Annotated in this window: 106 protein-coding genes and 2 tRNA genes (2 of these 108 running past the window's edge); 68 read left to right on the top strand and 40 right to left on the bottom strand. The window is 60.0% G+C overall.

Features of this window, described 5'->3' with window-relative positions; genetic code table 11:
* On the bottom strand, positions 1–1282 hold the 5' portion of the coding sequence (locus ACNA0I_RS10805) for a YihY family inner membrane protein (RefSeq protein WP_415805999.1). The gene continues 80 nt to the left of window position 1, outside the view; only the first 1282 of its 1362 coding nucleotides appear in the window; it begins with the start codon at positions 1280–1282; its stop codon lies off the left edge, out of view.
* Positions 1283–1409: 127 nt separating this feature from the next.
* On the opposite strand from ACNA0I_RS10805, the gene ACNA0I_RS10800 reads away from it, so the two are divergent.
* From ACNA0I_RS10800 to ACNA0I_RS10725, 16 genes are all read left to right on the top strand, one after another.
* On the top strand, positions 1410–1796 hold the full coding sequence (locus tag ACNA0I_RS10800; protein WP_415805998.1) for a DUF2069 domain-containing protein: 387 nt from the start codon (positions 1410–1412) through the stop codon (positions 1794–1796).
* Positions 1797–1921: 125 nt separating this feature from the next.
* Positions 1922–3520 (top strand): protein adenylyltransferase SelO, encoded by a 1599-nt coding sequence (locus ACNA0I_RS10795; protein WP_415805997.1) that lies wholly within the window; start codon positions 1922–1924, stop codon positions 3518–3520.
* 91 nt (positions 3521–3611) lie between these two features.
* Positions 3612–4670, top strand: coding sequence for a chorismate synthase (gene aroC, locus ACNA0I_RS10790; RefSeq protein ID WP_415805996.1), 1059 nt, complete (start codon positions 3612–3614; stop codon positions 4668–4670).
* A gap of 125 nt (positions 4671–4795) precedes the next feature.
* Positions 4796–5632: a M48 family metallopeptidase gene (locus ACNA0I_RS10785; protein ID WP_415805995.1), complete on the top strand. Its 837-nt coding sequence runs from the start codon at positions 4796–4798 to the stop codon at positions 5630–5632.
* Positions 5633–5889: 257 nt separating this feature from the next.
* Positions 5890–7293, top strand: coding sequence for a 3-isopropylmalate dehydratase large subunit (gene leuC, locus ACNA0I_RS10780; protein ID WP_415805994.1), 1404 nt, complete (start codon positions 5890–5892; stop codon positions 7291–7293).
* A gap of 13 nt (positions 7294–7306) precedes the next feature.
* Complete coding sequence (gene leuD / locus ACNA0I_RS10775; RefSeq protein WP_415805993.1) at positions 7307–7957, top strand: 3-isopropylmalate dehydratase small subunit; 651 nt, start codon at positions 7307–7309, stop codon at positions 7955–7957.
* Positions 7958–7995: 38 nt separating this feature from the next.
* Positions 7996–9072: a 3-isopropylmalate dehydrogenase gene (gene leuB / locus ACNA0I_RS10770; RefSeq protein WP_415805992.1), complete on the top strand. Its 1077-nt coding sequence runs from the start codon at positions 7996–7998 to the stop codon at positions 9070–9072.
* 256 nt (positions 9073–9328) lie between these two features.
* Positions 9329–10459 (top strand): aspartate-semialdehyde dehydrogenase, encoded by a 1131-nt coding sequence (gene asd / locus ACNA0I_RS10765; protein WP_415805991.1) that lies wholly within the window; start codon positions 9329–9331, stop codon positions 10457–10459.
* A gap of 218 nt (positions 10460–10677) precedes the next feature.
* Complete coding sequence (locus ACNA0I_RS10760) at positions 10678–12375, top strand: type IV pilus assembly protein FimV (RefSeq protein ID WP_415805990.1); 1698 nt, start codon at positions 10678–10680, stop codon at positions 12373–12375.
* A gap of 5 nt (positions 12376–12380) precedes the next feature.
* Entirely contained in the window at positions 12381–13187 is an 807-nt protein-coding gene (truA, locus tag ACNA0I_RS10755; RefSeq protein WP_415805989.1) for a tRNA pseudouridine(38-40) synthase TruA, read from the top strand.
* A 206-nt stretch (positions 13188–13393) separates the two neighbouring features.
* Complete coding sequence (locus ACNA0I_RS10750; protein ID WP_415805988.1) at positions 13394–14488, top strand: TRAP transporter substrate-binding protein; 1095 nt, start codon at positions 13394–13396, stop codon at positions 14486–14488.
* Between the two features lie 213 nt (positions 14489–14701).
* Positions 14702–15325 carry a TRAP transporter small permease subunit gene (locus tag ACNA0I_RS10745; protein WP_415805987.1) on the top strand — a complete coding sequence of 208 codons (624 nt, stop codon included), beginning with the start codon at positions 14702–14704 and terminating at the stop codon, positions 15323–15325.
* Between the two features lie 2 nt (positions 15326–15327).
* The gene (locus ACNA0I_RS10740; protein ID WP_415805986.1) at positions 15328–16995 is read left to right on the top strand and encodes a TRAP transporter large permease; all 1668 of its coding nucleotides are present in this window, start codon (positions 15328–15330) and stop codon (positions 16993–16995) included.
* A gap of 29 nt (positions 16996–17024) precedes the next feature.
* Positions 17025–17675: a phosphoribosylanthranilate isomerase gene (locus tag ACNA0I_RS10735; protein ID WP_415805985.1), complete on the top strand. Its 651-nt coding sequence runs from the start codon at positions 17025–17027 to the stop codon at positions 17673–17675.
* Between the two features lie 359 nt (positions 17676–18034).
* Positions 18035–19000: a glycosyltransferase family 9 protein gene (locus ACNA0I_RS10730; RefSeq protein ID WP_415805984.1), complete on the top strand. Its 966-nt coding sequence runs from the start codon at positions 18035–18037 to the stop codon at positions 18998–19000.
* A gap of 37 nt (positions 19001–19037) precedes the next feature.
* Positions 19038–19114 (top strand) — tRNA-Val (locus ACNA0I_RS10725).
* Positions 19115–19157: 43 nt separating this feature from the next.
* On the opposite strand, the gene ACNA0I_RS10720 is transcribed toward ACNA0I_RS10725, so the two are convergent.
* From ACNA0I_RS10720 to ACNA0I_RS10700, 5 genes are all read right to left on the bottom strand, one after another.
* Positions 19158–19553: a pyrimidine dimer DNA glycosylase/endonuclease V gene (locus tag ACNA0I_RS10720; protein WP_415805983.1), complete on the bottom strand. Its 396-nt coding sequence runs from the start codon at positions 19551–19553 to the stop codon at positions 19158–19160.
* 161 nt (positions 19554–19714) lie between these two features.
* Positions 19715–19954 carry a hypothetical protein gene (locus tag ACNA0I_RS10715; RefSeq protein WP_415805982.1) on the bottom strand — a complete coding sequence of 80 codons (240 nt, stop codon included), beginning with the start codon at positions 19952–19954 and terminating at the stop codon, positions 19715–19717.
* A gap of 116 nt (positions 19955–20070) precedes the next feature.
* Complete coding sequence (locus ACNA0I_RS10710) at positions 20071–20436, bottom strand: hypothetical protein (RefSeq protein WP_415805981.1); 366 nt, start codon at positions 20434–20436, stop codon at positions 20071–20073.
* Positions 20437–20604: 168 nt separating this feature from the next.
* The gene (locus ACNA0I_RS10705; protein ID WP_415805980.1) at positions 20605–21036 is read right to left on the bottom strand and encodes a hypothetical protein; all 432 of its coding nucleotides are present in this window, start codon (positions 21034–21036) and stop codon (positions 20605–20607) included.
* A 20-nt stretch (positions 21037–21056) separates the two neighbouring features.
* Positions 21057–21788: a response regulator transcription factor gene (locus ACNA0I_RS10700; RefSeq protein ID WP_415805979.1), complete on the bottom strand. Its 732-nt coding sequence runs from the start codon at positions 21786–21788 to the stop codon at positions 21057–21059.
* 381 nt (positions 21789–22169) lie between these two features.
* Between ACNA0I_RS10700 and thrS the strand changes: the two genes are divergently transcribed.
* The 12 genes from thrS (at position 22170) to ehuA (ending at position 33242) form a co-directional block, all read left to right on the top strand.
* Entirely contained in the window at positions 22170–24122 is a 1953-nt protein-coding gene (gene thrS / locus ACNA0I_RS10695) for a threonine--tRNA ligase (protein ID WP_415805978.1), read from the top strand.
* Positions 24123–24142: 20 nt separating this feature from the next.
* Positions 24143–24688 (top strand): translation initiation factor IF-3, encoded by a 546-nt coding sequence (gene infC, locus ACNA0I_RS10690; protein WP_415806036.1) that lies wholly within the window; start codon positions 24143–24145, stop codon positions 24686–24688.
* Positions 24689–24837: 149 nt separating this feature from the next.
* Positions 24838–25794, top strand: coding sequence for a glutathione synthase (gshB, locus tag ACNA0I_RS10685; RefSeq protein WP_415805977.1), 957 nt, complete (start codon positions 24838–24840; stop codon positions 25792–25794).
* A 10-nt stretch (positions 25795–25804) separates the two neighbouring features.
* A complete protein-coding gene (locus ACNA0I_RS10680) occupies positions 25805–26203 on the top strand; it encodes a PTS sugar transporter subunit IIA (RefSeq protein ID WP_415805976.1) in 399 nt (132 codons plus the stop codon).
* A 4-nt stretch (positions 26204–26207) separates the two neighbouring features.
* The gene (locus tag ACNA0I_RS10675) at positions 26208–26477 is read left to right on the top strand and encodes an HPr family phosphocarrier protein (protein ID WP_094821983.1); all 270 of its coding nucleotides are present in this window, start codon (positions 26208–26210) and stop codon (positions 26475–26477) included.
* A 19-nt stretch (positions 26478–26496) separates the two neighbouring features.
* The gene (gene ptsP, locus ACNA0I_RS10670; RefSeq protein ID WP_415805975.1) at positions 26497–28242 is read left to right on the top strand and encodes a phosphoenolpyruvate--protein phosphotransferase; all 1746 of its coding nucleotides are present in this window, start codon (positions 26497–26499) and stop codon (positions 28240–28242) included.
* A 153-nt stretch (positions 28243–28395) separates the two neighbouring features.
* Positions 28396–28581: a hypothetical protein gene (locus tag ACNA0I_RS10665; RefSeq protein ID WP_141217691.1), complete on the top strand. Its 186-nt coding sequence runs from the start codon at positions 28396–28398 to the stop codon at positions 28579–28581.
* 252 nt (positions 28582–28833) lie between these two features.
* The gene (locus tag ACNA0I_RS10660; protein WP_415805974.1) at positions 28834–29994 is read left to right on the top strand and encodes an ABC transporter substrate-binding protein; all 1161 of its coding nucleotides are present in this window, start codon (positions 28834–28836) and stop codon (positions 29992–29994) included.
* A gap of 217 nt (positions 29995–30211) precedes the next feature.
* Entirely contained in the window at positions 30212–31150 is a 939-nt protein-coding gene (gene ehuB, locus ACNA0I_RS10655) for an ectoine/hydroxyectoine ABC transporter substrate-binding protein EhuB (protein ID WP_415805973.1), read from the top strand.
* 15 nt (positions 31151–31165) lie between these two features.
* Positions 31166–31807, top strand: coding sequence for an ectoine/hydroxyectoine ABC transporter permease subunit EhuC (gene ehuC / locus ACNA0I_RS10650; protein ID WP_415805972.1), 642 nt, complete (start codon positions 31166–31168; stop codon positions 31805–31807).
* Positions 31804–32475: an ectoine/hydroxyectoine ABC transporter permease subunit EhuD gene (gene ehuD / locus ACNA0I_RS10645; protein WP_415805971.1), complete on the top strand. Its 672-nt coding sequence runs from the start codon at positions 31804–31806 to the stop codon at positions 32473–32475. Before ehuC ends, ehuD begins: the two co-directional genes overlap by 4 nt.
* Positions 32472–33242: an ectoine/hydroxyectoine ABC transporter ATP-binding protein EhuA gene (ehuA, locus tag ACNA0I_RS10640; RefSeq protein ID WP_415805970.1), complete on the top strand. Its 771-nt coding sequence runs from the start codon at positions 32472–32474 to the stop codon at positions 33240–33242. Before ehuD ends, ehuA begins: the two co-directional genes overlap by 4 nt.
* Before the next feature lie 159 nt (positions 33243–33401).
* Here the strand turns inward: ehuA and ACNA0I_RS10635 are convergent, their stop codons facing one another.
* On the bottom strand, positions 33402–34034 hold the full coding sequence (locus ACNA0I_RS10635) for a dUTP diphosphatase (RefSeq protein ID WP_415806035.1): 633 nt from the start codon (positions 34032–34034) through the stop codon (positions 33402–33404).
* Positions 34035–34170: 136 nt separating this feature from the next.
* The gene (locus ACNA0I_RS10630; RefSeq protein ID WP_415805969.1) at positions 34171–34731 is read right to left on the bottom strand and encodes a hypothetical protein; all 561 of its coding nucleotides are present in this window, start codon (positions 34729–34731) and stop codon (positions 34171–34173) included.
* Positions 34732–34853: 122 nt separating this feature from the next.
* Between ACNA0I_RS10630 and ACNA0I_RS10625 the strand changes: the two genes are divergently transcribed.
* Entirely contained in the window at positions 34854–35909 is a 1056-nt protein-coding gene (locus ACNA0I_RS10625) for a metal-dependent hydrolase (protein ID WP_415805968.1), read from the top strand.
* A 98-nt stretch (positions 35910–36007) separates the two neighbouring features.
* Here ACNA0I_RS10625 and coaBC read toward each other — a convergent pair whose 3' ends face one another.
* From coaBC to ACNA0I_RS10595, 6 genes are all read right to left on the bottom strand, one after another.
* Positions 36008–37213, bottom strand: coding sequence for a bifunctional phosphopantothenoylcysteine decarboxylase/phosphopantothenate--cysteine ligase CoaBC (gene coaBC, locus ACNA0I_RS10620; protein ID WP_415805967.1), 1206 nt, complete (start codon positions 37211–37213; stop codon positions 36008–36010).
* Between the two features lie 83 nt (positions 37214–37296).
* On the bottom strand, positions 37297–38439 hold the full coding sequence (locus ACNA0I_RS10615; RefSeq protein ID WP_415805966.1) for a mandelate racemase/muconate lactonizing enzyme family protein: 1143 nt from the start codon (positions 38437–38439) through the stop codon (positions 37297–37299).
* Between the two features lie 8 nt (positions 38440–38447).
* Entirely contained in the window at positions 38448–39422 is a 975-nt protein-coding gene (locus tag ACNA0I_RS10610; RefSeq protein WP_415805965.1) for an NAD(P)-dependent oxidoreductase, read from the bottom strand.
* A complete protein-coding gene (locus ACNA0I_RS10605) occupies positions 39412–40323 on the bottom strand; it encodes a fumarylacetoacetate hydrolase family protein (protein WP_415805964.1) in 912 nt (303 codons plus the stop codon). Before ACNA0I_RS10605 ends, ACNA0I_RS10610 begins: the two co-directional genes overlap by 11 nt.
* A 5-nt stretch (positions 40324–40328) precedes the next feature.
* The gene (locus ACNA0I_RS10600; protein WP_415805963.1) at positions 40329–41471 is read right to left on the bottom strand and encodes a mandelate racemase/muconate lactonizing enzyme family protein; all 1143 of its coding nucleotides are present in this window, start codon (positions 41469–41471) and stop codon (positions 40329–40331) included.
* Between the two features lie 8 nt (positions 41472–41479).
* Positions 41480–42445, bottom strand: a complete 966-nt coding sequence (locus ACNA0I_RS10595) for a Bug family tripartite tricarboxylate transporter substrate binding protein (protein ID WP_415805962.1) — start codon at positions 42443–42445, stop codon at positions 41480–41482.
* Positions 42446–42607: 162 nt separating this feature from the next.
* On the opposite strand from ACNA0I_RS10595, the gene ACNA0I_RS10590 reads away from it, so the two are divergent.
* The gene (locus tag ACNA0I_RS10590; protein ID WP_415805961.1) at positions 42608–43312 is read left to right on the top strand and encodes a GntR family transcriptional regulator; all 705 of its coding nucleotides are present in this window, start codon (positions 42608–42610) and stop codon (positions 43310–43312) included.
* A gap of 21 nt (positions 43313–43333) precedes the next feature.
* On the opposite strand, the gene lspA is transcribed toward ACNA0I_RS10590, so the two are convergent.
* The 3 genes from lspA to ACNA0I_RS10575 are packed head-to-tail and all read right to left on the bottom strand — an operon-like array spanning position 43334 to position 47721.
* Positions 43334–43867, bottom strand: a complete 534-nt coding sequence (gene lspA, locus ACNA0I_RS10585; protein WP_415805960.1) for a signal peptidase II — start codon at positions 43865–43867, stop codon at positions 43334–43336.
* 43 nt (positions 43868–43910) lie between these two features.
* Complete coding sequence (ileS, locus tag ACNA0I_RS10580; RefSeq protein WP_415806034.1) at positions 43911–46766, bottom strand: isoleucine--tRNA ligase; 2856 nt, start codon at positions 46764–46766, stop codon at positions 43911–43913.
* Complete coding sequence (locus ACNA0I_RS10575; protein ID WP_415805959.1) at positions 46756–47721, bottom strand: bifunctional riboflavin kinase/FAD synthetase; 966 nt, start codon at positions 47719–47721, stop codon at positions 46756–46758. Before ACNA0I_RS10575 ends, ileS begins: the two co-directional genes overlap by 11 nt.
* Positions 47722–47769: 48 nt before the next feature.
* Here ACNA0I_RS10575 and purN point away from each other — a divergent pair, with 48 nt between their 5' ends.
* The 4 genes from purN (at position 47770) to ACNA0I_RS10555 (ending at position 54089) form a co-directional block, all read left to right on the top strand.
* Positions 47770–48432, top strand: coding sequence for a phosphoribosylglycinamide formyltransferase (purN, locus tag ACNA0I_RS10570; RefSeq protein WP_415805958.1), 663 nt, complete (start codon positions 47770–47772; stop codon positions 48430–48432).
* Between the two features lie 446 nt (positions 48433–48878).
* Entirely contained in the window at positions 48879–50342 is a 1464-nt protein-coding gene (locus ACNA0I_RS10565; RefSeq protein ID WP_415805957.1) for an RsmB/NOP family class I SAM-dependent RNA methyltransferase, read from the top strand.
* Between the two features lie 256 nt (positions 50343–50598).
* Entirely contained in the window at positions 50599–51795 is a 1197-nt protein-coding gene (locus ACNA0I_RS10560; RefSeq protein ID WP_415805956.1) for a DesA family fatty acid desaturase, read from the top strand.
* A complete protein-coding gene (locus tag ACNA0I_RS10555; RefSeq protein WP_415805955.1) occupies positions 51792–54089 on the top strand; it encodes a UvrD-helicase domain-containing protein in 2298 nt (765 codons plus the stop codon). Before ACNA0I_RS10560 ends, ACNA0I_RS10555 begins: the two co-directional genes overlap by 4 nt.
* Positions 54090–54121: 32 nt before the next feature.
* Here the strand turns inward: ACNA0I_RS10555 and ACNA0I_RS10550 are convergent, their stop codons facing one another.
* Positions 54122–54820 carry a GntR family transcriptional regulator gene (locus ACNA0I_RS10550; RefSeq protein WP_415805954.1) on the bottom strand — a complete coding sequence of 233 codons (699 nt, stop codon included), beginning with the start codon at positions 54818–54820 and terminating at the stop codon, positions 54122–54124.
* 295 nt (positions 54821–55115) lie between these two features.
* Between ACNA0I_RS10550 and ACNA0I_RS10545 the strand changes: the two genes are divergently transcribed.
* Genes ACNA0I_RS10545 through ACNA0I_RS10535 form a run of 3 tightly spaced genes read left to right on the top strand, consistent with a single transcriptional unit; the run spans position 55116 to position 57922 of the window.
* Positions 55116–55604, top strand: a complete 489-nt coding sequence (locus tag ACNA0I_RS10545; protein WP_415805953.1) for a TRAP transporter small permease — start codon at positions 55116–55118, stop codon at positions 55602–55604.
* A gap of 16 nt (positions 55605–55620) precedes the next feature.
* A complete protein-coding gene (locus tag ACNA0I_RS10540) occupies positions 55621–56898 on the top strand; it encodes a TRAP transporter large permease subunit (RefSeq protein WP_415805952.1) in 1278 nt (425 codons plus the stop codon).
* A gap of 43 nt (positions 56899–56941) precedes the next feature.
* On the top strand, positions 56942–57922 hold the full coding sequence (locus ACNA0I_RS10535; protein ID WP_415805951.1) for a TRAP transporter substrate-binding protein: 981 nt from the start codon (positions 56942–56944) through the stop codon (positions 57920–57922).
* 9 nt (positions 57923–57931) lie between these two features.
* Here ACNA0I_RS10535 and ACNA0I_RS10530 read toward each other — a convergent pair whose 3' ends face one another.
* Both ACNA0I_RS10530 and ACNA0I_RS10525 read right to left on the bottom strand, forming a co-directional pair.
* Entirely contained in the window at positions 57932–59959 is a 2028-nt protein-coding gene (locus ACNA0I_RS10530) for a TRAP transporter permease (RefSeq protein ID WP_415805950.1), read from the bottom strand.
* Between the two features lie 89 nt (positions 59960–60048).
* Positions 60049–61011, bottom strand: a complete 963-nt coding sequence (locus tag ACNA0I_RS10525) for a TAXI family TRAP transporter solute-binding subunit (RefSeq protein WP_415805948.1) — start codon at positions 61009–61011, stop codon at positions 60049–60051.
* A 291-nt stretch (positions 61012–61302) separates the two neighbouring features.
* Between ACNA0I_RS10525 and ACNA0I_RS10520 the strand changes: the two genes are divergently transcribed.
* Together ACNA0I_RS10520 and ACNA0I_RS10515 are read left to right on the top strand one after the other, a co-directional pair.
* Positions 61303–62049 (top strand): SDR family oxidoreductase, encoded by a 747-nt coding sequence (locus ACNA0I_RS10520; protein ID WP_415805947.1) that lies wholly within the window; start codon positions 61303–61305, stop codon positions 62047–62049.
* Between the two features lie 39 nt (positions 62050–62088).
* Positions 62089–62946: a fumarylacetoacetate hydrolase family protein gene (locus ACNA0I_RS10515; RefSeq protein WP_415805946.1), complete on the top strand. Its 858-nt coding sequence runs from the start codon at positions 62089–62091 to the stop codon at positions 62944–62946.
* 129 nt (positions 62947–63075) lie between these two features.
* Here the strand turns inward: ACNA0I_RS10515 and ACNA0I_RS10510 are convergent, their stop codons facing one another.
* Positions 63076–63981 carry a LysR substrate-binding domain-containing protein gene (locus ACNA0I_RS10510; protein WP_415805945.1) on the bottom strand — a complete coding sequence of 302 codons (906 nt, stop codon included), beginning with the start codon at positions 63979–63981 and terminating at the stop codon, positions 63076–63078.
* Between the two features lie 114 nt (positions 63982–64095).
* On the opposite strand from ACNA0I_RS10510, the gene ACNA0I_RS10505 reads away from it, so the two are divergent.
* From ACNA0I_RS10505 to ACNA0I_RS10490, 4 genes are all read left to right on the top strand, one after another.
* Positions 64096–67590 carry an indolepyruvate ferredoxin oxidoreductase family protein gene (locus ACNA0I_RS10505; protein ID WP_415805944.1) on the top strand — a complete coding sequence of 1165 codons (3495 nt, stop codon included), beginning with the start codon at positions 64096–64098 and terminating at the stop codon, positions 67588–67590.
* 170 nt (positions 67591–67760) lie between these two features.
* Entirely contained in the window at positions 67761–68663 is a 903-nt protein-coding gene (locus ACNA0I_RS10500; protein ID WP_415805943.1) for a LysR family transcriptional regulator, read from the top strand.
* Between the two features lie 117 nt (positions 68664–68780).
* Positions 68781–69755, top strand: coding sequence for a Bug family tripartite tricarboxylate transporter substrate binding protein (locus ACNA0I_RS10495; protein ID WP_415805942.1), 975 nt, complete (start codon positions 68781–68783; stop codon positions 69753–69755).
* A gap of 8 nt (positions 69756–69763) precedes the next feature.
* Entirely contained in the window at positions 69764–71740 is a 1977-nt protein-coding gene (locus ACNA0I_RS10490) for an aconitase family protein (RefSeq protein ID WP_415805941.1), read from the top strand.
* A 134-nt stretch (positions 71741–71874) separates the two neighbouring features.
* On the opposite strand, the gene ACNA0I_RS10485 is transcribed toward ACNA0I_RS10490, so the two are convergent.
* From ACNA0I_RS10485 to dapC, 5 genes are read right to left on the bottom strand one after another with little or no spacing between them, the layout of a single operon-like run.
* Positions 71875–73830: an ABC-F family ATP-binding cassette domain-containing protein gene (locus tag ACNA0I_RS10485; protein ID WP_415805940.1), complete on the bottom strand. Its 1956-nt coding sequence runs from the start codon at positions 73828–73830 to the stop codon at positions 71875–71877.
* Positions 73827–74717, bottom strand: a complete 891-nt coding sequence (prmB, locus tag ACNA0I_RS10480; protein WP_415805939.1) for a 50S ribosomal protein L3 N(5)-glutamine methyltransferase — start codon at positions 74715–74717, stop codon at positions 73827–73829. The genes ACNA0I_RS10485 and prmB overlap by 4 nt, the downstream gene beginning before the upstream one ends.
* A gap of 6 nt (positions 74718–74723) precedes the next feature.
* Positions 74724–75863: a succinyl-diaminopimelate desuccinylase gene (gene dapE / locus ACNA0I_RS10475; RefSeq protein WP_415805938.1), complete on the bottom strand. Its 1140-nt coding sequence runs from the start codon at positions 75861–75863 to the stop codon at positions 74724–74726.
* Complete coding sequence (dapD, locus tag ACNA0I_RS10470; RefSeq protein ID WP_415805937.1) at positions 75863–76684, bottom strand: 2,3,4,5-tetrahydropyridine-2,6-dicarboxylate N-succinyltransferase; 822 nt, start codon at positions 76682–76684, stop codon at positions 75863–75865. Before dapD ends, dapE begins: the two co-directional genes overlap by 1 nt.
* A gap of 28 nt (positions 76685–76712) precedes the next feature.
* Positions 76713–77909, bottom strand: coding sequence for a succinyldiaminopimelate transaminase (gene dapC, locus ACNA0I_RS10465; RefSeq protein WP_415805936.1), 1197 nt, complete (start codon positions 77907–77909; stop codon positions 76713–76715).
* A 44-nt stretch (positions 77910–77953) separates the two neighbouring features.
* On the opposite strand from dapC, the gene ACNA0I_RS10460 reads away from it, so the two are divergent.
* Positions 77954–78040: transfer RNA gene (locus ACNA0I_RS10460), tRNA-Leu, on the top strand.
* 231 nt (positions 78041–78271) lie between these two features.
* On the opposite strand, the gene ACNA0I_RS10455 is transcribed toward ACNA0I_RS10460, so the two are convergent.
* Positions 78272–78823, bottom strand: a complete 552-nt coding sequence (locus ACNA0I_RS10455) for a TIGR00645 family protein (protein ID WP_415805935.1) — start codon at positions 78821–78823, stop codon at positions 78272–78274.
* A 172-nt stretch (positions 78824–78995) separates the two neighbouring features.
* Here ACNA0I_RS10455 and ACNA0I_RS10450 point away from each other — a divergent pair, with 172 nt between their 5' ends.
* The gene (locus tag ACNA0I_RS10450) at positions 78996–79532 is read left to right on the top strand and encodes a PaaI family thioesterase (protein WP_415805934.1); all 537 of its coding nucleotides are present in this window, start codon (positions 78996–78998) and stop codon (positions 79530–79532) included.
* A gap of 32 nt (positions 79533–79564) precedes the next feature.
* Here ACNA0I_RS10450 and ACNA0I_RS10445 read toward each other — a convergent pair whose 3' ends face one another.
* Positions 79565–80443, bottom strand: coding sequence for an NAD(P)-dependent oxidoreductase (locus tag ACNA0I_RS10445; RefSeq protein ID WP_415805933.1), 879 nt, complete (start codon positions 80441–80443; stop codon positions 79565–79567).
* Between the two features lie 28 nt (positions 80444–80471).
* Positions 80472–81053 carry a TetR/AcrR family transcriptional regulator gene (locus ACNA0I_RS10440; protein ID WP_415805932.1) on the bottom strand — a complete coding sequence of 194 codons (582 nt, stop codon included), beginning with the start codon at positions 81051–81053 and terminating at the stop codon, positions 80472–80474.
* Between the two features lie 175 nt (positions 81054–81228).
* Between ACNA0I_RS10440 and ACNA0I_RS10435 the strand changes: the two genes are divergently transcribed.
* Positions 81229–81537, top strand: coding sequence for a hypothetical protein (locus ACNA0I_RS10435; RefSeq protein WP_415805931.1), 309 nt, complete (start codon positions 81229–81231; stop codon positions 81535–81537).
* A gap of 64 nt (positions 81538–81601) precedes the next feature.
* Here ACNA0I_RS10435 and ACNA0I_RS10430 read toward each other — a convergent pair whose 3' ends face one another.
* Positions 81602–81919 (bottom strand): DUF2513 domain-containing protein, encoded by a 318-nt coding sequence (locus ACNA0I_RS10430; protein WP_415805930.1) that lies wholly within the window; start codon positions 81917–81919, stop codon positions 81602–81604.
* A gap of 215 nt (positions 81920–82134) precedes the next feature.
* On the opposite strand from ACNA0I_RS10430, the gene ACNA0I_RS10425 reads away from it, so the two are divergent.
* The 7 genes from ACNA0I_RS10425 to lon all read left to right on the top strand — a co-directional run bounded on the left by ACNA0I_RS10425 (position 82135) and on the right by lon (position 89677).
* A complete protein-coding gene (locus ACNA0I_RS10425) occupies positions 82135–82452 on the top strand; it encodes a hypothetical protein (RefSeq protein ID WP_415805929.1) in 318 nt (105 codons plus the stop codon).
* 268 nt (positions 82453–82720) lie between these two features.
* The gene (locus ACNA0I_RS10420) at positions 82721–82924 is read left to right on the top strand and encodes a cold-shock protein (RefSeq protein ID WP_012249703.1); all 204 of its coding nucleotides are present in this window, start codon (positions 82721–82723) and stop codon (positions 82922–82924) included.
* A 291-nt stretch (positions 82925–83215) separates the two neighbouring features.
* Entirely contained in the window at positions 83216–83422 is a 207-nt protein-coding gene (locus ACNA0I_RS10415; RefSeq protein ID WP_094821944.1) for a cold-shock protein, read from the top strand.
* Positions 83423–83649: 227 nt separating this feature from the next.
* Positions 83650–84960: a trigger factor gene (tig, locus tag ACNA0I_RS10410; RefSeq protein WP_415805928.1), complete on the top strand. Its 1311-nt coding sequence runs from the start codon at positions 83650–83652 to the stop codon at positions 84958–84960.
* Between the two features lie 2 nt (positions 84961–84962).
* The gene (clpP, locus tag ACNA0I_RS10405) at positions 84963–85616 is read left to right on the top strand and encodes an ATP-dependent Clp endopeptidase proteolytic subunit ClpP (protein ID WP_415805927.1); all 654 of its coding nucleotides are present in this window, start codon (positions 84963–84965) and stop codon (positions 85614–85616) included.
* Positions 85617–85719: 103 nt separating this feature from the next.
* Positions 85720–87018, top strand: a complete 1299-nt coding sequence (clpX, locus tag ACNA0I_RS10400; protein ID WP_415805926.1) for an ATP-dependent Clp protease ATP-binding subunit ClpX — start codon at positions 85720–85722, stop codon at positions 87016–87018.
* Between the two features lie 199 nt (positions 87019–87217).
* The gene (gene lon / locus ACNA0I_RS10395; RefSeq protein WP_415805925.1) at positions 87218–89677 is read left to right on the top strand and encodes an endopeptidase La; all 2460 of its coding nucleotides are present in this window, start codon (positions 87218–87220) and stop codon (positions 89675–89677) included.
* Between the two features lie 114 nt (positions 89678–89791).
* Here the strand turns inward: lon and lexA are convergent, their stop codons facing one another.
* Both lexA and ACNA0I_RS10385 read right to left on the bottom strand, forming a co-directional pair.
* Positions 89792–90493 carry a transcriptional repressor LexA gene (gene lexA / locus ACNA0I_RS10390; RefSeq protein ID WP_415805924.1) on the bottom strand — a complete coding sequence of 234 codons (702 nt, stop codon included), beginning with the start codon at positions 90491–90493 and terminating at the stop codon, positions 89792–89794.
* A 299-nt stretch (positions 90494–90792) separates the two neighbouring features.
* Positions 90793–91995: an amino acid aminotransferase gene (locus ACNA0I_RS10385; protein WP_415805923.1), complete on the bottom strand. Its 1203-nt coding sequence runs from the start codon at positions 91993–91995 to the stop codon at positions 90793–90795.
* A gap of 76 nt (positions 91996–92071) precedes the next feature.
* On the opposite strand from ACNA0I_RS10385, the gene uvrB reads away from it, so the two are divergent.
* The 10 genes from uvrB to iscX all read left to right on the top strand — a co-directional run bounded on the left by uvrB (position 92072) and on the right by iscX (position 100789).
* Positions 92072–94099 carry an excinuclease ABC subunit UvrB gene (uvrB, locus tag ACNA0I_RS10380; RefSeq protein ID WP_415805922.1) on the top strand — a complete coding sequence of 676 codons (2028 nt, stop codon included), beginning with the start codon at positions 92072–92074 and terminating at the stop codon, positions 94097–94099.
* A gap of 326 nt (positions 94100–94425) precedes the next feature.
* Positions 94426–94917 carry a low molecular weight protein-tyrosine-phosphatase gene (locus ACNA0I_RS10375; protein ID WP_094821936.1) on the top strand — a complete coding sequence of 164 codons (492 nt, stop codon included), beginning with the start codon at positions 94426–94428 and terminating at the stop codon, positions 94915–94917.
* A gap of 294 nt (positions 94918–95211) precedes the next feature.
* On the top strand, positions 95212–95745 hold the full coding sequence (gene iscR, locus ACNA0I_RS10370) for a Fe-S cluster assembly transcriptional regulator IscR (RefSeq protein ID WP_415805921.1): 534 nt from the start codon (positions 95212–95214) through the stop codon (positions 95743–95745).
* Positions 95746–95761: 16 nt separating this feature from the next.
* Complete coding sequence (locus tag ACNA0I_RS10365) at positions 95762–96973, top strand: IscS subfamily cysteine desulfurase (RefSeq protein ID WP_415805920.1); 1212 nt, start codon at positions 95762–95764, stop codon at positions 96971–96973.
* Positions 96974–97004: 31 nt separating this feature from the next.
* Positions 97005–97427 carry a Fe-S cluster assembly scaffold IscU gene (gene iscU, locus ACNA0I_RS10360; RefSeq protein WP_415805919.1) on the top strand — a complete coding sequence of 141 codons (423 nt, stop codon included), beginning with the start codon at positions 97005–97007 and terminating at the stop codon, positions 97425–97427.
* Between the two features lie 3 nt (positions 97428–97430).
* Positions 97431–97754 (top strand): iron-sulfur cluster assembly protein IscA, encoded by a 324-nt coding sequence (gene iscA / locus ACNA0I_RS10355; RefSeq protein ID WP_415805918.1) that lies wholly within the window; start codon positions 97431–97433, stop codon positions 97752–97754.
* Between the two features lie 2 nt (positions 97755–97756).
* Positions 97757–98269 (top strand): Fe-S protein assembly co-chaperone HscB, encoded by a 513-nt coding sequence (gene hscB, locus ACNA0I_RS10350; protein WP_415805917.1) that lies wholly within the window; start codon positions 97757–97759, stop codon positions 98267–98269.
* 64 nt (positions 98270–98333) lie between these two features.
* On the top strand, positions 98334–100250 hold the full coding sequence (gene hscA / locus ACNA0I_RS10345; RefSeq protein WP_415805916.1) for a Fe-S protein assembly chaperone HscA: 1917 nt from the start codon (positions 98334–98336) through the stop codon (positions 100248–100250).
* Positions 100251–100253: 3 nt separating this feature from the next.
* A complete protein-coding gene (gene fdx, locus ACNA0I_RS10340; RefSeq protein ID WP_415805915.1) occupies positions 100254–100595 on the top strand; it encodes an ISC system 2Fe-2S type ferredoxin in 342 nt (113 codons plus the stop codon).
* Positions 100595–100789 (top strand): Fe-S cluster assembly protein IscX, encoded by a 195-nt coding sequence (gene iscX, locus ACNA0I_RS10335; protein ID WP_415805914.1) that lies wholly within the window; start codon positions 100595–100597, stop codon positions 100787–100789. The genes fdx and iscX overlap by 1 nt, the downstream gene beginning before the upstream one ends.
* Positions 100790–100956: 167 nt before the next feature.
* Here the strand turns inward: iscX and ACNA0I_RS10330 are convergent, their stop codons facing one another.
* Positions 100957–101886 carry a LysR family transcriptional regulator gene (locus ACNA0I_RS10330; RefSeq protein WP_415805913.1) on the bottom strand — a complete coding sequence of 310 codons (930 nt, stop codon included), beginning with the start codon at positions 101884–101886 and terminating at the stop codon, positions 100957–100959.
* A gap of 116 nt (positions 101887–102002) precedes the next feature.
* On the opposite strand from ACNA0I_RS10330, the gene ACNA0I_RS10325 reads away from it, so the two are divergent.
* The 3 genes from ACNA0I_RS10325 (at position 102003) to ACNA0I_RS10315 (ending at position 104725) form a co-directional block, all read left to right on the top strand.
* Positions 102003–102767, top strand: coding sequence for a 3-oxoacyl-ACP reductase family protein (locus ACNA0I_RS10325; RefSeq protein ID WP_415805912.1), 765 nt, complete (start codon positions 102003–102005; stop codon positions 102765–102767).
* 96 nt (positions 102768–102863) lie between these two features.
* Positions 102864–103478, top strand: coding sequence for an NADPH-dependent F420 reductase (locus ACNA0I_RS10320; protein ID WP_415805911.1), 615 nt, complete (start codon positions 102864–102866; stop codon positions 103476–103478).
* 35 nt (positions 103479–103513) lie between these two features.
* A complete protein-coding gene (locus tag ACNA0I_RS10315) occupies positions 103514–104725 on the top strand; it encodes an MFS transporter (protein WP_415805910.1) in 1212 nt (403 codons plus the stop codon).
* Positions 104726–104965: 240 nt separating this feature from the next.
* On the opposite strand, the gene gudD is transcribed toward ACNA0I_RS10315, so the two are convergent.
* Together gudD and ACNA0I_RS10305 are read right to left on the bottom strand one after the other, a co-directional pair.
* The gene (gene gudD / locus ACNA0I_RS10310; protein WP_415805909.1) at positions 104966–106315 is read right to left on the bottom strand and encodes a glucarate dehydratase; all 1350 of its coding nucleotides are present in this window, start codon (positions 106313–106315) and stop codon (positions 104966–104968) included.
* 229 nt (positions 106316–106544) lie between these two features.
* Complete coding sequence (locus tag ACNA0I_RS10305) at positions 106545–107516, bottom strand: Bug family tripartite tricarboxylate transporter substrate binding protein (RefSeq protein ID WP_415805908.1); 972 nt, start codon at positions 107514–107516, stop codon at positions 106545–106547.
* Positions 107517–107724: 208 nt separating this feature from the next.
* Between ACNA0I_RS10305 and ACNA0I_RS10300 the strand changes: the two genes are divergently transcribed.
* On the top strand, positions 107725–108753 hold the full coding sequence (locus ACNA0I_RS10300) for a LacI family DNA-binding transcriptional regulator (protein ID WP_415805907.1): 1029 nt from the start codon (positions 107725–107727) through the stop codon (positions 108751–108753).
* A gap of 128 nt (positions 108754–108881) precedes the next feature.
* Entirely contained in the window at positions 108882–109769 is an 888-nt protein-coding gene (locus ACNA0I_RS10295) for a methylglyoxal synthase (protein ID WP_415805906.1), read from the top strand.
* A gap of 724 nt (positions 109770–110493) precedes the next feature.
* Here ACNA0I_RS10295 and ACNA0I_RS10290 read toward each other — a convergent pair.
* From ACNA0I_RS10290 to recJ, 5 genes are all read right to left on the bottom strand, one after another.
* Positions 110494–110811, bottom strand: coding sequence for a hypothetical protein (locus tag ACNA0I_RS10290; protein ID WP_415805905.1), 318 nt, complete (start codon positions 110809–110811; stop codon positions 110494–110496).
* A gap of 15 nt (positions 110812–110826) precedes the next feature.
* Positions 110827–112350 carry a lysine--tRNA ligase gene (lysS, locus tag ACNA0I_RS10285; protein WP_415805904.1) on the bottom strand — a complete coding sequence of 508 codons (1524 nt, stop codon included), beginning with the start codon at positions 112348–112350 and terminating at the stop codon, positions 110827–110829.
* A 5-nt stretch (positions 112351–112355) separates the two neighbouring features.
* Positions 112356–113111, bottom strand: coding sequence for an SDR family oxidoreductase (locus ACNA0I_RS10280; protein ID WP_415805903.1), 756 nt, complete (start codon positions 113109–113111; stop codon positions 112356–112358).
* 57 nt (positions 113112–113168) lie between these two features.
* A protein-coding gene (prfB, locus tag ACNA0I_RS10275; protein WP_141217689.1) for a peptide chain release factor 2 occupies positions 113169–114273 on the bottom strand; the annotation gives its coding sequence in 2 pieces (ribosomal slippage) (positions 113169–114191 and positions 114193–114273; 1104 coding nt in all).
* A gap of 46 nt (positions 114274–114319) precedes the next feature.
* Positions 114320–115343 carry the 3' portion of a single-stranded-DNA-specific exonuclease RecJ gene (recJ, locus tag ACNA0I_RS10270; protein WP_415805902.1) on the bottom strand. 677 nt of this gene lie beyond the right edge of the window, so the window shows 1024 of its 1701 coding nt (coding positions 678–1701); the start codon falls outside the window, past its right edge — the gene reads right to left on this strand; the stop codon is at positions 114320–114322.

Raw genomic sequence — 115343 nt, 5'->3', positions numbered from 1 at the left:
CAGCCGCGTCCATAGGCGTATTGTGCGCCAGCTGAGAGAGTTCTTCCAGTGTGGGGGTGTCACGTCTGGCCAGGGCGGCCGCTGCGACGTCCAAAATGTGCGGATCGTCCTGCAGCCTGGGCTGTTGCCGATCGAGCAGAAAATGGTCAACCACGGGCGATAGCGGGATCTTGCGCGGATCGCAGGCCAGTATCCAGCGTTGTTCGGACGTGCGGGCGATGATGTCCAGCTGTTCGAGTTTTTCCAGGACGGCATTCAACTCGTCGTGGTGCAGATGCAGGCGCTTGGCCAAGGAGCTGGTGCTGCGGCCGGCGGGCCTGCGTCCCTGGGCAGCATGCAGTGAGCGCAGGACGGCCATGGCGTCGATGTACGGCGCACCGGGACTGCGGTTGATTTCCCAGCGGCCCAGACGGATCAACGGCACGCTGGCCGCCACGGTGGCGCCAAACAGCACCGCCAGCCACGACAGATAAATCCACAGCAGAAAAATCGGCAGTGTGGCAAACGCACCGTAAATCACCGTGTATGTTGGAAAACGTGTCAGATAGTACGCAAACGCGGCTTTCATGAGCTCGAGCACAATTGCCGTCCCGAAACCCCCTGCCATGGCGTCGCGCCAAAACACCTGGCGATTGGGTACCACCACAAACAAGGCCGCAAAGCCCAGCCCCGTCAGGATGACGGGGACAAACGAAATGATCAGGCTCAGGATTTCCGGCACATCGCGCACCAGGCCCATGGATTCGCGAGTCACGAAAGAGGTCGCCCACAGGCTGGCACCTGCCACTACCGGCCCCAGTGTCACGACGGCCCAGTACACCAGGGCGCGCTGCGGAATCGGGCGTTGACGCGTCACATGCCAGATATCGTTAAAAGTCTTGTCGATCGTCATGATGAGCAGGATCGACGTGACCACCAGAAAAGCCCCGCCAATCGCGGTGAGGCGCGTGGCCTGGAGGGCGAACTGATTCAGGTAGTTCATGATGTTGTCGGACACGGCCGGCGGCATCAAGCTGTGCGTGAGAAAATCCTCGAGCGCCAGCCGAAAATCCTGGAACACCGGAAAGGCCGTGAACAGCGACAGCACCACTGCCAACATGGGGACCAGCCCTAACACGGTGGTGAAAGTCAGACTGGACGCCACCTGCAGCAGCCGTTCCTCGTCAGCCCGTTGAGCGGCGAAACGGAACACTCGGCCGACACGCGTGATCCAGGGGGTACGCGTGCGCGTGACTGGGGGCGGCTCCGGCGCAGCGGTAGCGGGCTCGGCAGAGGGGCTCATCGGGCGATAATAGCAGTTTGGGCGTTTCTTTCCCGGCATCTTCCTGGCCTGCGTGCCGGGATGCTTGGGGCAGGTGTAGACGGCTTCGCACAGGATTGAGCCGGGACCTTACTTCTCGAGACCACTGATGAACGTTGAGTTGAATCCCAATCTGCGGCGTCTGGCGTCGGCAGCCTTGCTGGCCCTGATTGTCTTGTGCGTGGCATGGGAAACGGTGCTGGCGCCGATCCGGCCGGGCGGTTCGTGGCTGTTTCTCAAGGCGCTGCCATTGGCCTTTCCGTTGCGCGGCGTATTGCGGGGCAATCTCTATACCTATCAATGGGCGTCAATGCTGGTATTGCTGTATTTGATGGAGGGCGTCGTGCGGGCCATGTCCGACCCCGCGCCGATGTCGGCTGCCCTGGCAGGCCTGGAAATTGCGCTGTCGCTGGTGTTTTTCATCGCTGCTATCCTGTATGTACGGCCTGCCAAGCGCGCGGCACGTGCCCGGGCGCGTGCCGGTGTGCCGCGATGACGTACCTGCTCGGACCCGCGTGTCGCATCGCGGGCCACCCTTGATCCCGCTTCGCGCGTGGATCTCCGTCCACGGGCCGAGATACCACGGCAGCCTCTGCGATTCCTGACGATTCATTTTTCACTATGACCGATTCACCGACCTTGCTGCATCAACTGGACGACTTACGGCTGGACAATTCCTTTGCCGCGCTGCCGCCTGCGTTTTACACACGGCTGGCGGCGCAGCCGTTGACTGCGCCCAGGCTGTTGCATGCTAACGAGCAGGCCGCTGAGTTGATCGGCCTGGCACCCGAGGCCCTGCAATCCGAGACGTTTCTGCGTGTCTGTTCAGGCCAGCAGCCTCTGCCGGGCGGCGACACGCTGGCTGCCGTATATAGCGGTCATCAATTCGGCGTATGGGCCGGGCAATTGGGCGATGGCCGTGCGCATCTGCTGGGCGAAGTGGCAGGACCCCACGGCAATTGGGAATTACAGCTGAAAGGCGCCGGGATGACGCCATATTCCCGCATGGGCGACGGACGGGCCGTGCTGCGTTCGTCCGTGCGCGAATATCTGGCCAGCGAGGCCATGCACGGCCTGGGAATCCCTACCACGCGCGCCTTGGCGCTGGTCGTCTCTGATGATCCCGTCAGACGCGAAACGATGGAAACGGCGGCGATCGTCACCCGCATGTCTCCCAGTTTTGTTCGATTCGGGTCGTTTGAGCACTGGTCCTCGCGTCGCCAGCCGGATGAGTTGCGGGTGTTGACCGACTATGTCATTGACAAGTTTTATCCCCCTTGCCGTGACGCCGAAACGGGCGGCGCATCGGGGGCTGACGGTGCGATATTGCGTCTGCTGGCCGAAGTGACCCGCCGCACGGCATTGCTCATGGCGGACTGGCAGGCCGTAGGCTTTTGCCATGGGGTGATGAACACCGACAACATGTCCATTCTGGGTCTGACGCTGGATTATGGCCCGTATGGATTCATGGACACTTTCAGACTGGATCACGTCTGCAACCATTCAGACACCGAAGGCCGCTATTCCTGGAACCGGCAACCCTCGGTGGCGCTGTGGAATCTCTATCGTCTGGCGGGCAGCTTGCATACCCTGGTGGCCGACGTCGAGGCATTGCGTGGGGTGTTGGATGGCTACGAGGCGATTTTTATCCAGGCCTTTCATCAACGCATGGCCGCGAAACTCGGGCTCTATCGCTGGCAGGCAGACGACGAGGCGCTCCTGGATGCGCTGCTCAAGCTCATGCACGATCAACGAGCCGATTTCACCCTGACATTCCGTCGCTTGGCCGACGCCGTTCGGGGCCGCCCGCAGGGTTTTCAGGATCTCTTCATTGACCGTGAGGCGGCCCGCGCGTGGTACGAGCGCTTGGCGGCACGCCATGTGCAGGATCCCATTGACCGAGATAACGCATCTGGCGGCTCAACGGGCCAGACAACTCGCGAGTCAACCCCTGAGGCCGCTCCCTCGATCGGGGCGAGCCAGCCGGATGCTGCGGCCCAGGCACGGGCCCAGGCGATGGACGCCGTCAACCCGCTCTATGTGCTGCGCAATCACTTGGCCGAGCAGGCGATCCGTGCGGCGAAAACCGGCGACGCCGGCGAAATTGATACCTTGCTGCACTTGCTGCGCGACCCCTATACCGAGAAAGCCGGCTACGAAGCCTACGCGGGACTGCCACCGGATTGGGCGGGGGGAATCGAAGTCAGTTGCTCGTCATAAACGCGTCTTTTGCATCGTCCCGCGCAGGCAGCCGCCCGTCAATGTCATAATCAGGCCTGCCTTCTAATGCTTTTCTGATTCCTTAACGTCCATGTCCGGCAATACTCTCGGTACTCTTTTCTGCGTCACAAATTTTGGCGAATCCCATGGCCCCGCCATCGGCTGTGTGGTGGATGGTTGCCCGCCGGGCCTGGCGCTGGAGGCTGCCGATATCCAGGCCGAACTGGATCGCCGCCGTCCGGGCACCTCGCGCCACGTGACACAGCGCCAGGAGGCCGACCAGGTCGAGATTCTGTCCGGGGTGTACCAGGGCGTGACGACCGGCACGCCCATCGCGCTGCTGATTCGCAATACCGATGCGCGCAGCAAGGACTATTCCAATATTGCCGATACCTTTCGCCCCGGGCATGCCGATTTCACCTATACCCACAAATACGGCCTGCGCGATCCGCGTGGCGGTGGGCGTTCCTCCGCGCGTCTGACGGCGCCTACCGTCGCCGCCGGAGCGATTGCCAAAAAATGGCTGGCCGAGCAGTACGGTATTCGTGTGCGCGGTTACATGAGCCAGTTGGGGCCCATTCCGATTCCATTCGTGTCCTGGGACGAGGTGCCCAACAATGCCTTTTACGCGCCGAATGCCGGCATTGTGCCCGAGCTCGAAGCCTATATGGATCAGCTGCGCCGCGATGGGGATTCGATCGGCGCACGTGTCGAGGTCGTCGCGGAAAACGTACCGGTCGGCTGGGGAGAACCCATTTACGACCGTCTGGACGCCGATATCGCGCACGTCATGATGGGCCTGAATGCCGTCAAAGGCGTGTCGATCGGGGCGGGTTTTGGTTCTATTACGCAGCGTGGTTCCGAACATGGCGACGAGATAACGCCCGAGGGTTTTATCGGCAACAACGCGGGCGGTGTGCTGGGGGGGATTTCCACCGGGCAGCCGGTGACGGTATCTCTGGCGATCAAGCCGACCTCGAGCATTCGCGTCGAGCGCCACTCGATCAATAGCGAGGGCGAACCCATCATGGTGCAAACGCTGGGCCGCCACGATCCTTGCGTCGGCATCCGTGCCACGCCTATTGTCGAGGCGATGTTGGCGCTGGTGCTGATGGACCATGCTTTGCGCCATCGGGCGCAATGCGGCTGATGGCACAAAGGCCATGCAGCGGTGATGCTGATACGTCTGTCCTGCACCTCTGGTCCGGGACGATAGATCGGTCGCCTTCGCGGCGCGTTGCGTTGGTCCGACAACATTGATGAGGAGGAGCACACATGAACACAGGATTTCGAACGGTGTGGCGCAAGCTGCTCGGAGCCATCGCCGTGGCGGGCACCATGGCCGTGACCGGTTGCGCCAGCGTGCAGACCACACAATCCGGCACAGTGGGCGTTGAACGCACACAGTACATGTCCAGCATGGTGCCGGAAAAAGAGCTCGAGCAAGAAGCCAACCAGCAGTATTCCGACCTCATCCAGCAGGCCAAGGCTCAGGGCGCGTTGGATCGCAATGCCGACCAGGTATCGCGAGTGCGTGCAATTTCCAAACGGTTGATTGCACAGGTAGGGGCGTTCCGACCCGATGCGGCCAATTGGGCTTGGGAAGTGCACGTCTTGTCTTCTGACGAGGTCAACGCATGGTGCATGCCGGGTGGAAAAATAGCCGTCTATACCGGACTGTTGACGCAAATCAAGCCCACTGATGCTGAGCTGGCAGCCGTCATGGGGCATGAAATTGCGCACGCTTTGCGAGAACACGCACGCGAGCGTATGTCGCAGCAGATGGTCACCAACGTTGGCCTGTCTGTGCTGTCGATTGCCACCGGCGTATCGACGGATCTGGGCAGCAAGCTTACCGACGTCATGTTTACCCTGCCCAACAGCCGGACTCACGAGAGCGAGGCCGACATGATGGGTGTAGAGCTCGCTGCGCGGGCCGGATATGATCCCCGTGCCGCGGTGACGCTATGGCAAAAAATGGGGGCCGCCAGCAATGGCGCACCGCCAGAATTCCTGTCCACGCACCCCTCTGCGGCGACGCGCATCAGCGAATTGCAGGCTGCGTCGGAACGGGTGATGCCGCTATACGAGCAGGCCAAGGGCAAAAAGTAGCGGTGCGATGACGAGTGCGTCACGCAGGTACCCCCGACTTACGGCCTCGGATCCTTGGCTATTGATAAAAAACCGCCCCTTTTGATGGGGCGGTTTTGTCTGGGACGGCAGCTTTTCCTCTATCGTCGCGTGGGAAAGGGTGGTGCTTCCAATACTAGGATAAATGCTGCCGTTGTACTAGGTTGAGAGCATGGGCATAATGAGACATCGATTCTGATGTCCCTACCGGCCCAGCCGGATATTCCGCGAGTCTATTCATGGCCCAAACCCTCTACGACAAACTCTGGAACGCGCACGTCGTGAACCAGGAATCCGACGGCACCTGTTTGCTCTACATTGACCGGCACCTGTTGCATGAGGTGACCAGTCCGCAGGCCTTCGAAGGCCTGACCATCGCTGGCCGCAAGCCCTGGCGCATCAGTGCCAACCTGGCAGTGGCCGATCACAACGTGCCCACGATCAACCGCAATCGCGGCATCGACGATCCGATTTCGAAACTGCAGGTCGACACGCTGGATGCCAACTGCGACAAATACGGGATCACCGAATTCCGCATGGCCGATCTGCGCCAAGGCATCGTGCACGTCATCGGGCCGGAGCAGGGCGCGACGCTGCCGGGCATGACAGTGGTGTGCGGCGACTCGCACACCAGCACGCACGGCGCCATGGGGGCATTGGCCTTCGGTATCGGCACCTCCGAGGTCGAGCACGTGCTCGCCACGCAGACGCTGCTGATGAAAAAGAACAAGAGCATGCTGATCAAGGTCGAGGGCGAGTTGCCCTTCGGCTGTACGGCCAAGGATGTCGTGCTGCATATCATCGGCATCATCGGCACGGCAGGCGGCACCGGCCACGCGATCGAATTCGCCGGCAGCACCATTCGTGGCTTGTCCATGGAAGGCCGCATGACGGTCTGCAACATGGCCATCGAGGCCGGTGCACGTTCCGGCATGGTCGCCGTTGATGACAAGACCATCGAGTATTTCCGTGGCCGTCCGTTCTCGCCCACGGGCGTGTTGTGGGATCAGGCGGTTGCCTACTGGCGCACCTTGCATAGCGACGCGGGCGCCAAGTTCGACCGCGTCGTCGAGGTCAATGCGAAAGACATCAAGCCGCAAGTCACCTGGGGCACCTCGCCCGAGATGGTCTTGTCGGTGGATTCCCGTGTACCCGATCCCGATCGCGAAAAAGACGATGTACGCCGCAGCGGCATGGAGCGTGCCTTGCAATACATGGGCCTCAAGCCCAACACTCCGTTGACCGACATCCGCGTGGATCGCGTGTTCATCGGATCGTGCACGAACTCTCGCATCGAAGACCTGCGCGAGGCCGCCGCCGTCGCCCGTGGCAAACACGTGGCCTCCAATGTCAAGCAAGCCATGGTGGTGCCGGGCTCGGGCCTGGTCAAACAGCAAGCCGAACGCGAAGGCCTGGACAAGATCTTTATCGAGGCCGGTTTCGAATGGCGTGAACCGGGCTGCTCGATGTGCCTGGCGATGAACGCCGACCGCCTCGAGCCCGAAGAGCGCTGCGCATCGACCTCGAACCGCAACTTCGAGGGCCGCCAAGGGCAGGGTGGCCGCACCCATCTGGTCAGCCCTGCGATGGCAGCAGCTGCTGCTGTAGCCGGCCATTTCGTCGACGTCCGCAACTTCCGCTAAGAGCTCAGACATCATGCAAGCATTTACCACTCACGAAGGCCTGGTGGCCCCGCTCGATCGCGAGAACGTCGACACCGACCTCATCATCCCGAAGCAATTCCTGAAGTCCATCAAGCGCACCGGCTTTGGTCCGAACCTGTTCGACGAACTGCGTTACCTGGATCACGGCGAGCCCGGCATGGACAACAGCAAGCGTCCGTTGAATCCGGATTTCGTGCTGAACCAGCCGCGCTACCGGGGCGCTTCGGTATTGTTGGCGCGCAAAAATTTCGGCTGCGGCTCCAGCCGTGAGCACGCACCGTGGGCGCTGACGCAGTTCGGTTTTCGCGCCATCATCGCGCCGTCCTACGCCGATATCTTCTTTAACAACAGCTTCAAGAATGGCCTCTTGCCTATCGTGCTGTCCGAACTGGAAGTTGCGCGTTTGTTCGATGAGGTCAAGGCATTCCCCGGCTACAAGCTGCGCATCGATCTCGAACGCCAGGTCGTGATCGCGGCGGACAACCGCGAAATGTCGTTCGATATCGAGCCGTTCCGCAAATACTGTTTGATCAATGGTTTCGATGACATCGGCCTGACCTTGCGTCAGTCCGACAAGATCCGTGCGTTCGAGGCAGAACGCCTGGCCCGTTATCCCTGGCTGGAAAGCCGCCCCATTGCTTAAGCCTTGAGGCTCAGTTTCACCACATATAGGTTTTTTTCATGACACATAACATTGCAGTGCTGCCGGGTGATGGCATTGGTCCAGAGATTGTCGAGCAGGCTGTGCGCGTACTGAGTGCACTGAATTTGCCGCTCGATATTCAACAAGCCCCCGTGGGCGGCGCCGCCTATGACCAATTCGAGCATCCGCTGCCGCCAGCGACACTGGAGCTCGCGCGCAAATCGCATGCCGTGTTGTTCGGTGCCGTAGGCGACTGGAAATACGACAGCCTGCCGCGTGAATTCCGTCCCGAGCAAGCCATCCTGGGCCTGCGCAAGGCGCTCGGCCTGTTTGCGAATCTGCGTCCTGCGATCCTGTATCCCGAGCTGGCCAGCGCCTCCTCGCTCAAGCCCGAGATCGTGTCGGGCCTGGATATCCTGATCATTCGCGAACTGACCGGTGATATTTACTTCGGCACTCCGCGCGGTGTGCGTACTGCCGAAGACGGTGTTTTCGCCGGCGAACGCGAGGGTTTTGACACCATGCGCTACGCCGATTCCGAAGTGCGCCGTATCGCGCGCATCGGTTTCGAATCGGCTCGCAAACGCGGCAAGAAACTGTGCAGCGTGGACAAGGCCAACGTGCTGGAAACCTCGCAGTTCTGGCGCGACATCGTCATCGAAGTCGCACGCGACTATCCCGATGTCGAACTCTCGCACATGTACGTCGACAACGCCGCGATGCAACTGGTACGCAACCCGCGCCAGTTCGACGTTATCGTGACCGGCAACCTGTTCGGTGACATCCTGTCGGACGAGGCCGCCATGTTGACGGGCTCGATCGGCATGCTGCCCTCGGCTGCGTTGAATGAGTCGGGGCAGGGCCTGTACGAGCCCAGCCACGGCTCGGCGCCGGACATCGCGGGCCAAGGCATTGCCAATCCCCTGGCGACGATTCTGTCGGCTGCCATGTTGCTGCGTTATTCGCTGAACCAGAACGCCCAAGCGGATCGTATCGAAGCCGCCGTGCGCAAGGTGTTGGCCGATGGCCTGCGCACCGCCGATATTTACGAAGCAGGCACCACCAAAGTGTCTACCTCGCAAATGGGCGATGCCGTGGTGAAAGCACTGGGTTGATTATTTCCCGCTTGATTGAATCGCCCCTGGCATGATGTCGTGCCGGGGGCGGTGCATTATTATACGCAGCGCAGCGGGGTCGAGATTTCTCGCGCGCATTGCATGCTGCTGCCGTCTCGGTGGTGCTTTCACAACGCCAATAGGGGCCATGGTTTGTCCCTAATATCATCGCAGTGCAACATAGTCCCGCTTATTCTGATAAATTGTCGGGATCGTTAGCTTTTTTTCTTATTTATCAACCTCAAGAGCATTGAACATGACGCAAGCAGTAGGCCTGGTCGGCTGGCGCGGCATGGTCGGTTCCGTTCTCATGCAGCGCATGCGTGACGAAAACGACTTCGCCCTGATCGATCCCGTATTCTTTTCCACCAGCAACGCTGGCGGTGCCGCGCCCACGTGGGCTGAGGGCGCTGGTCCGTTGCAGAATGCCTACGACATCGATGCTCTGAAAAAACTGCCGATTATCGTGACCGCCCAGGGCGGTGATTACACGACCGAGGTCTATCCCAAGCTGCGCGGCGCGGGCTGGAATGGTATCTGGATCGATGCCGCCAGCACCCTGCGCATGAAAGACGACGCCATCATCGTGCTCGATCCGGTCAACCGTCCGGTAATCGACGCGGCGCTCAAGCGCGGCGTGCGTAATTTCGTCGGTGGCAACTGCACCGTCAGCTGCATGCTGATGGGTCTGGCCGGCCTGTTCAACAACGACCTGGTGGAATGGATGACCTCCATGACCTACCAGGCCGCATCGGGCGGCGGCGCGCAGCACATGCGCGAACTGCTGACGCAATTCGGTTTGCTGAACCAGGCTGTGAAGCCTCTGCTGGACGATCCGGCTTCGGCCATTCTCGAAATCGATCGTGGCGTGTTGACCGCGCAACAAGACCCGGCTCTGCCGCAAGAGCACTTCGGCGTGCCGCTGGGCGGCAACCTGATCCCCTGGATCGACAAGGACCTCGGTAACGGCATGTCGCGCGAGGAATGGAAAGCCGAAGCCGAGACCAACAAGATCCTGGGCCGCGGCGAGGCTTTTGGTACGCCCGCCACGCCGATCGACGGCCTGTGCGTGCGTATTGGCGCCATGCGTTGCCACAGCCAGGCACTGACCATCAAACTCAAGCGTGATGTGCCGCTGGATGAAATCGAAGGCCTGATTGCCGAAGGCACCCAATGGGCCAAGGTCATCCCCAACACCAAGGAAGACACCGTGCGTGCGCTCACGCCGGTGGCGGTGACGGGAACCCTGGATATCCCGGTTGGCCGTTTGCGCAAGCTGTCCATGGGTTCCCAGTACCTGGGTGCGTTCACGGTAGGCGACCAATTGTTGTGGGGTGCGGCCGAGCCGTTGCGCCGCATGTTGCGCATCGCATTGTCCGAGGCCTGAACGTCATAGGCAACGGCGCCGGCTGCTTGGGCGGCAGCGCCGTTGCGCATTCAGGCTGGCCCGGTTTTGGCCGGGCCAGGTAAAGGCACCTGCGGGTGCCTTTCTGCTATTTTGTCCTTGCCGCAGCCTTGATGGCAGGTTTGTGAATCAAGGTCGATCTATTACACTTTCGCCCAGCATTGGCCGGTAACCCGATTCGTCCAGCAGGATTTCCCAATATGACATTGCGTTCACGTCGTTTTTCGCCGACCCACCGTATCAAAGCTTCGCAATGGGCCATCGCGCTTGCATTCGGTGTCTCGATGGGCGGGGCGGTGCATGCCGCGACTGTGGGGCATTCGCGTGTGGTTTCCGCGCCGGGGGCGCCTTTGCAAGTCGTGGTGCCGCTCGAGAATATTACGGCCGAGGAGCTGGCCTCACTCAAGGTATCGCTGGCCGATGCCGCCGCGTGGCAACGCGCCGGGATGCAGCCTCCTGTGCCCCTGAATACCGCGCGTGTGAGTGTTCAGGATGGCCCGCAGGCCTCAGGCAAAAATATCCGTATTGAGTCCTCGCAGCCCCTGACGACATCGGCTGTGGATCTGTTGCTCGATTTGCAATCCAGCTCGGGCCATCGCCAGGTCCAGGTCACCATTCTGGTGCCGCAGCGTGCGGCCGCTGCGCCGGTTCAGTCGGCGCGTATTGGGTCCGTCAGCGCAGACCGTGCGGCGCCTGCCTCGGCAGAGACGGTGCGTGCGGGCGACAACCTGTTCCGCATTGCCCGTCGTAATGACGTGTCGGACGCCAGTGTCTATCAGATGCTGGTAGCCATATGGCGCGCCAATCCGCAGGCATTTATCCAGAACAATATGAACCTGGTGCGCGCGGGAGAAACGCTGACGATTCCCGACGCTGCCACGGTACGTGCGATTGATCCCGCCGAGGCGCGTCGCATCTATGTCGAACAGGCTGAAGCGTTTGCACGTTATCGGGGCCGCGCTGGCGCAGCCGTCGCGGGTGCGGCTGCGGTTGGCGAGGGCGTCAATGCCGGTGGTGGTCATGTGAGCGCGGCGTCGCCATCGGGCGGCAGCGCGGGTGCGAGCTCGCAAGACCGTTTGCGTCTCAGTTCTGCGGATGCGGCGGGCGCCCAGGCCGATGCACAAGCGGATGCACGTACGTCCGAACAACATGCTTTGCAGGATGCACAGCAGCGCGTTGAGACCCTGCAAGGTAACGTCGAGGCCCTGAACCAGGCCGCGGCTGGCGGTACGGCGGGGAGTGCAGCCAACCAGAATGACGCGGCAGGCACTGGCGCCGCCGGCGCTGACGGTACCTCGGGCAGTGGCGCGACGGGCGCAGGCGCGGGGGCTGCCGGCAGTGGTGCGGCAGGTGCAGGAACGGCTGTTGGCGGCAGCGGTGCTGCGGGCGCCGGAACAGGTACCACGGGTGGCGCAGCCGCGGGCGCAGGAACAGACGCTGCAGGTGCCGGAACGGCCGCAGGCGCAAATACAGGCGCTGCCGGCGGCCCCGATGGTGCGGCGGCTGGATCCAGTGGCGCAGGCGCAGCAGGTGCCGGTACATCAGGCTCGAACGCAACGGGCGCGCCCAACATCGCCGGAACCGAAGCCGCCGCTCAGGATCTCGCTGCTGCTTCGGGCACCAATACCGGGGGGGCCACATCCACCACAGGCAATTGGCTGACCGACAATCTCTTGGTGGTCGTGACCGCCATACTGGCATTGATCGTATTGATCATCGCGTGGCTGCTACGCCGTGCCGGTGCTCGCCGTGCAGATGAAAACGAGGACGAAGACGCGTCCTATGGCGGAGAACCCGTTCTGGACACCACCTTGCTCACTCGCAAGCTGGACGGCATCGATCTGGATCTGAATAAACCTCCCACCGACGAGCCGCCCGCTCGCGGACCGCGCGTCTGACACTCATGGCGCGTATGGCATTGGGGCTGGCTTATGACGGCTCCCCCTGGCAAGGCTGGCAGACACAACCTCATCGTCAAACGGTGCAAGATACGCTGGAAGCGGCGCTGGGCCGTTTCAGCGGGATCGATGGCATCGTACCCACGATTTGCGCGGGCCGTACAGATACAGGCGTGCATGCAGCCATGCAAGTCGTGCATCTGGATACGCCGCTCACGCGCCGCGACGAATCCTGGGTGCGCGGCGTCAACGCCTTTCTGCCGCCCAGCATTGCCGTCCAGTGGGCGCAATCGGTCCCTGATGATTTTCACGCGCGCTTTTCGGCACGCTCGCGCACCTACATCTATTTGCTATGGCGCGGCCGCGTGCGGCCGCCGCTGTGGGCCGCGCGGGCAGGCTGGTGTTTTCAGCCGTTGGATGTGGACGCAATGAGGCAAGCGTCTTCGACGCTGCTCGGCGAACACGATTTTTCCAGCTTCCGCTCCTCGCAGTGTCAGGCTCGCCATCCCGTGCGCACGCTGCATCAACTCGACATCCAGGAGCGCGGTCCTTTTCTTGTATTCACATTGCGCGCGAATGCTTTTTTGCATCACATGGTGCGCAATCTGATCGGAGCATTGCTGCAAATCGGACAAGGCCGCGAATCCGTTTCCTGGATGCCTGCGCTGTTGGCGGCGCGAGACCGCCGTTTGGCCGCACCTACCTTTTCTCCTGATGGACTTTACCTGTCCGCGATCGAATACCCTCCTGAATTCCAGCTGAAAGAATTGGACGGTGGCGCGCATTTATTGTCGCCTTTTACCTCTGCTTAGGGTTATCAGCAGGGGGGCAGCGATCAATTGTCACTATATGATTGCGGACGCAAAAGGCCGACGTTTGCTGCGATGCGGCGACGTTCTGACAAGGCCCCAGCATTACACACAAACAACGGCAGCCCTTACATGAGCTGCCACAATGCGCGGCAGCTCCACACGAGCGGCCTGCGTTTGCAGCGTTGTCCAATCAGGAGACTCCCTTCATGCAACGTCGTTCGTTCCTCAAAAAGGCCACGTTAGGTGCCGCCGCTGGCGGTGCAGCGCTCGCCGCACCCGTTCTCGCACAAGAATCCCCCACACTCAATTGGCGCCTGGCGTCCAGTTTTCCCCGTAGCGCCGACGCGATCTTCAGCGGCGGTGAGAATCTGGCCAAGTACGTTGCCGAGGCAACGGACGGCAAATTCAATATTCGAGCCTTTCCCGCCGGCGAAATCGTGCCGGCGCTGCAGGTGCTCGACGCTGTGCAGAACAACACCATCGAATGCGGCCACACGGCGTCGTACTACTACTACGGCAAAGACCCCGCGCTGTGTTTTGACGGCGCCGTGCCTTTCGGCCTGAATACGCGCCAAATGAACGCGTGGATGCGCCATGGCAATGGCCTGAAGCTCACGCGCGAGCTCTTTCAAAAGTACAACATCGTGAATTTCCCATGCGGCTACACCGGCACCCAGATGGGCGGCTGGTTCCGCAACGAAATCAAAACGGTCGATGACCTCAAGGGGCTGAAATTCCGCGCCAGCGCATTTGCCGGCGCCGTGTTGTCCCGCTTGGGCGTGGTGCCGCAGCAGATTGCGGGCGGCGACATCTATCCGTCATTGGAAAAAGGCACGATCGACGCCGCCGAATGGATCGGCCCGTACGACGACGAAAAGCTCGGTTTCCACAAGGTCGCCAAAAACTATTATTTCCCGGGTTGGTGGGAAGGCACGCTGCAGGTTTCGTTGTATGTGAACCAAGAGGTCTACAACAAGCTGCCCAAACATTATCAGGCCGTCTTGGCGCAGGCTGCCGCGGCTGCCACCAACGACATGATCGCCACCTACGATGCCGAAAACCCGGCTGCGCTGCGCCGCCTGGTCTCGCAGGGCGCCCAGCTCAAGGCTTTCCCCAAGCCGGTCATGGAGGCCTGCTACGCCGAGGCCGTCAAGGTTTACGAAGAGTTGTCCGCCAAGGACCCCACCTTCAAAAAGATCTACGACGACATGGTGGCGTTCCGTGACAACGAGATCCCGTGGTTCCGCGTGGCCGAGGGCAGCTTCGATGGCTTTATGGGGACCATTGGCCGGGGTAAGTAACTCGGCCCTCCAGGGCTGGGCGGCAGGGGAACGAGCGTAACGTTATAAAATCTCAGGTTTCCGCTCGTTTTCGTGTCCGCCAAAAGCTGGGGCGACAGGAGTGGCGCATTGCCGAAGTCTGTCGCCCGGCCACCCCGGGCGAGGCCCCGCATGCTCGTGCGCTATGCCGTATTTGGCTAGTTGCGACCTTCTATCTAGCTCATTATTCCCATCATGAAAGCATTACTCGCTTTATCGCGCGCCATCGACGCGCTGAATGTGCGGGTTGGAAAAGCCGTGACATGGGTCACCCTGTTGGTGGTGCTGGTCAGTGCCGGCAATGCGGTGGTCCGCAAGGTATTCGGAACCAGTTCGAATGCCTGGCTGGAACTGCAGTGGTACATGTTTGGTGCCATGTTCCTGCTGACCGCCGGCTACACCCTGCTCAAGAACGAACACGTCCGGGTGGACATCCTGTCCTCCCAGCTTTCCAAGCGTACGCAGATTTACATCGAGATTTTCGGGGTGCTGTTTTTCCTGCTCCCTATGGCAATCTTGATCATGTACCTGTCTTGGCCGATGTTCATGGATTCGTATATTTCCAACGAACAGTCGTCCAACTCCGGCGGTTTGGTCCGCTGGCCGGTCAAACTGTTGATCCCGATTGGCTTCGCGCTGCTCGTTCTCGCGGGGATATCGCGCTTGATCAAATGCGTAGGCTACTTGCGCGGCCAGGCGCCGGATCCGCTGGCGCGCGCCGAAGGCAAGAGCGCCGAAGAGCAATTGGCAGCTGAGATCGCCCGCGAAGCGCAAGATCGCGAAGCGGCGGCCCTGCAACAACAGAACAAGGGCCAATGATCATGGAGTTTTTCATCGCAAATATGGCGCCGATCATGTTCGGCACCTTGGTGGTGTTCTTGCTGCTGGGCTTTCCGGTGGCATTTGCATTGGCCGCGAACGGCATTCTGTACGGCTTGATCGGTATGGAATTGAACCTGTTCAGCGCGTCGCTGTTTCAGGCCTTGCCTCAGCGGGTGTTCGGTATTGTGTCCAACGATACCTTGCTGGCGGTGCCGTTCTTTACGCTGATGGGGTTGGTGCTCGAACGATCGGGGATGGCGGAAGACTTGCTCGAGACCATCGGTCAGGTGTTCGGGCCGCTGCGTGGCGGCTTGGCGATTGCCGTGGTGCTGGTGGGGGCGATGCTGGCCGCGACAACCGGCGTGGTGTCCGCCTCGGTCATTTCGATGGGCTTGATCTCGCTGCCCATCATGCTGCGTTACGGTTATGACAGGCGCCTGGCCTCTGGCGTTATCGCGGCATCCGGCACGCTGTCACAGATCGTTCCGCCGTCGCTGGTGCTGATCATTCTGGCTGACCAGTTGGGCCGTTCGATCGGAGACATGTACCGTGCCGCGATGGTGCCGGGGTTTCTGCTGGCGGGCTCCTATATCGCCTACATCGTATTGATGTCTTTCATCAAGCCGTCTTCGGCTCCTGCTTTGCCCGAAGAAGCGCGCACCTTTCGTGAGCCGAATGGCTCCCGCGGCGGACGTTCGTTATTGGTGCTGATGTTGATTTCGGCCGTGTCGGCGTATTTGCTGACGCAATGGCTGGAAAAAGACGCTGCACCGGTTGATGAGAAAGTCGTTCTCAGCCTGCTGCTGTGGGGCCTGACCGCCTTCATCATCGCCATGGTCAACAAGGTGTTCCGCCTGAAAATGCTTTCCGCATTGGCCGAGCGCGTCACCTTCGTGATGATCCCGCCGCTGTTCCTGATTTTCCTCGTGCTCGGGACGATCTTCATCGGTATCGCGACGCCCACAGAGGGTGGTGCCATGGGTGCTGTGGGTGCCATCGTCATGGCGTTGATCCGCGGACGGCTGACCCTGGATCTGTTGCGCCAAGCCATGGATACGACCACCAAGCTGTCCTGCTTCGTGGTGTTCATCCTGGTGGGCTCGACGGTATTCGGCTTGACCTTCCGGGGCGTCAGCGGTGACTTGTGGGTCGAGCATCTGCTGATCGGCTTGCCTGGCGGAGAATGGGGCTTCCTGATCGTAGTCAGCGTGCTCACGTTCGTGTTGGCGTTCTTCCTGGACTTCTTCGAGTTGGCATTCATCATCGTGCCGCTCTTGGGGCCGGTCGCCGACAAGCTGGGGATCGATCTGATCTGGTTCGGCGTCATCCTGGCCGTGAACATGCAGACCTCGTTCATGCATCCGCCGTTCGGTTTCGCGCTGTTCTACTTGCGCTCGGTGGCGCCCAAAGACGCCTATCGTGACAAGGTCACAGGTCAGCGTATCGAGCCGGTCACGACGGGGCAGATCTATTGGGGTTCGGTGCCTTTCATCATCATCCAATTGGTCATGGTCGCAGCTGTTATGATTTTCCCTGGTATGGTGATGCACTATAAGGCGGGCCAGTCCACGGTGGATCCCAGCAGCGTCAAGATCGAAATCGACACGACCTATGGCACCAGCATTTACGGTGACGAGAGCGGTGACCCTGCCGCCGCATTCAAGTAACCTTGCTCAACCGGTTTTCAAATAGCGTTATGCGTACTCGCGTCAAAATCTGCGGCTTGACCCGCGAAGCAGACATCGCCTCGGCCGTGCAGGCCGGGGCGGACGCGATCGGTTTCGTGTTCTATCCGCGCAGCAAGCGTTACGTTACCCCTGCGCAGGCGGCAGTCTTGCGCCGCACTGTGCCGGCATTTGTCGACGTGGTGGCCTTGTTTGTGGATCCGGACCCTGCCGACGTTCGCGCCGTGCTGGAGCAAGTCGGTCCCGATCTGCTCCAATTCCACGGTAACGAATCCGTCCAGGATTGCACGCGTTACGGCACGCGCTTTTTGCGGGCCTTCCGTGTCGGCGCCCCTGGGCTCGATACATCCGACGGTCTGGCCGAGACGTGCCGCGCCTACGGCGAGGCGGCAGGGTGGTTATTCGACAGCTACAGTGCGGCCTATGGCGGCAGTGGTCAGGCTTTTGACCATGCATTGCTATCGACCGTCCGGGCTGATACGGCCGCACGGCCCATTGTCCTGTCAGGGGGGCTCAATGCCGATAATGTGGCTGCGGCCATCCGGGGCTTGCGCCCTTGGGCAATCGACTTGAGCAGCGGAGTGGAAACCGCCCCTGGTGTGAAGTCGGCAGACAAGATCGACGCCCTGATGCGTGTCGTTCGGCAGGCGGACGACTGCTGACGCCAATAGCGCATCGTGCCGTTCGCTGGGCAATAGCTGCGGCGCTGATCACTGAGCATCACAATACATTTACCGGCTGCCAGCCGGTTTTTTCGTCTGGGGCTGTTTCATTGTAAAAATGCCTGCCCCCATGGTCAGTCGCCAATGCAGTGCGAACGTTTTTTGCTGACGCGAAGGATTTTGTAACAGTGCTGGATCTTGATGGAATCATTGGCGATGCTGGCTGTCCCTGTAGGGGAATTGTGCTTTTTTTACATCTCCGTGCTGTAATGTAACCAAACAGATCTGCAGGGGTCCTATTTTGTCTGTTCTCTGACCGGTTTTGGCCGCTCCTGGCTTGGTAGAGGTATTTTCAACGCATGGCAACGCTTCTTTCCGGCGCATCTTGTTATCTGGCTGCCGAACATCAGCAGCATTTAAAGCAAGCCACCAGAGTAGCCATACTCATGGCGCCGCGCCTCGGGGATACGTTGCTCATGATGACCATGGCGCAAAACCTGGCCATCAACGGACGTGGCGTGACAGTCTTTGGTGACTATGCGCACCAATTGCGCACCTGGTTTCCTGATATCGATGTTCGTCCGTCTCTGCCAGAGTCTGAGGCCGCTCAGGTTTTGTCCGAATACGACTGCGTGGCTCAAATGCATGTGGGATGGCCTTATGCGCTGCACCGCTATGCCCGGCGTTATTTTTACTATGACGCCCATGTCGTCATCACAGGCAGGGGTTTCGTCAAGCTGAATCAAATCCGGGATTACTGTCGCGATCAGCTGGGTTTGAAAAATAGCGAGGTCGGCAACGGCCTGGTGCCGATGATGGGGCTGCGTCATCGGCAGTACGCCAGACGGGTTGCCGTACATCCTTCATCAACGAGTGAACAACGATGCTGGGCAGCGTCGCACTTCGTCGAGCTTGGCCTGCGTCTGAAGCGTTCTGGCTATGATCCGGTTTATATCCTGGCGGAGCACGAGAGAGCGCAGTGGCGCTGCCTCGAAGACAACGGTCTGGCGATTTTTCAATCGGAATCCCTCTCCGATGTCGCGAAGTTCATTCATGAATGTGGCTGGTTCATCGGCAATGAATCCGGGGTAGGGCATCTCGCCTCCAATCTGGGGATTCCGACATTGACGGTGACCGGCAGGCCGACGCGTACACGCGCCTGGCGTCCCGGCTGGTCGCCATCGCAGATTGTGTATCCCGCATACATTCCCGGAGGCCGATGGCGCGACCTGCTTTGGCGTCGTTGGCTACGGCCGGGACAGGTGTTGACGGCTTTTCGGCGGTTGATGATTCAGTACGAAAGACAAGCCGACTTGCACAGGTAAAAAAACTCGTGCATAATCTCGTTTCTTCGCAGTTCGCAGGCGGTTAGCTCAGATGGTTAGAGCGCTACGTTGACATCGTAGAGGTCGTTGGTTCGATTCCAATACCGCCTACCAGGATTCTGGTAGTTCATCACTACCCTCCAAAAAAGCCGCCAAATCACAACTTGGCGGCTTTGTTGTTTTCGGCGTCTTGGCGCCGCTCTTGGATTCGTTCACGGTTCAGGCGCTGGGCTTCTGCCGTGGGTTTCCAGCTTCCCCAGCAATCGTCTGGAATGGCCGGAAAGTCTTCGCGCCGTATACCGGTAAAGGTCGGTTTGTAGCCCCGGCGCCGCATCTCCTCGATCAGATCGGCATGTCGGCGGGCCAGATAATCCAGCCGCGTGTAAAAGAAAAGCAGGTGGCCTTTTCCGAGCGTATAAGTGCAGGGTTGAGCCTTTATGCCGCGAGCGGCTGCCTTTTGCGCCAGCGCAAAAACGCGGGGCAATTCTCGGTATTCCGCAACCAGGTGGGGGCCGCTGAGTTCTTGTACTGGAACGCAATTGATACGAGTCATAGGTTTATTCAAATCGAAATGGCAGCGATATTTAACTGCGTCATTTTTCGATGATGATCCCATGGATTCGTATGGCCGGAATATAAAAAAGCCGCCATCGATAACCATGGCGGCTTGTTTATTCGGCCGGGTTTGCAATCGCTGCGGCTATCAGCTTTTCGCTATCGCGATTTTCCATATAGCCGGCTTAGCAGGGCGCCCGCATGGCCATAGCGTGTCAGGCTCATTTCCTGCATGTATTCGCGCAATTGATGTTCTGCAGAGGCAGCAGCCGCGGCGGGGGCCGCGGGGGTGGGCTTGGCCAGGAGACGCTCAGCAGCCTGCAGGGTGCGTTGCGCTCGCGCTTCAGCGGAGGTAGATAGGTCGTCTGTCCAGCCAGGATTGGCGCTTGCGATACTCATGGGCGGCTCTCCTTTGCAACTCAATCAAACAGGTTATTTACTGCTTACGACCCTTATTATACTCAGAATATTTCAATCTGTAAGATTGGAAATGGGAGTTTTTATCATTTTGCTGATTAAGCGACTGCTCGCAGATGTTTGCGCGTCGATGGAGCGTTAACCGGGCGGCGAATTAAAAATGCCGGAATGCTGTCCAGTTCGTGACGGCCCGCATGGTTGTCGCTGAGACTGTCGCATAACAACTGCGAGCGTATGCCAACGCGTTGCGAAGCCATACGAATCTGCTTGGCGAGGCCCAATGCTTGCCGCTCTGCCAAGTCTCGGGATGCTGCGGTATTTGTGCAGTATTCGGATTTGGAGGAGGCGGGTACGCCGGCTTGGCGTTCTCGAATATCTACATACCCACGAAACAGACCCGTATCGATTTCGAGTACGCGGGGGCGCAGGGTTTGAATACGATCGGTGCGATTAAATGGTTTCATGTGACTAGCCAAGTGAATATCGACCTGACGAGTCTAGTAAAGGAAAAATATTACGTAAGCATCGAGTTGAAATGAGATGATGCCCAGATACCCGAGATGACACAGAACGTGTCTGAATCGCAAAGATTTCTTGATACTTGACTATCCTTTAGATTTTCAGCGTTTTGATTATTCGCTACGGGCGCCGGTTTTGTTGTTTTCCAGCGTCTTGACCAGGGCCTGTATCGATATTTCCAGGCTCAGCAAAATTGATTCTACGGCTTTGAATGCGCGCCGGACGGTGGCAGGCATCGGTTCGACAGTATGCGGCTGTCCGGACGTATCCCCATGCAGGGCGGTATCAGGCTGGTCGCCATTTGCATTTTTCAAGGCCTGCGTCAGTTGATCGAATTGCTGCAAGGCCTGCTTGTCAGCGCCGAGAAAACTGGCCGTGCCCTTGGCCTTGTGGGTATGGTCCAGGGCCGCCTTTCGATCGCCGGTTTTGATGGCATCGCGCAGCGAACTCAGGTCGGCTTGTGTGTGGGCCAGTGCCTGCGACAGCAGCAACAACCGGGTGGCATCATCCGGATATAGCGACAGGACGGTGTCTATGTGCAGCATGGATCGGCGCTGATAGCGGGTCAGGGGCCGGCAGGCTGATCGAATTTCTCTTTCAGGTACAAGGCCAAAGACAGGTCGTCCGCGACGCCCAGCTTGGCCATGGCGCGGCGTTTGTGTGTGCTGACGGTTTTTTTGCTGCGTAGCAGACGGGCGGAGACCTGTGTGACTGACAGCCCTCGGGAGATGAGGCGCAGGACTTCGATTTCCGCGAGAGTCAGTCGCGTATCGGGGTGGCGAGGCGGCGTCATGTTTAGCGCGCCGTTTTTGTGCGTGATGAAACCGTCGATATTGGCATTGCACGAGGCGCGGATGACCTCGACCAGTGTGGGCAGCGGGGCGGATTTGGGCAGATACCCCGTCGCGCCAGCCCGAAACGCTGCGTATTCGGTTTCGTCAGCAGCACCCGCGGAAAAAGTGATGATCGCCATTTTGGGGTGGTGACGGCGCAGGCGCCGGATGAAATCCACGCCATCCACGGTCTGTCTGGGGAGGTAGAAGTCGACCAGTGCGACGTCGCAAGGATGCTCATGCAAGTTTCGCAGCAGAGCCTCGGATGAGGTGTCGGTATGGACGATATCAAAATCGGGTTGTGCCCGCAGATAGGCAGCGACGCCCAGCGTGATGACCGGGTGGTCGTCCAGTATGGCGATACGGACTCGATGGTTGGTGCCGGATAGCAGCAGGTAACGCCGCTCCACGTATGGCGAGGTCGCAGCGTGCTCGGGGGAGGTCGAAGGCGTAATGGCTGACATAGTCCTGGTGTGTGGCCAGAGGTGGAGAAACGTTCCATTGCGGACCTTATCTAAAACGACGCGGGCGTTGAGGCGCAGGACCTGAATTGACCGATAAATAAGACCTATCTGAAGTTAAGTATTGTTGGGTGTCGAGTGATACAATAGAGGAATCCAGGCACGCGCCCGATGATTGTTGTTCCCGTTTTTGCGTGCCAGCCTCAGGTGGCCAGCACATGATTATTCGCCCGACACGAACTACGACCGGAAACTTCCGCCCCATGCCGCGTTAGTTTTATCCAGCGTCGGGTTCTCGTCAGGTAGACGGCAGGCCCCAACAAGCAACCAGACAAANCGCGGCCGATAGCCGCGTTTGTTGTTTCTTCCCCCAGGAAATTTTCGATGGTACAGATCACATTGCCCGATGGTTCGCAGCGTCAGTTCCCGGCACCGGTCACGGTGGCCGAGGTTGCGCAGTCCATCGGCACCGGGCTGGCCAAGGCCGCGCTGGGCGGCCGTGTCACGCTGCCTGGCAATGAAGCCAAACTGGTCGACACGAGTTTTCGCATCGATCAGGATGCCCAACTGGCCATCGTGACGGCCAAGGATCCCGACGGCCTGGATTTGATCCGTCACTCGACAGCGCACTTGCTGGCCTATGCGGTCAAGTCCTTGTTCCCCGATGCGCAGGTCACGATCGGTCCGGTCATCGAGAACGGTTTTTATTACGACTTTTCCTACAAGCGTCCCTTTACGCCCGAGGATCTGGCGGCTATCGAGAAAAAGATGACCGAACTCGCCCGCAAGGACGAGATCGTGACGCGCGAGGAATGGACGCGCGACGACGCGGTGGCTTTTTTCAAGAGCATCGGCGAGGCCTATAAGGCCGAGATCATCGCCTCGATCCCGTCCAACGAGACGCTCAGCCTCTACCGCGAGGGCGAATTCATCGATCTGTGCCGCGGGCCTCACGTCCCGTCCACGGGCAAGCTGAAAGTCTTCAAGCTCATGAAGGTCGCTGGCGCCTATTGGCGCGGCGATAGCAACAACGAGATGCTTCAGCGCATCTACGGCACTGCCTGGGCGACGAAAGACGAGCAAGACGCGTATCTGCATATGCTCGAAGAAGCCGAGCGCCGCGACCATCGCAAGATCGGCCGCGAGCTGGATCTGTTCCATTTCCAGGACGAGGCGCCGGGCCTGATTTTCTGGCACCCCAAGGGCTGGTCACTGTGGCAGCAGGTCGAGCAATACATGCGCAAGGTCTATCAGGACAACGGCTACCAAGAAGTCAAGGCCCCGCAGATTCTCGACATTTCGCTCTGGAAAAAGACCGGCCATTGGGACAACTATCGTGAAAACATGTTCACGACCGAGTCCGAAAACCGCGTGTATGGCCTCAAGCCCATGAACTGTCCGGGCCACGTGCAGATCTTCAACGCCGGCCTGCATTCCTATCGCGAACTGCCTTTGCGCTACGGCGAGTTTGGCCAATGCCATCGCAATGAGCCTTCGGGCTCGTTGCACGGCATGATGCGCGTGCGTGGCTTTACGCAGGATGACGGCCATATTTTCTGTACCGAAGACCAATTGCAGGACGAATGTGCCGATTTCACGGCGCTCTTGCAAAAGGTGTACCGCGATTTCGGTTTTACCGAGGTGCTGTACAAGGTCGCGACGCGTCCCGAAAAACGCATCGGCACTGACGAAGTCTGGGACAAGGCGGAAACGGCGCTCATGGAGAGCCTGCGCCGCACGGGTTGCGAGTTCGAGGTTTCCCCCGGGGAAGGCGCATTCTATGGTCCCAAGATCGAATACACGCTGAAAGACGCGATCGGCCGTCATTGGCAGTGCGGCACGATTCAGGTCGACTTTTCCATGCCCGTCCGCTTGGGCGCTGAATATGTCGACCAGCAGGATCAGCGTCGTCCGCCGGTGATGCTGCACCGGGCGATCCTCGGTTCACTCGAGCGTTTTATCGGCATGTTGATCGAAAACCATGCCGGTGCGATGCCGCCCTGGCTGGCGCCCGTGCAGGCCGTGGTGTGTTGTATTTCCGAGCCGTCGGCCGAATATGCGGCGGAAATCACGCAAAACCTTAAAAAACAAGGCTTTAGGGTACAGTCCGATTTGCGTGGTGAAAAAATCACCCGTAAAATCCGCGAGCACAGCCTGCAAAAGGTGCCATATATCCTTGTCGTGGGCGACAAGGAAAAGCAGAATGGCACTGTAGCGGTGCGTGGTTTGGGCGGGCTGGACCTCGGCGTCATCACGCTGGAGGCCTTCTCTGACCGCCTGACCCTGGACGTCGCCGCTCGCCGGGACGTCGTCAATACCGATAGCAGTGCTGCTTAAATCTTTTAGGAGTTGTCAACATCGCCACTGAAAAAGCCAATCGCATCAACGGTGAGATCCGTGTCCCCGAGGTGCGCCTGATAGGTCTGGACGGAGAACAGCTGGGCATCGTAAAGCTCGCCGACGCGTTCCGTCTTTCCGAACAAGCCGACGTGGATCTGGTCGAAATCGCGCCCAACGCGGATCCTCCAGTCTGCCGTCTGATGGACTACGGTAAGTTCAAGTACCAGGAACAAAAGCGCCAAGCCGAAGCTCGCGCCAAACAAAAGGTCATCCAGGTCAAGGAAGTCAAATTCCGTCCGGCGACCGACGAAGGCGACTACCAGGTCAAGCTGCGCAACTTGCGCCGCTTCCTGGAAGAAGGCGACAAGGCCAAGGTCACGCTGCGGTTCCGCGGCCGCGAAATGGCTCACCAGGAGCTCGGCATGCGCGTTCTCGAACGTGTCCGCGACGATCTGACCGAGTTGGCCCAGGTCGAAGCCATGCCCAAGCTCGAGGGCCGTCAAATGGTCATGGTGCTTGCTCCTCGCAAGAAAAGCACGCCCGGCAAGGCTGACGCCGCCTGAGGATGCTTTGGGGCATGGCGAGTCGTGCGTGGCGCGACTCGCCATGTTGCCAAAAAGGTCACCATGCCGCCCGGCGCGGGCGGGTCATTTACGCTACGATGGCGGTATGACGCGTGGGGTTGTGTTCCACGCGCGACCGGGATATCTTTATGCATGTCTTATTCGTTATTGACCCCTTGCCGCGCCTGAAGGCCTACAAGGATAGTTCGGTTGCCATGATGCGCGCGCTGGTCGCGCGCGGCCATACGCTGAGCGTGGCATTACAGGGCGATCTGTTCATCGACGCGGGCGTTGTGCTGGCGCGCAGTACCGCGATCGAGCTGGTCGAAGGCGCCGATCTGCACGGCCATGATTGGTGGCGTGACAGCGGCGAGGCTCGTGACGTGCCGCTGTCGCAGTTCGGCGCTGTGCTGATGCGCAAGGACCCTCCATTCGACATGGAGTACGTCTATTCGACGCACATGCTCGAGTATGCCCAGGCCCAGGGCGCCAAGGTCTTTAACGACGCGGCAGCGATCCGCAATCATCCAGAAAAATTGGCGATTACCGAATTCGCCGATCTGGCAGCGCCCACGCTGGTGACGCGCGACATGGAGCGGATCAAGGCTTTTCATGCCAAGCATCAGGACGTCATCGTCAAGCCGCTGGATGGCATGGGCGGCACGGGTATATTCCGCCTGCAGGCCATTGAGCCCAATTTGAACGCCATCCTGGAAACACTCACCGACAATGGCGAGCGCACCATCATGGCGCAGCGCTACATTCCCGAGATCGTCCAAGGGGACAAGCGCATTTTGCTGATCGGTGGTGAGGCGGTGCCGTATTCGCTGGCGCGCATTCCTTTGGCGGGCGAAACGCGCGGCAATCTGGCCGCCGGCGGCCGAGGCGTGGCACAGCCGCTGTCGGCCCGCGACGCAGAGATCGCCGCACAGGTGGCTCCCAAGCTAGCCGCACGTGGCCTGCTCTTGGTGGGGTTGGACGTCATCGGCGATTATGTGACCGAGGTCAACGTCACCAGTCCGACCTGTTTCGTCGAGATCGCCGAGCAAACCGGTTTTGATGTGGCCGACATGTTTGCGGCGGCCCTCGAACGCGCGGTGGCATAGAGGCTCGGTCATGACGGGTATAGTCATTGTCGTGCACGCGCCATTGGGCGAGGCGATGCGTGAATTCGCCGTCCACGTGCTGGGCGAGGCGGGCAACCGCATGTCGGTGCATGATATCCAGCCCGAGGATATGCCCGATGAACAGGTGCCCTCCCTATTGCGCGACATCCGGGCTGCCGACGAGGGGCAGGGGGTGTTGGTGCTGACCGATTTGATTGGCGCCACCCCAGCCAATATCGCAAAGCGTGCCGTGGCAGAGGCCCAGGCGTTGGGCACGCAATGCTGTGTGGTGGCGGGATTGAATACTTCGATGTTGTTGCGGGCCTTGACCTCGCGTGATCAAGGCTTGGCGCAGGCGCGAGCCAAGGCATTGGCCGGCGGCGTGCAAGGCTGTTTACAGGTAGACTGACTCTATGCCTATTTCTGACATCACCATCTCCAACAAGCTGGGCCTGCACGCACGAGCTGCTGCCAAATTGACGCAATTGGCCAGCAAGTTCGGCAGTGAAATCTTCATCTCCCGTGGTGCTCAGCGTGTCAACGCCAAAAGCATCATGGGCGTCATGATGCTGGCTGCTGGCAAGGGGATTACCGTACGTCTAGAGGCCTCAGGAGGCGATGCCGACCAGGCGCTTTCTGAAATTCAGAACTTGTTCGACAGCAAATTCGGTGAGCACGAATAACACCAGCCTGGAATGTCCCATGACGGCGCCTCCTGCTGCCGAGATCAGTGCCGTGGTCGCGTTGCAGGGCAAGGGTGTGGCGCGGGGATACGCGATAGGGCGTGCAGTAGTGATGGGCGCCGCCTCGCTTGAGGTCGCTCACTATCGTATTGCTCCGGAAGACGTCGCCTCAGAAAGCGAACGCCTGACGCAAGCGCTGACCGTCGCGCTGGCAGATCTGCAGAAAATGGCCGATAGCCTGCCGGCGGATGCGCCGCGCGAACTGGGCGCCATGTTGAACGTGCACTGCCTGTTGTTGGCCGATCCGTTGTTGGCCGAGCAGACCCGTGCACTGATCAGCGAGCGCCATTACAACGCCGAATGGGCGTTGGCCGCGCAAGGTCAGATTCTGGGCGAGCAATTCGAGGCCATGGAGGACGAGTATCTGCGCGAGCGTGGCGCCGATGTGCGTCAGGTGATCGAGCGGGTGCTGCAAGTCTTGTCGGGCAATCCTGTGATCCTGCCTGACGCAGGGGCTCTGGATGGCGACGATCCTTTGATCGTCGTGGCGCACGACATTTCTCCGGCTGATATGCTGCGTTTGCGGGGCGGCCGTTTTGCGGCGTTTGTGACGGACCTGGGTGGGCCGACATCGCATACCGCGATCGTGGCGCGCAGCATGGGTGTGCCGGCAGTCGTTGCATTGGGTCATGTGCGCGAGCTGGTGCGCGATGGTGACACGGTGGTGGTGGACGGCGCCACGGGCGCGGTGTTGGTCAATCCTTCGCCACGCATGCTGCAGGAATACCGCGACCGTCAAGTGGCTTACGCTGCCGAGCGCGCCGCGTTGGCGCTGTTGCGCGATGAACCCTCCGTCACGCTGGACGGTATCGAAATTGTGCTTCATGCCAATATCGAATTACCCGATGAGGCCGAGGCTGCCTTGGCGGCCGGCGCCCATGGCATCGGCCTGTTCCGCAGCGAATTTCTGTTCATGGGACGCCAGACGCTGCCCAACGAAGAAGAACAGTACCGGGCTTATTCCTCTGTCGTGCAGACCATGGCGGGGCGGCCGGTGACGATCCGCACGCTGGACATTGGCGCCGACAAAACCCTGGATGACGAAGCTACTGTCGCGATGAATCCTGCGCTCGGGCTACGGGCGATTCGCTACTGCCTGGCGCATCCGGATATGTTTGCGACGCAACTGCGCGCCATTTTGCGGGCGTCGGCGCATGGTCATGTCCGGCTGCTGCTGCCCATGGTGGCGCATATGCACGAGGTCCGGGCAGCGTTCGCCGCGATCGAGGCGGCCAAACGGGAACTGGACGCACGCGGCCAGTCCTACGCCGAACGGATCGAGGTCGGCGCCATGGTCGAGGTCCCTGCCACCGCGATTGCGATTGAGCCCTTTGCGGAGGCCCTGGATTTCCTGTCCATCGGCACCAACGACTTGATTCAGTACACCCTGGCCGTTGACCGGGGGGATCATGACGTGGCGAGTCTGTATGACCCCCTCCATCCTGCCGTATTGCGGCTGGTCGCTAATACGATCAACGTCGGTGCCCGTATGGGCAAGCCTGTGGCCGTGTGCGGCGAAATGGCCGGAGACGCCCGTCTGACGCGCCTCTTGCTGGGACTCGGCCTGACCGAGTTTTCCATGCATTCCCAGCAAATACTGGACGTCAAGCGCGAGATTCTGCGTGCCCATACCAATGACCTCCGGGTCAAGGTCGCGACGCCGTTGAATCGCGCGTTGCGCGTCGATCTGGATCGTCTGGAATAACGAAGCGGCCTGTTTTGCTGCGCCGCAAAAAATCGTAATTCACCGTGCTGTTGCTCGTTTGCCATAGTGCAATACAGTTTATGTTGTGCTGCAACAAAACCCGGCGTAAGATGACTCTTGTGGTTCCCTTTCATTCTTCTCAAGGAGTAGGTCATGGAAGTTTCCACAAGCAGGGCTACGCCGCCGGGCAAACCGGCCGGTGGGGCACCAGGCGGTTGGCGTGGTTTTCGAGATGGCGTGACCCATTTCCTGGAAGCCATCGGAGAAATACTGCACGGTATGGATGAGGCCCGCCAGGCGCATCCGATCATCTCCTCTTGCCGCGTTATACGCCGCTGATCTGGCTTATCTGCCAGCCAGACAAAATGCCAGCGCCAGCGCTGGCATTTTGCTTTTGAGCGGCCTGAGACCAGTTACGGCCGCTGGCAACCCCGATTTCCGCCCAGCCTTCAATGCGTCTTAATTAACTATTTAACGGGGCGTGTCGGCGCGACGACCAGGTTCCGGCAAAATAATGGTTTGTTTTGGATATCATCCGTGGCACGGATGCGCATCCATTCATTATTTTTCACTACTCTGCCGGACTCCCTCATGCCTAACCCTTTATTGCGCCTGGCTGCGTTGGCCACTACTATTGCGCCTTTGCTGTCTTGGTCCGCTCAAGCCGAAGTCGTCATCGGGGTCGATATCTCGTCGACCGGACCCGCCGCTGCGATTGGTATTCAAACCAATAATGCGGTGCGCCTGTGGCCGGCCACATTGGGGGGAGAGCCCGCACGGTATGTCATTCTGGATGACGGCACTGACGTGAGCCGCGCGGTAAAGAATTTCCGCAAGCTGACTTCCGAAGACAAGGTCGACGCGATTGTCGGCCCCAACATTACGGCATCGGCGCTGGCTGGCCTGGATGTCCTGGCTGAGACCGGCACTCCCATGATTGCCCTGGCTGCCTCGGCGGTCATCGTCGAGCCTGCCGATGATCCCAAGCGTCGCTGGGCCTTCAAGATGCCGCAAAACGACTCGCTGATGGCGTCGGCGCTAGTGGATGATATGCGTACGAAAGGCATCAAGAATGTGGCCTTTATCGGATTTGCCGATTCCTACGGCGATAGCTGGTGGGCCGAATTCAACAAGGCCGCCGGCAACGATATCAAAGTCGTCGCCCAAGAGCGCTTCCAGCGCACTGATGCGTCGGTGATGGGGCAGGTGCTCAAGGCCATGGCGGCAAAGCCCGATGCGATCCTGATCGCTGGTTCGGGGACGCCCGCGGCCTTGCCGCAAAAAACCTTGATCGAGCGCGGCTACAAAGGCCCCATTTATCAGACCCATGGCATCGGCACGCTGGAGTTCCTGCAAGTGGGCGGTAAAGACGTCGAAGGCACGTTGTTCCCCACGGGGCCTGGCGTGGTGGCGCGAGAACTGCCGGACAGCAACCCTGTTAAATCGGTGGCAGTCGCTTTTGCGGACAAGTACGAGGCTCAGCACGGCCCCCACAGCCTGACGCAGTTTGCGGGGGATGCCTATGGGGCATGGATGCTGTTGGATTCCGCGGTGGGCCGCGCCCTGAAAACGGGCGCCAAGCCGGGGACCCCCGAGTTTCGGGCGGTTTTGCGCGATGCGTTGGAAACCACGCGGGATTTGGTGGTGCCCAATGGGGTGCTGAATATTTCCAAGACCGATCACCAGGGCTTTGACGAGCGCGCCCGCGTGATGGGGGTGATTCGCGACGGGCGTTTTTCTTACGCTCAATAGGCGATAGGCAGTGTCCTGCCGCTGACAGGCGGCTTAATGGTTTTTGCCCATTGAACACGGCAGCGAGCAATCGCTGCCGTGTTTTTTGTTTTGCCGAGTTCAAGACGTCAAGCGTGCTCGATTTTTGTCATCATATACTTTGTGTTGAAATGATTAATTGACGTACTATTTCGTGTGAATTAGTTCTGTCTATAAATATTTTGAAAGGGAGCCTCGCATGACACACATTCTGAAGACGACCAAATGGGCTGTATTGGCGCTCAGTCTGGGATTGATGGCGGCATGCTCCGATTCGGACTCCGATGACTCTGCCGCGAAACCCTCCGCCGCCAATAATCCCCCAGCGGCACAAAGCACGCTGGAGGCCGCCAAAGCCGCGGGCACCATACGCATCGGCTACGCGAACGAAGCGCCTTATGCATATATGGACAGCAATTCCAATCGCATTACTGGCGAAGCGGTGGAGATCGCGCGCGTTGTCCTCAAGCGCATGGGCATCAACGAGGTCGAGGGCGTGTTGACCGAATTCGGCTCGTTGATCCCTGGGTTGCAGGCCAAGCGTTTCGACATCATTGCCGCGGGCATGTACGTCACCCCAGAGCGTTGCCAGCAGGCGGCTTTTTCGAATCCCACCTATGGCGTGGGTGAATCGTTCCTGGTGCAAAAAGGGAATCCCAAAGCGCTGCACAGCTATGAAGACATCGCCAAAAAAGACGATACGAAATTGGGTGTAGTGGTGGGGGCTATCGAAAGCGAGTACGCCCGCAAGATGGATATTCCGCTTGATCGCGTTGTGGTGTTTCCGGATGTGGTGAGTGCGTTGTCCGGTGTGCAGGCCGGCCGAGCCGACGCCTACGCGGCGACTGCGATGACGGTGAACGACCTGATGAATAAGTCGGCGACTGGCGACCTGGAAAAGGCCGAGCCATTCACGGACCCTGTCATCGACGGCAAGAGCGTGCGGGGCTACGGGGCTTTTGCGTTCCGCAAAGACGATCAGGCGTTTGTGGATGCCTTTAACGCCGAGCTGGCCAAGTTCATCGGTACCGAAGAGCACGCCAAGACCGTTGAGCCGTTCGGTTTCACCAAAGCGGAACTGCCCGGCGACGTGACGGCAGCCAAGCTCTGCGCTGGTGAACCGGCCGCTGGTAAATAAGGCGTGGCTTTTTCAATGGAAGGGTTCGCCACGCTATTGCCGCCGCTGCTCGACGGCTTATGGATGACGTTGCGTATCACGGCAGGGGCGGCGTTGCTGGCCGTCCCGTTGGCGCTTGCAGCTGGCCTGGCGCGGTTGTCTACGCATCGTATCGTCAGCGCCATTGCGCTGGTCTATGTCGAGATATTCCGGGGGACTTCTGCCTTGGTGCAGTTGTTCTGGTTTTATTACGTGCTGCCGTTGTTCGGGTTGAAATTGCCCGCTGTGACGGTGGGCATTGTGGTGCTGGCGGCGAATGCGGGCGCCTATGGCGCCGAGGTGGTTCGTGGGGCGATTTTGGCGGTGGCGCCTGGCCAGCGCGAGGCCGCGGTTGCATTGAATATGACGTCTGCGCAATCCCTGCGCCGTATCGTGCTGCCGCAGGCGTTTCCCGCGATGTTGCCGCCTGCAGGCAATTTGCTGATCGAACTGCTGAAAAATACGGCGCTGGTGTCGTTGATCACCATTACCGATCTCACTTTTCGCGGTCAGATGTTGCGTGCAGAGACGTTGCGCACGACTGAGATATTTCTTTTGCTGCTGCTGTTGTATTTTGCCGTGGCGCTGGTGATCACGGCGGGCATCCGCTTGCTGGAGCAGAGGTTTCGCGTCCGATGACTCCTATTTTCGATTGGGCATTTGCCTGGGAAATTCTGCCGGCCTTGGGCTCGGCATTGATCATCACGATACAAGCGACCGTACTCGGCATGGCCTTGGCCATCGTGCTCGGGCTGGTGCTGGCCATGTTGCGGCGTATGCGTTCGCGCTGGATCTCGGTGCCGGTTGCGGTGTTGATCGAGTTCGTGCGCAGCACACCGTTGCTGGTGCAGATGTATTTTCTGTTTTATGTGTTGCCGCAAAGCGGCCTGCAACTGTCTCCGTTGGTCACAGGCATTCTGGCGCTGGGCTTGCATTACGCGGCCTATTGCGCCGAGGTCTACCGTGCTGGTATCGAGTCGGTGCCGCGTGGGCAGGTCGAGGCGGCGACCGCGTTGAATCTATCGCCGTGGCGCACGGCGGTCGGGGTAGTGCTGCCGCAGGCGATTCCTCCTGTCGTGCCTGCGCTGGGAAATTATCTCGTCGCGATGTTTAAAGACACCCCGCTGTTGTCGGCAATCACAGTGGTCGAGTTGTTGCAGCAAAGCAAGATCATTGGATCAGCGACGTTTCGCTATACCGAGCCGTTGACGCTGGTCGGGGTGCTGTTTTTGCTGTTGAGCCTGATTGCCGCCTGGGGTGTCCGGCGCCTGGAGGCGTGGTTGAAAAAATTCGGAGGATCAAGATGAGCGCGAGCATTCGCCTGAATCAGCTATGCAAACGTTATGGCGAGTTGGAGGTGTTGCGTGGCATCGATCTGGAGATTCCTGCCGGGCAGACCGTGTCGGTCATCGGGCCTTCAGGCTCGGGAAAATCGACTTTGCTGCGATTGTTGATGACGCTGGATCGCCCCACCAGTGGCGAAATTCTGATCGATGATGAGTCGATGTGGAGCGATGCCCAAGGACGTGAGATGGGGCCGAATTCGGCGCATGTGCGGCGGGTGCGTGGCAAGATCGGTATGGTGTTTCAGCACTTCAATCTATTCCCGCACAAGACCGCGCTGGGTAACGTCATGGAGGCGCCTATTCATGTGTCCGGCGTGCCTCGTGACGAGGCTGCGCAACGCGCAAAGGAATACCTGGAACTCGTGGGTCTCGGTGACAAACTCGATGCCTATCCTGCCCAGCTCTCTGGCGGGCAGAAGCAACGCGTGGGAATTGCCCGTGCCCTGGCCATGCATCCGGAAATCATGCTGTTCGACGAAGTCACGTCGGCGCTGGATCCAGAGCTGGTGGGCGGGATTTTGCAGATTTTGCGAGACCTCGCCGCCAAGCGCACCATGACCATGATCATCGTGACGCACCAGATGGGTTTTGCCGAACGCAGCTCGGATCGCACGTTGTTTTTCGATCAGGGCAACATCGTCGAGGACGCAGAATCCAGCGTGCTGTTTTCCAGCCCCAAAGAAGAACGCACGCAGCAATTTCTGCAAACGGTGATTGAGGCGGATTGATCCGGAGCGATTCCGGCCAGTATGACCCGAACGAGCGGGGCGAGACTGCCTGAAACTGCCTTTGCGCGAGGGCGTTGTGGATCGAAGGATGCCGGTGTTCCCAGCATGCGCTGGGACCGGCCGGCATAGCCGGATGTTTTTACGGCACTGATCTAGTGATCAGCGAGTCGCTTCTGCGTAGGCCTGTTGTAGACCCGCATGCAGCGCGTCGGCGAAATCCGGACGGGCCGGGTCCAGCGCCGACATCAAACGAGCGAGGACGACGTTGTCTTCTTCGCCTTGCCAGATCTTGACGTAGGTGCCGGTCTTGTAGCCATTTTCCTGGCGGAACAGGTTCAGCACGTTCTTTGATACGTATTGCGTAAAGGCGTCCTGCCACGTCAATTCGCAGCGCGCCATGGTGTGTTCCAGCGTTTTATAGCTGGCGCGGCCGCAGACGGCCAGGCCGCCGATCAGCTCCAGCAATTGGGGCACATCCAGATCGGGCAGGCGATAGGTGTGGCCGTCCAGCGCAATCGCCTCGGGGGAGGCCAGGTCCGCGACCAGCATGAGCGTGGCATCCGGGGCGGAGCCTGCTGCGGATACGAGAGTGTGCGACAAATAGAAATGCAGGATGTCGATCAACTCCATCTGCACCTGGGGCAGATCGATCGTCTGTTTTTTCCACCATTTCCAGCCGTGGTGTTCGAGGGCTTCGGCGGACTCGACAAAGGCCGCCCGCAGAAAACGTGCGCCTCCGTTCACCCAGTCAGGGTTGATGATGCTGTTGAGGCGGTCTTGCAGGGTCAGCATCGTTGCTGCCTGGGCAGCGGTCAATCCGGCTGGGGTGTGGCTCACGTTCGCTCCGTAAAATCAACTGGCCTGGCGGCCATAGGCCCGAAATGTTAGCACCAACTGTTTGGGCGCCGAACCCCTGTGCCCGATCCGGCTATTTCCCCGGTTTCCGGCCCATGTGGACGGTCGTGAGCGGCGGCAGCTTGACCAGAGGCTTGTTCTGTTTCCGGCGTGCGCCGCGGGCGCCTTTGAACAGCATCCAGGCGCATATCGATAGAAAAACGATCGGCACCATGCTGTCGAGGTCGAGGCTGCGGGTATTGATAGCCGTGATCAGTCTGTGTACGGCGTTCCACAGCGCGATCGCGCCCGCGATGCCCAGGCCTAGCGACAGATGCCGCTGACCGCTGCGCGCCGCCAAAGTGGTCTCTGACTCGTCGTCGTTATCTCTCGTTGCGCCGGGGGACGCATTGCGCGTATAGGCGGTTGACGAGGTATCTGAATCCGGCGAATAGCTCGGCGTCGTCGACTTATTCCGTGGCGCATAGGTATAGACCGATTCCGGCGTGTCGGCTTGTGTCGTCTCGGCAGGCCGTGCGTTCGGCTTGGCATTGCGCTGGCGTGGCAAGACCTGGCCAGGACTGCCGGTCTGCCGATTCAGCGTCTCGATATAGCGTACGAAATCGCCGTTCTTGGGTTCGCCGTAAATGGCCATGGGATTTGTCCGGTGAAAACAGGCGGAAGGATCTGTGCGGTATCTTAACGCTTGTTGCCCCGGGATGGTCTGGGCGAGTCGGCGCGCGGGCGCTGCGTTTTTTAGAACAATATCCTGAAAATATGGATTCGATTACTCAAGCAGTATTGGGCGCGGGCATTCAGGGCGCATTACTGGGCCGCAGTCAGGGCCGCAAGGCTTTGCTGTACGGCGCTTTGCTGGGCACGTTGCCGGATATGGACGTGTTGGTGCGTTATGCCGATCCGGTGTCGCAAATGACGTTTCACCGAGGGTTTTCTCATTCGGTGTTTGTCCTGACGGCCTTGGCCTTGGTGTTGGCGTGGCTGATACGTAAAAAGTGGCCCGATGCGCCCTATAGTGGCGGGCGCTTGTTGCTCACGCTCTGGCTGGTGCTGGTGACACATCCCGTGCTGGATGCATTCACCGTGTATGGCACTCAGCTGTTTTGGCCGTTGGCGCGTATTCCCGAAAGCTGGTCGGCGGTGTTCATCATTGACCCGGTATATACGGTGCCATTGGTCGTGACGGTGCTGGCGGCAGCAGTCGTCGGATGCACGCCGCGAGCCCGGACGGCGCTGGCTGCTGCATTGGTGTTCAGTACGGCCTATCTCGGTATATCGCTGGCGGGGCGTTGGCATGCCGAGACTCGGGTCGAACAAGCGTTGCGGGAGCAGGGGGTGCAGCCGACGGCGGTGTTGGCAACGCCGATGCCTTTTAATACGCTGTTGTGGCGTGTCATCGCCAAGGACGGTGCGAACAACTACTACGAGGCCGTCAGTGGCTGGTTCGATCGCGATCGCCCCGAGATGGTGCGCTTGCCGCTGCATGTGTCACAGGCAGGTGTCCTGGACGGCGTGCCCCTGCATGAGCGCTTGCGTTGGTTCACGAATGACTGGCTGCGCTACGACGAGCTCGGAGATCGATTGGTCGTGACGGATCTGCGCATGGGAATGGCAGGCTATTACACCTTTCGTTTTGTCATGGCCGAGCGAGCCGCCGATGGTGTTTGGCACCCCGTCACGCCGTACATCTGGCCGAGTGAGCGTGGCGGATGGGCCCAAATGAAAATCGTGCTGGCCCGTATCGTCGATAGCGCGACGCCGCTGCCATTGGCGCAATGGGCCGAGCGTGCGATCCAGCCTGCCTTGGCGCAGTAACGTGTCGTCCACACTGGCGTGCGGCGCCTTGTTCTTTCCAGCCGAGCGAGCATCTGACCGCTCGGCGGTTGGCACGTCGCGTGCTGTGTGAGACGCTCTTATCGCCGGGCCGCAGGCAGCCGCGCGGCGATTTCCGCGATGAGCCGGCGCGCGGCGTCCAGCTTGGATCCCGCCGGCATGGGGTGAGACCCGTGGGCGTCAAAAAGCACCAGTTCTGTCGTGTCGGCGTCCATGACTTTGTGCGCGAGATTGCCGACCAGCAGGGGAATGCCTTTACGTACTCGCTTGGCCTCGGCGTGTTCCGCGAGCTTTTCTGTTTCGGCGGCAAATCCCACGCACCAGGGACCCTTGGGTAGCTTGGCCACCTCGGCCAGAATATCGGGATTGGGCTCGAACTCCATGACCGGCGCGCCGCCGCCTTCGCTGGTTTTCTTCAGCTTTTGATCGCTGACATTTTTGACCCGCCAATCCGCTACTGCGGCGACGGCGATAAAGACGTCGGCGTCGTGCACATTGGCCATGACGGCATCATGCATTTGGCGCGCGGTGTTGACCGACAGAGCCGTCACGCCCCGCGGCAAGGGCAGGGCGGTCGCCCCTGTCACCAGGGTGACGCGCGCACCGGCTTCGCGCGCCGCGCGGGCCAAGGCATAACCCGTCTTGCCGGACGAACGGTTGCTCAATACACGTACGGGATCGACGGGCTCCGATGTCGGCCCGGCGGTCAACAGGATATGGCGTCCTGCCAGGACTTTAGGCTGGAAAAAGGCCACCAGGTCGGTCAAGAGCTCGTTGGCCTCGAGCATGCGGCCGTCTCCGGTCTCGCCGCAGGCCTGTTCGCCCGATGCCGGGCCCAGCACACTGACGCCGTCGGCGCGCAACTGGGCCACATTGCGCTGCGTCGCTGGATTTGCCCACATCTCGCGATTCATGGCGGGCGCCACCAGTAGCGGACAGGCACGCGCCAGACACAGTGTCGAGAGCAGATCGTCGGCCAGGCCGTGCACCAGCTTGGCCATGAAATCGGCGCTGGCGGGGGCGATCAAGACCGCATCCGCACCGCGCGTCAGTTCGATGTGCGCCATGTTGTTGCCAATGCGGGCATCCCACGCATCCACAAACACCGGACGCCCCGACAGCGCCTGCATGGTGACAGGCGTGATGAAGTGCGTGGCTGCTTCGGTCATGACGACGTCGACGACGGCGCCTTGTTCGGTCAGGCGCCGCACCAATTCGGCGATCTTGTAGCAAGCAATACCGCCGGTCAGGCCGAGGACGATGCGTTTGCGGGCGAGGTCGAGCATGGGGATATATGAAAATTCCGAATTTCGCCATTATGCGGCAAAAAACCTCCGGCTCGCCCGGCAGCCCCTGGGACGGGTGGGGCTTAGACGTAGCAAGGCCCCTCGATAAGCGGATGTTTGGCGAGGAAATCCGGGTCGGGACGCAAGCCTATGCCCGCGCCGGCCAGCGGTTGTACGCAGCCTTGGGCGTCCAGGCGATAGGGCAGCACGTCCGCCAGATGGTCGCGAAACGGATTCAACTGGGTCACGTCGGCCTCGAAATAGCCCGGATTGTCGACCGCGCACAGATAGTGGATCGAGGTCGCCATATTGATGGCGGTCGCCGATGTATGGGGGTTGACCGTCAGTTTCTGTGCGGACGCCATGGCGGCGATGCGCATGCCCTCTGTGATTCCTCCGGTCTTGGACAGGTCCGGTTGCAGGAACCCGACGCTGCCGTCTTCTAACAACGGGCCGAATTCGTAACGGGTGTAGTGGTTTTCGCCTGCTGCCAACGGGACGCGGCCCAGCCGGGCGGCGTTGGCGTAGGCGTGCCTGTCCCAGGCGGGAAAGGGTTCCTCGAGCCAACTGACGCCGAGTTCTTCGTAGGCCGGCATGACGCGGCGTACGTCATCCAGGGTATAGCCCGTGTTGGCGTCTACCAGCAGATCGATGTCGTCGCCCAGCGCTTGCCGTACAGCACGTACGCGTTCCACGTCGCGGCCTGCCGTGTCGCCCACACGCAGTTTTAACGCGCGAAAGCCCAGTTCCACCAAGGCGCGAGCCTCGTCAACGAGGGATTCCGGCGCCTGCCATCCCAATGCGATACCGCCCGCATAGGCTTTGATCGGCTTGGGCGTGCCGCCGAGTAACTGGCACAGCGGCCATTGGGTCGCCTGGCAGCGGATGTCCCACAACGCCAGGTCCAGTCCACTGAGCGCCAGCGCCGCTGCGGCGCCCATGCCATGGCTGGCCAGTTGCATTTTGTAGACGCGATGCCAGACGCCCGCAACATCCGTTGCGTCCATGCCCAGCACCAGTTCGCGCAGGGTGGTGTCGATGAGGCGTGCAATGGCGCCAGGGCAACGACCGTGATGGGCTTCGCCCCAGCCCACCAGGCCGTCGTCGGTTTCGACGCGCACCAGCACCGCATCGCGCTTGACGCTGCGGCCGATGCCCAGACGTACCGATTTTTCAGCAGGAACAGGAAAGGAGATGGGTACGGCGCGTATGTCGGCAATTCGCATGACGGATCTCACGAGATGGATTGAGGGGAAGACAACACATGAGGGTTGACGATGTTGGGCGCGACGTCGCCGCGCAAGAGCGCCAATAGATTGGCAATCGCGCCTTCGCTCATGCGCCTCATGCTGGAGTCGGTGATCCCTGCAATGTGCGGCGTCAACAGCAGATTCGGGGCGTCGAGAGCCGGGCTGTCTGCAGGCAGCGGTTGAATGTCATGGACATCCAGTGCCGCGCCGCCTAAATGGCCGCGACGCAAGGCATCCAGCAACGCAGCGGTCTGCACGACGGGGCCGCGCGACACATTGATGAGGATTGCGCCAGGCTTCATGCTGTTGATCATGTCGGCATTCGCCAGGCCGCGCGTCTCATCAGTCAACGGGCAGCACAGCACAATGATGTCAGCGTTGGCGAACAAAGCCTCCCGCGTAGCGGGCTGTACGCCCGGCGGCAAGGATTCCGGACGGCGTGTCAGGCCTAGCACCGACATCCCGAGGCCGGCAGCGGCCTGCGCCAGCCGGCTGCCGATTGCGCCCACACCTACGATGCCGCACGTCATGCCGTCCAGTTCGGCGGTGTGATCCGCCAATGGCCGTGCGGCGCTCCAGCCGGCATGGCGCAGCTCGGCGTCGATAGCAGCGAGCGGCCGGCGCAGGTTGAGCATGGCCGCCAGGCAATACTCGACCACGGCAGACGTGTTCGATCCGGGAACATTGGCGACGGGGATTCGATGTTGATTGGCCGCATCCATGGGGATCATGTCCAGTCCGACACCATGCCGAACCACGGCTCGCAAGTGGGGCGCATGATCGAAAATATCGGCGGGCAATTGGGTGCGGACGACGAGACCATGTACGTCCGCAACGTATCGCCGCAGCGTGTCCGCGGACGTGTCGGGCGCGACAATCAGATCCACCTGCGCCGCGAGTTTCGGTTGGATATCGGGATGAATAGGATTGGTGAGCAGAACGCGAGGCTTAGCGGTCATCTGATGCTCCGGCGGCGACGGGATTACTTAATGTGCCCAGTTTGCTGAGCGATATCGACACGCTATTGCCGGCTTTCAGCCATGCCGGGGGCTGATGGGCACCCGCAACGCCGGCTGGTGTGCCCGTGGCAATGATGTCGCCCGGATCCAAGGGCATGCGTGCCGAGGCATACTCAATCAGTTCGGCAATGTTGAACAGCATGCTGCGCGTGCTGGACCGTTGCAGCACACGTCCGTCGACGTCCAGGTGGATATCCAGGGCATAGGGATCCGGGATCTCATCGGGCGTTACGAGCCATGGTCCCAGCGGGCCGGACGTCGGTTGATTTTTCCCCCGTACAAAGCCCCCGTCGGCTTTGACCAGTGTTGTGGCGCTGACATCGTTGATGATGGTGTAGGCGGCCACGTATTCCATCGCCTGTTCACGCGACACGCGCAAAGCGGGTTTGCCGATGATGGCGGCGAGTTCGGCTTCGTAGGTGACATTGCCCGCATCGGGGAGCACGCGAATGACATCATTGGGGCCGATGACAGTGCGCCCCGATTTGACAAAGATCACCGGTTCCGCAGGCGGCGCCATGTCGCGCTCGGCTAACGCGTCATGGTAGTTGAACGCGGCGCCGACGATCTTGCCGGGGCGGGGCAAGGGTGCCGCCAGGCGCAACGTGGACAACGGCAATCGTGCGCTTTTGTCGACAGGTGCAGCGGCTGCAAAACGCTGAGCGATGTTGATCAGCCCATATTCGACCCAGCCCATCAGCGTGTCCGGCAAGTCCGCATAATCGGCCGAGCAGGCGGGATGCCGGACATCGGCCACCCAGGCTTCCGGGGCTGTGGGATCACCTGGCAATATGCCGGGCACGATACGTCCGGCTGCGTCATAGTAGGAAACGAAGCGCATAGTCGTCAGGCCACGCGATATTGGTCGAGGATTTCACGCCGTATATCGATACCCAGCCCCGCGCCGGTCGGCACCTGTACGATGCCTGCTTGTTGCACGATGGGCTCGGTCGACAAATGATCGCGAAACGGGTTCTCGCACTGTTCGAACTCGAGCAGTGGCGGCATGGGGCGAAAGCTCGGCGGTTGATCCGGCAACGCTGCTAAAAAGTGCAACGTTGCTGCCAGCCCGATGGCCGAACCCCATGCATGCGGCACGCATTCGACGCCATGCGCGGCCGCCAGCGTGGCGATCTTGCGGCATTCGCTGATGCCACCGGCAGCACATACGTCGGGCTGCACGATATCCATGGCCTTACGCACGACCAGATCACGAAAACCCCATCGGGTGAATTCGTTTTCGCCGCCCGCGACTGCCATATCCAGCGCGCGCGTGACTTCGACATAGCCATCGACGTCTTCGGGCGAAATGGGCTCTTCGAACCATTCCACATTCAGCTGTTCCAGCTCGCGTCCCAGGCGTATGGCCGCGGGCACGGTGAAACAATGATTGGCATCCACCATCAACCGCACATCATCCCCGATGGCTTTGCGCACGGCGGCCACGCGCTCGATGTCCAGCTTGGGCGAGCCCAGGCCGATTTTCATCTTGATGGCGGTGAAGCCTTCTTCCACGTAGCCGCGCGCTTCGTCGACGGCTTCGTCGATGAGCCGGTCCATATCGATGAAATACAGGCCGGTCGCGTAGGCGGAAACTTCGGTCCGGTAAGCACCGCCAATGAGTTTATGAATGGGCTTGCCGCATACCTTGCCGATGATGTCCCACAGCGCAATGTCGATACCGCTCAGTGCAGAAATCGCCATGCCCTTGGATCCGTAGTCTTTGATACGGTTGTAGAGGTCTTCCCAGATCACCTCTACATCGAAGGCATCGCGTCCGACAATACGAGGGCCGTATTGCGAGTCGATGTAGGCGCGTGCGACCTGGGCGGGACCATAGCATTCACCCCAGCCGACTACGCCGTCCGTGGTTTCGATTTCGACAATGCATGAGCCGCGCGTTTTGTACAACCATCCGCGCGACGAGGTAAAGGGACGCTCGACAGGCGCGCTGACAACATGGCAAGTGACTTTCTTGATGGTGCTCACATCCGACCTCATTTTGCTTTGAAGACTTTGGTTCCAACGTCATCCAGTGTTTTCTGGACGGCCAATACTTCTTTCTCGAGTTGATCTCCTGCCAGGCCATCCACCAGAAAACCGTTCTGTTCGGAAAAAGTCTTGAACGTGGGGCTCAAGATCGCTTTTTCGAAAGCCTGAATGAGCTTGTCGCGTACCGGCCCTGGCAGACCGGCGGGGCCGACTACATAGGCCATCTGTACCAGCGGACCGTAGGGAAAGACGTCATAGCCTTTTTCTTTGAAGGTCGGCACATCCGGCCAGACTTGCAAACGTTGGGTATCGAACACCGCGATGGGTTTGACGTAACCGGCCTCGATCTGGCCGCGACTTTCCGAGGGTTTCAGCACAGCGGCCTGGATTTGCTTGCCGGACAAGTCCGCGATCACTTTGGAGCCGCCGGGGTAGGGCACATTGACGTAAGGCACGCCGGCAACACGGGCCGTCATCTCGGCAAAAATATGGTTCAGGTTATTGGTGCCCGGTGTGCCGATAGAAACCTTACCCGGGTTCTTTTTCATGTAATCGAGGAATTCTTCCAGCGTCTGGGCGGGGCCGGACGCGGGCACCAACAAGATGAGCGGGTCGGTCGAAACCCGAGCAATGTGGGTGAACTGGTCATTGCGCAGGGGCGTCATTTTCTGGGCAATCTGAGCCAGCGTCGAACTCGTGCCCATGCCAATGACATAGCCATCTGGCGGAGCATTGGCGACCTTGGTCAGGCCTATGGCGCCGGTAGCGCCCGGGGCGTTTTCCACCACGATGTTGAACCCGTCTTTTGCCAAAATCTGCTGCAGTGCGCGGGCGGCAATGTCGTTCGAGCCGCCTGCATTCCAGGGCACGATAAATCGAATCTCCCTGGACGGATAAGCATCGGCAGACCAGGCCGGCAGGGATGCAGCAGTCAGTGCAACGGCAAAAAACGCTTTCTTTATCAAGGACATGGTTGTCTCCTCCTTGGGGTTGGCCGATTTTTCGGCTTGCGGTTTTGCTGTGATGCTAGCATTCGTTATAACAAACAACAATAGGGAGGTTGGCAATTTGCCAAGCGAGGCAGACAGTGCGAACATCCCGGTTCGCTATTCGTTGTAACAAAGGGGTTTTACGTGGGCGCAACCGGCCTGAAGCAAATCGAGAAATACACGCTGTGGGACCGGGCGTATGCGGAATTACGGGGCGCGTTGCTGGCGGGACGTTTCGTACCGGGCCAGCGCATATTGCTGCGCGACGTGGCCGGCGAGTTGGGAATCAGCCTGACGCCTGTACGCGATGCTGTGAATCATCTGATCGCGGAGCGCGTGCTCGAGCGTGGTACCGGGGGGCAGGGAGGCGGCGCAATCGTGCCGCCTATCGATCCAGATCAATTCCGGCAGTTGACCATCATGCGTGCGGATCTGGAGTCACGTGCCGCCTACGAGGCCGCGGCTCATGCGACTGACTCGGATATCGCGTTATTGCGCCAGCACCTGGTGCAGATGACGGATCACATCAATGAAGAACGGCGAGATCATTATCTGGAGATGCATCGCCGCTTTCATTTCGGTATTTATGCACTGGCGCGCATGCCGATCATTCAGGATGCCATCGAGACGCTGTGGCTGCGTTGTGGCCCGGTCTTGACCATCGTCTTGCCGGAATATGTACCGTATTTGAAAAAGACGGACTACCATGCCGCGGCGTTGGATGCGTTGCAGCGCAAGGATGCGCAGGGCGTGGCGGACGCCATTCGGCGCGACATCTCCGAGGCGGGGACCTATATCCATCAATTATTGTGCCGCCGGGAGGCCACGGCAGACACACAGGCGGGGTAACAGCCGCCGCCTGTGCAGGCCTCAGTTGCGCGGCTTGCGTGCGCGCAACAGTTCGTCCAGTACCAGCAGCACTGCGCCACAGGTGATGCAGACATCGGCAATGTTAAAGGCGGGGTAGTACCAGTCGTTCCAGTAGAACAACAGAAAATCGATGACGTGGCCGTAGACCACGCGATCGATCACATTGCCGAGCGCGCCGCCCAGTATCAGCGTGAGCGCCAGGCAAAAGCGCGGCTGCGCCGTATTGCGGCGTAGCAGCCAGACAATGACGACAGACGCGACGACGCCCAGCGCGGTGAACAGCCACCGTTGCCACCCGGCTTCGGAGGCCAGGAAACTGAACGCCGCGCCGCGGTTGTACACCAACGTGAAATCAAAGATCGGCAGCACGTTGACGCGTTGGCCGTACGTGTAAGCCGAGTCGAAGTACAGCTTGGTGACTTGGTCCAGGACGATCAGCAGCAGGGCGATCGATAACCAGCGCCCGGTGGTACGCGGCGCTGGTTGGACAGGCTGTCCTGGCTCACGGCCCGGCTGCCGGCTCGCGTTGTTCACGGAGCCTGCCGAGGATTGGCTTGGTACCTCATGCGACATGGTGTCAGGCCTTGTCGCGTGGCTCGCCCGAGCCAAACAAGTTGGACACGCAACGGCCGCAGATCTCGGGATGGTCCGCATCGCTGCCTACATCCAGACGCCAGTGCCAGCAGCGCTCGCATTTCTTGTTCGTGGACGGCGTGATCTCGATGCGCAAATCGCCCGTACCTGCATGGACCGTGGCACGAGAGACGATCAACACGAATCGCAGGTCGTCGCCCAGGCTTTCCAGGATGGCGCGATCGTCACCGTCGGCATGCAGATCGACTTCGGCCTGCAACGACGAGCCGATACCGCCTGCCGTGCGGACCTCTTCGAGTTTGCGTTGCACGTCGGCACGGATGGCGCGCAGACGCGCCCATTTCCCAGTCAACCCCTCGGCGTACGGCGGCAGCGTGTGAAACACCTCGGTGAAAATCGTGACGCGCGGCGCATCGGCTTGGTGCTTCAGTGCGGAATCGGCCAGGACTTTCCAGGCCTCTTCTGCCGTGAACGACAGAATGGGGGACATCAGCTTGAGCAGCGTCTGCGTGATTTCCAGCAGAGCTGTCTGTGCCGAACGTCGCGCCACGCTGTCGGTGGCAGTGGTGTACAGACGGTCCTTGAGAATATCCAGATAGAACGCGCCCAGATCCTCGGAGCAGAACGTCTGCAGACGCGAGACGGCAGGGTGGAAATCATAGCGCTCGTATTGCGCGATGACTTCAGCCTGCATTTGCGCCGTCATAGCCAATGCATAGCGGTCGATCTCGAACAGCTCGTCATATGGCACGGCCTGACTGACAGCGTCGAAGTCGGCCAGGTTGGCCAGCAAGAAGCGCAGCGTGTTGCGAATGCGGCGGTAGCCTTCGACCACGCGCTTGAGGATCTCGTCGGAAATCGACAGCTCGCCGGAGTAGTCTGTCGATGCGACCCACAAGCGCAAGATCTCGGCGCCGAGCGAGTCGGACACTTTTTGCGGGGCGATGACGTTGCCCACCGACTTGCTCATCTTGCGGCCTTGGCCGTCGACCACGAAACCGTGCGTCAACAGGGCCTTGTACGGCGGTTGACCATACAGCATGCAGCCGGTCAGCAGCGACGAGTGGAACCAGCCGCGATGCTGGTCGGAACCCTCGAGGTACAGATCAGCCGGCCAGGCCAGCTCGGCGCCGTGCGAGCCGCCCAGAGCCTGGTCTTTGCCGCCCAGCACGGTAGCGTGCGTGGTGCCCGAGTCGAACCAGACATCGAGCGTGTCGCGATTCTTTTCGTACTGATCTGCTTCGTCACCCAGCAGCTCGCGCGGGTCCAGCGACTGCCAGGCCTCGATGCCGTGTTGTTCAACGCGCTGTGCGACCTGTTCCAGCAATTCGACCGTACGCGGATGCAGGGCGCCGGTTTCCTTGTGCACAAAGAACGCCATGGGCACGCCCCATTGGCGTTGGCGCGACAAGGTCCAGTCGGGCCGGTTGGCGATCATGGCATGCAGGCGGGCGCGGCCCCAGGAGGGATAGAACGCCGTTGCATCAATGCCGGCCAAGGCGCTTTCGCGCAACGTGGGGCCGCCATCGGCGGGCTTGACGTCCATGCCGGCGAACCATTGGCTGGTGGCGCGGTAAATGACCGGGGTCTTGTGGCGCCAGCAATGCATGTAGCTGTGCGACAGTTTTTGCACGTCCATCAGCGACCCGGCGGCCTTCAGGGCCTCGACAATGCGCGGATTGGCGTCCCAGATGGACAGGCCGCCGAACAGCGGCAGGCTCTCGGCATATTTGCCATCGCCCAGCACGGGATTCAGGATCTGGTCGTCGGGCAGATCGTGCGCCTTGCACGACACAAAGTCCTCGATACCGTAGGCGGGAGCCGAGTGCACGACACCGGTGCCGGTGTCGATGGTGACGTAGTCGCCCAGGTAGATCGGCGAGGTGCGCGCATAGCCGGCATCGGCCGACGCCAGCGGATGATGGAAACGCAATCCGTCGAGCGCTGCACCCGCGGTGGTGGCGATGATTTCGCCTTGCAGGTTCCAGGCTTTCAGGCAGGCTTCCACGCGCTCGCTGGCCAACAGCAGCAGTGATCCATGCGCCGTTGCCGGGGTGACGCGCACCAGCGCGTATTCCAGTTCAGGATGCACGTTCAGGGCCTGGTTGGCCGGAATCGTCCACGGCGTCGTGGTCCAGATCACCACCGCGCCATCGTCGACCGCATCCAGGCCGAAGGCCTTCGCCACGCCCGGCTTGTCTGCGAACGGAAACGCCACATCGATGGCCGGATCCACGCGATCAGCGTATTCGACCTCGGCCTCGGCCAAGGCCGAGCCGCAGTCGAAACACCAATTCACGGGCTTCAGACCACGGAATACGTAGCCCTTTTGCAGGATGCCACCCAGCGCACGGATCTCGTTCGCCTCGTTGCTGTAGTTCATGGTCAGGTAGGGGCGATCCCACTCGCCCAACACACCCAGACGCTTGAAGTCCTGGCGTTGACGATCAATCTGTTCCAGTGCGTACGCCCGCGCCTTGGACTGGACTTCCGTCACGGGCAGGTGCTTGCCGAATTTCTTTTCGATCTGGATCTCGATCGGCATGCCGTGACAGTCCCAGCCCGGCACATAATGCGCGTCGTAGCCCGCCATGTTGCGGCTCTTGACGATGATGTCCTTCAGGATCTTGTTGACCGCGTGGCCAATGTGGATGTCGCCGTTGGCATAGGGCGGTCCGTCGTGCAGCACAAAACGCGGCCGGCCACGGCTGGCAGCGCGTATGGCTTGATACACGTGGTTTTCTTCCCACTGGGTGACCCAGGCAGGTTCGCGTTTGGCAAGATCACCTCGCATCGGAAAGGAGGTGTCGGGCAGATTGAGGGTTTTTTTATAGTCCATGAACGGCAAAATAGGCACGCGCGTTTTGCGCGTCGTCGGCGATGGCGGCTGTCAGGGAAGGCAGATCGGGAAATTTTTCTTCGTCCCGCAACTTGTGCAGGAACTCAACGCGTATGAGTTTACCGTATGCGTCAGCCGGGCCATCGAGCAGGTGTGACTCTAATAGCACACGTCCGTGATCCTCGACGGTGGGGCGCACTCCCAGGCTGGCGACGGCGCGGCGCGGTTGCTCGCCCAACCCATGGACTCGTACTACATAAATCCCCGAGCGCGCGGCACAGCGTGGCGCAACGCGCAGATTCAAGGTGGGAAAACCCAGCGTACGGCCGAGTTTCTGGCCGTGGATCACGTGTCCGCTGATCTGGAACGGGCGCCCCAGCAGATGTTCGGCGCGAGCCAGATCTCCCACGGCAAGCGCGGTGCGGACCTCCGAGCTCGATACGCGATGCCCTTGGCGGTCGGTCACGTCAGCGATCGTCTGTACCTCGAACCCGTGCACCATGCCCGCCTCGCGTAGCAGGTCGACGTCGCCGCTGCGCTTGCGGCCAAAGCGGAAATCTTCTCCCACGAGCAGCCAACGCGTCTGCAGGCCGCCCACCAAGAGTTCCTCGATGAAGGCATTGGCAGACATATCCGCGAATCGCGCGTTGAATCGCTCGATGACGATCTGCGCCATGTCCTGGCTGGCAAGCGCTTCGAGTTTGTCGCGCAAACCAGAGATACGCGTCGGCGCGAGTTCCGGCCGCTGGTTCAGCGTGGCGAAATATTCACGGGGATGCGGCTCGAATGTCAGCACCGAGGGCAGCAGCCCGCGTTCGCGGGCCGCCTGCCGCACGCGCGCCAGAATGGCCTGATGACCGCGATGGACGCCGTCAAAATTGCCGATTGTCAGCGCGCAGGGGGATCGCCGCGCAGGCGGCGGGACCGATCGATAGAGTTGCAGCAAGGTTTTCACGACCGAGAGTTTACAATTTTAGGTTGGTTTGCCTTGGAATATCTCATCTTGCCGGAATCCTCACCTTTAAAACGTCGCCTGGTTATCCTTATTTCGGGACGTGGCAGCAATATGCAAGCCCTGGTTCACGCCTGTCGCGACCAGGCATGGCCCGCCGAGGTCTGCGCCGTCATTGCCAGCCGCCCCGATGCGGCGGGATTGTCGTGGGCGCGCGAACAGGGCATCGCCGCCGGCGCGCTGTATCACAAGGATTTCCCTAGCCGGGAAGCTTTCGATACGGCGCTGGCCGAGGAAATCGACCGGTACCAGCCCGATTATGTGTTGCTGGCTGGTTTCATGCGCGTCTTGACGCCGGGATTCGTGAATCACTACGCGGGCCGGTTGGTGAACATTCATCCGTCGTTGCTGCCCATGTTCCCCGGTCTGCATACGCACGCTCAGGCGTTGGCGACAGGGGTGCAGTTGCACGGATGTACGGTGCATTTCGTGACGCCGGTACTGGATCACGGCCCCATCATCGCGCAGGGCTGCGTTCCTGTCCGTGCAGGTGACACACCTGATATCCTGGCTGACCGCGTGCTGGCCGTGGAGCACCAGGCCTATCCCGCAGCGGTTCGCTGGCTGGTCGAGGGCAGGGTGCGCCTGACGGTCGATCATCGTGTCGAGGTCGATGGCGATCCGCAACGTCTGTTTATCGAGGGCGAGGTCTGACGGCCAGGCCGTATCCCCATCGCAACCTCTCGTTATCATCCGCCGAGGCAGTTTGTCTCGGCCCTGAATTTTGACCGGTCAAGGCGCAGCCTCGGCCTTATGGAAAAACAATGAGCAAGAATCCCGCCTCTCGGCAGCGTCCCGCAGGCGCTTTTTCCACGAACCGATCTGAAACCGGTCCGCGTGGTGGAGCCCGTCGCACATCCAGCGGGCCATTTCGGTCCGAAGGGCGATCAGGCTATTCGGACCGGTCTCGGCCCGAAGGGCGCTCGGGTGACTCGGATCGGTCCAGGCCCCAGGGACGATCGGGCTATCCGGATCAGCCTCGCTCCGAGAGGCGATCGGGGTACTCGGAGTCGTCCCGGCCTCAGGGTCGCTCCAGCCAATCTCGGTCGCCCGGTCAATCGCGGTCTCAGGCCGACTCCCAACCGCGCACGCCGCGTGCCGTGATCCGCATTGATCAGGTCCAGCGTGTTTTGGGCGAAATCCTGCAATGGACCTACCCGGCCGATGCCACCTTGTCGCACTGGTTCCGTGCTCACCCCACGCTGGGTGGTCGTGACCGTGGCGAGGTTGCCGAGGCCGTGTACGACGTATTGCGCCACCTGCGCCGTTACCGTCAGCTCGCCGAAAGCGGCAGCGGTCCGGCGTCGCGCCGCCTGGCGATCCTGGGCCTGACTGCCACCTTGGGTGCGGCGTTTTTAGAAGACGGCCTGGACCCCTCCGAGCGCGATTGGCTGGAACGCGTCAGCCGCATAAATCCCGCTACATTGCCCCGTGCTGTTCGTACCAGCATGCCTGACTGGCTGGACGAGCGCCTGGGCACGCTGGACGATCCGGAATCTTTGATGTCGGCGCTGAATCGTCCGGCTGCACTCGATCTGCGAGTCAATCCCCTCAAGGTGGAACGCGACGCGGCGCTGGCTGCCTTGGGCGACGGTCCCGCGGCGCGTTTTGAGCCTCAGCCTACCCCGTATTCCCCGTGGGGTATCCGGCTGGCCGGCCGGCCAGCGGTCAATCGCTGGCCCCTGTTCGAGAACGGCAGTCTCGAGGTCCAGGACGAGGGCAGTCAATTGTTGGCCTTGCTGGTCGGCCCGCGCCGCGGCGAGATGATCATTGATTTCTGCGCAGGGGCGGGTGGGAAAACGCTACTCCTGGGCGCGCTGATGCGTTCTACCGGGCGTTTGTACGCCTTTGACGTCTCGGCTGCCCGGTTGGCGCGTGCCAAACCCCGTTTTGCCCGTAGCGGGCTATCCAACGTGGTGCCGGTGGCCATCGAAAGCGAAAATGACGCGCGCGTCAAACGCCTGGCGGGCAAAGCGCAGCGCGTACTGGTCGATGCTCCTTGCAGCGGAATCGGCACATTGCGCCGCAATCCCGATCTGAAATGGCGCCAGCATCCCGAGGCCCTGGCAGAATTGGGGGCGCTACAGACGCGTATCCTGAATAGCGCCGCGCGGTGTGTTGCCCCGGGCGGGCGCCTGGTGTATGCCACCTGCAGCCTGCTGGCCGAGGAAAACGAGGTCCAGGTTCAGCAGTTCCTCGACACGCACCCCGATTTCGAGCGTCTGGATGCGGCGGAAATTCTGGCCAGCCGCTGCCCGGAACTCGATCTCGAGGGCCCCTACGTCCAGTTGCGCCCAGACGTACACGGCACCGATGGATTTTTTGCCGCAGTGTTGGAACGTAAAAAGGCGAGTGCTGTGGCACCCGTGTCCGATGAGGCTGCGTCCACGTCTGATGGGGCAGAGTCTGCCTCCTCGGATAATGAATCCTTGGCTATAGAGAACGAGGTCGCCGCCGATAACGGGCCCGCTACCGCTCAGACCGAGCCTGCCTCTGTTGACACAGGCTCGACACCCGCAGGAGGCAAACTTGCTGCTCCCGACACCAAGCCGTCCGCGGAATAACCCTGTCACCGAGACGGAAAAGCCACAGTTCGTCCGGTAGTTTGTTGCAAAATGTGTTTTTAGTGGGGCATCATTGACATGCCGCCTCGCCCCGGGGCAGAACCCCTCAGGGGGTCGAAATTCTCCCTCCGGGCCGAGGCGCCGCTGCTTAGTCCTTGATTTATCACAAAAACTATTTTGAAATCCCGCTGTCATAAGCAAGTCAGGTACGCTAAACTGCGTTCCATTCCTTTATGCGAGGGTCGCAAAAAGCTTTATGGATCAATTCCTTTCCTTCCTCTCCGGCGGATTTACCCAAGCCAGCTGGTGGCAGATTGTTCTGTTCACCCTGGGGATGACGCACGTCACCATCGTGGCTGTCACGATCTTCCTGCACCGCAGCCAGACGCACCGCGGTCTCGACTTACACCCCGCAGTAATGCATTTCTTCCGGTTCTGGCTCTGGATGACGACGGGCATGGTCACAAAGGAATGGGTCGCCATTCACCGTAAACACCACGCCAAATGCGAAAAAGAGGGCGATCCTCATTCGCCGATGCTGTTCGGTGTCTGGAAGGTATTGTTCCGTGGCGCTGATCTGTATCGCGTAGAGTCTGCCAACAAGGAAACCATGGCTAAATTCGGCCACGGTACGCCGGACGACTGGCTCGAGCAGAACGTCTATGCCAAGCACAGCCTGTGGGGCGTGCTCACCATGCTGGCCATCGACGTGGCCCTGTTTGGCGCGATCGGCCTGACGGTCTGGGCGGTGCAAATGGCCTGGATTCCGTTCTGGGCGGCCGGTGTGGTCAATGGTATCGGCCACTTCTGGGGCTATCGCAACTACAACAGCCCGGACACCAGCACCAACGTATTCCCGTGGGGCATCGTGATCGGTGGCGAAGAGCTGCACAACAACCACCACGCTCATGGCACGTCGGCCAAGTTCTCCGCCAAATGGTATGAGATCGATATCGGCTGGGGTTACATCCAGGTCCTGAAATTCTTCGGCCTGGCCAAGGTCCGCAAGGTCGCGCCCAAGCTCAAGCTCGAAACGAACACCAAGGCCATCGATCTGCGTACGCTGCAAGGCGTGATCACGCACCGCTACGAGGTCATGGCCCGTTACGGCGAGATCATCAAGACCACGCTGCGCGAAGAGCTCGGCAAGATCAAGCCGGCCCATGACGACCACAGCGCGTCGCGCTTGCAGCGTGTGCGCCGTTGGCTGCACCGCAACGAGGATGTCCTGCATCCCGAGCAGCGCGCCGAGGTCGATCAGGCCATCGCACACAACAAGTCCTTGTCCACCCTGGTGCAAATGCGCCGTGAGTTGGGCCGCTTGTGGGAAAGCTCCAGCGCCAGCAGCGAGCAACTTTTACATGACCTGCAGGCCTGGTGCCAGCGCGCCCAGCAAAGCGGCATCGCCGGGCTCGAGCAATTTGCACAACGTCTCAGCCGCTACGCGGCATGATGCTAGAGCAACTCAATCCCGAACAACGCGCCGCAGTAACGCTTGATCCGCAGCACGCCCTGGTTCTCGCCGGGGCGGGCAGCGGCAAGACACGGGTCTTGACGACCCGCATGGCCTGGCTGATTCAAACCGGCCAGGCCAGTCCATTTGGGCTGCTGGCTGTCACGTTTACCAACAAGGCTGCGCGCGAGATGCTGTCGCGCATGTCGGCGATCCTGCCGATCGATACGCGCGGCCTGTGGATCGGCACCTTTCACGGGCTGTGCAATCGCATGCTGCGTGCACATCATCGTGATGCCGGTCTGCCGCAATCCTTTCAGATTCTCGATACCTCCGATCAATTGGCGGCCATCAAGCGCCTCTTGAAGGCCAACGGTATCGACGACGAAAAATACCCCCCTCGCGACGTCCAGCGTTTTATCAGCGGCGCCAAAGAGGCGGGTGAGCGTCCCGGCGATATCGAGGCCTACGATAGCCATCGACGCCGCTTGATCGAGATCTATCAGCTCTACGAGGCGCAGTGCCAGCGCGAGGGCGTGGTCGATTTTGCCGAGCTGCTATTGCGTGCGTACGAGCTGTTGACACGCAACGCTCCCGTGCGCGAACACTACCAGCGGCGTTTCCGCCACATCCTGGTCGACGAGTTTCAGGACACCAACACCCTGCAGTACAAATGGCTCAAACTGTTGGCCGGGGGTGGGGCAGCCATTTTTGCGGTGGGCGACGACGATCAGTCGATTTATGCCTTTCGTGGCGCCAACGTGGGCAACATGGCGGATTTCGAGCGCGACTATGCGCGCGGCACCGTCATTCGGCTGGAACAAAACTACCGGTCCTATGGCCACATCCTGGACTCGGCCAATGCGCTCATCGGCCACAATAGTGGCCGCCTGGGCAAGAACCTCTGGACCGAACAGGGCGAGGGCGAGCCCATCCGCGTCATCGAGCAACCCTCGGATGGCATGGAGGCCCAATGGCTGGTCGATGAGGTACGCTCGCTCATCAACGAGGGCAGCCTGCGCCGCGAAATCGCCGTTCTGTATCGCAGTAACGCGCAATCCCGTGTGATCGAGCATGCGTTGTTTTCGGCTGGTATTCCCTACAAGGTCTACGGCGGTCTGCGCTTTTTCGAACGCCAGGAAATCAAGCACGCCTTGGCCTATTTGCGTCTGATGGCCAATCCCCATGACGACACGTCGTGGATGCGCGTTGTCAATTTCCCCACGCGCGGCATTGGCGCGCGCACGCTGGAACAGTTGGCCGATGCGGCCCGCACGCTCGATACCAGTCTGTATGGTGCCGTGGCCCGCGTGCCTGGAAAAGGCGGCGCCAACCTGGCGCAGTTTGCGCAACTGATTGGCCGTTTGACTGACGAAACCCGCGAACTGCCGCTGCCAGAGCTGGTCGAGCACATGCTGGAGACCAGCGGCCTCGTCGAGCACTACAAGGCCGACCGCGACGGTGCCGAGCGTCTCGAAAACTTGAACGAACTGATCACGGCCGCGGCAGTGTTCGCCTCGGAGGAAAACTTCGACGGCTTGCCCGCCGGTATCGTGCCCGAAGGCGCCGTCGATAGTACTTTGATGCCCGGTGTGGTCGATGCGCCAGCCGAGATCCCGACCGGCATGACGCCGTTGGCCGCGTTCCTGTCGCACGCCTCGCTGGAGGCCGGTGACAACCAGGCGCAGGCTGGTCAGGACGCCGTGCAATTGATGACCGTACACGCCGCCAAGGGCTTGGAGTTCGACGCGGTGTTCATCACCGGTCTCGAAGAAGGCTTATTCCCCCACGAGAACAGCATTCTCGAGGACTCCGGGCTCGAGGAAGAACGCCGTCTGATGTACGTCGCCATTACGCGCGCACGCGAGCGTCTTTACCTCACTTTGGCACAGAGCCGCATGCTGCACGGCCAGACTCGCTACGCTATGCGTTCGCGGTTCCTGGACGAGATTCCGGAGCAACACCTGAAATGGTTGACCCCGCGGGGTGGGGTGGGTCATGCGCACGCCGGCTTTGGCGAATCGGCGGCTCGTGTCAGCCATGGCGACGCGTTCGGGCGCCGTTCGACCGGAACGATCTCACCGCGTACGCCACGCGGCGTGACCTCTGGCGTGACCGTGGGCGACAAGCAATTCCGCATCGGCCAGGGCGTTCGCCATGCTCGATTTGGTGACGGCACCATCATCGGCCTGAGCGGTTCCGGTCAGGATGCCCAGGCGCAAATCCAGTTTCGCGATGTGGGCGCCAAAACATTGGCGCTGGGCATAGCCAAGCTGGATATCGTCCAAGGCTGAGCTCGCCGTCTCTGCCAACCCAGAAGCAACAGTCAGGTCGACGCGGGAGCCGCATTCCGCGTCGGAATCTGCCCGCGCGAGGCGACGAGATAGGCGTCGCGGGTGCTCTGGATATGGCCTCGCAAAATCGTTTGCGCGCGACGCGTGTCCAGATTGCGGATAGCCTCGACCACCACGCGATGGTTGTCCTGGCAATGCCTGACCTGAGCGTTGTCGACGGGCAGTCGATAGCGCAGAGCCGTAATCTGCGCTGAGACGAGCTTGAATGCGTCCTTGAGGTACCCGTTCTCGCAATGGTCCACCAGCGTGTTGTGAAAATCAGTGTCCAGCCGGGGAAAGGCAGCCTGATCATTGCGGGCAAACGCTGCACCCATATCCTCTAAACATCTATCGAGCGCATGTACCAGCGGTCCGTGGCGGTGCTTCATCGCGTCGGCCAGGGCTTCGCATTCAATCATGGAGCGAAACTGGCAGATATGCGCCACCTCGGTGTCATTGAGCTGAAAAACAAAGGTGCCGCGCTGTGGGTGGATTTCTACCAGTCCTTCGAGCCGCAAGCGTAATAACGCCTCACGCACCGGGGTCTTGCTCATGCCCAGCATGTTCGATAAGACGAGCTCGGACAACGCCTCGCCAAACTGCAGGGGGCCAGTGACGATAGCGCTGCGGATGCGCTCGACAGCGAGGTCGGTGAGCGATTTCGGGCGTTCGACGGGTTCTGCAAAATTCATGGGGCCGCCTACTGTGGGATAGCGTGCATCTTACCATTATTGCGATGAGCGAGTCGGCAGCTGAACATATGATATCTGGTATATCAGATGAAAATATCCGCTCGGCGCTGGACGCCAAAAATAATTATAAGTCATTGTTTTTTAAGTAAATTAACAATGAAAATACGCCGTTTTTACGAGGATTGATATCCCGGGTTTTTACTGATGAAGAATCTGATATATCAGGTACCATGTTCGTTCTTCATTTTCTAAGACGTGACCGACAGGCCCTTGGCTTGATGCGGTCCAAGGCCCCATGAAATATCTGCAGAAATTCAGTGAGATCGTGTTGGTGCTGGGTCTAGGCGGGATGGTCGTGATGGTGTTCGGCAACGTGGTGCTGCGCTATGGATTTTCCTCGGGCATCACGTTTTCAGAGGAAGTGTCGCGCTTCATTTTTGTCTGGATCACCTTTCTCGGCGCCATTCTGGCGTTTGCTCAACGTGGCCATATCGCCATGGAAAGCCTGACGCGCCGTTTGCCGCCTGCCACACAGCGCATCGTGGCAATCGTGTCGGCGTTATTGATGCTCGGGTGTTGTGTGCTGATGGTGATCGGTGGCTGGAACCAGACAGTGATCAATCTGGCGAATTTCGCTCCTGTTTCCGGCATTCCCCGCGGTGCGATCTATGCCGCGGCAGTCGCGGCCGGTATCTGCCTGGGGGGACTCATCCTGCGTGATCTCTGGCGCCTGTTACGCGGAGCCTCGCTGGATCAATTCGAGCAGCATTCGACGACTGAATAGGGCCGGGGCGCAGGACATGACCATACTTGTCTTTATCCTTTCCCTGCTCGGCGCAATGGCGCTGGGTATGCCCATCGCGTTTGCGTTAATGGTCTGCGGCGTCGCGCTCATGTGGCAAGTCGGAATTTTCGACGCGCAGGTGTTGGCGCAGAATCTGGTCGACGGCGCCGATAGCTACCCGCTGATGGCCATTCCGTTCTTCATGCTCGCGGGTGAACTGATGAACGCAGGCGGCTTGTCGCGCCGCATCGTGGACGCGTTGCTCAGCCTGGTCGGCCATGTGCCGGGTGGCCTGGGATATGTCGCGGTGATCGCCGCCTTGATCTTGGCCAGCCTTTCCGGTTCTGCGATTGCAGACACAGCCGCGCTGGCCGCGTTGTTGATTCCCATGATGCGAGATGCGGGCTACAACGTCCCGCGCGCAGCCGGTCTGCTTGCCGCAGGGGGGGTGATAGCCCCCGTTGTACCGCCCTCAATCGGCCTGGTGCTGTTCGGCGCGATCGCGGGCGTGTCGGTGAGCAAGCTCTTCATGGCCGGCATCATTCCAGGCATCACCATGGCTGTTGCACTGATGGTTACCTGGTGGTGGTTATGTCGCAACGATGCGCCGCCAGTACGCCCACGCTGCAGCCGTGCAGAAACCTTCCATGCTATCCGGCAGGCGGGGTGGGCCATGATATTGCCTGTGATCATCATTGTCGGCGTGAAGTTCGGCGTATTCACGCCGACCGAGGCAGGCGTGGTCGCTGTCGTTGCCGCCATGTTGATCGGTGCATTTGCCTATCGTGAGTTGACCTGGAAAAGTATCTATCACTGCATGGTCAGCGCTGCCAAGGTATCGGCGGTCGTGATGTTCCTGGTTGCTGCCGCGTTGATCTCGGCGTGGCTCATCACCGTCGCCAACATCCCCGATCAACTCATCGAGCTGCTGCAGCCGTTCATCGATCGTCCCGTGTTGCTGATGATCTTGATGCAGCTCATCGTCTTTATCGTGGGCACGGCCTTGGATTTCACGCCTACCATCCTGATCCTGACGCCGGTGCTCATGCCCATCGTCAAACAGGCCCATATCGATCCGGTCTACTTCGGCGTGATATTCGTCATGAACAATGCGATCGGCCTGTTGACGCCGCCGGTCGGTAACGTGCTCAACGTGGTGTGCTCGGTAGGCAAGGTGCCCATGAATGACGTTATCCGAGGGGTGATGCCCTTTTTGGTGGCCGAAGCCGTGGTGCTGCTGCTAATGAGTATTTTCCCTTCTCTGGTGCTTGGTCCGTTACGTTGGCTGCACTGATTTCACCGCTGATTCATTCAATAAATAATATCGGAGACTCAACATGCGCAAGCTCATTCTCAACGTCCTGTTGGCCACCGGAGCCGTGGTGTTCAGCACAGGTGTCCACGCACAGATGGTGGCGAAATTCGGCTATGGCGCGACGGAGGATCACCCTCAAGGCGTCGCAGCTCGCAAATTTGCCGACCTGGTAAAAGAAAAGACCAACGGCCGTATCACCGTGAATACCTTCGGCAGTGGCAAGCTGGGCTCCGATCCCTCACTGCAGTCCCAGGTTCAAGGAGGCACGTTAGAGTTCATGACTGGCCCCACGTCGAATCTGGTTGGTCAGATCAAGGGGTTCGCGCTTTTCGATTTGCCCTATTTGGTCGCCAATTACAAAGAGGCCGACGCATTGCTCGACGGTCCGCAAGGCCAAGCGTTATTGGCCAAGCTCGATAGCGTGGGCCTGGTGGGACTGGGCTACCAGGAAAACGGTTTTCGCAGCATTACCAATTCCAAACACCCCATCACCAAGCTGGAGGATCTCGCGGGACTCAAAATCCGTGTCATCCAGAATCCCGTTTTTATCGACACATTCAAAGCACTGGGAGCGAACCCTGTACCCATGCCCTATACCGAGTTGTACGGCGCACTCGAGTCGCGTGCGGTTGACGCGCAAGAAAATCCCGTCGGTTTGATTGCCTCTGGCAAGTTCTACGAAGTTCAAAAGTATTACTCATTGACCGGCCATGTGTACTCGCCCTTTATCGTGATCGGCAGCAAGAAATGGTTCGACAAATTGTCGGACGCCGATAAAGCTGCAGTACGCGAAGCCGGCATCGAAGCCAGCAAATTCATGCGCCAACTCGAGCGCGAACAAGAGGTCAAGCTGCGTGCCTCATTGGAGGCCGAGGGTCTGAAGATCAACGAGCTAAGCCCCGAAGAATTGGCTCGCTTGCGTGAGGCAGTCAAGCCGGTAGTAGCAAAGTACGCGACAGAGCTGGGCGTCGATATCAATCAGTTGCAGAGTTCGCTCAAGTAATCCGCTGAATTAACTCGTTCGTACCGTCATGCGCCGGCGCCATCCGTACAACGCCAGCGCAATCGCTACCAGTACAAAGCCTATCGTGGTCGAGACCGGATCGGGATACACCAACGCGAAACCTGCCACGATCAACATCGTGCGCTCGAATGCGTTGACCCGATCCAGCAGCCATCCTTGAAAGCCAATCGCCAATGCGAAAATACCGCTTGCTGCAGTGAACGTGACAGCGGCGACGCTCCACCAGTCAGCTCCCGCCAGGGCTTTGGTCGAACCCATCAACAACAACCCTTGGCCACTGGGGTCGAGCACGAAAATAAAGGGCACGAGAAAGGCCGGGATTGTGTATTTCCAACACTGCATGGTGGTCTTGTACGGGTCTCCGCCGGTGATCGCCGATGCAGCGAATGGCGACAGGGCAGTGGGCGGTGAAACTTCCGACAAGACGGCGTAGTAAAAAATGAACATGTGCGCGGCGAAATCTGGCACGCCGAGCTTGATCAACGCGGGCGCCGTGATGACGGCGCAGATGATGTATGACGCCGTCACAGGCACGGCCAGGCCGATGATCCAGACGACCAGCGCGGTATAGATCGCCGTCAGCAGCAACGACCCGGCCGCGTAGTCGATGACAATGCCGCTGAATTTCAGGCCGAGTCCAGTCAGCGTGACGACGCCGACGATGATGCCCGCGCCGGCACATGTCGCGCCTACGCTCAGCATTCCGAGCGAACCGGCTTTCAACGCCTGTATCAGCGGTGAATTGAACAGATGATCGGCTACCCGCCCCTTGCCGCGGAACAGATCGCGCGAGATCATCGCCGTTTCCGGACGCAAAAAACTGGTCAGGAAAGACACCACCGTGGCCCAGAATACAGACAGCACAGGCGAGAAACCCAGCAACATGAACGCGATGATGGAAACCAGCGACAGAAAGTGATACCAATACCGCCGCGTCAGATTCCAGACTGTGTCTACGCGCTTGATGTCGACGTTGTGCATCCCGTACTTGTGCACATCGATCTCGACCATGAAAAACAGCGCGAGATAAAAGAGCAACGTCGGGATGACCGCCATCAGCAGCACGTCCAGATACGAGATGTGCAGGAACTCGGCGATGATGAAAGCCGCAGCGCCCATCACGGGCGGCGAGATGATCGCTCCCAAACCACCCGCCGACAGCAGACCGCCTGCCGCATTACGCGCATAGCCGACTTTGGCCAACATCGGCCATGCCACGGTACCTAGTGTCACTGTCGTCGCTACGCCCGAGCCTGACGGCCCGCCCAGCAGGAAAGAGGCCAGCACGACGGTGCGTCCTGCCCCGGCAGGTTTGCCCCCCATGGCCGAAAATGAAAAGTCGATATAGAACTTGCCTGCGCCGGAGAACTGCAAGAAAGCGCCAAAAATCGTGAACAGAATGATCAACGACGAAGACACGTCGACGGCTACTCCGTAGATGCCCTCTAGCGTCATGTACATGAAGCCCACCAGCCGCCCCAGATCGTAGCCCCGGTGCGTCCAGGGATGCGGCAGATAGTTGCCCAGAAAGGCGTACAACAGAAAGCAGCTCGATATGACGGGTAGAATCCAGCCTATCGTGCGACGCATTGCTTCCAGGACCAACAGAATCAAGGCCGAACCGAATGCGATGTCCCAGGCATCGGGCATGGTATTGCGGTCGGTGAACTCATCTCCGCCCAGCAGCAGATAGACCACGATAGCGACCGCCAGCGCCGCCATCAACCAATCCCACCACATGATGCGATGCCGATAACGTTTGGCGATGGGGAACATCAGAAAGCACAGCGCGAGCACCATGCTCACGTGCAATGGGCGCAACGCCTGCGTGGGCACGATCGCGTAGGCAGCATATAGGTGGAAAAGCGACATCAATACTGCCAGCGCTGCCAGAGACACGCCCAGCTTGCCGCCGATATGATTGATCGCGCCTTCTTCTTCCTCGATGTATTGCTCGGCCTTGCGCAAGGCCTCGTCACTGACCTGTGCGGAATTCTGTTCTTGGGATTCGATCATGCCGGGGCCTCTCTTCCAGGATGCGGTTACGGCCGTGGTGTGCCGATGCCGGCCCGCCTGCGGCGAGACCGGCATGATGCGTAGCCTGCTTAATCAAGCGAGGCGCCGCGCTCCTGGAAATACTTGGCCGCCCCGGGGTGAAAGGGAATGGGGCTGGCGGCCGACTTTTGCTTGTCGAGCGCAAAATCCGCCGTGATCTTGTGTACGGCGATCAGATCATCACGGCTTTCAAAGATGGTCTTGACGATGTTGTAGGCCGTCTTGTCATCCATCTCCTCGTTAGCCACCAACAGGTTCATCACGTTGGCATTCTTGTTGTCGGTCTTCATGCCGCGATAGACGTCTTTACCGATGACCGATTGCACGTAGAGTTTGCCGTACTTCTCGTTCATGGCTGGCACCAGTTCGGCGTTGTCTATCATCAACAACGTGGTGCCCGGTGTGTTGGCCAAGTCTGTCACCGCTGCAGTGGGCAGGCCCCCAACCCAAAAGAACGCGTCGATCTTGTTGTCTTTCAGGGCGTTGACCGATTCGGCCACGCTCAGGCGTTCGCGTTGGACATCCTTGTCACGATCCAGTCCGGCAGCCTCCAACTGGCGAAACGCCATGACTTCGGTCGCGCTGCCGGGCGATCCCGTCGAGATGCGTTTGCCTTTCAGGTCGGCGAATTTTTCTATGTTTTTGCCCTGCAGCGTGACGACATGCATGCTGTTCGGATACATGATCATCAGCGTACGCAGTGCCTGTTTATTCCCCTTGAATTTGTCTTTCCCCTGATAGGCGTCCAGTGCGGCATCGGACATGGTCATACCGATATAACTGTCATCTGACCCCACCAGTTTGAGATTGTCCACCGATCCGCCGGTGACTTCGGCCGTGGCCTCCAGGCCTGGGACTTTTTTGGACAGAATGGATGCCATGCCCCCGCCGATCGGGTAATAAACCCCGCCCGTGCCGCCCGTTGCAATGGAGAGGTTCTCGGCCCCTGCCGTTTGCACGGCCAGCAGTGAGAAACCCAGGATACATGCAAACCTCTTTATTGAAAGCTTCATGCGGTCTCCTTGTGCGCTGGGTCAGACATCACCGCTAGAGGGGCGTCCGCCCGTTTGCGCTTTTTGCTTGTGTGGACTCGGGCGAGTCCTGCCCTTGTTTAACTCGCGGCCAAGCGAAGCGTCAATCGGGATTTTCTCGCCGCACGGTGGCACAACAACGCCTTGCCCTCGGCCTCACAAATCCTGGAAGGTCAAAAAATACTATAGTAGTTGCGCGAAAATAGGCGGCGCATACTGGAAAGTATTCCCATATATAAAAATAAACCCATCCATTCAAAAACCGGAGACATGATGGCTGATCGTTTGGCAGGAAAAATCGCGTTGGTGACAGCGGCGGGCCAGGGCATAGGCCGAGCAACGGCCGAATTGTTCATCGCGGAGGGCGCGCGCGTCATCGCCACCGATCTCAAACCGGACTTGCTGAGTGACCTCCGTGGTTGCGAGGCGCGGCAACTGGACGTGACGGATTCCCGGGCGATCAGCGCGCTGGCGGCCGAGTTGGGCGATATCGATGTGCTGTTCAATTGCGCGGGTTATGTCCATGACGGCAATATCCTGGGTTGCGATCGCCAGGCCTGGGATTTTTCCTTTGCGTTAAACGTCACCGCCATGTATGAGACGATCCGCGCGTTTTTGCCCGGCATGCTGCGTCGGGGCCGTGGTTCTATCATCAACATGGCCTCGGCTGCGTCCAGCGTCAAGGGCGTGCCGAATCGATTCGCATACGGCGCCAGCAAGGCCGCCGTGGTCGGCTTGACCAAATCCATCGCGGCGGATTTTGTCGGGCAGGGTATACGCTGCAACAGTATTTGTCCCGGCACGGTCGAGTCGCCGTCCTTGCAGGAGCGCATTGCCGGCCAGGCGGACAAATACGGAAAGTCCGTAGAACAGGTGCGGGCCGATTTCGTGTCCCGCCAACCTATCGGGCGGGTGGGAAAACCGCAAGAAATTGCCGCTCTGGCGTTGTATCTTGCCTCAGACGAGTCCAGCTTTACGACTGGCACCACGCAGATCATCGACGGCGGCTGGTCGAACTGAACCGAGTAGAAAGTCCTGCATCTTGATAAGGAGTTTGTGTTGAAACTGTTGCGATACGGCCCTGTGGGCCAGGAAAAACCCGGTCTGTTGGATGCCCAAGGCGTCGTGCGTGATCTGTCGGGCGTGTTGCCGGATATCACGGCCCAGACCTTGTCACCCCAGGCGCTGGATACACTGCGCAAGCTCGATCCGGGCAGTCTGCCGGCCGTGGCACAGCCCGGCCGCATGGGCACGCCCTATGCCGACCCCGGCAAGTTTGTCTGCATAGGTCTGAACTACAGCGATCACGCTGCCGAGACAGGCGCCGAGCCACCGGCCGAGCCCATACTGTTCAACAAATGGTCCCGCGCATCGGGCGCCAACGATCCCATCGTGCTGCCCAAAGGCTCCGTGAAAACGGACTGGGAAGTCGAGTTGGGCGTGGTGATCGGCACCAAGGCGCGATACGTCACCCTGGAGGAAGCGCTCAAGCATGTTGCCGGCTACTGCGTGATCAACGACGTGTCCGAACGCGAATATCAGATCGAGCGCGGCGGCACCTGGGACAAGGGCAAAGGCTGCGATACGTTTGGCCCGATCGGTCCGTGGCTCGTGACCCCGGACGAGATCGCTGATCCGCAAAATCTGGCCATGTGGCTCGAGGTCAATGGCAAGCGCTTCCAGGACGGCAGCACCAAGACCATGATCTTCAACGTGGCGTATCTCATCCACTATGTCAGCCAATTCATTACCTTGTACCCCGGCGACCTGATTTCCACGGGAACGCCGCCTGGTGTGGGCCTGGGCCAAAAGCCACCTGTGTATCTCAAGGACGGCGATGTGGTGCGGCTGGGTATCGAAGGGCTGGGCGAGCAAACGCAGCGCGTCCATGCTTGGAACGCCGAGTTGCTGGACTGATGGGTGTTCTCGCCGCAGGCATGTACCTGCGGCGAGCGTTGTATGGCGCGTTGCAACGCGGCAATGTGTTGCGGCGTGCCGTGACGTTTTCCAGAAGGGCTGTTCAATCCACCGATGCGCGCGCGCAGCTCAGCTGCCTGCCGCATGAATCATGAAATCCCGAAACGCGCTCGCCGGCCGCGCCATGGCCGCGCGCGGATGCCACAACAACCCGGCATCCATTGGCGGCACCGCATCGGGCAACGGAATCGCTTCGATCTTCTTGCCCTCTAGCGACCAGGGCCGATACACCATATCCGACAGAATCGTGACGCCAAACCCGTGCGCCACCAGGCCGCGCAGCGCCTCCATGGATCGCGTGCGAAAAGCAATATCGGGCTGTAATCCATGCGCCCGCCAATAACCTAGCGTAGAGCGTTCGCCCTCATCCATCTCGAGCAGAATATAGGGCAGCTTGGACACATCGGCGAGGGACGGCGTGGCTTGTTCTAGCAACGGATGACCGGCAGGCACCCACAACTGCCGGCGCGATTTGACCAATACGTGTTTGCTCAGCGTGTTGCGCGTATCCGAATTAGACAGCAGGGTCACACCGAGCTCCACATCGCCGCTCGTGATGGCAGCCTCGATCTCGGGGCGGTCCATATCCACCAGGTCCAGCACGATATCGGGATAGCGGCGGCGAAAGCGTGCCAGCAACTCGGGCAAAAAATAGCCCAGCACCGTATAGGACGCCGCAATCCGGACCGAACCGCGCAAGGTATAGCGCTGGAATCCGGGCTCGCGCAGCGCATCATCGAGAGCGTCCAGGATTTCGCGCGCGCGCTGATGGAAATGATGCCCCTCGGGTGTCAGCGTGACGCCATGCGGATGACGATCAAACAGGCGAATGCCCAATTGGGCCTCCAGCGCCAGGATGGCGTTGGTCACGGCCGACTGCGATACATGCTCGTCGGTCGCCGCCATCGACAAGCGGCTTGTGCGTGCAGCCGCGGTGAAATAACGCAATTGCCGTACGGTGACGTCTTTAGCCATGCGGTCTCCGGATATTAGTTTTATATATACCAGCTAACTGAATATATGAATATACGATAACCAGCGGGCTTTCTACACTCCTAGCAAGCCAATCAATAGGCATCAGGAGACACAGTGAACGCCCCATTGCCCACCCATGTCACGCTGGACGATAAATATACGCAAGAAAGCGGCCGCATCTATCTGAGCGGCACACAGGCCCTGGTACGGCTGCCCATGCTGCAACGGGCGCGCGATCAGGCGATGGGGCTGAACACCGCGGGTTATATCTCCGGCTACCGCGGCTCGCCGCTGGGCGGGCTGGATCTGGCGCTCTGGAAAGCCAAAGGCCATTTACAGTCGAATGACATCGTGTTCCAACCCGGGCTGAACGAAGACCTGGCCGCGACGGCCGTCTGGGGAACGCAGCAACTGAATCTATTCCCCAACGCGACGCGAGATGGGGTATTCGGCATGTGGTACGGCAAAGGGCCGGGCGTCGATCGTTCTATCGACGTGCTCAAACACGCCAATTCCGCGGGTACAGCAGCCCACGGGGGCGTGCTGCTGTTGGCAGGCGACGACCATGCCGCCAAATCGTCAACCGTGGCGCATCAGTCGGAACATGTCTTGATTGCCGCAGGCATCCCCGTGCTGTATCCGTCGAATGTGCAGGAATACCTGGACTATGGTCTGCACGGCTGGGCGATGAGCCGCTATACCGGCTTGTGGGTGGCGATGAAATGCGTCACGGACGTGGTCGAATCCAGCGCCTCGGTCGAACTCGATCCTGCGCGTGTACGCGTGGTATTGCCCGATACCGAACTGCCCGCGGGGGGATTGAATATCCGTTGGCCGGATACGCCCGTGGCGCAAGAGACCCGTTTGTTGAATCACAAATGGTACGCCGCGTTGGATTACGTGCGTGCCAATGGCCTCAATCGCGTCGTGCTGGACGCGCCGGATGCGCACTTCGGCATCATGACGGCGGGCAAAGCCTATCTCGACGTGCGTCAGGCGCTGATAGATCTGGGGCTGGACGACGAGGCCTGTCAGATCGCGGGCATTCGCTTGATGAAGGTCGGCTGCGTCTGGCCCCTCGATGCGCAGGGGGCGCGTGCTTTTGCGACAGGCCTGAAAGAAATCCTGGTGGTCGAAGAAAAACGCCAGATCCTCGAGTACGCACTAAAAGAGGAACTCTACAACTGGCGTGATGATGTGCGGCCCCGTATATTCGGCAAATTCGACGAGCGCGACAATGGCGGCGGCGAGTGGTCCATGCCGCGTGGCACGCCGCTATTGCCCACGGAATACGAGCTTTCGCCTGCGCTGATCGCCCGCGCAATTGCTGCACGCCTGGACAAGGCAGCTTTGCCTGACGAACTCAGGGCTCGCATCGCCGCGCGCCTGGCCATCATCGACGCGAAAGAGCGCGAGGCCGCCAAGCCCATCATGGTCGAGGAGCGCAAGCCCTGGTTCTGCTCCGGCTGCCCGCACAATACGTCGACGCGCGTGCCCGAAGGCTCGCGTGCTGTCGCCGGTATCGGCTGCCACTATATGGCGATATGGATGGATCGCAATACCGATACCTTCAGCCAGATGGGCGGCGAGGGCGTCGCGTGGCTGGGGCAAAAGGACTTCACCAGCGAGCGCCATATTTTTGCCAATCTGGGAGACGGCACGTATTTCCATTCGGGGCTGTTGGCTATTCGCGCCGCCGTGGCCGCCAACGCACCCATTACCTACAAGATCCTGTACAACGACGCCGTCGCGATGACAGGCGGCCAGCCCGTCGATGGCACACTGACCGTGCCTCAGATTGCCGCGCAGGTCCTGGCCGAGGGCGTCAACCGAGTCGTGGTCGTCAGCGACGAGCCCGATAAATATCATGGAGCGCTGCAGTTGCCCGCCAATGTGGCGGTCCACCATCGCCAGGAACTCGATGCCGTGCAGCGCGAGTTGCGCGATATCCTGGCCACGACGGTGTTGATCTACGATCAGACTTGTGCCACCGAAAAACGCCGCCGCCGCAAGCGTGGCGATTACCCCGATCCGCTGCGCCGCGCCTTTATCAACGAGGCCGTATGCGAGGGCTGTGGCGACTGTTCCGTGCAATCCAACTGCCTGTCGGTCGAACCCTTAGAGACGTCGATGGGCAGTAAGCGGCGCATCAACCAGTCGTCTTGCAACAAGGATTTTTCCTGTGTACAGGGATTCTGCCCGAGCTTTGTCACAGCAGAGGGCGCCACGGTGCGCAAGCCCCGTCCGGTAAACACGGCGACGGCGTTGGCCGAGGCCCCCGAGCCGGCCATCGTGCCGCTGAAAGCCGGCCACGCTCATCGTCTGGTCGTAGCAGGCGTCGGCGGCACGGGCGTGGTCACCATCGGCGCCTTGCTGGGCGTGGCCGCCCATATCGAAGGCAAGGGCGTCACCGTATTGGACATGGCCGGGCTCGCCCAAAAGGGCGGCGCCGTGCTCAGCCACGTGCAGTTGGCGTCGACACCCGAGGACTTGCAGGCTACGCGTGTTGCCTTGGGCGAAGCCGATTTGGTGATCGGTTGCGACGCCTTGGTCGCGGCCTCGCCCGAGGTCTTATCGCGTTTGCGCCCCGATGGCGGCCGAGCCGTGGTCAACAGCACGGCTGCACCGACGGCCTCGCTGCTTTCTCAGCCCGCGTGGACATTTCCTGGCGCCCAGGCAGAGGCCGCTTTGCGCCGCAGCACCTCGGGGCAATGCGATTTCATTGAGGCGGGCCCATTGGCAGAAGCTCTGTTGGGCGACGGCATCTATGCGAATCCTCTACTGTTGGGCTATGCCTGGCAAAAGGGCAGCATCCCGCTATCGCGCGACAGCCTGCATCAGGCCATCAAACTCAATGGCGTATCGGTAGAAAAGAACCTCGCCGCTTTTGAACTGGGCCGTCAGGCAGCGCACCATGGCGTGGCTGCATTACGTCCCGCCAAGCCGGTAGCCGTATTGCCTGAATCCCTGGATACCACGATTCGCCGTCTGGCAGATCATTTGCGTGCCTATCAGGATGAGGCCTATGCACAACGCTATGTGAACGCCGTAGCCGCCATCCGTGATCGCGAGTCCCGCTTGCCGGGCGAGGCGATATTGACGCGTGCAGTGGCAAAGAATCTGGCCAAACTGATGGCATACAAAGACGAATACGAAGTCGCGCGTTTGCACACCGATCCGACATTCAAGCAGCGTTTGCGAGAACAATTCGAGGGCGAGCCGGGCAAGGATTACCGTGTGATTTACCACTTGGCGCCGCCCGCATTGAGCGGTGGCAAGAAACGGGCCTTCGGACCCTGGGTCGAATGGGTATTCCGCGCGTTGGCGCCAATGAAGCGTTTACGTGGAACAAGCCTGGATTTTTTTGGCAAAACCGCTGAGCGTCGTATGGAACAAGCCCTGGTGCGCGATTATTTTGACCTGATCAATGAGTTCGGCCAGAGCCTCGACGCACTGAATCGAGATGCCGCAGTCCAGCTGGCCGAACTGCCCGACAGCATCCGCGGTTATGGCCACGTCAAGGCGCGCAACGTAGAGCGAGCCGCCGCGCGGCGTGAGGCATTGCTGCGGCAGTATCGCGAGGGTTCAAGCGTCGCAAAGGCGGCTTAAGCCATCGAGTACCCCGTCGTATGATGCGCTTGCGGTCTCGGCTGACGCCGAGGCCACCCGTTTTGTGTGAGTGCCTGTATGACCATGCCGTGCCGGATTCGCGAGCCTCGTTGCTACCCGTGTAGTACGATCATCTCCTCTGACGAGGACGATGCACGACCGGCGACGGCATGGAAAATTTATTACGCAAACTCGACCTGACGTCGTTGCGGCTTTTCGTAGCCGTTTGCCAAGAACACAGCATCGCGCGCGCGGCCGAGCGTGAGTTCATCGCGCCCTCGGCGGTCAGCCGCCGCATCGCGGAACTCGAATCGCTGATCGGCCTGCCGCTCATTCAACGCCATACGCGAGGCGTGACGATTACCGAGGCCGGGCGGACTGTCTTGCACCATGCGGGCAAACTCATCGGCGACGTCGAGGCCATGGGCGCGGATCTGTCCCGGCTGTACTCAGGCGCCAAGGGGCATGTGCATGTTGCCGCCAACCTGTCGGCCATCGTGCAGTTTCTACCCGAGGATGTCGCCGCTTTTCAACGGCTGTTTCCCGACATAGACATCGAGCTCGAGGAGTGCCACAGCCCCGATGTACTGCGTCGCGTACGTGAGCGCGACGTGGATTTCGGTATCTGCAATAAGACGGCTGATATCGAGGGCCTGCACGCATTGCCATATCGCCGTGACCGGTTGGCCGTCATGTTGCCCGCATCGCATCCCAAGGCCGCTGCCCGTCAACTGAGCTTGCAGGATATCGCGGGGGAAACCTTCGTCGGTCTGGGTCCCGACAGCGCGCTGACGCAGATGTTGGCCGCTCGAGCGCAGACCATGGGCACGACGTTGACCGTCAAGATCCGCGTCACCAGCCTGGATGCATTGTGCCGGATGGCGCATGCCGGATTGGGCATCGCCATCATGCCGCAGCAGGTGGCGGAGCTGTATCTCTCTGCGTTGGATGTGGTGGTAAAGCCCTTGTCCGATTCTTGGGCGCGGCGAGAAATGAGCATCGTCTGTATTGATCCAGAACAACTGTCAGCCAGCGCCTCGGTGTTGCTGCGATTCCTGGCGCAGGACGCGTAATCTCCGCTCACGATGTCAGCCATGCCGAGACGGCACTTCGGATTGTCTCAACGTCTCCTTATAGTCTCAGCCACAGGGCAATAGACCCCGTATGCACCGAATGAGGAGACTCGCTTGATGATCGCTCGAACGTTGGCGGCCTGTACGCTCGCCATTTCAACCGCATTGTTCCAGACACCCGTCGCGCAGGCGGCGAACTATCCCGATCACCCGATCCGGCTGATTGTGCCTACGTCGCCAGGCTCCACCGCAGACGTGGTCGCTCGTGTGGTTGCGGATCATCTGGGCAAGGCGCTGGCCCAGCCCCTGATTGTCGAAAACCTGTCAGGCGCGGCCGGTATCCCCGGCACCCGGCAATTGGTGTCCGCTAAATCCGATGGCTATACCCTGGCGATCGTGTCGTCGAATCACGCCATCAATCCCAGCTTGTACAAAGACATGCCGTACGACAGCGTGCGCGACATCACGCCTATCTCGATGATCGGCACCACACCGCTTGTCGTTGTCGTGTCGGATACCTCGCCGTATCGCGATATCGGGGCTTTGCTGTCGGCAGCACGGACTCACCCCAAAGAGATCAACTACGGCTCATCGGGAACGGGCAGCGTCCTGCACCTGGCCGGCGAGCTGCTCAAGTCGCAAGCGGACATCGACATGACCCACATTCCATATCGAGGCGGCAACGCCTTGATTACTGATGTGATGTCCGGCCAGATTCAAACGGCATTTCTGGCCGTGCCCTCGGTATTGGCACAGATTCAGGCGGGCAAGCTCCGCGCATTGGCCGTCAGTACGCCAGAGCGTCTGACGGTGCTGCCAGACATTCCTACATTGGCCGAATCGGGCGTAAAAAATTACTCCTATGACGCCTGGATCGCCTTGATTGGTCCTGCCGGCATGGCGCCGGAACAAGTGAGTCAGTTGCAATCCGCCACGGCGCGTGTGATGAAAGATCCCGACGTACTAAAAGCCTTGCAACCCCTGGGATTCGTGTCGCAAGGAAGCACAACGGAGCAGGCCCGTAAAGTCCTGGATGATGAGGTCACTAAATCCCAAGGCCTGGTATCCGCCGCAGGAATCTCTGTTGAATAGTGTGAAGCATGTCTGAAACTCTGGTACTAGATCGTCCTGCGCGTTTTCTGTTTTTGTCCCGCGACCCTGCGCAGATCGCTGCGCAGCTCGCCGGGAAGCCCTTGACCCTGAGCCAGGCAAGTCCTTTGCGCGACGATGTGTCCACCGATGAGATCACGCCGGTGACCATCCTGACGCACTTTGACGAAAGCCTGGGGCGATTTCCCTATACCGGGTTGCAGGTCGCAGGTCAGCGCCCCATTGCAGAGAATGCGATTCGTCAGGCAGGGATCAACGTCGTCGTCGGTGGTAACCGCTACGGCAAGGGCTCGTCCCGTGAGCACAGTCCGATGGCGGAAAAGTCGGCGGGGGTGCGTCTGGTCATTGCCGAGAGTTTCGAACGTATCTATCGGCAGAACGCCGACAACATAGGCCTGTATACCAGCACCGATATGGGCCTGGTGGAGCGCCTGCAACGCGGCGAGCGCATTACTGTCGATGACATCGTCGCGGATCGCGACGATTTGGCGGCTGCAGTCGTGCGCGAGGGCGGATTGCTGGCGTTCGGACAGCGACATCTGCGGATAGCGGCGCAGCAGGACTCGACAGACGCGGTGCCACAAACCCTGTTCGAAAAAATCATCCGCCGCCACCTGTTGCGTACGCCCGTGACGTCGACGGCATTGGCGATAGGCGAGGGCGTCTTCGTACGAGCGGATTGGCGATTCATCCACGAGTACTACACCGGCATGGCCGCCCATATGTTGCATGCGCGTTTCGGCCGTCCGTTGACGCTCGTCGATAGCGCCAGCATCGTGGTATTCGAAGACCACACCTCGTATGTGGACGAGAGCCCGAATCATGTGCGTATGGGTTTTGTGCCCAAGGTGCGCTTCATGTGCCAGGCACAACGTGACTTCATCCACGACTATGGTCTGCGACAGCATCGCACTTTGACGGATGCCGAAGCCGCCCTGGATCCGGGCACGAACGTTGCCGGCATTTCGCACGCGATGATGGCCGAGCACTATGCCTCGCCGGGACAGGTGGTGGTGGGGACTGATTCGCATACCCCGCACAGCGGTGCCCTGGGTTGCGTGGCATTCGGTGTGGGCACGACGGATATGGCCAACGCGTTCATGACCGGCACTATCCGATTGACAATGCCCGCGAGTCTGCAGATCGACTTGTGCGGCCGGTTGCCGCCCGGCGTCACCGCAAAGGATGTCGTGCTGCATCTGTTGGCGCTGCCTGAAATCCGGGCAGGGGCGGGAGTAGGAAAAGTATTCGAGTTCACCGGACCCGCTGTCCGGGCCATGTCGATCGACGAACGCGCGACGTTGACCAACATGACGGCAGAGCTGGGCGGTTTGACCGGCATCGTTGCGCCCGACGAGGTGACCTGTGCCTTTTTGCGTGAACGTCGAGGTGTGCAAACGGACGTCGAACCGTGGATGCACAGCGATGAGGGCGCCGACTATGCGGCGACATTCACCGTCGATTGTGCTGCGCTATCGCCCTACGTCGCTGCACCTGGTGATCCCGGCAATGGCATGCCGTTGGCCGAACTCAATGAACGTCCACGCGTCGAGATCGCGTATGGCGGCTCATGCACGGCCGGAAAGCGCGAGGATTTCGATCACTATCACGACGTGCTGGCATGGGCGTTGGAAAACAACCTGCGTATCGCCGACGGCGTGACGCTTTTTCTGCAGTACGGCACAACCGCCGTACGCGATTACTGCCAGGCAAAAGGCTATGACCAGACTTTTGCCCGCATGGGGGCGCGCATCCTGCAGCCATCATGCGGCGCGTGTGCAAACTGCGGTCCTGGCTCATCCACCGACGCGAACCAAATCACCGTCAGCGCAATCAACCGCAATTTTCCCGGCCGCTCGGGGCCGGGCAGTGTGTGGCTGGCCAGCCCGCCGACAGTGATCGCCAGTGCGTTGGCTGGGGAATTGATGTCCTTTGAGGAAATCAAGGCACGCTACAAGGCGGCTTGAGCGGCAGCCACTGCGGCCGATGACTGAATTCGTCAGAGGAAGTGCTTTACGCTAGACGCCATCACCGCAGCTGGCTATCGACACGAGCATGGTGAGGCCCCCATTCGATGCAGCCTCGGACACGTTGAGGCTGCCTATTCGCTCGTTCCCTGCTCAATCTCTTCGAGCTCCGTCTGGATCTCCAGCCATTGCTCTTCGAGATTGTCCATCCGTTTGCCCAACTCGCCATGCTCGGCCATCACCTGTTGGCGCTCGGTACGGCGCGCGTCGGAATACAGGTCTGCATCTGCAATCAGCGCATCCAGCACCTGCAACCGTGCCCGCAGTTTGTCCATCTCGCTTTCCACTTTCGTCAGCTTGCCCTGCAAGGGTTTGCGTAACGCGGCCAACTTCTGGCGTTGCTCGGCTTCCAGGCGGCGTTGGGTCTTGCGGTCTACGGTCGCATTGTCTGCGCCGCTTGATGCAGCTTCCCCGCGTGCTTCTGCCCGCGCTTCCGCGCGAGATTCAGCTTGGCGCGCGTTCAACCAATCCCGGTAATCCTCTAGATCGCCGTCGAACTCGCGCACCTGTCCATCGGCAACAATCCAGAAACTATCTACGGTCGTGCGCAACAAATGGCGATCGTGCGAGACCAATAGCATGCTGCCCGAAAACTCGGCCAACGCTGCGGCCAGCGCTTCGCGTGTTTCCACATCCAAGTGGTTGCTGGGTTCGTCCAGCAGCAGCAGATTGGGCTTTTGCCATACGATCAACGAGAGCGCCAGACGCGCTTTTTCGCCGCCCGACATGGGGCCGACCTTGCCATTGACGGTGTCGCCGGAAAAACCGAAACCGCCCAGGTAATTGCGCAGTTCCTGCTCGCGCGCGTCTGGCGCGAGACGTGCCAGATGCTCCAGCGGCGTGCCATCCAGGTCCAGCATATCCAATTGATGCTGGTGAAAATAGCCGATCGCCAGACCTTTGGAGGCGCGGCGTTCTCCGGCTTGTACCGGGATTTCCTCGGCCAAGGTCTTGATCAGCGTACTCTTGCCGGCGCCGTTAGCACCCAGTACGCCGACACGGGCGCCTGCACGCACCATCAGCGTGACGTCTTTCAAAATGGAAACGTGCTGTCCATCCGCGCCGGTATAGCCCGCTGCCACCTTTTCCAACACCAATAGCGGATCCGGGGTGTGTTCAGGCGAGGGAATACGTATATCGATGCCGGCCTCGGCGTGCAGCGGCGCCAGCGTTTCCATACGCGCCAGCGCCTTGACCCGGCTTTGCGCTTGTTTAGCCTTGGATGCTTTGGCCTTGAAGCGATCAATAAAACTCTGCAGCCGCGCGGCCTCGCGAGACTGACGTTCATGCGCAATGCTGACCAGGCGTAACCGCTCGGCGCGTTGCGTCAGGAAATCTTGATAGCCGCCGCGATAGCGCACCAGCTTGCCGTGGTCAAAATGCAAAATGATCCGCGCCACCGCATCCAGGAACTCGGTATCGTGCGAAATCAACAGCACCGTGCCCGGATACGCCGCCAGCCATTTTTCCAGCCACAACATGGCGTCCAGATCCAAGTGGTTGGTCGGCTCGTCCAGCAGCAGCAATTCGGACGGCGCCATCAGTGCCCGGGCCAGGGCCAAACGCATACGCCAGCCGCCCGAGAAACTCGCGACGGGCTTCATCCATTCATCCGGTGCGAACCCCAGACCTGCCAGCAGTTGCTCCGCGCGCGAGTTCGCACTCCACACGCCGGCTTCGGCCAGCGCTGCCTCGAGTTCGGCGATGCGTGTGCCGTGATCATCATGCACCGCTGCGCGTTCGGCTTGCAGCGCCCGCAGATGCGTGTCGCCGTCAATCACGAATTCGCGGGCAGGGCGTTCGTCGGCGGCGATTTCCTGCTGCACGCTGGCGATGCGCCATCCTGCAGGGACATCCAGCGTGCCGGCATCCTGGTCCAGGGAGCCCGTCAGCAAGGCAAACAGTGAGGATTTGCCTGCGCCGTTCTTGCCGACAAAACCTACCCGTTCGCCAGGGTTCACTACAAATTCCGCGCCATCGAGCAGTACCTTGGTACCGCGGCGCAGCGTCAATCCTGATGCTCGTATCACAACTGTTCGCGGGTCAGTAGCAAGATCTGGTCCGACGCTTCTTCGGTGTCCAGCCAAATGGGTTCAAGTTCGGGGAACGCGGCCTCGAAATGATCGCGCTCATGACCGATTTCCAATACCAGCACGCCCTCGGGCGACAGGTATTGCGGGGCGGCTCGCAAAATGCGCCGCACCAGATCCATGCCATCCGTGCCGCCTGCCAGCGCGAGCGACGGCTCATGCCGATACTCGTCCGGCAGTTCGTCCATTGATTGGCTATTCACATAAGGCGGATTGCACACGATGACGTCATAGGCCGCTGCCGGCAACGCATCAAATAGATTGCTGTGATGCAATGCCAGACGATCCTGCAAGCCGTACTCATCTACATTCCGGCGAGCCACCTCCAACGCATCGGTCGACACATCGACGGCATCCACCTCTGCGTTCGGAAAGGCCAGGGCAGTCAGAATCGCCAGACACCCGGAACCCGTACACATATCCAGCGCGCGCGTGACCTCGAACGGATCGCGCACCCAGGGAGACAGACCTTGATCCAGCAATTCCGCTATTGGCGATCGCGGCACGATGACGCGTTGATCGACATAAAAACGATGACCGCGCAACCAGGCTTCGTGCGTCAGGTATGCGGCGGGCAATCGTTCGGTCACGCGGCGATCAATCAAGTCCAGTACGCGGGTACGCTCATTGGCCGTGACGCGCGCATCCAGAAATGGATCCAGCGTGTCGGGCGGCAGATGCAGTCCGTGCAACACCAGATAGACGGCTTCGTCCCAGGCATTGTCGGAACCATGGCCCAGCGCAATCCGAGCCGCGTTAAAGCGCGACACGCCATAGCGAATCAAGTCACGCAGGGTCTGCAATTCTTGGCGATCAGATGACGACATAGCGCCTCAGTGAGCCAGCAGCAGGTTTTCCAACGTGCGCCGGTAAATATTCTTCAGGGGATCCAGGCTATCGAGTGCGATGCACTCGTTGACCTTGTGGATCGTGGCATTGCAGGGACCAAACTCGATGACCTGAGGACAGATCTTGGCGATGAAGCGTCCATCCGAGGTTCCGCCCGTGGTGGACAGCTCAGTCTTGCGGCCTGTCTCGGATTCGATGGCCGCAGACAGGGCATCGGTCAACGAGCCACGCGGGGTCAGGAACGGCTCACCGCCCAATTCCCATTGCAGGTCGTATTCCAATCCGTGGCGATCCAGTACCTCATGCACACGCGCCTTCAAGGAATCCGGCGTGCTGGCCGTGGAAAAACGGAAATTAAATAGGGCGACTGCTTCGCCAGGCACCACATTCGTCGCGCCCGTACCCGCATTCAGATTCGACACTTGGAATGTCGTGGGCGGGAAATACTCATTGCCCCGGTCCCATTCGATATTCACGATCTCGGCCAGCGCGGGCGCGAGTTGGTGCACCGGATTGCGGGCCAGATGCGGGTAGGCCACGTGTCCTTGAATGCCCTTTACGGTCAACTTGCCCGACAGTGATCCACGGCGTCCGTTCTTGCAGACATCGCCGATCTCTGACGTCGACGTCGGTTCGCCCACAATGCAGTAATCGAGCTGCTCGCCTCGCGCTTTCAAGGCATTGCAGACGATTACCGTACCATCGATGGCGGGGCCTTCTTCGTCAGAGGTGATCAGGAAAGCAATCGAGCCAGAATGCTGCGGGTGGGCCGCCACGAACTCCTCGACCGCCACCACAAAGGCAGCGATCGAGCTTTTCATGTCGGCCGCACCGCGGCCGTACAGAAACCCGTCACGCTCGGTCGGCACAAAGGGATCGCTATTCCATTTTTCACGCGGGCCGGGCGGCACGACATCCGTGTGCCCGGCAAAGACGGTGAGCGGTCCTTCGGTGCCACGACGGGCCCAGAGATTCGTCACACCGCCTTGCGCGATGGTTTCGCAATGAAAGCCGATGCGCGATAGACGCTCGGCCAACAGGCTTTGGCAATCCTCGTCGACAGGCGTGACCGAGGGGCGGGCGATCAGGTCTTTGACCAGATCCAGTACGGCGGATTGACTCATTAAGCTCTCAGCAAATCGTTGATGCTGGTCTTGGCGCGCGTTTGCGCATCGACACGCTTGACGATGACGGCGCAAGCCAGGCTGTGCGAGCCGTCTTCCGAGGGCAACGAGCCCGGCACGACCACCGAGCCCGAGGGCACGCGGCCATAGGTGACTTTGCCCGTGGCGCGATCGTAGATCTTGGTGCTTTGCGACAGGAACACGCCCATGGCCAGCACCGAGTTTTCTTCGACCACGACACCTTCGACGACTTCGGAACGAGCGCCGATAAAGCAGTTGTCTTCGATGATGGTGGGATTGGCTTGCAGAGGTTCCAGCACGCCGCCGATGCCGACGCCGCCCGACAAGTGCACGTTCTTGCCGATCTGCGCGCACGAACCGACCGTGGCCCACGTATCGACCATCGTGCCTTCGTCAACATAGGCGCCGATGTTCACGTACGACGGCATCAGCACCACGTTCTTGCCGATAAAGGCGCCACGGCGGGCCACTGCCGGCGGCACCACGCGATAGCCGCCGGCCTGGAAGGCCGCATTGCCGAAGTCCGCGAATTTCGTCGGCACTTTGTCGTAGAACGTCAACGGAGCTTGGCCCATGACGGCGTTGTCGTGCAGACGGAACGACAGCAGCACGGCCTTTTTGATCCACTGATGCACAATCCATTCACCGGTCGATTTGTCGGCCACGCGCAGGCGGCCCTGATCCAGGGCGGCGATGGTGTGCTCGACCGCATCACGCACTTCGGCGCTTGCGTCGGAGGGTGACAGGTTGGCCCGGGCTTCCCAGGCTTGTTCGATAGTGGTTTGCAGGTCGAGAGTCATGACGCTTTATTTACGTAGAAAAGGTTGATCAAACAGAGGTTTTGACAAAATGCGCGATGCGTTCGGCCGCCTCGACGCATTGCGCCAAAGGAGCCACCAGCGCGATGCGGATTCGGCCCGCACCCGGATTGATTCCGTGCGCCTCGCGGCCGAGGAAACTGCCGGGCAGTACGGTAACACCAGTACGGCCGTAGAGGTCGCGCGCAAAGCTGGTGTCCGACGCTGGCGTGGGCACCCATAGATAAAAAGACGCCTGCGGCATGCGCACGTCCAGCACGCGCTGCAGAATGGGCACGACGGCTTCGAATTTCGCCCGATATTGCCTGCGATTATCGGCAACGTGGGTCTCGTCGGTCCAGGCTGCGACGCTGGCCGCGGCGATCACCGGGCTCATCGCGCTGCCATGATACGTGCGATACAGCAAAAACTGCCCGATCAGTTTGGCATCGCCCGCGACAAAGCCCGAGCGCATGCCCGGCACGTTCGAACGTTTGGACAGGCTGGAAAACGCCACCAGATTGGCATAGTCATCGCGCCCCAGGCGGCGCGCCGCCTGCAGGCCGCCCAGCGGCGGGTTGCCTTCGTCGAAATAGATCTCGGAATAGCACTCATCCGAGGCAATCACGAAACCATGACGATCAGACAGCTCGAACAGCACCCGCCATTCGTCCAGCGACATGACGTTGCCGGCCGGGTTGCCGGGGGAACACACAAAAACCAATTGCGTCCGTTTCCACACATCCTCCGGCACGCTGCCCCAGTCGCAGCCGAAATCGCGCGCCGGGTCGGCATTGACGTAATACGGCGTCGCGCCAGCCAGCAGCGCCGCGCCTTCATAGATTTGATAAAACGGATTCGGGCAGACCACCAGCGCGTCTGCGTTCGGGTCCACGACGGTTTGCGTAAAGGCAAACAAGGCTTCCCGCGATCCCAGCACCGGCAAGACCTCCCGGTCGGCGTCCGGCGCAGGAATGCTGTAGCGCTGTGCCAGCCATTGCGCGATCGCCTGGCGCAACGCGGCATCGCCCTTGGTCGCCGGATAGACCGACAGACCCTGCAGCGCGCCGCATAGGGCTTCGCCCACGCGCGCGGGGGCTGCGTGCTTGGGCTCGCCGATAGACAGATTGATCGGCGTCAGTCCCTCTGGCGGGGTGCCGGCCTCGGCCAGCAAAGCCCGCAATTTTTCAAAGGGATAGGGGTGCAGGGAATGTAATCGGGGATTCATAAGCAAGATTTTAACAAGCAAGCTACAATAGCGGGCTTGGTACCGCGAAGGTGGCGAAATTGGTAGACGCACCAGGTTTAGGTCCTGACGCCGTAACAGGTGTGGGGGTTCGAGTCCCCCCCTTCGCACCACGAATTATGTACGACTCGGTTGGCCTTGTGCTGACTTTCTGACGATCCCCCCTGGCATTCCGATGTCTTTGGGGGATTTTCTTTTGGTGCGCTTGATGATCGGCCGCGCGCCGTTTTTTCATCGCGACCGCCTACTAGCACCTGCCAGCTGCCAAAAAGAGAAACCCGCCAGGGCTGTGTTTTTTCCACAGCCCTGGCGGGTCTTTTGCAGCCCAGACGTGCAGTGCCGGCTCAATGCTCCTTGACCGGCGCCGCCAGCAATTTGTCGACATAGGCAATCCCGACTGCCGACAGAATAAACGTCACATGAATGATCGTCTGCCACATGACCCCGGTCTCGGTGAAACGTGAGTTGGGCGAGCCAATATTGCCTGCCTCGATAAAGGTGCGCAGCAGATGAATTGACGAAATCCCGATGATGGCCATGGCCAGCTTGACCTTCAGCACGCTGGCATTGACGTGGCTCAACCACTCCGGGCTGTCTGGGTGGCCTTCCAGGCGCAGCCTGGACACAAAGGTCTCATAGCCGCCGACGATGACCATGACCAGAAGGTTGGAGATCATCACCACGTCGATGAGACCCAGCACAATCAGCATGATCTCCATTTCGCCAAAGCTTGTGGCGTGTGAGACCAGATGCCAGAGCTCCTTGAGAAAGAGCATCACATAGACGCCCTGGGCAATAATCAAACCCAGATAGAGCGGGAGTTGCAGCCAGCGCGAGCTGAAAATCAATGCCGCCAGAGGAGCCAGGCGGCGGGACGTACGATCAGACGAATTCATGGTGTTTCAGGAATCTGTAAGAAAACAGGCAGGGAGCGATTCTACCAAGCGCGGGCGTCGATAGTGTGATCGTCGTGTGCGAAATGCTACTTGGGGACCAGGCGCCATCGGGTGGGCGCCCAGGTCGATTAAGCTCTCGCATATCTAACGATGCTGATGACGAGGAGTGCCGATGGACATTGAACAACAAATCGCCCAATGGGAATCCGAAGAACAAGCCGTGCGCGCGCGTCTGATGTCCGCGGACAGCCGACCGTCCGCGAGCATCGCCGGCAAGACCGGGATGGAACTGTTGCAGGCGATTTTTGCCGGGGAATTGCCCCCTGCGCCCATCGGTGCGACGCTGGATTTCGTGCCGGTCCATATCGAGCCGGGTGTTGCTGTATTCCAGGGGCGGCCCCAGCGCAAACATTACAACCCGCTGGGCAGCGTGCACGGCGGCTGGTTTGCCACATTGCTGGATTCGGCGGTCGGCTGTGCCGTGCATTCGACCTTGCCCGCCGGCAAGGGTTACACGACCTTGGAGCTCAAGGTCAACATGGTGCGGGCCTTGAGCGACCGAGTGCCTCTGGTGCGAGCGGAAGGCAAAGTCATCCACGCCGGGCGTCAGGTGGCGACAGCCGAGGGCCGGCTAGTCGGCCCCGATGGCAAGCTGTACGCCCATGCCACGACTACGTGTTTGATTTTTGATCAGCCCGGGGCGGCCTAGCGTCCTGATGCCGCGTCATGAGACTGTTTGAGTCATAGCTGGCCTGCGCGCCGAGCGGCCGTGCGCGACAGCGCAGCCCAATCCAGATGTCCCTCTCCATGCGCCAGGCTCTCGATATGTGTGTCACGCAGTGCACTGGCGATAGGCAAGGGGACGTTTGCACGTTCTCCCGCCGCCAGGGTCAGGCGCACGTCCTTCAAACCGAGCGACAATTTGAAGCCTGCTGGTTCGTATCGATCCTGAGCGATGGCCCCCCCATAACCTTGGTAAACAGGCGCTGCGAATACGGTGGAGGTGATCAAGTCCAGAAACTCCGTCTTGGCTACATCATGGCCTTGCACCAGCGCGACGGCTTCGCCCATCGTGCCAATGGCGCTGGCGATCATGAAATTCACAGCCAGCTTGACGGCATTGGCCTGTTCGGGGCGAGCGCCGCATTTCCAGGTTTTTTGGCCTAATACGTCGAATAACGGTTGCGCCGTCGCCAGTGCCTGCGCGTCGCCGGCTGCCAGAATATTGAGTTGACCTGCTTCGGCTACATTCACCCGGCCGAGCACGGGGGCGGCGACATACTGCACTCCCTTGTCCTGATGCTCCTGTGCCAGGTTGCTGGCCAACTCGACTGAAATGGTTGCCATGTTGATATGCAATGCTCCCGTTTTGAGAGTGGCGAGGACTTGCCCATCGAGAATCGTCGCACGTACCGCCTCATCGTCAGCCAATATGGAGATCAGGATATCTGCATCCGCGGCTGCCTCGCGCGCGCTCGCTGCTGCACTGGCTCCACGTTCGGCCAGCGTTGCTAGCGGGGCAGGGGATCGATTCCACGCGTGGACCGTATAGCCGGCCTTGAGCAGATTGCTTGCCATGGGCAGACCCATGGTGCCCAGGCCGAGAAAGGCGATTTTCATGATGATGCTCCTTGTGGAAATTAGGGATTTATCGATGCTTCGTCAGCCCATCGGGCTCCAGCGCTTTCAGCGCCACGTCGACAACGGCCTGCATGTCCTGACGCGAGCGTCCAGTCTTGCCGATAACGCGCATACCTTGTGTGAGACACAACAGCATGCGCGCCGCCGCAGCGCTATCGACGTGCGCGGCAATCGAACCATCGGCTTGCCCTTGTTCAATCACGCCAATCAACAGGCTCTCATTGCGACTCAGCGCGTCCGAGATATGCCGGGCGACATCGCGCTCAAATGCGGACAGCTCCGTCGCACTGGCGACGACCAGGCAGCCTTGGCGGCCAGCGGCACCCTGCGAAGATGCGACATAGAACTCCAATATCCCGCGCAGTCTCGCCAAGCCATTTCCCGTCTCGCCCACGAAATCCTGCAGCTTGCGGGCGCGTGCCGCACGATAGTGCTCAAACGCCGCCAGAAATAGCGATTGCTTGTCCTTGAATGCTTTGTAGAGACTGCCTTGCGTCAAGCCTGTCTCTGTCGTCAGGTCGCTGATCGAAGCGCCGTGATAACCGCGTTTGCTGAACACGCGTACGGCCCGATCCAACGCCTGGTCCATGTCGAATTCGCGGGGTCGGCCTCGCGAACGAGCCGAGGTGTTTGATGCTTGCCGGATTGCAGTCATATCGGTGATTTAGAAAATGATCGTTTTCTAAATTAGTCCAAATCGCCGCCGTTTGCAACGCCCATGCTATTCTGGCCGCCACCTATCATTCACAAGGCGAGTCACTATCGTGCAGTCTTACGAATCCATTTTCTGGGGAATGGCGATTGTGGTGCTGTTGGCGTTGGCTGGCGGCGCGTTGATGGGACGGTCAGCCCGGGTCACGCATAGTCTGGCGGGCGTGGCCGCCCAGTCCCTGGTTGTAACGGCGGTCGTGGCCTATTTGGCAGCCGACGCCGGGGCAGGAGGCATGACAGCGCTGCTGGCTATTGCCTCCTCCATGTTTTCGTTGGTCATCGGCACGGCCGCCGCTTTGTTGACCCGTCGCGTACTGCGCGAGCGACGGGCCTCTGTGAACGGGTCGGATTCCCAGGGGTGATCCAGTCATGCATGCATCCACAGTACATTCGTGCGGAATGTGACTTGATCAGTGTCCGACAGCGTCAATTTTCGTCGTCGTCCTCATCCTCATCGTCATAGTCGTCCTCGTCTTCATCGTCTTCTTCTTGCTCCAGCGCATCGTGACCCTTCCAGGTCAGTCGCCAGTAGGTCTCTGCATCACGGTCATCGGTGGCAGGGACCAGCGTGATCAATCCCGCATCCGACAAGATATCCAGATGGTGCGCGATCAATGGGGCCGGGGGCGCATCCGGCATGCTTCCTTGCACAGCCGCCTCGATGTCCTCTTGCGATAGCGCCGCCGTATCCGCGTCACGCAGTTCGCCCAGAATGGTGACAACCAGATCGAAATCACGTTGCATAGTCTCAGGTCCTTTTCGTTATTGAATGCGCTGTCCAACCCTTTGGGCGACAACAAAGCCAAGTATGGGGCGAGGGCACCCACGGAAAAACAGATTCGGCGATAAATTAGGGTAAATCCGAACCCCATATAACTATCGATTATGACTACATAGTTCGCTCTAGGCTGGTATAGTCGCGTCCCTTGCGTACCAAAGCATGAAGGAGGGGCACGCACATGGACATCATCAGCACACAGACCGCCGAAATTTCAGGCGGCGTTGCGCTGGAGACCACCATAGACGGCGAGCGCATCAGCACTTACGTCGTCACGGGGGTGTCCGACCTGGAGGCCATTGCCGATATCGTGCCTCACGAAAAAGTTGATGCAGGCGCGGAAATTCACGTGACTGTCGTCGACGACATCGATTCGGCGCAAGATCAAATCGACCAAGTGCTCGACAATCTCAATCCTGGCGACGTGGCCGTCTTCCTGTGCGCAGACGAAGACGCCTATAACGCCGCGCTGGATTTGTTGGGACTTCCGGTCGACTGATTCCAAAATCAGCGCACGACCCGTTCTTGCGCAAATAGTTCCGAAAATACGACCTTGCAGTTGCGCTTTGTTGCATTATTGGTACGTATTTTTGAGGATTATGTTGACTTGTCAGGGGAACCTAACGATAGTGACGGCACACGATCTCAAGCGTTGTGATTTTCGATCAGTGCAGTGCCTTTCCGGCCGGCGTTATTGTTCTACTGTCCCCTTCTTGATTGATTCGTGACTCCCGGGCATTTTGCCCACAACATTTAGGAAATACAGTATGGAAACCGGCGTTGTTAAGTGGTTCAACTCGGAAAAAGGCTACGGCTTCATCACCCCGGAAGCGGGTGGCAAAGATCTGTTCGCGCACTTCTCGGAAATCCAAGCCAATGGCTTCAAGTCCCTGGAAGAAAACCAGCGCGTCAGCTTCGTGACGGCTAATGGTCCCAAGGGCCCGCAAGCAACGAAGATTCAAGTTCTGTAATCAGATCTTGATGAAAAAAGAAGCCCCTGCGGGGGCTTTTTTGTTATCTACGCTCGGTTTGTAACGGTCATGCCCTCTTTGGAGGTAGCATTTCGGCAACGATTTGTCGGTTTTGTTGTGTCAATTTGCAAAGTTTGACGTTCTGCAAGACCCCACATACACTGAGCAAGCGAGATTTTCAAGCGACGCGGTCGTTATTCCTGTCGCCGTCATGGTACCCAGTTAGTTGCCCCTCCTTGATCATCTGGCGCTCCCGCGAGCAATCGCTACTAGAAGGTGAAGGACACAGTCATGGCAACAGGTATCGTCAAGTGGTTCAACTCGGAAAAGGGCTATGGTTTCATTACGCCCGATGATGGCAGTAAAGATCTTTTCGCCCACTACTCGGAAATTCGCAGCGACGGTTACAAATCTCTGCAGGAAAATCAACGCGTGACGTTCGAAGTGGGCCAGGGCCCCAAGGGTCCCAGCGCTAAGAACATCAAAGTGACGGCCTGATCTGGCCGGACCAGGCGCTTTGCAGCCTGTTTGCGCTCCTGGCGGCGGCCGCTGCCAGGAGCGTTTTGCTTAGGCCCGTAAAATCCCCGGTTTTCCTTATCTAAAACGAGTCCGGGTCAGGGCTTTCCCGAGGCAAAACCTCTCCTTTGGCAGAGGTCTTGAACTTTCCGGTAAAATCACCTGTTAACCCGTTTGTTCACACTTCACTTATTTCTCGGATAATTTTGATGCAGCCTGTGGTTGAAACCCTCTCTGGTCTGGAACGCCGCGTAGATCTGTCGGTTTCCGTGGCCGACGTCGAAAAGGAAGTCCAGGCGCAATTGAAGCGCGTAGCCCGTACGGCCAAAGTGCCCGGGTTCCGTCCTGGCAAGGCTCCTCTGGCTATGCTCGAGCGCAGCCATGGCCCCGGCATCCGCTACGACGTGATCAATGGCCAGGTCGGCCGCGCTTTCGAACAAGCCGTCGACGGCGCCAAGCTCCGTGTGGCCGGCGCGCCCACGCTCGAGCCCAAGACCGAAGGCATTGCCGATGACACGCTGGCCTTCACGGCCACCTTCGAGGTGTATCCCGAAGTCGCCGTGCCTGATCTGTCTGCGCTTGCCGTTACCCGTTACGACACCGCCGTTTCTGACGCCGAAGTCCAGCAAACCCTCGACGTGCTGCGCAAGCAACGCGCCACCTACGAGGCCCGCGAAGGCCGCGCCGCCGCAGACGGCGACCGTGTCACACTCGATTTCGCCGGCACCATCGACGGCGTTCCCTTCGAGGGCGGCAAAGCCGAAGACTTCCCCTTCGTGTTGGGCCAAGGCCGCATGCTGCCCGAGTTCGAGGCGGCTGCCAAAGGCCTGAAAGCCGGCGAAACCAAGGTGTTCCCGCTGAGCTTCCCCGAAGACTACCAAGGCAAAGAAGTCGCCGGCAAAACGGCTGAGTTCACCATCACCGTCAAAGAAGTCGCCGAAGGCGTCCTGCCTGAGGTCGATGGCGAGTTCGCCAAGGCCCTCGGCCAAGCTGAAGGCGACGTCGAGAAACTCAAGGCCGACATCCGCACCAACATCGAGCGCGAAGTCAAAGCCCGTTCGCAAGGCCGTACCAAAGCCAGCGTCATGGACGCCCTGGTCGAGGCCGGCAAATTCGACGTGCCCAAAGCCCTGGTCGACAGCGACGTAGAGAGCCGTGTCCAGGCTGCCCGCGAAGAGCTCAAGCAGCGCGGCATCCCCAACGCCGAGTCCGTGCCGATCCCGGCCGAAGCCTTCACGACTGAATCCGAGCGTCGCGTGCGCCTGGGCCTGCTGGTTTCCGAACTGGTCAAACAAGCCCAATTGCAAGCCAAGCCCGAACAAGTCCGTGCTCGCATCGAAGAGTTCGCGCAAAACTATGAACAGCCTGCTCAGGTTGTCAGCTACTACCTGACCGACCGCCAGCGCCGCGCTGAAATCGAAGCCATCGTGCTCGAAGACAACGTCGTGCAACACGTGCTCGAAAAAGCCAAGGTCACGGAAGAGCAGGTACCTTTCGATCAGTTGATGGGGATGGCGTAAGCATGCAGCGGTTTACCGATTTCTATGCGGCAATGCATGGCGGGGCTTCGGTCACGCCGACCGGCCTGGGTTACATTCCCATGGTCATCGAGCAGTCCGGGCGCGGTGAGCGCGCCTATGACATCTATTCGCGCCTGCTGCGCGAGCGTTTGATCTTTCTGGTTGGCCCCGTCAATGACAATACGGCCAACCTGATCGTGGCGCAGCTGCTGTTCCTGGAGTCGGAAAACCCCGATAAGGACATCTCGTTGTACATCAACTCGCCCGGCGGGTCGGTGTATGCCGGGATGGCCATCTTCGATACCATGCAGTTCATCAAGCCCGATGTTTCGACGTTGTGCACAGGCCTGGCCGCCAGCATGGGTGCATTCCTGCTGGCAGCGGGCAAAAAGGGCAAGCGTTTCACTTTGCCCAATTCGCGTATCATGATTCACCAGCCCTCCGGCGGTGCGCAGGGTCAGGCCTCTGATATCCAGATCCAGGCCCGGGAAATTCTCGACCTGCGTGAGCGTCTGAACCGCATTTTGGCCGACAACACCGGCCAACCCGTCGACCGTATTGCCGTAGACACAGAGCGCGACAACTTCATGTCGGCCGAAGATGCGGTATCGTATGGTTTGGTGGACAAGGTTCTCGCATCCCGTTCCGAGGGCTAGGCTCGCGAAACACCGGGCCTAAGCAGTGCCGTGACGTCCAAGTAAGCGTTGAATGCGCCGGCCTTGATCGGCGGCGCATTTTCACCAGAGATACGAAACACATATGCCTGATAAAAAGGGACCGGCCGACGCAAAAGTGCTGCACTGCTCGTTCTGCAACAAGAGCCAGCACGAAGTCCGCAAGCTGATTGCAGGGCCATCGGTGTTCATTTGCGATGAGTGTATTGACCTCTGCAATGACATCATCCGCGAAGAAGCGCAAGCTTCAGCGCGTGCCGCTATACGGTCTGAGCTGCCTACGCCGACCGAAATCAAGACCTTTCTGGACCAATACGTCATCGGCCAGACGCTGCCCAAGCGCATGCTGGCCGTGTCGGTGTACAACCACTACAAACGCATTCGCCACGGCGAAATCAAAGGCGACGAGGTCGAGCTCTCCAAGAGCAACATCATGCTCATCGGGCCGACCGGCTCGGGCAAGACGCTCCTGGCCCAGACCTTGGCCCGCATGCTGAATGTCCCGTTTGTGATGGCCGACGCCACCACCCTGACCGAAGCCGGTTATGTGGGTGAAGACGTTGAAAACATCATCCAAAAGCTGCTGCAAAACTGCAACTACGAGGTCGACAAGGCTCAGCGCGCCATCATCTATATCGACGAAATCGACAAGATCTCGCGCAAGTCCGACAACCCCTCCATCACCCGCGATGTCTCGGGTGAGGGCGTACAGCAGGCATTGCTCAAGCTCATCGAAGGCACCGTCGCGTCCGTGCCGCCGCAGGGTGGCCGCAAACACCCCAACCAGGATTTCGTCCAGGTTGATACCACCAACATTCTGTTCATCGTGGGTGGTGCGTTCGACGGCCTGGAAAAAGTCATCCGCGACCGTACCGAAAAGTCCGGCATCGGTTTCTCCGCCTCCGTCAAGGCAAAGTCCGAGCGGGGCGTAGGCGAGTTGTTCAGCGAAGTCGAGCCCGAGGATCTGATCAAATTTGGTCTGATTCCCGAGTTGGTGGGCCGTCTGCCCGTCGTGGCGACCCTGGACGAGCTCGACGAGGCTGCGCTCGTTCAAATCCTGACCGAGCCCAAGAACTCGCTGATCAAGCAGTTCCAAAAACTCTTCGCCATGGAAGGCGCAGAGCTCGACATACGCCCCGGTGCACTCAAGGCCATTGCCCGCAAGGCGCTCAAGCGCAAAACGGGCGCTCGCGGCCTGCGTTCCATTATCGAAGGTGCCTTGCTCGATACCATGTATGACTTGCCTTCTCAGGGCAACGTCAGTCGCGTGGTGCTTGACGAAAATGTCATCGATGGCGACGGCAAACCCTTGCTGATCTACGCCGACGAGACGGTGACCTCCGACAAACCGGCTCAACCCCAGGTGCGAGGCGCAGCTGCTTGATTCGTTGCTTCGTCAAGCAAAGCAAAATCCAGCAAAAAAACCCGTTTTGTAACGGGTTTTTTTGCATTTAGGGGGTTATGCGGACGACGACGGCTTGAATTTTCGGCTATTGTTCCCATATCAGACGTAACGGATTCGGATAACCAGCTCTGCTTGGGATCCGATCTACATTACGCCGAGTCAAATCAAGGAATCCTATATGTCTGCCAGTCAGACCCTGCCATCCGAACCCATCGACCTGCCGCTGCTGCCTCTGCGCGACGTGGTGGTGTTCCCGCACATGGTTATTCCGCTATTTGTGGGCCGTCCCCGTTCGATCAAGGCGCTCGAAGTCGCCATGGAATCGGGCAAAAGCATCATGCTGGTGGCGCAAAAATCCGCCGGCAAAGACGATCCTACGCCCGAAGACGTCTACGAAATCGGCTGCGTGGCCAGCATTCTGCAAATGCTCAAATTGCCTGACGGCACCGTCAAGGTGCTGGTTGAGGGCACGCAACGCGCACGTATCGATACGATCGACGACGCCGAAACGCATTTCGTGTGCCAGGTGACTCCCGTCGAGCTCGATCCTGCGCAAAGCTCAGAGACTGAGGCGCTGCGTCGCGCGATCGTGGCCCAGTTCGAGCAGTACGTCAAACTCAACAAAAAGATCCCGCCCGAGATTCTGACCTCGCTGGCCGGGATCGACGATGCCGGCCGTTTGGCCGACACCATCGCCGCGCATCTGCCGCTCAAGCTCGAGCAAAAGCAGACAATGCTGGAAATCCTCGGTACTTCCGAGCGCCTCGAGGGCTTGCTGACGCAGCTGGAAACGGAAATCGACATTCTCCAGGTCGAAAAGCGTATCCGTGGCCGCGTCAAAAAGCAGATGGAAAAGAGCCAGCGCGACTACTATCTGAACGAGCAAGTCAAAGCCATTCAGAAAGAGTTGGGCGAGGGCGAAGAAGGCGCCGACATCGAAGAGCTCGAAAAGAAAATCATTGCTGCGCATATGCCCAAAGATGCGCGCAAGAAAGCCGACGCCGAGCTCAAAAAGCTCAAGCTCATGTCGCCCATGTCGGCCGAAGCCACCGTGGTGCGCAACTACATCGATACGCTCATCAATCTTCCCTGGAAGAAAAAGAGCAAGATCAACAACTCCATCAGCAACGCGGAAAACGTGCTCGATGACGATCACTATGGCCTGGAAAAGGTCAAAGAGCGCATCGTCGAATACCTTGCCGTGCAACAGCGTGTAGACAAGGTCAAGGCCCCGATTCTCTGCCTGGTAGGCCCTCCTGGCGTCGGTAAAACCTCGCTGGGACAATCCATCGCGCGTGCGACGAATCGCAAGTTCGTCCGCATGGCTTTGGGCGGCGTACGCGACGAGGCCGAGATCCGTGGCCATCGCCGCACCTACATTGGCTCCATGCCCGGCAAGATCGTGCAGAACATGAGCAAGGTCGGTGTGCGTAACCCGCTATTCCTGCTGGACGAGATCGACAAACTCGGTATGGATTTCCGCGGTGATCCCGCCTCGGCATTGCTCGAGGTGCTCGATCCCGAGCAGAACCACACGTTCCAGGATCACTACATCGAAGTCGACTTTGATCTGTCCGACGTCATGTTCGTGGCAACCAGCAACACGCTGAACATCCCGCCCGCCTTGTTGGATCGTATGGAAGTCATTCGTCTGTCGGGCTACACCGAAGACGAAAAAATCCATATCGCTCGTGACCATCTGCTGCCCAAGCTGATGAAGAACAACGGCGTCAAGGAATCCGAGTTGGTGGTCGACGATTCGGCCCTGCGCGATATCGTGCGTTACTACACTCGCGAGGCCGGTGTCCGCGCACTCGAACGCGAAGTCGGCAAGATCTGCCGCAAGGTCGTGAAAGAGTCATTGGCTCAGGCCGACAAGGCCAAGACCGAGGGCAAGGCTGCGTCGCAAGCACTCGAGCCCGTCAAGGTCGACGCCGAGAACCTCAGCAAATACCTGGGCGTGCGTCGTTATACCTTTGGCATGGCAGAAAAGGAAAACCAGATTGGTCAGGTCACCGGTCTGGCCTGGACCGAAGTCGGCGGCGATTTGCTCACGATCGAAGTCGCCGATATGCCGGGCAAGGGCGTGATTCAACGTACCGGTTCGCTTGGTGACGTGATGAAAGAGTCGGTAGAGGCCGCCCGTACCGTCGTGCGCTCGCGTGCACGTCGTCTGGGTTTTGCCGACAGCGTGTTCGAAAAGCACGACATGCACGTTCACGTCCCTGAGGGTGCTACGCCCAAGGACGGCCCATCGGCCGGTATCGCCATCACCACTGCCATGGTCTCGGCCCTGTCGCGCATCCCGGTGCGTGCTGATGTCGCCATGACGGGTGAGATCACCCTGCGTGGCGAGGTCTTGCCGATCGGCGGCCTGAAGGAAAAACTGCTGGCGGCTCACCGTGGTGGTATCAAGACGGTGTTGATCCCCGAGGAAAACGTCAAAGACTTGGCCGATATTCCGGACAACGTCAAAAACCACCTCGAGATCGTGCCGGTGCGTTGGATCGACAAGGTGCTCGAGCTCGCGCTCGAACGCCAGCCCGAGCCACTGTCCGACGAAGAAGTCGTCAAGGAACCCTTGGTCGCCAAAGCAGCGGAAAACGCTGCGCCAAGTGATCCCGTGTTCAAGCACTAAGCCTTAAGCAGTTCGTGCCATGCCAAATGGTATGGCACAAAGGCCCCCGGACTCATTACAAGTCACGTATGAGTCCGGGGGCCTTTTGCTGCTAGCGGCAAGTAGAGCGGTTAATTAATGCAGTGCCTGCGTGCGGATCAGGCCGACGGCAATGCCTTCAAGTGCAAAATCTAGTGTCCCATCCACCACGATCGGCGAGAAGTCTGGATTTTCGGGCAGGAGTTCGATGTGTCCCTGGCGGTGCTGCAGCCGTTTTACCGTAACGTCGTCGCCCAGGCGGGCAACGACGATCTGACCATTGCGCGCCTCGCTGGCTCGTTTGACGGCGAGCAGATCGCCTTCGAGGATGCCGGCGTCGCGCATGCTCATGCCGCGTACTTTCAACAGGTAATCGGGCGTCTGGGCAAACAGCCCCGGATCCACCCCAACCTCGCGCTCGACATGCTCGGCGGCCAGAATGGGGCTGCCTGCTGCTACACGACCTACCAGCGGCAGTAATAACCGGCTCATGGCTTCTGCGGCAAATCCTGCGAGGCTTGGTGGTGCTGAGACGCCGGCAGCCGATGTGGCATGGGAATGAGAAGAACTAGCGGGATCAACGGACTCTATCAGTCGAATGCCGCGCGATGCGCCTGCCGTCAATTCGATGGCCCCCTTGCGTGCGAGGGCCTTGAGGTGGTCCTCAGCGGCATTGGGAGAACGAAAACCCAATGCTCGGGCGATTTCGGCACGAGTAGGAGGAAAGCCGGTGCGTGCCACCGTTTGCCGGATGTGGTTCAGGATTTCCTGTTGGCGTTCGGTAAGTTTGGTAGCCATGGCAATGATCCGCTTCGGACTGTATGAATATACAGCTGGATTTTGGACGAGCCTGTATAAAAAAGCAAGTCAGGTGGGGGCGAATAGGACCGCAGGAAAGATGCACATCGCCAAATGCTCGCCGCAGATGGCAGGCATTTGGTAGGCAGGCCGCGCAGAAAGTAAGCAGAATGTCCGCCTCCTGTAGACGAAGGCGGGTCCCTCGGAAGGGGGGAGGGATGCTGAGATGCGCAGGCTAAAAGAAAAAGGACCCGTTCTTGCGTCCGGGTCCTTCAGTCAGGCGTCGATGCGTCTGCGATTTACTTGATCACCGCCGCGATTGCCTTGGCGACTGTATCGATATTGTGGCTGTTGAGCGCAGCAACGCAGATGCGGCCGCTGGATACAGCATAGATGCCGTGTTCTTCACGCAGGGTGTCGACTTGTGCCGAGGTCAGGCCAGAATACGAGAACATGCCGCGCTGTTCGCGTACGAAGCTGAAGTCTTGCGAGGCGCCCGCAGCCTTGATTTTATCGACCAGTTGTTCGCGCATCAGGCGGATACGGTCACGCATGCCGGCAAGTTCCTGTTCCCACAGCGTGTACAGCTCGGGCGTATTCAACACCGACGACACCACCGTGCCACCGTGCGTGGGCGGGTTGGAGTAGTTGGTGCGGATCACGCGCTTGAGCTGGCTCAGCACGCGTTTGGCTTCGTCCTGATTGCCTGCGACCACGGTCAGGGCGCCCACGCGCTCGCCATACAGCGAGAACGATTTCGAGAACGACGAGCTGATCAGCATCGTCAGGCCCAGATCGGCAAACAGACGCACGACGGCAGCGTCCTCTTGCAGACCGGCGCCAAAGCCTTGGTAAGCGATGTCCAGGAACGGCACCAGGTTGCGCGACTTGACCACCTGGGCGATCTGTTGCCACTGCTCAGCCGTCGGATCAACGCCAGTCGGGTTGTGGCAGCAGGCGTGCAACACGACGATGGTTTGTTCAGGAGCGGCCTGCAGCGAAGCCAGCATGCCCTGAAAATCCAGGCCGTGCGTTGCGGCGTCGTAATAGGTATAGGTGTCGACCGGGAAACCTGCACGCTCGAACAGGGCGCGGTGGTTTTCCCAGCTGGGATTGCTGATCAGCACTTTGGACTGGGGCAGCAATTGGCGCAGGAAATCTGCGCCGATTTTCAGTGCGCCGGTGCCGCCCAGAGCCTGGGTGGTCAGCACGCGGCCTTCGGCGGCCAGCGTGGAATCAGCACCCAGCAACAGCGTTTGAGCGCCCTTGTTGTAGCCGGCAATGCCCTCGATGGGCAGATAGCCGCGTGCCGCGGCGGCTTCGATACGCGCAATTTCGGCCTTGCGCACAGCAGCCAGCAGGGGAATGCGACCGTCGTCATCGTAGTACACGCCCACGCCCAGATTGACTTTACCAGGGCGGGTATCAGCGTTGTATTGTTCGTTCAGACCCAGGATGGGGTCGCGCGGCGCAAGTTCGACGGAATCGAAAAGAGAGCTCATGAGAATTCGCTAAGGGTAGATAGACGCGGAAGGCACTGCTGTGGATAATGGGGGGTTTACCCTCAGACAGTCTAGCATGACAGCTCCTGGATTCGTCGATTTCCCCGACAGCCCCTTTTATTTGTATCAGCCCTATCCGCCCGCAGGCGACCAGCCTGGCGCGATCGAGGGGCTGAGCGAGGGCATTCGTGACGGTTTGATGTGCCAGACCTTGCTGGGTGTGACAGGCTCGGGCAAGACCTACACCATGGCCAATATCATCGCCCGGCTCGGTCGGCCCGCGTTGGTATTGGCGCCAAACAAGACGCTGGCGGCCCAGTTGTATGCCGAAATGCGCGAGTTCTTTCCCAAGAACGCCGTCGAGTATTTCGTGTCGTACTACGACTACTATCAGCCCGAGGCGTACGTCCCCACGCGCGATCTGTTCATTGAAAAGGATTCGTCCATCAACGAACATATCGAGCAAATGCGCCTGTCTGCGACCAAGAGTCTGCTGGAGCGGCGCGACACGGTGATCGTCGGAACCGTCTCGTGTATCTACGGTATTGGTAATCCCGGTGATTACCACGCGATGGTGTTGATTCTGCGCTCTGGGGACCACATTTCCCGGCGCGAAATCCTGGCTCGCCTGGTCGCCATGCAGTACACGCGCAACGATGCGGACTTCACGCGTGGCACATTCCGTGTGCGCGGCGAGACGATCGATATTTTCCCGGCGGAAAGCCCCGAATTGGCGCTGCGCCTGACGCTGTTCGATGACGAGATCGAGGCGCTGGAATTGTTCGACCCGCTGACGGGCCGCGTGCGCCAAAAAGTCCCGCGCTTTACCGTCTACCCGGGTTCGCACTACGTCACGCCGCGTGATACCGTGCTGCGCGCCATCGAGACGATCAAGGAAGAGCTGCGCGAGCGCCTGAAATTTTTGACTGCCGACGGCAAACTTGTCGAAGCGCAGCGCCTGGAGCAGCGTACGCGTTTCGATCTGGAGATGCTGCAAGAACTCGGGTTTTGCAAGGGCATCGAGAACTACTCCCGGCATTTGTCCGGGGCAGCAGCAGGCGAGCCGCCGCCTACGCTGATCGACTATCTACCGTCCGATGCATTGATGTTCATCGATGAAAGCCACGTCACGATCGGGCAACTGGGGGGTATGTATCGGGGGGACAGGGCGCGTAAGGAAACCCTGGTGCAGTATGGTTTTCGGCTGCCTTCTGCGCTGGACAACCGCCCATTGAAACTCGAGGAATTCGAGGCGCGTATGCGCCAGTGCGTGTTTGTATCGGCGACGCCTGCTGCGTACGAGCAAGAGCATGCGGATAACGTGGTCGAGCAGGTTGTACGGCCGACCGGGTTGGTGGATCCTCAGGTCGAAGTGCGCCCCGCGCGTACCCAGGTCGACGATTTGCTGGGCGAAATCAAGCAACGCGTGGCCGCTCAGGAACGGGTGCTGGTCACGACCCTGACCAAACGCATGGCCGAGGATTTGACGGATTATCTGTCCGAGCACGGCGTTCGGGTTCGCTATTTGCACTCCGATATCGACACAGTCGAACGGGTCGAGATCATTCGTGATCTGCGATTGGGCACCTTTGATGTGTTGGTCGGCATCAACTTGCTACGCGAGGGGTTGGATATCCCTGAGGTGTCGCTGGTCGCCATCCTCGATGCTGACAAAGAGGGCTTTCTCCGTTCGGAGCGCAGCTTGATCCAGACGATCGGCCGCGCAGCGCGAAACCTCAACGGCCATGCCATTTTGTACGCCGACCAGATCACTGCTTCCATGCGGCGAGCCATGGACGAAACAGAGCGCCGGCGCAACAAGCAACTGCAATTCAACGTGGACAACGGCATCACCGCGCGTGGCGTGAACAAGGCGGTGCGCGAACTCATCGACGGCATCGTTGCCCCGGTTCGTCACGATACGCTGGAGGCGGCCATCGGCCCCGAGGTCTTGGCCGACGAAAAGGCCGTGGCGAAGGAGATTCGCCGCCTCGAAAAGCTCATGACGGACCACGCCCGCAACCTGGAGTTCGAACAAGCCGCCGCTGCGCGAGACGCGCTGAACGCGCTCAAGCAACGCGTCTTGTTGGATGGGGCGGCCTAGCGGGAGGGCCTGGAACGTGCACCTTTGGGCTCCGCGACGCGGGTCTCATCGTGCCGTTGCGCAGGCTCGAGAGGGGCGGTCAATAGCCTTAACGAGGCGGTGCTTCAGCGCATCGACCGGCGGCAGTTACAGGTCGCTGCTGCGCTGCGGTCAATCCAACGGGTTTGTTACAAGCAATGGTCCAAATAGCTGATGTTTTACTTGTAATTATTGTTTTATGTCATTGACTTTTAACGTAAAAATTACAGTAACACTAAAGAGCGGCCCAGTTGCGCAATTGCAAAAAAAACTTGCTATATTCCGGGTTTTCCCGCAGACTTACACCCATGATGACCAAGGTACTTTTCGTTTGCATGGGTAACATCTGCCGCTCCCCGAGCGCAGAGGGCGTTTTTCGCCATTTGGTGAGCGATGCCGGTTTGGGGGACGTGGTGCGTGTGGATTCCGCTGGTACGCATGCCTATCACATTGGCGAGGCGCCTGACGCCCGCGCCCAGGCGGCCGCTCGCAAGCGCGGCTACGAGATCAACCATTGCGAGGCCCGCCAGGTGACGGCGGACGACTTCCGCGAATTTGATCTCATTTTGGCTATGGATTGGGACAACCTTTCCGCGCTGCAACAGCAATGCCCGAAAATTTATCAGCACAAGCTGATGCTGTTGATGCGCTTTGCCAACGAATTCGAAGAAGCCACAGTGCCTGATCCGTACTATGGCGGCCTCGATGGCTTCGGCAAGGTCCTGGATTACCTCGAGGATGCCTGTCAGGGCGTACTGGAACTGGTCCGCAAGCGGGCTACCCAGTACCAGGCAGCCTAATCATTGGCTATAGCTTAAGCTGGTTCGGCCAGCCCAAAAACCGCGCCTCGGCGCGGTTTTTTATGGTGGATGCGTGCCTCCCGATTCTGGGTGAGGGGCGTTGTGCGGGCTGTAGGGTGTGATCTCTGTGGCCGGCTGCGAGCCGGGTCCGGGTGGTCTCCTCGCTATCTGGCTTATATGTATATTCCCGAAGATGACTTAGCAATTTAGTCGGGAATTTGCTATACTTGACGCAATTACTCAGGTATTGGTTGCCCGGTGATGGGCGCCAGCACGTTTCCACAGGAATCCACCATGCGGCTCACTACAAAGGGGCGTTTCGCGGTTACCGCGATGATCGACCTGGCCATGCGGCAGCACAGCGGTCCGGTAACGCTCGCGGCGATCAGTCAGCGCCAGAATATCTCGCTTTCTTATCTCGAGCAGCTCTTCGGCAAACTGCGCCGGCACGAGCTGGTCGATAGTGTGCGCGGCCCTGGCGGCGGTTATTCGCTGGCCCGTCTCGCGCGCAATGTCACGGTTGCCGACATCATTTTTGCGGTAGACGAGCCGCTGGACGCCACTAGCTGTGGCGGCAAGCACGACTGCACCAGCGGTCGTGACGGCAAGTCCGGCAAGTGCATGACGCACGAGCTCTGGACCACGCTGAACCGCAAAATGGTCGATTACCTAGATTCCGTTTCCCTGCAAGATTTGGTCGATCAGCAACGTCTGCGCCAACTGCAGGAGGCCTCCAAGGCGGCACAAGGTTCCACCGTACGGATGGAGCGGGGGACGGGCGAAACCGTCGCGACCGTGTCCGCCGTAGCCGCCGACGCCACCGTATAAGCAGGAGTAGCACTTCATGACCACTCGCCCAATTTATCTCGATTACTCTGCCACCACGCCAGTCGATCCGCGCGTGGTCGACAAAATGGTGCCTTGGCTGTACGACAACTTTGGCAACCCCGCATCGCGTAGCCACGCCTTCGGCTGGGAGGCCGAAGAGGCGGTCGAAAACGCCCGCAACGAAGTCGCCAAACTCGTCAACGCCGATCCCCGCGAGATCATCTGGACGTCCGGTGCGACCGAGTCGGATAACCTGGCCCTCAAGGGCGCAGCCAATTTCTACGCCGAGCGCGGCAAGCACATCATTACGGTCAAGACCGAGCACAAGGCGGTGCTGGACACCTGTCGGGAGCTGGAGCGCCAAGGCTTCGAGGTTACCTACCTCGATGTGCGTGATGACGGTCTGCTGGATCTGGACGTTTTCAAGGCAGCGCTTCGTCCCGACACCATTCTGGTTTCGGTGATGATGGTCAACAACGAAATCGGCGTGATCCAGGATATCGAGACACTGGGCGAGATCTGCCGCGAAAAGGGCATTATTTTCCACGTGGATGCGGCGCAGGCTACCGGCAAGGTCGAGATCGATCTGCAAAAGCTGAAAGTCGATCTGATGGCGTTCTCGGCACACAAGACTTACGGTCCCAAGGGCATCGGCGCCTTGTATGTGCGTCGCAAGCCGCGTGTGCGTATCGAGGCGCAGGTCCATGGCGGTGGTCACGAGCGCGGTTTCCGCTCGGGCACGCTGGCCACGCACCAGATCGTCGGTATGGGTGAAGCATTCCGTCTGGCGCGCGAGGAGATGGGCACTGAAAACGAACGCATCCGCATGCTGCGCGATCGTTTGTGGGCAGGTCTGTCGCAGATCGAGGAAACCTACCTGAACGGCAGCATGGAGCATCGCGTTCCGCACAATCTGAACGTCAGCTTCAACTATGTCGAAGGCGAGTCGCTGATCATGGCGATCAAGGAACTGGCCGTTTCCAGCGGCTCGGCCTGCACCTCGGCCAGCCTGGAGCCGTCGTATGTGTTGCGGGCGCTTGGCCGCAATGACGAGCTGGCGCACAGCTCCATTCGTTTTACGCTGGGTCGCTTCACTACCGAGCAGGAAGTCGACTTCACGATCGAACTCATCAAGAGCCGCGTGGGCAAATTGCGCGATATGTCGCCTCTGTGGGAAATGGCCCAGGAAGGCATTGACCTGAATAGCGTGCAGTGGGCTGCCCACTAAGCTGCCCCGCGACAGATACAGGAGAAACATCATGGCATACAGCACCAAAGTTCTGGATCACTACGAAAACCCCCGCAATGTGGGCTCGTTCGAAAAGGGTGACGACTCGATCGGCACCGGCATGGTCGGCGCGCCGGCTTGCGGCGACGTGATGAAGCTGCAAATCAAGGTGAACGATTCGGGCATCATCGAAGACGCACGTTTCAAGACCTATGGCTGTGGTTCGGCCATTGCGTCCAGCTCGCTGGTGACGGAGTGGGTCAAGGGCAAATCGCTGGACGAAGCCCTCAACATCCGCAATACGCAGATTGCCGAAGAGCTGGCTTTGCCGCCCGTGAAGATCCACTGTTCGATTTTGGCCGAAGACGCCATCAAGGCTGCCGTCCAGGATTACAAAGACAAGCATGCTGTGCCCGCGCAAGCTGACGCAGCGGCGGTTGCGACGGCGGGCTGAGCGATGGCCGTAACCTTGACCCAACAGGCGGCCTCGCATATTGGGCGCTACCTGCAAAAGCGTGGCAAGGGCGTTGGCCTGCGCCTTGGCGTGCGTACCACGGGATGTTCGGGCATGGCTTACAAGCTCGAATATGTCGATGACCCCGCATCCGAAGACGTGATCTTCGAAAGCTTTGGCGTCAAGGTGTTCGTCGATCCCAAGAGTCTTTCGTATCTGGACGGCACTGAGCTCGACTATGCGCGCGAAGGCCTGAACGAGGGCTTCAAGTTCAGCAATCCCAACGAAAAGGCGACCTGCGGCTGCGGCGAGTCGTTCACGGTGTAGTCTTGGCCGCGGACGATCACTTCAGTTTGTTTGGTTTGCCCGCGCGATTCAATATCGACGGACAGGCACTCGAGAGCGCGTGGCGTACGGTGGCTGCACAGGTGCATCCCGATCGTTTTGCGACGGCCAGTCCGGCCGAGCGCCGTGTCGCGATGCAGTGGGCGGCGCGTGCCAACGAGGCTTATCGGCAGTTGCGGGACCCGTTATTACGGGCGCGTTATTTGTGCGAGCAAGCAGGCGTCGATCTGCAAACCGAAAGCAATACGTCGATGGACGTGTCGTTTCTGATGCAGCAGATGCAATGGCGCGAAATGCTGGACGATGCGCGCAACGATCCTGACGCGTACGCAGCGCTCGGAGCCGAGTTGACTCAGGCGCGCCAGCAGATGCAAGACACCCTCACGACATTGCTCGACGAGCGCCAGGACTACGCCGCCGCGGGCAGCAAAGTACGAGAGTGGATGTTCGTCGAGAAACTGGCGCAAGAACTCGCCGCGGTGCAAGTGACCCACTAGCGGTTATAGTGCCGGCGTTGCGCGACTTGCGCCGCTTTTTCGTTTTTCGATTCGAAGCATAATCATGGCCTTATTGCAGATTTCCGAGCCTGGCGAATCGCCAGCGCCACACCAACGCAAGCTGGCAGTGGGCATCGACCTGGGAACGACAAATTCCTTGGTCGCCGCCGTGCGCAGCAGTGCCTCAGAGGTCCTGCGCGACGCCGATGGCCAAGCCTTGCTGCCATCCGCCGTCCGGTATTTTGCCGATGGCAAAGTCAACATCGGCCGGCAAGCATTGGCGCAGCAGGCTGCGGATCCTTTGAACACTATTGTGTCGGTCAAGCGCTTCATGGGGCGTTCGCTCGATGAGGCTGTGGCCAGCGGAGCGCCGTACGAGTTTGTCGACGCACCGGGCATGGTGCGGCTGCGCACTGTACAGGGCGATTTGAGCCCGGTCGAGATCTCGGCACAGATATTGGCTACCTTGCGCCAACGCGCCGAAGACGTGTTGGGCGATGACTTGGTCGGTGCTGTGATTACCGTGCCCGCGTATTTCGATGATGCGCAGCGTCAGGCGACGCGCGACGCGGCACGTTTGGCGGGTCTGAATGTTTTGCGCCTGTTGAATGAGCCTACCGCTGCGGCGATCGCTTATGGCCTGGATCAGGCTGCCGAGGGCACTTACGCTGTGTATGACTTGGGCGGAGGCACGTTTGATGTTTCCATCCTGCGTTTGACCAAAGGGGTGTTCGAGGTCGTTGCTACCGGAGGCGATACCGCATTGGGCGGCGACGATTTCGATTGGCTCATCGGCGAGTATGCCTACGCGGCTTTGGCGGGTGAGGGCGCTGCGGGAGCAGTGTCCAATGCGTCTCATGATGGTCAATCGTCGCTCAGGTCGTTGGCCCCCGCCGATCGTCGTGCTTTGCTCGTTGCCGCCCGTGCGGCGCGCGAGGCCTTGTCTGACGCTGACAGCGCGACGCTGAACGTGGTGTTGCAAGACGGCCGTGCGTTGAACGTCACATTGAGCCGTGCCCAGTTCGAACAGTTGGCGCAGCCGCTGGTGCGCCGTACGTTGGATCGTGCCCGCGCGGCATTGCGTGATGCGGATTTGACTGTGTCCGAGGTCAAAGGCGTCGTGATGGTAGGCGGAGCCACTCGTATGCCGGTGATCCGTCAAGCGGTGGGTGATCTGTTTGGAACGCAGCCTCTGGTCGATCTGGATCCCGATCAAGTGGTAGCGCTGGGCGCGGCATTGCAGGCCAATTTGCTGGCCGGCAACCGTATGCCTGGCGAGGACTGGTTGCTATTGGATGTGACGCCCCTGTCGCTGGGTTTGGAAACCATGGGCGGCCTGGTCGAACGCATCATTCCTCGCAACAGCACGATTCCGGTGGCACGCGCCCAGGAGTTCACCACGTTCAAAGACGGCCAAGGCGCCATGAGCGTGCATGTGGTGCAGGGCGAACGTGAGTTGGTGTCCGACTGCCGTTCGCTGGCCCGTTTCGAGTTGCGGGGCATTCCCCCCATGGTGGCAGGTGCGGCGCGGATTCGCGTGACGTTCCAGGTCGACGCCGATGGTCTGTTGAGCGTGACGGCGCGCGAGCAAAGCACCGGTGTCGAGGCCTCAGTGTCGGTCAAACCCTCGTACGGCCTGTCGGATGACGAGATCACCCGCATGTTGGCCGATAGCGTGGCGCAGGCGGACAGCGATGCGCGAGCCCGCATGCTGCGTGAGCAGCAGGTCGAGGCCCGTCAACTCGTTGAATCCGTGCAGGCCGCGCTGGCTGCCGATGGGGACTTGTTGGACACGGCGGAACGACAGTTGGTGGACGAGCGTGTCGCGGCTGCCGCCGCTGCGCAAGGCGCTGACGATGTCGACGTCGTACGCGCCGCTGTGCAAGCCTTGTCCGATGCCACCGAAGAATTCGCCGCCCGCCGCATGGATCGTGGTATCCGTGCAGCGCTGGCTGGCCGTAAATTAGACGAACTCGCCTGACGTATGCCTAAACTCACCGTATTGCCTCACCCGGAATTGTGCCCCGAGGGTGCCGTCATCGAAGACGCACCCAAGGGTCAGTCTATCTGCCGTGTCCTGCTCAACAATCACATTGATATCGAGCATGCGTGCGAATTATCATGTGCCTGCACGACCTGTCATGTGATTGTGCGCGAAGGCTTTTCCTCGTTGGAGGATGCGTCGGATAGCGAAGAAGACATGCTGGACAAGGCTTGGGGATTGAGCTCGACTTCTCGTCTGTCGTGCCAGGCGATTGTCGAGGACACCGACCTGACGGTCGAGATCCCCAAATACACGATCAATCACGCGAAAGAGGCACACTGATGAAGTGGGTAGATACATACGATATCGCCGCCGCCTTGGTGGATACGCATCCGGATGTCGATCCCAACACCGTGCGTTTTACGCAGCTGCGTGAATGGGTCATCGCCTTGCCCGGGTTTGATGATGATCCCAGCCGCAGCGGGGAAAAAATCCTCGAGGCGATCCAAATGGCATGGATCGAAGAAGCGGATTGATTTTCCGCGCGGCGTGCGAGGTCACGTCAAAGAATGAAACCCCGACACTGGGACATGCGCTCAGTGGCCGGGGTTTTTTGTTGCGGGCCGCAAGGCACCGATCATGAAGGAGTTCTGCCACACCTTCATGGAGGACTGCTTGCTATCGGTGAGGCATTCATACGCTCTTATCCCAAGCTACCGGCAAAGCGACGTGCGTAGTCTTCACGTTCGAATGCCTCGATCACGAAGTCGATAAAGACTCGCGTCTTGCCCGGGAGCAGGTCGCGACTCGCATAGTAGAGCGAGATTGCGCCCGCATCGGCCCACCAGCGCGGCAAAACTCGCACAAGCTGCCCCGACTCCAATCCTGCTAGCACATCAGGCACGGCCAGCATGGCGATACCTAAGCCTAGCTGCACCGACTCCCTCAGCGCAGCAGGGTCGTTGACCACCAAAGTCTCGCGCATCAACGCGGCAGCCTGATCGCCTTGTGCGTTGCGCATATTCCAGGTACGGATGCGGCCCGACTTGAGTGAACGCATGACGATTCCGTCCAGCTCAATCAGTCCGGATGGGTCAGCAGGTGTCGTGCGTCGGGCCAGATAGGCAGGAGATGCGACGGCGATGATGTGCGCTGGTGCCAATGTCCGGGCGACCATGCCGGGTGTGAGCTCGAAGCCACCACCAATAGCGGCGTCGTAGCCTTCGGCGATCAGGTCCACCTCGCGGTTCTCGAAATGCCACTCGGGCTTGATGCGAGGGTAGCGCTGCAAGAAGTCCGGCAGTAGCGGCAGAATGTGGCTCATCCCGAAGGTTGGCGGCAGGCTGATCTTGAGCACGCCCGCAGGCTGTCCGTCATCTGCCGATACCGACGCAATGGCGTTTTGCAAAGACTCCAGATTGCCGCCGATCGCGCTCAAGAATGCTTCACCCGCCTCGGTCAGCGTCAACTTGCGGGTTGAGCGATGGAACAGCCGTACTTTTAGGTTGCGCTCCAGCATGGCCACGTTCCGGCTTACTGCTGCCGGCGTGAGCGCCAACCGCCGCGCCGCAGCCGAAAAGCTTCCGCTCTCGGCACTGCGCACGAATGACTCCAAGTTGGCCAAGGTCTCCATCTGTGGATATTAAACTAATGCTTGAAGATAATCCAAGTCATTTGATACTAATCAACGAGCAATAAAAGCGCGAAAGTTACTCCACCGAATATCTCGGCATTTAAACGGAGTGACCTATGAACGACACAACTTCTACCCAATCGCTTCCGCTGGTCGGCAAGACGGCTTTCGTCACCGGCGGTTCTCGCTCAATCGGGGCGGCCATCACCAAGCAACTCGCTGCGGACGGCGCCCAGGTCGCCTTTACCTACCGCGGCTCGCCTGACTCGGCCAAGCAAACGATCGCGGATATCGAGTCGGCCGGTGGCCGCGCGCTGGCCATCGTCGCCGATGCTGCGGATCCGGACGCCGTGCGCGCGGCCATCACCAAGACGGTCGAGACATTTGGCGGTCTGGACATTCTGGTGAACAACGCCGGAATCGCGTCGGCGAGCCCGATCGACCAGATTACGTTCGAGGACTATCAAGCGATGCTCGCGGTCAACGTCACGGGCGTGTTCGTTGCCACGCAGGAAGCCGTACGCCACATGAGGGAAGGCGGCCGCATCGTGCACATCGGTAGTTCGGCGACGAAGTATGCCGGTGTGCCCGGCCTCTCGGTGTACGGGCTCACCAAGGGAGCCATCGCTGGTTTTAACCGCAGCTTGGCATACGACCTGGGCCCGCGTGGCATCACCGTCAATACCGTGCACCCCGGGCCCGTAGACACGGACATGAATCCGGTCGATAGCGAGTGGGCCAAGTTGCTCATCCCCGGTATCGCCGTCGGCCGTTACGGCAAGCCGAATGAAATCGCCAGCGTCGTGGCGTTTCTCGCCAGTCCACAGGCATCCTATGTCACGGGTGCCGACATCCTGGTCGACGGCGGTTTCACGTCTTGAGCGCCTCTGGAGTGGACCCGTTAGTCCGCTCCGTACGACTGCAAAGCCAATCTTCATCATCAGACAGCACTTCATCTTCGGTCGAGGAGATTCATCATGAACCCGTCGCTTCCTTCTATCGGCATCATCGGTGCAGGTCATATCGGCGCGGCCTTCGCGCGCGCGCTGGCACGCTGCAACATCCCGGCCATCCTGTCCAACAGCCGCGGGCCGGAGAGTCTGCAAGTGCTGGTGCAGAGCATTGGTCCCGGCATACGCGCCGGCACACGAGAGGAAGCGGCCGCGCAGGCCATCGTGTTGGTCGCGGTGAACTGGTCGAAGTTGCCGGGTGCCCTAGCCGGGCTGCCTGATTTCGAGGGGCGCATCGTTATCGATGCTAACAATCCGATCGAGGCGCCGCTGTTCAAGCCCATCGACCTTCATGGTCGCACATCGAGCCAGTCATTCGCTGATCTGGTGCCGGGTGCGCACGTTGTGAAGGCATTCAATCATCTCCGTCCCCAACTGCTCTTCGCCGATCCAGCGGAGCGCGGAGGGCGACGCGTTCTGTTCTTCGCGGGCGACCACCACCCCGCCAAGGCGCAGGTCAGTGCGTTGATCGATCAACTGGGCTTCGCGGGTATCGATCTCGGCACGCTGGCCGTGGGTGGACGCATGACGCAGTTCCCAGGTGGGCCGTTGCCCTCGCTAGAACTGGTGCAGTTTGGTTGACAACCGCACCCCAATACCCAATCGAGGATCAATGCATGTCTGATACTACCGATTCAACCGCTCTGACCCAGCCTGCTGCTGTGTCGCATGCCGCATGGTTGGCAGTCTTTTCTCTGGCATTCGGAGCTTTCGGTCTGGTGACGGCGGAATTTCTGCCTGTTAGTTTGCTGACTCCAATGGCAGTTGAGCTAGGCGTCTCCAATGGCATGGTGGGCCAAGCCGTTACGGCCACGGCCGTGATCGCTGCCATCGCCGGTCCGCTTCTTATTCTGGGCACGGGCCGACTGGACAGGCAGAAGATCGTCTGGGGACTGATGGGAATGCTCGTTCTCTCCAACGTTCTCTCGGCTTATGCACCCAATATCACGATCCTCCTGATAGCCCGAGCACTGTTGGGGTTCGCCCTTGGCAGTTTCTGGGCCATGATGGCTGCGCTCGCCCTGCGGCTAGTTCCTGCTGACAAGGTACCGCGAGCGATTTCAATCATCATCATGGGCATTTCGGTCGCGACAGTCTTCGCCGCGCCGTTGGGCGCATTTCTGGGAGAACTGTGGGGATGGCGAGCAACCTTTCTGGCTGCGTCCGGCATTGGCGCGGTAGCGCTCGTCGTCCAGATGCTGACTCTACCCAGGCTTCCAGCCACTTCGGCCCCTGGCCTTGCCTCTTTCAAGGCGGCGCTATCGCGCCGCTCGGTGGCAATCGGTCTGGCAACAGCACTTCTTGTCGTCTCCGGGCACTTCGCAGGTTTCACCTTCATCCGCCCCTTCCTTGAGGAAGTGCCTCGTCTTGAGGTTTCGACCGTCTCGCTCGCTCTCCTGGTTTTCGGGCTCGGCGGGTTCCTCGGCAATTTCGCCGGCGGAGCCATCGCCGAGCGCAGTCCTGCGTGGGCGGTAGCCAGTGCATCGTTCCTGATTGCCGGCGTCGCCCTCGCGCTCAGCGTCTTTGGGACGATCGCGGGCGTCGCGTTCACGGCGACCGCGCTCTGGGGGTTCGCGTTCGGCGCATTTCCGGTCTCGATCTCGATCTGGAACGCGCGTGTGGCACCCGATCACGCCGAAAGTGCTGGCGCGCTCTTGTCATCGATTTTCCAGGTTGCCATTGCCATGGGCGCGGTTTTAGGAGGCTTGATCATTGACAGGTCCGGCTCAGAGGGCGTGATCGTGTATGTGATTTTTGCAGCACTCGCCGGGGCTGGCGTGATGTTCATCTCCGGACGCGCTGTAGAACGTAAAAGACGGGATGCATAGCCATTCAACGTCTGCAATCTTCGCGCTGGCGGCCCGCGGCCAGCTCTGCGATATCAAATATCTCGATGGGGACGAGGGACGTACCGGAGAACTTTCAGCCTACGCGAGAGAGCACTCGATCCAGTTCCTCTACGACGATCAGCCAGCACGGAATCGCATTGCTTGGCGTCACCATCCCGCCCCCTGTTGCCAGCCAGCTTTCGTATTACGGTGATGCCGGTAGCCACCGCGTGGGGGGCATCAACGCACCAGGCAAGGTAGCTTGTTATTGAATTTCCAGTTCGGCACGAGATACTGCATGGCCATGGCGTCGTCGCGTGCGCCCAGACCGTGCTGCAGATAGAGTTGATGGGCGCGCTCGATGGCGTCCATGTCTAGTTCGATACCCAATCCTCCGGTCTGCGGCAGCTCGATGTACCCTTGTTTGATCTGTAGCGGATTTTGCGTCAGGTATTGGCCGTCTTGCCAGATCCAATGCGTGTCGATCGCGGTGACACGGCCGGGGGCGGCAGCGCCCACGTGGGTGAACATGGCCAGCGAGATGTCGAAATGATTGTTCGAGTGCGAGCCCCAGGTCAGGCCGAAAGCCTGGCAGGTCTGCGCGACGCGCACCGAGCCTTGCAGTGTCCAGAAATGGGGATCGGCCAGCGGGATATCGACGGATTGCAGTGAAAGCGCATGCGCCATTTCGCGCCAGTCAGTGGCGATCATGTTGGTCGCGGTAGGCAGGCCCGTAGCGCGGCGGAATTCGGCCATGACTTCACGGCCGGAGAATACGCCCTCGGCGCCGCAGGGATCTTCTGCGTAGGCCATGACACCATGCAGGTCGCGGCACAGGCGGATCGCGTCTTGCAATAGCCAGCCGCCGTTGGGGTCCAGCGTGATGCGGGCTTTCGGAAAGCGTTCGTGCAGGGCACGGATAGCTTCGACTTCTTCTTCGCCACGCAGCACGCCGCCTTTGAGTTTGAAGTCCTCAAAGCCATAGCGCTGGTAGGATGCCTCGGCAAGTTTGACGATGGCTTCAGGGGTCAAAGCCTTTTCATGGCGCAGGCGCAGCCAGTCGTCCGCGGCGTCGGATTCGCTGTTGTAGGGCAGGGGCGTGGCGTTGCGGTCGCCGACATAGAACAGATAACCCAGCATTTGCACGGAGGTGCGCTGCACGCCTTCGCCTAGCAGGGCGGCCAGCGGGACTTGCAAATGTTGACCCAGCAAGTCCAGCAGCGCTGATTCTGCTGCCGTCACGGCATGAATGGCGACGCGCAAATCAAAGGTTTGCTGGCCACGCCCCGCGCTGTCGCGATTGGCGAAGGCTTGGCGCATTTGGTTCAACGTGCGGTTGTAGTCGCCGATAGCGCTGCCTACGATGATGTCGCGCGCGTCTTCCAAGGTGTCGCGAATCTTTTCTCCGCCGGGCACTTCCCCCGCGCCGGTGTTGCCCGCGCTGTCCGTCAGAATGATCAGATTGCGCGTGAAATACGGGGCGTGTGCGCCGCTCAGGTTGAGCAGCATCGAGTCCTGGCCCGCCACAGGAACGACGCGCATGTGAGTGATGACAGGAGTTTGGCGAGAGGGAGTGGCAGCGGTCGACATGGTGGTTTCTTTAAACAAAGCCTGCTACGGGAAACGTGGTGGCAGAAAATAACGGCGAGAGGTAATCGGCGGGTGTAGAGTGACGGCGTTGGCAGATATCGGTGTGCAAGGGCGGGTATTGCAAACGACTGGCAGGGATGGCGCCCTTGATCGAGCATCGGGATGATAGATCGCTACGTATGGGGACAGGCCCGGGTAGCGATCTATTTTTACCGCGACCGACGGTGATTTATTGCACGGTAATGTTGCCGGTTTCGATCACGTTTTTCCAGCGTTTGCTTTCGTCTTGCTGGAATTTCGTAAAGACCTCTGGAGAGTTGGCGACGACTTCCAGGCCTACGTCGGTAAAGGGTTTGCTGACGGCTGGATCCTTGATGGCCGTGGCCAGGGCTGCGGAGAGTTTGTCGCGGATGTCTGCCGGCAGGTTCTTGGGGGCAACAATGCCTTGCCAGGCATAGACTTCGACACCCGGGACGTTCAGTTCGGCCAAGGTGGGCACGTTCGGCAACACGGGCGAGCGCTTGTTGCCGGTGATGGCGATGGCTTTGAGCTTGCCCGATTGGATGTGTGGCAGCACCGCATTCACGTTCTGGAACGACATATCGACCTGGCTGCCCAGCAGATCGGAGATGGCCGGTGCACCGCCTTTATAGGGGATATGCAGGCCTTTGGTGCCGGTTTTCTGCCAGAACAATTCGGCCGTCAGGTGGTCGGATGAGCCGGAGCCGGAGGTCGCAAAGCTGATCTCGCCGGGTTTGGACTTCAGCAGAGCCAGCACGTCCTGAATCGAGTTGATGCTGGGCGCCAGTTTGGGGCTGACGACCAGGACGTTCGGCGTTTGTACCGCGACGGTCAGGTAGGTGAAATCCTTTGCCGGATCGTAGCTCAGGCCCTTCATCAGGTGGGGAGCGACGACCAGCGGAGCCAGCGAGGTCACCATCAGGGTGTAGCCGTCAGGGGCGGCGCGGGCGACTTGAGAGGCGCCGATGGTGCCGGTGGCGCCCGCTTTGTTTTCCACCACAAAGGATTGCTTCAGTTGTTCGCCGAGTTTGTTCGCAACCGCGCGGGCCACGGAATCCGTCGCGCCGCCCGGCGGAAAGGGGACAACCATGGTGACCGGTTTGTCGGGCCAGGCTTGTGCAGCGCCGGCTGCCAACATGAGGGTCAGGCCTGTGAACCAGTTACGTGCACGCTGGTGCATGTGTCTCTCCTGTAAGTGTTATATCAATGGCAACGTTACCATTGTTGTTGGTAACGTTGTCATTTGATTTGGTAACGTTGTCATTTGGGTTCGATAGAATACGAATATCAGCTTCGGGCGCGATATCAGTACAAACCCTAGGTGCCTGATCTCCCTATTCGAGAGGCGAGAGGTTAGGCTTGTTGGCCTTGTCACTTCCACATTGAAAATGTCCTCTGAGAAACCGAATCCTTCCCGCTCCAGCGAACGCGCCAGTGTGACGGTGCGCGATGTGGCTCGGGCTGCCGGGGTGGCGATGATCACGGTGTCGCGTGCGATCAACACCCCGCAGGCGGTCTCGCCCCAGACCCTGGAAAAGGTCAATGCGGCGATTCAGTCGCTGGGTTATGTGCCGAATCTGATGGCCGGCAGTTTGCGGTTGTCGCGCAGCCATTTGGTGACAGTGTTGGTCCCGACGATCGCGGGATCCTTGTTCAGCGGGATGATTACCGCATTGACGCGATCTCTGGGGGCAAAGGGTTATCAACTGATCGTGGGACAGAGCGGCTATGACATGCCCAGCGAGGACGCTTTATTGCGCGCCATCATTGGCCGGCGTCCGGATGGCATTGTGTTGACGGGCGTGATGCACTCTGAACAAGGGCGGCAATTACTCAAGGCGTCGGGCATTCCGATCGTAGAGACATGGGATGCGACGCCCGCGCCCATCGATATGCTGCTGAGTCTGTCGCATGATGCGATTGGCGCCGCGGTCAGCAGGTACCTGCATGAACGCGGCAAAACGCGTCAGGCGGTGCTCGCCGGCGATGATGAGCGTGCACGGTTGCGTGCGCAGAGTTTTGTGCGTACGGCGGTGGCGCTCGGCTCGCCTGAGCCGAAGGTGATCCATATGCGTGCGCCGACCACGCATGCGCAGGGTAGAGACGGGTTGCGCCAATTGCAGGCTATGCAGAAAGACATCAATGCGGTGTTCTGTTCCTCTGATTTGATGGCTGCTGGTGTGCTGACAGAGGCGATCGCGCAGGGCTTGCGCGTGCCGGATGATTTGGCGGTCGTGGGTTTTGGTGACATGGATTTCGCCGCATCGATGTCGCCATCGATCACATCGGTGCATGTCGATGGCGTGGCGATAGGCGAGCAGGCCGCCGAGATGATCGATGCTCGCGCCAACGGGCTGTGGCCCGCACAGCAGGTCGTCGAGATTGGCTTTCACATCGTTGCGCGCGAAAGCACGTAATATGGTTGCTGCTGCTGGTGTCTGCTCTGTGCAGATGCTGAAGCCGACGCTTCTGCGGGTCGATATTCAGCATGCGAGCGCGCTGGCAGTATATGATTTCCCTTCTATCTATCTTATTTTCTAGCAATATGACCGTGCCTCATCTCCGCTTCGGCCTGGCTGCCAACCGGCTTCATCACGAGACGCCTGACGCGGCGTTGTTTACTTGGTTGCGTGCGTCGGGAGCCTCTATTCGCGAGATGGGGATCGAGCTGCACACGGTGGGCCGCACGCACGATGCCATCGTGCGCGAGGGAATGCTGCAAGGCTATCGCGGGCTGATCCGCTACCCCTATGGCCGCGAAGGCGGTTTGATGAAACTCGTTGCCCGCGTGACCGAGGGGCGCGATGGGCAAGCGCCGTTCGATGGCGCGATTTACCTGATTGATCCCGTTGATCCTTCCTCGATTTTCCCCGAGGCGCTGGCATTGAAACGTCAATGCATCACGCACGGCCGGCCGTTCATTTCGACGCTCGCTGGTGCAATTGAATGGATAGAGGTCGAGCGCGTATTGGCGGATTTGCCGCCGGATCCTGCTTTGTCGCGATTGTTCAATTTCGAAGGGCAGACCTTGGCATTGATTGCCCACGATGCCTTGAAAGACGAGATGGTGGCATTCGCCGACGAGCATTTCGAGGTGTTGTCGCAGTATGCGCGCCGTGTGGCGACGGGGACAACGGGCGGCCGCTTGAACGACTTGGCATGGTCGAGAGGCTGGCCCAAGGACACGCCCTGGGTGACACGCTACCTGAGCGGCCCGCTCGGCGGCGATGCCCAGATCGCCGAGCTGGTGCTGGAGCATCAATGCCAGCGCGTGATCTTTTTCGAGGATCCTCATGTGGCGCGCCAGCACGAGGCCGATATCCAATTGCTGGAGCGTGCCGTGCGTGTCGTGACGGAAAGCGCTACGTGCGCGACCTCGCCCTCTGTCGCGCGACGTTGGGCAGAGGCGGTGCGTAAGCGGCAGGGAATATGAGGGTCTGCGGGGGGGCTTGTATTGTTTTGATGGCGTGAAGTTTGTGTGCTTATGGACGTCGAGCCGAGGCAATCGGGCCGTGAGGGCTTCACAAAGCCGGTCCGGCGCGCGGGCGNCCGGACACCGTGTTCGCTCACCTCGTCCGCGCCTTCGCGCTCCCTACGGTGTCCGCCCCACTCGGCTTTGAGGCGCCCTCACGGCCCGATTGCCTCGGCTCGACTCGCAGTATTCAAGCTCATGACATCGCCGGCACGGTTGTCTTGCTCGTCTACGAGAAATCGTTGCTAGAGAGATCTTCTGTTCATCCCCGATGCCAAAGCCCTCGCATGCCGATCACGAACGCTATGCATGGGCGCGCCCGTAGGCGCCCATGCATAGCAGCCCTGCAAGATCTTCATCCTTGCAAAAGCCAGTGCCTACGAAGCCTACGAAGACCAGCCGTCCCAGCGGCGAGGGAATCAGAGATGCTGCGAGTCGAGGCGGGGCAGTGACCGTGTTGGCGCGCCTCGTGGCCGAGCGAGTGGATACCGTAGGGAGCGCGTAGGCGCGGACGAGGTGAACGAAGCGGTGTCGGACGCGCAGGCGGCCGACCGGCCACGTGAAGCGCCAACACGGTCACTGCCCCGCCTCGACGTCCAANAGAACTCATATTCCATCCCACCCCCGCCGCAACACGCAAGAGAACTAATCCCCCCACGCAACGTCGGACTTGCCAAGCTTTGGATCAGCGCGGCCGCTTGGTCCATGCGGCCAGCGCGCAGGCAATGGCGAGGACGAACAGCACGCCGCCGATACGCAGCAGGCCAGTGCCATTGAGCACCTCGCCGCCGCCCGTGATGACGCCCGCCAATCCGCCAAGCCAGAGCAGCAAGCAGAAGAGCGCGAGGATGAATAGCAGTGTGGCCGCGCTGGCGAACAGGTTCAGGGCCAGCCGGCTGCCGCGTGTGGGTGCGGTTGATACGGCAGAGACGCGGCGCTTGGGCAGCACCACGTACATGATGAGGACGATGAAGACCGCGATGATCAGTATTTTGACGAGCATGGCGGTCCGGTCCTATCAGTCTTCGCGTCGCAGGTGAGGGAACAGCAGCACATCACGGATCGTGGGGCTGTCGGTCAGCAGCATGATCAGGCGATCGATACCGATGCCGCAGCCACCTGTCGGAGGCATACCGTATTCCAGCGCACGAATGTAATCGGCATCGTAGTACATGGCCTCTTCGTCGCCGGCGTCCTTGGCTTCGACTTGGGAGCGGAAACGTTCGGCCTGGTCTTCGGGGTCGTTCAATTCCGAGAAACCATTGGCGATTTCACGGCCGGTCATGAACAGCTCGAAACGCTCGGTGATGCCGGGGCGCGTGTCAGAGGCGCGGGCCAGTGGCGAGACCTCGACCGGGTAGTCGATGATGTAGGTCGGATTCCACAGTTTGGCTTCGGCCGTTTCTTCGAACAGCGCGAGTTGCAATGCTCCGAGGCCGGCGCGAGCAAGTACGGGACCCGCGACATCGGCGCCCAGGCGCTTGAGTTCGCCACGGACGAAATCGATGTCATCCAGTTGAGCCTGCGTGTAATCAGGCGCGTACTTGAGGATGGCTTCGCAGATGGTCAGGCGGTCAAAAGGCTTGGACAGGTCCAGCTCGCGTTCCTGGTACGTGAGCACGGCGCTGCCGGTGGCGGCGATGGCCGCTTCGCGGATGACGTGTTCGGTGAAGTCCATCAGCCAGCGGTAATCCGCATAGGCCGCGTAGAACTCCATCATCGTGAATTCGGGGTTGTGACGCGGGCTGACACCCTCGTTACGGAAATTGCGGTTGATTTCGAAGACACGCTCGAAACCTCCCACGATGAGGCGCTTGAGGTAGAGCTCGGGCGCAATGCGCAGGTACATTTCCATGTCCAGCGCATTGTGGTGCGTGACGAAAGGCTTGGCCGCGGCACCGCCGGGAATGGGGTGCAGCATGGGCGTCTCGACCTCGAGAAAACCCGAGTCCAGCATGACCTGGCGGATGCTGCCGATAGCCTTGCTGCGCGCCTCGAAGGTGCGGCGCGTGCCTTCGGTCATGATCAGGTCGACGTAGCGCTGACGGTAACGCAGTTCCTGGTCGGCAACGCCGTGGAATTTGTCGGGCAGGGGGCGCAGCGATTTCGACAGCAGGCGTGCCTGAGTCGCATGCACCGAGAGCTCGCCCTTGTTGGTTTTGAAGACCGACCCTTCGATGGCGATGATGTCGCCGATGTCCCATTGCTTGAACGCCGCGTAGACGTCCTCGCCCAGCGTGCCGCGTTCCAGATAGATCTGAATGCGGCCGCTGCTGTCCTGGACGGTGGCAAAGCTGGCCTTGCCCATGACGCGCTTGAGCATCATGCGGCCGGCGACTTTGACCTGCACACCGGCGTCAGCCAGGGCTTGTTGTTCTTGTTCGCCGTATTGGCGGTGCAAGTCGGCTGCACGGGCATCCGGGACGAAGTCGTTGGGATAAGCGACACCGGTTTCGCGGAGTTTGGCGAGTTTGGCGCGCCGCTCGGCGATCAAGCGATTTTCATCTTGGGCGGACGGGGCGGCGGGCGTGTGGTCGGTCATGGTGATTACTGGTAATTGCGGATATCGTCGATTTCGGTGGTGCCGAAATCGTCACGGTCTAGATAGGCCAGGATGCGAGTGGCGACGTCGGCGGGGGAGGCCAATTTGCCGGTGGCGTGGAATTCCTGGAATTTGGCCAGCGCCGGGAAAGCGGCGGGGTCGCTGGCGCGGAGGGTTTCTTGCATGCCGGTGTCAACGATGCCGGGAGCCAGGGCGACGGTGCGTACGCCGTTGCCGCCTTGTTCCTGTTTGAGCACTCGGGTGTACATGTCGAGGGCGGCCTTGGTGGCGCAATAAACGCCCCAGCCTGCGTTGGGGTTGCGGCCCGCGCCCGACGAGATATTCAACACGCGGCGATCGGCTTGCAGATTCTGTACGGCGGCGATAAAGCGGGCCGTCAACAGGATCACGGCAGACACATTCAGCGTAAAAGCTGTATTGATGGTGGCGCCGTCAGTCAACGCGCCTACGGCCGCGACGGGCTCGACGGTACCGGCATTGTTGATCAGCAGATAGCGCTTGGCATCGCGAGGCAAGGCGGCGCAGACGCGCTCGGCAGTCTGCTCGGCGGCTTGCAGATCGGAAAGGTCGACCTGGATTTGTTCGAGCTCAACGCCCTGAGACTGTGCCAGGGCGGCCAGCTCCGGGTCGGCGCGGCGCGCCAGGGTGATCAGCCGCGTACCTGGACGGACCAGGCCGCGAGCCAAGCCCGCGCCAATACCACGTGAGGCGCCAGTCAAAATTGCAATCGTATCGGTCATGCGCTTGCCCTCTTCAGGAGTGAGGCTTGCACCGTGATGAGGTGCAAGCCTATCGGATCACACGCCTTGCTTCAGGCTGGCCTGGATGAATGGATCCAGGTCGCCGTCCAGGACCTTCTGCGTGTTGGAAATTTCCACATTGGTGCGCAGATCCTTGATACGGCTCTGGTCGAGCACGTACGAACGGATCTGGTGGCCCCAACCCACATCGGTCTTGGAGTCTTCGAGCTTTTGTTGTTCCGCCATGCGGTTGCGCATCTCCAGCTCGTAGAGCTTGGATTTCAACATCTGCATGGCTTCAGCACGGTTACGGTGCTGTGAACGGTCGTTCTGGCATTGCACCACGATGCCGGTAGGCATGTGGGTCAAACGCACGGCCGAGTCGGTCTTGTTGATGTGCTGGCCGCCCGCGCCGCTGGCACGGTAGGTGTCCACGCGCAAGTCGGCCGGGTTGACCTCGATTTCGAACGAGTCGTCGACCTCGGGGTAGACGAACACGCTGGCAAACGAAGTGTGGCGGCCGCCCGACGAGTCAAAGGGGCTCTTGCGCACCAGGCGGTGCACGCCAGTTTCGGTGCGCAAAAAGCCGAATGCATACTCGCCTTCGAATTTGATGGTGGCGGATTTGATCCCCGCGACTTCACCCTCGGATTCTTCGAGCACCTCGGCTTTGAAGCCCTTGCGTTCGGCGTATTTCAGATATTGCCGCAGCAGCATCGAGGCCCAGTCCTGGGCTTCGGTGCCACCGGCGCCGGCCTGGATGTCGAGGAAGCAGTTCATCGGATCGGCGGGATTCGAGAACATGCGGCGGAACTCGAGGCCCTCGAGTTTCTCTTGGAAACCGTCGGCGTCGCCTTCGATGGACTCCAGCGTGGCGTCGTCGTCATCGGCGGCGGCCAGCTCGAAGAGTTCCTGTGCGTCGGCGATGCCGCTATGCAGCGCGCTCAGCGTTTCGACGACGTCTTCGAGGGATTTTTTCTCGCGCCCCAGATCCTGGGCGTGTTTGGGGTCATTCCAGACCGCGGGGTCTTCGAGTTCTGCATTGACGACCTGCAGGCGTTCGGCCTTCAGATCGTAGTCAAAGATACCCCCGTAACGCCAGCTCGCGCTCTGCGTAGTCGGAGAGGCGGGCGGCGAGTTGGTTCTGACGTTCGGCTTCCATGATGAATCCTGATAGCAATTAAGCGAAACCCGGCATTTTAGCGTGATTACTCCGCGTGCTCGACGACGAGCTGGGCGGATACGACGCCATTCCAGACGTTGGGCTCGAGACGGTATGCGACCTGGACGTATTCTGGTAGCGATTGGTCGTGGCCGAACCAGATGGCGTCAAAGCGCTGATGGCCCCGTTCCAGAGACAGTTTCAGGTGCTTTTCGCCCACCAGACGCTGATTGCGGACGATGAATTCGTCCAGAAACAAGGGGGCGGCAAAGCCTGCGCCCCACACTTGCTGTTGCAGCAGGGTGGCCACCTCGGCATTGGCATAGCCGGATTCCAGCGACCCGTCGGTTTCCAGCAGGGGCTCAAAATGATTGCGCCCCGTCAGTTCCTGGACCGCAGCGTCAAATGCGGGGGCAAAAGCCGGAAAATCCTGGCGTCCCAGCGTCAGGCCCGCCGCCATGGCGTGTCCGCCGAACTTGCGGATCAGCCCCGGATGGCGCTTGGACACCAGATCCAGGACGTCTCGCAGATGCACGTCGGGAATAGACCGCCCAGAACCCCGGATTTCGTCATCGTCGGCCGGTGCAAAGGCCAGAGTAGGGCGCCAGAATTTCTCTTTCAGGCGCGAGGCGACCAGCCCTACCACCCCCTGATGCCAGCCTGGATCAAATACGCAGACCGTTGCGCCGGGGGAGGCCCCGGCATTTTCCATGGCGGCCAGGGCCTGTTCGCGCATTTCCGCCTCGATGCCGCGGCGTTCGCGGTTGATCTGGTCGAGTTGGCGCGCCATGTCCAGCGCCTCGGCCTCGTCATCAGTGGTCAGGCAGGCGATACCCAGGCTCATGTCCGCCAATCGCCCGGCCGCGTTGATGCGAGGACCGATTGCGAATCCCAGGTCAAAGCCGCTGGCATTGCGTGGCTCGCGCGAGGCGACGGCAAAGAGGGCGCGCAGCCCGGGCTGCATCCGTCCTGCCCGCATGCGTTGCAGACCCTGGGTGACCAGCAGGCGATTGTTGTTGTCCAGTTTGACCACATCGGCCACGGTGCCCAGGGCGACCAGATCGGATAAA

The sequence above is a fragment of the Bordetella muralis genome (assembly GCF_965139205.1).
Lineage (GTDB): Bacteria > Pseudomonadota > Gammaproteobacteria > Burkholderiales > Burkholderiaceae_B > Bordetella_A > Bordetella_A muralis.
The sequence above is the reverse complement of the archived record's forward strand: the minus strand, read 5'-3'. Positions and strand labels throughout refer to the sequence as shown.

Bases quoted from the DNA above. Each gene is read 5' to 3' on its own strand.
- ACNA0I_RS10800 (WP_415805998.1), top strand. From the start codon at position 1,410: ATGAACGTTGAGTTGAATCCCAATCTGCGGCGTCTGGCGTCGGCAGCC.
- ACNA0I_RS10795 (WP_415805997.1), top strand. From the start codon at position 1,922: ATGACCGATTCACCGACCTTGCTGCATCAACTGGACGACTTACGGCTG.
- aroC (WP_415805996.1), top strand. From the start codon at position 3,612: ATGTCCGGCAATACTCTCGGTACTCTTTTCTGCGTCACAAATTTTGGC.
- ACNA0I_RS10785 (WP_415805995.1), top strand. From the start codon at position 4,796: ATGAACACAGGATTTCGAACGGTGTGGCGCAAGCTGCTCGGAGCCATC.
- leuC (WP_415805994.1), top strand. From the start codon at position 5,890: ATGGCCCAAACCCTCTACGACAAACTCTGGAACGCGCACGTCGTGAAC.
- leuD (WP_415805993.1), top strand. From the start codon at position 7,307: ATGCAAGCATTTACCACTCACGAAGGCCTGGTGGCCCCGCTCGATCGC.
- leuB (WP_415805992.1), top strand. From the start codon at position 7,996: ATGACACATAACATTGCAGTGCTGCCGGGTGATGGCATTGGTCCAGAG.
- asd (WP_415805991.1), top strand. From the start codon at position 9,329: ATGACGCAAGCAGTAGGCCTGGTCGGCTGGCGCGGCATGGTCGGTTCC.
- ACNA0I_RS10760 (WP_415805990.1), top strand. From the start codon at position 10,678: ATGACATTGCGTTCACGTCGTTTTTCGCCGACCCACCGTATCAAAGCT.
- truA (WP_415805989.1), top strand. From the start codon at position 12,381: ATGGCGCGTATGGCATTGGGGCTGGCTTATGACGGCTCCCCCTGGCAA.
- ACNA0I_RS10750 (WP_415805988.1), top strand. From the start codon at position 13,394: ATGCAACGTCGTTCGTTCCTCAAAAAGGCCACGTTAGGTGCCGCCGCT.
- ACNA0I_RS10745 (WP_415805987.1), top strand. From the start codon at position 14,702: ATGAAAGCATTACTCGCTTTATCGCGCGCCATCGACGCGCTGAATGTG.
- ACNA0I_RS10740 (WP_415805986.1), top strand. From the start codon at position 15,328: ATGGAGTTTTTCATCGCAAATATGGCGCCGATCATGTTCGGCACCTTG.
- ACNA0I_RS10735 (WP_415805985.1), top strand. From the start codon at position 17,025: ATGCGTACTCGCGTCAAAATCTGCGGCTTGACCCGCGAAGCAGACATC.
- ACNA0I_RS10730 (WP_415805984.1), top strand. From the start codon at position 18,035: ATGGCAACGCTTCTTTCCGGCGCATCTTGTTATCTGGCTGCCGAACAT.
- ACNA0I_RS10720 (WP_415805983.1), bottom strand. From the start codon at position 19,553: ATGACTCGTATCAATTGCGTTCCAGTACAAGAACTCAGCGGCCCCCAC.
- ACNA0I_RS10715 (WP_415805982.1), bottom strand. From the start codon at position 19,954: ATGAGTATCGCAAGCGCCAATCCTGGCTGGACAGACGACCTATCTACC.
- ACNA0I_RS10710 (WP_415805981.1), bottom strand. From the start codon at position 20,436: ATGAAACCATTTAATCGCACCGATCGTATTCAAACCCTGCGCCCCCGC.
- ACNA0I_RS10705 (WP_415805980.1), bottom strand. From the start codon at position 21,036: ATGCTGCACATAGACACCGTCCTGTCGCTATATCCGGATGATGCCACC.
- ACNA0I_RS10700 (WP_415805979.1), bottom strand. From the start codon at position 21,788: ATGTCAGCCATTACGCCTTCGACCTCCCCCGAGCACGCTGCGACCTCG.
- thrS (WP_415805978.1), top strand. From the start codon at position 22,170: ATGGTACAGATCACATTGCCCGATGGTTCGCAGCGTCAGTTCCCGGCA.
- gshB (WP_415805977.1), top strand. From the start codon at position 24,838: ATGCATGTCTTATTCGTTATTGACCCCTTGCCGCGCCTGAAGGCCTAC.
- ACNA0I_RS10680 (WP_415805976.1), top strand. From the start codon at position 25,805: ATGACGGGTATAGTCATTGTCGTGCACGCGCCATTGGGCGAGGCGATG.
- ACNA0I_RS10675 (WP_094821983.1), top strand. From the start codon at position 26,208: ATGCCTATTTCTGACATCACCATCTCCAACAAGCTGGGCCTGCACGCA.
- ptsP (WP_415805975.1), top strand. From the start codon at position 26,497: ATGACGGCGCCTCCTGCTGCCGAGATCAGTGCCGTGGTCGCGTTGCAG.
- ACNA0I_RS10665 (WP_141217691.1), top strand. From the start codon at position 28,396: ATGGAAGTTTCCACAAGCAGGGCTACGCCGCCGGGCAAACCGGCCGGT.
- ACNA0I_RS10660 (WP_415805974.1), top strand. From the start codon at position 28,834: ATGCCTAACCCTTTATTGCGCCTGGCTGCGTTGGCCACTACTATTGCG.
- ehuB (WP_415805973.1), top strand. From the start codon at position 30,212: ATGACACACATTCTGAAGACGACCAAATGGGCTGTATTGGCGCTCAGT.
- ehuC (WP_415805972.1), top strand. From the start codon at position 31,166: ATGGAAGGGTTCGCCACGCTATTGCCGCCGCTGCTCGACGGCTTATGG.
- ehuD (WP_415805971.1), top strand. From the start codon at position 31,804: ATGACTCCTATTTTCGATTGGGCATTTGCCTGGGAAATTCTGCCGGCC.
- ehuA (WP_415805970.1), top strand. From the start codon at position 32,472: ATGAGCGCGAGCATTCGCCTGAATCAGCTATGCAAACGTTATGGCGAG.
- ACNA0I_RS10635 (WP_415806035.1), bottom strand. From the start codon at position 34,034: ATGCTGACCCTGCAAGACCGCCTCAACAGCATCATCAACCCTGACTGG.
- ACNA0I_RS10630 (WP_415805969.1), bottom strand. From the start codon at position 34,731: ATGGCCATTTACGGCGAACCCAAGAACGGCGATTTCGTACGCTATATC.
- ACNA0I_RS10625 (WP_415805968.1), top strand. From the start codon at position 34,854: ATGGATTCGATTACTCAAGCAGTATTGGGCGCGGGCATTCAGGGCGCA.
- coaBC (WP_415805967.1), bottom strand. From the start codon at position 37,213: ATGCTCGACCTCGCCCGCAAACGCATCGTCCTCGGCCTGACCGGCGGT.
- ACNA0I_RS10615 (WP_415805966.1), bottom strand. From the start codon at position 38,439: ATGCGAATTGCCGACATACGCGCCGTACCCATCTCCTTTCCTGTTCCT.
- ACNA0I_RS10610 (WP_415805965.1), bottom strand. From the start codon at position 39,422: ATGACCGCTAAGCCTCGCGTTCTGCTCACCAATCCTATTCATCCCGAT.
- ACNA0I_RS10605 (WP_415805964.1), bottom strand. From the start codon at position 40,323: ATGCGCTTCGTTTCCTACTATGACGCAGCCGGACGTATCGTGCCCGGC.
- ACNA0I_RS10595 (WP_415805962.1), bottom strand. From the start codon at position 42,445: ATGTCCTTGATAAAGAAAGCGTTTTTTGCCGTTGCACTGACTGCTGCA.
- ileS (WP_415806034.1), bottom strand. From the start codon at position 46,766: ATGGACTATAAAAAAACCCTCAATCTGCCCGACACCTCCTTTCCGATG.
- ACNA0I_RS10560 (WP_415805956.1), top strand. From the start codon at position 50,599: ATGGATCAATTCCTTTCCTTCCTCTCCGGCGGATTTACCCAAGCCAGC.
- ACNA0I_RS10555 (WP_415805955.1), top strand. From the start codon at position 51,792: ATGATGCTAGAGCAACTCAATCCCGAACAACGCGCCGCAGTAACGCTT.
- ACNA0I_RS10550 (WP_415805954.1), bottom strand. From the start codon at position 54,820: ATGAATTTTGCAGAACCCGTCGAACGCCCGAAATCGCTCACCGACCTC.
- ACNA0I_RS10545 (WP_415805953.1), top strand. From the start codon at position 55,116: ATGAAATATCTGCAGAAATTCAGTGAGATCGTGTTGGTGCTGGGTCTA.
- ACNA0I_RS10540 (WP_415805952.1), top strand. From the start codon at position 55,621: ATGACCATACTTGTCTTTATCCTTTCCCTGCTCGGCGCAATGGCGCTG.
- ACNA0I_RS10535 (WP_415805951.1), top strand. From the start codon at position 56,942: ATGCGCAAGCTCATTCTCAACGTCCTGTTGGCCACCGGAGCCGTGGTG.
- ACNA0I_RS10530 (WP_415805950.1), bottom strand. From the start codon at position 59,959: ATGATCGAATCCCAAGAACAGAATTCCGCACAGGTCAGTGACGAGGCC.
- ACNA0I_RS10525 (WP_415805948.1), bottom strand. From the start codon at position 61,011: ATGAAGCTTTCAATAAAGAGGTTTGCATGTATCCTGGGTTTCTCACTG.
- ACNA0I_RS10520 (WP_415805947.1), top strand. From the start codon at position 61,303: ATGGCTGATCGTTTGGCAGGAAAAATCGCGTTGGTGACAGCGGCGGGC.
- ACNA0I_RS10510 (WP_415805945.1), bottom strand. From the start codon at position 63,981: ATGGCTAAAGACGTCACCGTACGGCAATTGCGTTATTTCACCGCGGCT.
- ACNA0I_RS10500 (WP_415805943.1), top strand. From the start codon at position 67,761: ATGGAAAATTTATTACGCAAACTCGACCTGACGTCGTTGCGGCTTTTC.
- ACNA0I_RS10495 (WP_415805942.1), top strand. From the start codon at position 68,781: ATGATCGCTCGAACGTTGGCGGCCTGTACGCTCGCCATTTCAACCGCA.
- ACNA0I_RS10490 (WP_415805941.1), top strand. From the start codon at position 69,764: ATGTCTGAAACTCTGGTACTAGATCGTCCTGCGCGTTTTCTGTTTTTG.
- prmB (WP_415805939.1), bottom strand. From the start codon at position 74,717: ATGTCGTCATCTGATCGCCAAGAATTGCAGACCCTGCGTGACTTGATT.
- dapE (WP_415805938.1), bottom strand. From the start codon at position 75,863: ATGAGTCAATCCGCCGTACTGGATCTGGTCAAAGACCTGATCGCCCGC.
- dapD (WP_415805937.1), bottom strand. From the start codon at position 76,684: ATGACTCTCGACCTGCAAACCACTATCGAACAAGCCTGGGAAGCCCGG.
- dapC (WP_415805936.1), bottom strand. From the start codon at position 77,909: ATGAATCCCCGATTACATTCCCTGCACCCCTATCCCTTTGAAAAATTG.
- ACNA0I_RS10455 (WP_415805935.1), bottom strand. From the start codon at position 78,823: ATGAATTCGTCTGATCGTACGTCCCGCCGCCTGGCTCCTCTGGCGGCA.
- ACNA0I_RS10450 (WP_415805934.1), top strand. From the start codon at position 78,996: ATGGACATTGAACAACAAATCGCCCAATGGGAATCCGAAGAACAAGCC.
- ACNA0I_RS10445 (WP_415805933.1), bottom strand. From the start codon at position 80,443: ATGAAAATCGCCTTTCTCGGCCTGGGCACCATGGGTCTGCCCATGGCA.
- ACNA0I_RS10440 (WP_415805932.1), bottom strand. From the start codon at position 81,053: ATGGACCAGGCGTTGGATCGGGCCGTACGCGTGTTCAGCAAACGCGGT.
- ACNA0I_RS10430 (WP_415805930.1), bottom strand. From the start codon at position 81,919: ATGCAACGTGATTTCGATCTGGTTGTCACCATTCTGGGCGAACTGCGT.
- ACNA0I_RS10425 (WP_415805929.1), top strand. From the start codon at position 82,135: ATGGACATCATCAGCACACAGACCGCCGAAATTTCAGGCGGCGTTGCG.
- ACNA0I_RS10420 (WP_012249703.1), top strand. From the start codon at position 82,721: ATGGAAACCGGCGTTGTTAAGTGGTTCAACTCGGAAAAAGGCTACGGC.
- ACNA0I_RS10415 (WP_094821944.1), top strand. From the start codon at position 83,216: ATGGCAACAGGTATCGTCAAGTGGTTCAACTCGGAAAAGGGCTATGGT.
- tig (WP_415805928.1), top strand. From the start codon at position 83,650: ATGCAGCCTGTGGTTGAAACCCTCTCTGGTCTGGAACGCCGCGTAGAT.
- clpP (WP_415805927.1), top strand. From the start codon at position 84,963: ATGCAGCGGTTTACCGATTTCTATGCGGCAATGCATGGCGGGGCTTCG.
- clpX (WP_415805926.1), top strand. From the start codon at position 85,720: ATGCCTGATAAAAAGGGACCGGCCGACGCAAAAGTGCTGCACTGCTCG.
- lon (WP_415805925.1), top strand. From the start codon at position 87,218: ATGTCTGCCAGTCAGACCCTGCCATCCGAACCCATCGACCTGCCGCTG.
- lexA (WP_415805924.1), bottom strand. From the start codon at position 90,493: ATGGCTACCAAACTTACCGAACGCCAACAGGAAATCCTGAACCACATC.
- ACNA0I_RS10385 (WP_415805923.1), bottom strand. From the start codon at position 91,995: ATGAGCTCTCTTTTCGATTCCGTCGAACTTGCGCCGCGCGACCCCATC.
- uvrB (WP_415805922.1), top strand. From the start codon at position 92,072: ATGACAGCTCCTGGATTCGTCGATTTCCCCGACAGCCCCTTTTATTTG.
- ACNA0I_RS10375 (WP_094821936.1), top strand. From the start codon at position 94,426: ATGATGACCAAGGTACTTTTCGTTTGCATGGGTAACATCTGCCGCTCC.
- iscR (WP_415805921.1), top strand. From the start codon at position 95,212: ATGCGGCTCACTACAAAGGGGCGTTTCGCGGTTACCGCGATGATCGAC.
- ACNA0I_RS10365 (WP_415805920.1), top strand. From the start codon at position 95,762: ATGACCACTCGCCCAATTTATCTCGATTACTCTGCCACCACGCCAGTC.
- iscU (WP_415805919.1), top strand. From the start codon at position 97,005: ATGGCATACAGCACCAAAGTTCTGGATCACTACGAAAACCCCCGCAAT.
- iscA (WP_415805918.1), top strand. From the start codon at position 97,431: ATGGCCGTAACCTTGACCCAACAGGCGGCCTCGCATATTGGGCGCTAC.
- hscA (WP_415805916.1), top strand. From the start codon at position 98,334: ATGGCCTTATTGCAGATTTCCGAGCCTGGCGAATCGCCAGCGCCACAC.
- fdx (WP_415805915.1), top strand. From the start codon at position 100,254: ATGCCTAAACTCACCGTATTGCCTCACCCGGAATTGTGCCCCGAGGGT.
- iscX (WP_415805914.1), top strand. From the start codon at position 100,595: ATGAAGTGGGTAGATACATACGATATCGCCGCCGCCTTGGTGGATACG.
- ACNA0I_RS10330 (WP_415805913.1), bottom strand. From the start codon at position 101,886: ATGGAGACCTTGGCCAACTTGGAGTCATTCGTGCGCAGTGCCGAGAGC.
- ACNA0I_RS10325 (WP_415805912.1), top strand. From the start codon at position 102,003: ATGAACGACACAACTTCTACCCAATCGCTTCCGCTGGTCGGCAAGACG.
- ACNA0I_RS10320 (WP_415805911.1), top strand. From the start codon at position 102,864: ATGAACCCGTCGCTTCCTTCTATCGGCATCATCGGTGCAGGTCATATC.
- ACNA0I_RS10315 (WP_415805910.1), top strand. From the start codon at position 103,514: ATGTCTGATACTACCGATTCAACCGCTCTGACCCAGCCTGCTGCTGTG.
- gudD (WP_415805909.1), bottom strand. From the start codon at position 106,315: ATGTCGACCGCTGCCACTCCCTCTCGCCAAACTCCTGTCATCACTCAC.
- ACNA0I_RS10305 (WP_415805908.1), bottom strand. From the start codon at position 107,516: ATGCACCAGCGTGCACGTAACTGGTTCACAGGCCTGACCCTCATGTTG.
- ACNA0I_RS10300 (WP_415805907.1), top strand. From the start codon at position 107,725: ATGTCCTCTGAGAAACCGAATCCTTCCCGCTCCAGCGAACGCGCCAGT.
- ACNA0I_RS10295 (WP_415805906.1), top strand. From the start codon at position 108,882: ATGACCGTGCCTCATCTCCGCTTCGGCCTGGCTGCCAACCGGCTTCAT.
- ACNA0I_RS10290 (WP_415805905.1), bottom strand. From the start codon at position 110,811: ATGCTCGTCAAAATACTGATCATCGCGGTCTTCATCGTCCTCATCATG.
- lysS (WP_415805904.1), bottom strand. From the start codon at position 112,350: ATGACCGACCACACGCCCGCCGCCCCGTCCGCCCAAGATGAAAATCGC.
- ACNA0I_RS10280 (WP_415805903.1), bottom strand. From the start codon at position 113,111: ATGACCGATACGATTGCAATTTTGACTGGCGCCTCACGTGGTATTGGC.